The organism is Mesorhizobium sp. INR15, assembly GCF_015500075.1.
Lineage (GTDB): Bacteria > Pseudomonadota > Alphaproteobacteria > Rhizobiales > Rhizobiaceae > Mesorhizobium.
The window spans coordinates 1,760,184-1,857,500 of record NZ_CP045496.1 but is presented as its reverse complement, the minus strand read 5'-3'; the positions used below and the strand labels follow the sequence as shown (position 1 = coordinate 1,857,500).

95 protein-coding genes, 1 tRNA gene and 1 riboswitch (2 of these 97 running past the window's edge) are annotated in these 97,317 nt (G+C 63.0%); of the genes, 46 read left to right on the top strand and 50 right to left on the bottom strand.

The window, feature by feature from the left end; genetic code table 11:
- Positions 1–1,579, top strand: the 3' portion of a protein-coding gene (locus tag GA829_RS09005; RefSeq protein ID WP_195178174.1) for a M23 family metallopeptidase. The gene continues 392 nt to the left of window position 1, outside the view; only the last 1,579 of its 1,971 coding nucleotides appear in the window; the start codon falls outside the window, past its left edge; the stop codon is at positions 1,577–1,579.
- 17 nt (positions 1,580–1,596) lie between these two features.
- On the opposite strand, the gene GA829_RS09000 is transcribed toward GA829_RS09005, so the two are convergent.
- Together GA829_RS09000 and GA829_RS08995 are read right to left on the bottom strand one after the other, a co-directional pair.
- A complete protein-coding gene (locus tag GA829_RS09000) occupies positions 1,597–3,156 on the bottom strand; it encodes an MFS transporter (RefSeq protein WP_195178173.1) in 1,560 nt (519 codons plus the stop codon).
- A gap of 104 nt (positions 3,157–3,260) precedes the next feature.
- Positions 3,261–3,719 carry a GNAT family N-acetyltransferase gene (locus tag GA829_RS08995; protein ID WP_195178172.1) on the bottom strand — a complete coding sequence of 153 codons (459 nt, stop codon included), beginning with the start codon at positions 3,717–3,719 and terminating at the stop codon, positions 3,261–3,263.
- Positions 3,720–3,831: 112 nt separating this feature from the next.
- Here GA829_RS08995 and GA829_RS08990 point away from each other — a divergent pair, with 112 nt between their 5' ends.
- Positions 3,832–4,464 carry a TMEM175 family protein gene (locus GA829_RS08990; protein WP_195178171.1) on the top strand — a complete coding sequence of 211 codons (633 nt, stop codon included), beginning with the start codon at positions 3,832–3,834 and terminating at the stop codon, positions 4,462–4,464.
- 34 nt (positions 4,465–4,498) lie between these two features.
- Here the strand turns inward: GA829_RS08990 and GA829_RS08985 are convergent, their stop codons facing one another.
- From GA829_RS08985 to GA829_RS08950, 8 genes are all read right to left on the bottom strand, one after another.
- Complete coding sequence (locus tag GA829_RS08985) at positions 4,499–5,974, bottom strand: L,D-transpeptidase family protein (RefSeq protein WP_195178170.1); 1,476 nt, start codon at positions 5,972–5,974, stop codon at positions 4,499–4,501.
- Positions 5,975–6,126: 152 nt separating this feature from the next.
- Positions 6,127–6,492, bottom strand: coding sequence for an MmcQ/YjbR family DNA-binding protein (locus tag GA829_RS08980; protein WP_195178169.1), 366 nt, complete (start codon positions 6,490–6,492; stop codon positions 6,127–6,129).
- Between the two features lie 86 nt (positions 6,493–6,578).
- Complete coding sequence (clpB, locus tag GA829_RS08975; protein WP_195178168.1) at positions 6,579–9,185, bottom strand: ATP-dependent chaperone ClpB; 2,607 nt, start codon at positions 9,183–9,185, stop codon at positions 6,579–6,581.
- Between the two features lie 222 nt (positions 9,186–9,407).
- Complete coding sequence (locus tag GA829_RS08970) at positions 9,408–10,358, bottom strand: DUF4167 domain-containing protein (RefSeq protein WP_195178167.1); 951 nt, start codon at positions 10,356–10,358, stop codon at positions 9,408–9,410.
- A gap of 304 nt (positions 10,359–10,662) precedes the next feature.
- On the bottom strand, positions 10,663–11,541 hold the full coding sequence (gene prmC, locus GA829_RS08965) for a peptide chain release factor N(5)-glutamine methyltransferase (RefSeq protein ID WP_195178166.1): 879 nt from the start codon (positions 11,539–11,541) through the stop codon (positions 10,663–10,665).
- Complete coding sequence (gene prfA / locus GA829_RS08960; RefSeq protein WP_195178165.1) at positions 11,534–12,613, bottom strand: peptide chain release factor 1; 1,080 nt, start codon at positions 12,611–12,613, stop codon at positions 11,534–11,536. Before prfA ends, prmC begins: the two co-directional genes overlap by 8 nt.
- 9 nt (positions 12,614–12,622) lie before the next feature.
- Positions 12,623–14,893: a phosphoenolpyruvate--protein phosphotransferase gene (ptsP, locus tag GA829_RS08955; protein ID WP_195178164.1), complete on the bottom strand. Its 2,271-nt coding sequence runs from the start codon at positions 14,891–14,893 to the stop codon at positions 12,623–12,625.
- An 80-nt stretch (positions 14,894–14,973) separates the two neighbouring features.
- Positions 14,974–16,227 carry an aspartate kinase gene (locus GA829_RS08950; protein ID WP_195178163.1) on the bottom strand — a complete coding sequence of 418 codons (1,254 nt, stop codon included), beginning with the start codon at positions 16,225–16,227 and terminating at the stop codon, positions 14,974–14,976.
- Positions 16,228–16,473: 246 nt separating this feature from the next.
- Here GA829_RS08950 and GA829_RS08945 point away from each other — a divergent pair, with 246 nt between their 5' ends.
- The 3 genes from GA829_RS08945 (at position 16,474) to GA829_RS08935 (ending at position 19,519) form a co-directional block, all read left to right on the top strand.
- Entirely contained in the window at positions 16,474–18,315 is a 1,842-nt protein-coding gene (locus GA829_RS08945; RefSeq protein ID WP_195179577.1) for a CHASE3 domain-containing protein, read from the top strand.
- Between the two features lie 87 nt (positions 18,316–18,402).
- Positions 18,403–19,152 carry a bifunctional 2-polyprenyl-6-hydroxyphenol methylase/3-demethylubiquinol 3-O-methyltransferase UbiG gene (gene ubiG, locus GA829_RS08940; protein WP_195178162.1) on the top strand — a complete coding sequence of 250 codons (750 nt, stop codon included), beginning with the start codon at positions 18,403–18,405 and terminating at the stop codon, positions 19,150–19,152.
- Between the two features lie 49 nt (positions 19,153–19,201).
- Complete coding sequence (locus GA829_RS08935; protein ID WP_258052239.1) at positions 19,202–19,519, top strand: MmcQ/YjbR family DNA-binding protein; 318 nt, start codon at positions 19,202–19,204, stop codon at positions 19,517–19,519.
- A 12-nt stretch (positions 19,520–19,531) separates the two neighbouring features.
- Here GA829_RS08935 and GA829_RS08930 read toward each other — a convergent pair whose 3' ends face one another.
- Positions 19,532–20,422: a DMT family transporter gene (locus tag GA829_RS08930; RefSeq protein WP_195178160.1), complete on the bottom strand. Its 891-nt coding sequence runs from the start codon at positions 20,420–20,422 to the stop codon at positions 19,532–19,534.
- Between the two features lie 98 nt (positions 20,423–20,520).
- On the opposite strand from GA829_RS08930, the gene GA829_RS08925 reads away from it, so the two are divergent.
- Positions 20,521–21,018: a MarR family winged helix-turn-helix transcriptional regulator gene (locus GA829_RS08925; RefSeq protein WP_195178159.1), complete on the top strand. Its 498-nt coding sequence runs from the start codon at positions 20,521–20,523 to the stop codon at positions 21,016–21,018.
- A 50-nt stretch (positions 21,019–21,068) separates the two neighbouring features.
- Here GA829_RS08925 and GA829_RS08920 read toward each other — a convergent pair whose 3' ends face one another.
- The 4 genes from GA829_RS08920 to GA829_RS08905 are packed head-to-tail and all read right to left on the bottom strand — an operon-like array spanning position 21,069 to position 23,484.
- Positions 21,069–21,494 (bottom strand): DUF1178 family protein, encoded by a 426-nt coding sequence (locus GA829_RS08920; RefSeq protein ID WP_195178158.1) that lies wholly within the window; start codon positions 21,492–21,494, stop codon positions 21,069–21,071.
- Positions 21,491–22,357, bottom strand: a complete 867-nt coding sequence (locus GA829_RS08915; RefSeq protein WP_195178157.1) for a carbon-nitrogen hydrolase family protein — start codon at positions 22,355–22,357, stop codon at positions 21,491–21,493. Before GA829_RS08915 ends, GA829_RS08920 begins: the two co-directional genes overlap by 4 nt.
- Before the next feature lie 10 nt (positions 22,358–22,367).
- Positions 22,368–22,637: a glutaredoxin 3 gene (grxC, locus tag GA829_RS08910; protein WP_195178156.1), complete on the bottom strand. Its 270-nt coding sequence runs from the start codon at positions 22,635–22,637 to the stop codon at positions 22,368–22,370.
- A 46-nt stretch (positions 22,638–22,683) separates the two neighbouring features.
- A complete protein-coding gene (locus GA829_RS08905) occupies positions 22,684–23,484 on the bottom strand; it encodes a ComF family protein (RefSeq protein WP_195178155.1) in 801 nt (266 codons plus the stop codon).
- 99 nt (positions 23,485–23,583) lie between these two features.
- Here GA829_RS08905 and GA829_RS08900 point away from each other — a divergent pair, with 99 nt between their 5' ends.
- Positions 23,584–24,456, top strand: coding sequence for a class I SAM-dependent methyltransferase (locus tag GA829_RS08900; protein WP_195179576.1), 873 nt, complete (start codon positions 23,584–23,586; stop codon positions 24,454–24,456).
- A gap of 23 nt (positions 24,457–24,479) precedes the next feature.
- Here the strand turns inward: GA829_RS08900 and GA829_RS08895 are convergent, their stop codons facing one another.
- From GA829_RS08895 to argJ, 5 genes are all read right to left on the bottom strand, one after another.
- Entirely contained in the window at positions 24,480–24,659 is a 180-nt protein-coding gene (locus GA829_RS08895; RefSeq protein WP_195178154.1) for a Flp family type IVb pilin, read from the bottom strand.
- A gap of 108 nt (positions 24,660–24,767) precedes the next feature.
- Positions 24,768–25,082 (bottom strand): hypothetical protein, encoded by a 315-nt coding sequence (locus GA829_RS08890; RefSeq protein ID WP_195178153.1) that lies wholly within the window; start codon positions 25,080–25,082, stop codon positions 24,768–24,770.
- Positions 25,083–25,204: 122 nt separating this feature from the next.
- On the bottom strand, positions 25,205–25,627 hold the full coding sequence (mutT, locus tag GA829_RS08885; RefSeq protein WP_195178152.1) for an 8-oxo-dGTP diphosphatase MutT: 423 nt from the start codon (positions 25,625–25,627) through the stop codon (positions 25,205–25,207).
- A complete protein-coding gene (locus GA829_RS08880) occupies positions 25,624–26,373 on the bottom strand; it encodes a GNAT family N-acetyltransferase (RefSeq protein ID WP_195179575.1) in 750 nt (249 codons plus the stop codon). The genes mutT and GA829_RS08880 overlap by 4 nt, the downstream gene beginning before the upstream one ends.
- 29 nt (positions 26,374–26,402) lie before the next feature.
- Positions 26,403–27,644 (bottom strand): bifunctional glutamate N-acetyltransferase/amino-acid acetyltransferase ArgJ, encoded by a 1,242-nt coding sequence (gene argJ, locus GA829_RS08875; RefSeq protein WP_195178151.1) that lies wholly within the window; start codon positions 27,642–27,644, stop codon positions 26,403–26,405.
- A 180-nt stretch (positions 27,645–27,824) separates the two neighbouring features.
- Here argJ and GA829_RS08870 point away from each other — a divergent pair, with 180 nt between their 5' ends.
- Both GA829_RS08870 and GA829_RS08865 read left to right on the top strand, forming a co-directional pair.
- The gene (locus GA829_RS08870; RefSeq protein WP_195178150.1) at positions 27,825–29,057 is read left to right on the top strand and encodes a caspase family protein; all 1,233 of its coding nucleotides are present in this window, start codon (positions 27,825–27,827) and stop codon (positions 29,055–29,057) included.
- Between the two features lie 119 nt (positions 29,058–29,176).
- Positions 29,177–29,779: a TetR/AcrR family transcriptional regulator gene (locus GA829_RS08865; RefSeq protein ID WP_195178149.1), complete on the top strand. Its 603-nt coding sequence runs from the start codon at positions 29,177–29,179 to the stop codon at positions 29,777–29,779.
- 57 nt (positions 29,780–29,836) lie between these two features.
- Here GA829_RS08865 and GA829_RS08860 read toward each other — a convergent pair whose 3' ends face one another.
- On the bottom strand, positions 29,837–30,757 hold the full coding sequence (locus GA829_RS08860) for a peptidylprolyl isomerase (protein WP_195178148.1): 921 nt from the start codon (positions 30,755–30,757) through the stop codon (positions 29,837–29,839).
- A 250-nt stretch (positions 30,758–31,007) separates the two neighbouring features.
- Between GA829_RS08860 and secA the strand changes: the two genes are divergently transcribed.
- The 5 genes from secA (at position 31,008) to GA829_RS08835 (ending at position 38,782) form a co-directional block, all read left to right on the top strand.
- Positions 31,008–33,740, top strand: coding sequence for a preprotein translocase subunit SecA (gene secA, locus GA829_RS08855; RefSeq protein WP_195178147.1), 2,733 nt, complete (start codon positions 31,008–31,010; stop codon positions 33,738–33,740).
- Between the two features lie 282 nt (positions 33,741–34,022).
- Positions 34,023–35,423 carry an oligosaccharide flippase family protein gene (locus GA829_RS08850; RefSeq protein ID WP_195178146.1) on the top strand — a complete coding sequence of 467 codons (1,401 nt, stop codon included), beginning with the start codon at positions 34,023–34,025 and terminating at the stop codon, positions 35,421–35,423.
- Entirely contained in the window at positions 35,423–36,703 is a 1,281-nt protein-coding gene (locus GA829_RS08845; protein ID WP_195178145.1) for a GNAT family N-acetyltransferase, read from the top strand. Before GA829_RS08850 ends, GA829_RS08845 begins: the two co-directional genes overlap by 1 nt.
- A gap of 79 nt (positions 36,704–36,782) precedes the next feature.
- Complete coding sequence (locus GA829_RS08840) at positions 36,783–37,616, top strand: creatininase family protein (RefSeq protein ID WP_195178144.1); 834 nt, start codon at positions 36,783–36,785, stop codon at positions 37,614–37,616.
- The gene (locus GA829_RS08835; RefSeq protein WP_195178143.1) at positions 37,613–38,782 is read left to right on the top strand and encodes a YncE family protein; all 1,170 of its coding nucleotides are present in this window, start codon (positions 37,613–37,615) and stop codon (positions 38,780–38,782) included. The genes GA829_RS08840 and GA829_RS08835 overlap by 4 nt, the downstream gene beginning before the upstream one ends.
- Positions 38,783–38,817: 35 nt before the next feature.
- On the opposite strand, the gene GA829_RS08830 is transcribed toward GA829_RS08835, so the two are convergent.
- Positions 38,818–38,902: transfer RNA gene (locus GA829_RS08830), tRNA-Leu, on the bottom strand.
- A gap of 183 nt (positions 38,903–39,085) precedes the next feature.
- Here GA829_RS08830 and GA829_RS08825 point away from each other — a divergent pair.
- Positions 39,086–39,673, top strand: coding sequence for a YqaA family protein (locus GA829_RS08825; RefSeq protein ID WP_195178142.1), 588 nt, complete (start codon positions 39,086–39,088; stop codon positions 39,671–39,673).
- A gap of 37 nt (positions 39,674–39,710) precedes the next feature.
- Positions 39,711–40,229: a disulfide bond formation protein B gene (locus GA829_RS08820; protein ID WP_195178141.1), complete on the top strand. Its 519-nt coding sequence runs from the start codon at positions 39,711–39,713 to the stop codon at positions 40,227–40,229.
- A 166-nt stretch (positions 40,230–40,395) separates the two neighbouring features.
- Here the strand turns inward: GA829_RS08820 and GA829_RS08815 are convergent, their stop codons facing one another.
- Together GA829_RS08815 and GA829_RS08810 are read right to left on the bottom strand one after the other, a co-directional pair.
- Complete coding sequence (locus GA829_RS08815; RefSeq protein WP_195178140.1) at positions 40,396–40,953, bottom strand: HNH endonuclease; 558 nt, start codon at positions 40,951–40,953, stop codon at positions 40,396–40,398.
- Between the two features lie 129 nt (positions 40,954–41,082).
- Positions 41,083–41,724, bottom strand: coding sequence for a DNA-3-methyladenine glycosylase family protein (locus GA829_RS08810; RefSeq protein ID WP_195178139.1), 642 nt, complete (start codon positions 41,722–41,724; stop codon positions 41,083–41,085).
- A 74-nt stretch (positions 41,725–41,798) separates the two neighbouring features.
- On the opposite strand from GA829_RS08810, the gene gluQRS reads away from it, so the two are divergent.
- The 3 genes from gluQRS (at position 41,799) to GA829_RS08795 (ending at position 45,502) form a co-directional block, all read left to right on the top strand.
- Complete coding sequence (gluQRS, locus tag GA829_RS08805; protein WP_195178138.1) at positions 41,799–42,674, top strand: tRNA glutamyl-Q(34) synthetase GluQRS; 876 nt, start codon at positions 41,799–41,801, stop codon at positions 42,672–42,674.
- A 276-nt stretch (positions 42,675–42,950) separates the two neighbouring features.
- On the top strand, positions 42,951–44,507 hold the full coding sequence (locus tag GA829_RS08800) for an FAD-dependent monooxygenase (RefSeq protein WP_195178137.1): 1,557 nt from the start codon (positions 42,951–42,953) through the stop codon (positions 44,505–44,507).
- Positions 44,508–44,626: 119 nt separating this feature from the next.
- Entirely contained in the window at positions 44,627–45,502 is an 876-nt protein-coding gene (locus GA829_RS08795; RefSeq protein WP_195178136.1) for a DMT family transporter, read from the top strand.
- A gap of 13 nt (positions 45,503–45,515) precedes the next feature.
- Here GA829_RS08795 and GA829_RS08790 read toward each other — a convergent pair whose 3' ends face one another.
- Entirely contained in the window at positions 45,516–46,367 is an 852-nt protein-coding gene (locus GA829_RS08790) for a YihY/virulence factor BrkB family protein (protein ID WP_195178135.1), read from the bottom strand.
- A 58-nt stretch (positions 46,368–46,425) separates the two neighbouring features.
- Between GA829_RS08790 and GA829_RS08785 the strand changes: the two genes are divergently transcribed.
- The 7 genes from GA829_RS08785 to GA829_RS08755 all read left to right on the top strand — a co-directional run bounded on the left by GA829_RS08785 (position 46,426) and on the right by GA829_RS08755 (position 51,935).
- The gene (locus tag GA829_RS08785) at positions 46,426–47,292 is read left to right on the top strand and encodes an SDR family oxidoreductase (RefSeq protein WP_195178134.1); all 867 of its coding nucleotides are present in this window, start codon (positions 46,426–46,428) and stop codon (positions 47,290–47,292) included.
- 22 nt (positions 47,293–47,314) lie between these two features.
- Positions 47,315–47,506: a twin transmembrane helix small protein gene (locus GA829_RS08780; protein WP_195178133.1), complete on the top strand. Its 192-nt coding sequence runs from the start codon at positions 47,315–47,317 to the stop codon at positions 47,504–47,506.
- Between the two features lie 13 nt (positions 47,507–47,519).
- Positions 47,520–48,101, top strand: a complete 582-nt coding sequence (locus GA829_RS08775; protein ID WP_195178132.1) for a cob(I)yrinic acid a,c-diamide adenosyltransferase — start codon at positions 47,520–47,522, stop codon at positions 48,099–48,101.
- A 30-nt stretch (positions 48,102–48,131) separates the two neighbouring features.
- Positions 48,132–48,932, top strand: a complete 801-nt coding sequence (locus GA829_RS08770; RefSeq protein WP_195178131.1) for a rhomboid family intramembrane serine protease — start codon at positions 48,132–48,134, stop codon at positions 48,930–48,932.
- Between the two features lie 213 nt (positions 48,933–49,145).
- The gene (locus tag GA829_RS08765) at positions 49,146–49,895 is read left to right on the top strand and encodes an electron transfer flavoprotein subunit beta/FixA family protein (protein WP_195178130.1); all 750 of its coding nucleotides are present in this window, start codon (positions 49,146–49,148) and stop codon (positions 49,893–49,895) included.
- Between the two features lie 24 nt (positions 49,896–49,919).
- The gene (locus tag GA829_RS08760; RefSeq protein WP_195178129.1) at positions 49,920–50,849 is read left to right on the top strand and encodes an electron transfer flavoprotein subunit alpha/FixB family protein; all 930 of its coding nucleotides are present in this window, start codon (positions 49,920–49,922) and stop codon (positions 50,847–50,849) included.
- 207 nt (positions 50,850–51,056) lie between these two features.
- A complete protein-coding gene (locus GA829_RS08755) occupies positions 51,057–51,935 on the top strand; it encodes a 3-hydroxybutyryl-CoA dehydrogenase (protein WP_195178128.1) in 879 nt (292 codons plus the stop codon).
- A 16-nt stretch (positions 51,936–51,951) separates the two neighbouring features.
- Here GA829_RS08755 and GA829_RS08750 read toward each other — a convergent pair whose 3' ends face one another.
- The 3 genes from GA829_RS08750 to GA829_RS08740 all read right to left on the bottom strand — a co-directional run bounded on the left by GA829_RS08750 (position 51,952) and on the right by GA829_RS08740 (position 55,287).
- On the bottom strand, positions 51,952–53,895 hold the full coding sequence (locus GA829_RS08750) for a PAS domain S-box protein (protein ID WP_258052238.1): 1,944 nt from the start codon (positions 53,893–53,895) through the stop codon (positions 51,952–51,954).
- A gap of 200 nt (positions 53,896–54,095) precedes the next feature.
- Positions 54,096–54,734 (bottom strand): NrsF family protein, encoded by a 639-nt coding sequence (locus tag GA829_RS08745; protein ID WP_195178127.1) that lies wholly within the window; start codon positions 54,732–54,734, stop codon positions 54,096–54,098.
- Between the two features lies 1 nt (position 54,735).
- Positions 54,736–55,287, bottom strand: a complete 552-nt coding sequence (locus GA829_RS08740; RefSeq protein WP_195178126.1) for a sigma-70 family RNA polymerase sigma factor — start codon at positions 55,285–55,287, stop codon at positions 54,736–54,738.
- Positions 55,288–55,548: 261 nt separating this feature from the next.
- On the opposite strand from GA829_RS08740, the gene GA829_RS08735 reads away from it, so the two are divergent.
- From GA829_RS08735 to GA829_RS08725, 3 genes are all read left to right on the top strand, one after another.
- Complete coding sequence (locus GA829_RS08735; RefSeq protein WP_195178125.1) at positions 55,549–56,556, top strand: iron ABC transporter substrate-binding protein; 1,008 nt, start codon at positions 55,549–55,551, stop codon at positions 56,554–56,556.
- Between the two features lie 205 nt (positions 56,557–56,761).
- A complete protein-coding gene (locus tag GA829_RS08730) occupies positions 56,762–58,309 on the top strand; it encodes an ABC transporter permease (RefSeq protein WP_374940414.1) in 1,548 nt (515 codons plus the stop codon).
- Positions 58,306–59,388, top strand: coding sequence for an ABC transporter ATP-binding protein (locus GA829_RS08725; RefSeq protein ID WP_195178123.1), 1,083 nt, complete (start codon positions 58,306–58,308; stop codon positions 59,386–59,388). The genes GA829_RS08730 and GA829_RS08725 overlap by 4 nt, the downstream gene beginning before the upstream one ends.
- Positions 59,389–59,489: 101 nt before the next feature.
- Here GA829_RS08725 and ugpC read toward each other — a convergent pair whose 3' ends face one another.
- The 4 genes from ugpC to GA829_RS08705 form a co-directional block, all read right to left on the bottom strand.
- Positions 59,490–60,590 (bottom strand): sn-glycerol-3-phosphate ABC transporter ATP-binding protein UgpC, encoded by a 1,101-nt coding sequence (gene ugpC, locus GA829_RS08720; protein ID WP_195178122.1) that lies wholly within the window; start codon positions 60,588–60,590, stop codon positions 59,490–59,492.
- Between the two features lie 13 nt (positions 60,591–60,603).
- Positions 60,604–61,518, bottom strand: coding sequence for an ABC transporter permease subunit (locus tag GA829_RS08715; RefSeq protein ID WP_195178121.1), 915 nt, complete (start codon positions 61,516–61,518; stop codon positions 60,604–60,606).
- A 7-nt stretch (positions 61,519–61,525) separates the two neighbouring features.
- Positions 61,526–62,410 (bottom strand): carbohydrate ABC transporter permease, encoded by an 885-nt coding sequence (locus GA829_RS08710; RefSeq protein WP_195178120.1) that lies wholly within the window; start codon positions 62,408–62,410, stop codon positions 61,526–61,528.
- A gap of 95 nt (positions 62,411–62,505) precedes the next feature.
- Positions 62,506–63,858 carry an extracellular solute-binding protein gene (locus GA829_RS08705; protein WP_195178119.1) on the bottom strand — a complete coding sequence of 451 codons (1,353 nt, stop codon included), beginning with the start codon at positions 63,856–63,858 and terminating at the stop codon, positions 62,506–62,508.
- Between the two features lie 477 nt (positions 63,859–64,335).
- On the opposite strand from GA829_RS08705, the gene GA829_RS08700 reads away from it, so the two are divergent.
- Entirely contained in the window at positions 64,336–66,789 is a 2,454-nt protein-coding gene (locus tag GA829_RS08700) for a bifunctional diguanylate cyclase/phosphodiesterase (protein ID WP_195178118.1), read from the top strand.
- On the opposite strand, the gene tlpA is transcribed toward GA829_RS08700, so the two are convergent.
- A complete protein-coding gene (gene tlpA, locus GA829_RS08695; RefSeq protein ID WP_195178117.1) occupies positions 66,786–67,478 on the bottom strand; it encodes a thiol:disulfide interchange protein TlpA in 693 nt (230 codons plus the stop codon). The genes GA829_RS08700 and tlpA overlap by 4 nt on opposite strands.
- 36 nt (positions 67,479–67,514) lie before the next feature.
- Here tlpA and argH point away from each other — a divergent pair, with 36 nt between their 5' ends.
- The 3 genes from argH to lysA all read left to right on the top strand — a co-directional run bounded on the left by argH (position 67,515) and on the right by lysA (position 70,530).
- The gene (gene argH / locus GA829_RS08690; RefSeq protein ID WP_195178116.1) at positions 67,515–68,915 is read left to right on the top strand and encodes an argininosuccinate lyase; all 1,401 of its coding nucleotides are present in this window, start codon (positions 67,515–67,517) and stop codon (positions 68,913–68,915) included.
- Positions 68,916–68,985: 70 nt separating this feature from the next.
- Positions 68,986–69,192, top strand: coding sequence for an LPS translocon maturation chaperone LptM (gene lptM / locus GA829_RS08685; RefSeq protein WP_195178115.1), 207 nt, complete (start codon positions 68,986–68,988; stop codon positions 69,190–69,192).
- A 69-nt stretch (positions 69,193–69,261) separates the two neighbouring features.
- Positions 69,262–70,530, top strand: a complete 1,269-nt coding sequence (gene lysA / locus GA829_RS08680; protein ID WP_195178114.1) for a diaminopimelate decarboxylase — start codon at positions 69,262–69,264, stop codon at positions 70,528–70,530.
- Between the two features lie 9 nt (positions 70,531–70,539).
- On the opposite strand, the gene GA829_RS08675 is transcribed toward lysA, so the two are convergent.
- Positions 70,540–70,842, bottom strand: a complete 303-nt coding sequence (locus tag GA829_RS08675; RefSeq protein ID WP_195178113.1) for an ArsR/SmtB family transcription factor — start codon at positions 70,840–70,842, stop codon at positions 70,540–70,542.
- 50 nt (positions 70,843–70,892) lie between these two features.
- On the opposite strand from GA829_RS08675, the gene GA829_RS08670 reads away from it, so the two are divergent.
- The 3 genes from GA829_RS08670 (at position 70,893) to GA829_RS08660 (ending at position 74,990) form a co-directional block, all read left to right on the top strand.
- On the top strand, positions 70,893–71,834 hold the full coding sequence (locus GA829_RS08670; RefSeq protein ID WP_195178112.1) for a threonine/serine dehydratase: 942 nt from the start codon (positions 70,893–70,895) through the stop codon (positions 71,832–71,834).
- A gap of 149 nt (positions 71,835–71,983) precedes the next feature.
- The gene (locus GA829_RS08665) at positions 71,984–74,584 is read left to right on the top strand and encodes a TIGR02302 family protein (protein ID WP_195178111.1); all 2,601 of its coding nucleotides are present in this window, start codon (positions 71,984–71,986) and stop codon (positions 74,582–74,584) included.
- Between the two features lie 34 nt (positions 74,585–74,618).
- A complete protein-coding gene (locus tag GA829_RS08660; RefSeq protein WP_195178110.1) occupies positions 74,619–74,990 on the top strand; it encodes a glyoxalase superfamily protein in 372 nt (123 codons plus the stop codon).
- Between the two features lie 26 nt (positions 74,991–75,016).
- Here GA829_RS08660 and GA829_RS08655 read toward each other — a convergent pair whose 3' ends face one another.
- Entirely contained in the window at positions 75,017–75,883 is an 867-nt protein-coding gene (locus tag GA829_RS08655) for a LysR substrate-binding domain-containing protein (RefSeq protein ID WP_195179573.1), read from the bottom strand.
- A 224-nt stretch (positions 75,884–76,107) separates the two neighbouring features.
- Here GA829_RS08655 and GA829_RS08650 point away from each other — a divergent pair, with 224 nt between their 5' ends.
- The gene (locus GA829_RS08650) at positions 76,108–77,055 is read left to right on the top strand and encodes a DMT family transporter (protein WP_195178109.1); all 948 of its coding nucleotides are present in this window, start codon (positions 76,108–76,110) and stop codon (positions 77,053–77,055) included.
- Here GA829_RS08650 and GA829_RS08645 read toward each other — a convergent pair whose 3' ends face one another.
- The 3 genes from GA829_RS08645 to GA829_RS08635 form a co-directional block, all read right to left on the bottom strand.
- On the bottom strand, positions 77,056–77,427 hold the full coding sequence (locus tag GA829_RS08645) for a response regulator (protein ID WP_195178108.1): 372 nt from the start codon (positions 77,425–77,427) through the stop codon (positions 77,056–77,058). It abuts the gene before it with no gap.
- Positions 77,428–77,523: 96 nt separating this feature from the next.
- A complete protein-coding gene (hpt, locus tag GA829_RS08640; RefSeq protein ID WP_195178107.1) occupies positions 77,524–78,066 on the bottom strand; it encodes a hypoxanthine phosphoribosyltransferase in 543 nt (180 codons plus the stop codon).
- Between the two features lie 184 nt (positions 78,067–78,250).
- Positions 78,251–78,898 (bottom strand): hypothetical protein, encoded by a 648-nt coding sequence (locus tag GA829_RS08635; protein WP_195178106.1) that lies wholly within the window; start codon positions 78,896–78,898, stop codon positions 78,251–78,253.
- A 192-nt stretch (positions 78,899–79,090) separates the two neighbouring features.
- Between GA829_RS08635 and ftsE the strand changes: the two genes are divergently transcribed.
- From ftsE to GA829_RS08620, 3 genes are all read left to right on the top strand, one after another.
- Entirely contained in the window at positions 79,091–79,750 is a 660-nt protein-coding gene (gene ftsE / locus GA829_RS08630) for a cell division ATP-binding protein FtsE (RefSeq protein WP_195178105.1), read from the top strand.
- Positions 79,743–80,732 (top strand): cell division protein FtsX, encoded by a 990-nt coding sequence (locus GA829_RS08625; protein WP_195178104.1) that lies wholly within the window; start codon positions 79,743–79,745, stop codon positions 80,730–80,732. Before ftsE ends, GA829_RS08625 begins: the two co-directional genes overlap by 8 nt.
- A gap of 134 nt (positions 80,733–80,866) precedes the next feature.
- Complete coding sequence (locus GA829_RS08620) at positions 80,867–81,589, top strand: YdcF family protein (protein ID WP_195178103.1); 723 nt, start codon at positions 80,867–80,869, stop codon at positions 81,587–81,589.
- Between the two features lie 9 nt (positions 81,590–81,598).
- Here GA829_RS08620 and GA829_RS08615 read toward each other — a convergent pair whose 3' ends face one another.
- The 3 genes from GA829_RS08615 to GA829_RS08605 are packed head-to-tail and all read right to left on the bottom strand — an operon-like array spanning position 81,599 to position 83,339.
- Positions 81,599–82,231, bottom strand: coding sequence for a pyridoxamine 5'-phosphate oxidase family protein (locus tag GA829_RS08615; RefSeq protein ID WP_195178102.1), 633 nt, complete (start codon positions 82,229–82,231; stop codon positions 81,599–81,601).
- Positions 82,232–82,257: 26 nt separating this feature from the next.
- Complete coding sequence (locus GA829_RS08610; protein ID WP_195178101.1) at positions 82,258–82,728, bottom strand: nuclear transport factor 2 family protein; 471 nt, start codon at positions 82,726–82,728, stop codon at positions 82,258–82,260.
- Positions 82,729–82,787: 59 nt separating this feature from the next.
- A complete protein-coding gene (locus GA829_RS08605) occupies positions 82,788–83,339 on the bottom strand; it encodes a carboxymuconolactone decarboxylase family protein (RefSeq protein ID WP_195178100.1) in 552 nt (183 codons plus the stop codon).
- 103 nt (positions 83,340–83,442) lie between these two features.
- Between GA829_RS08605 and GA829_RS08600 the strand changes: the two genes are divergently transcribed.
- On the top strand, positions 83,443–84,354 hold the full coding sequence (locus GA829_RS08600) for a LysR family transcriptional regulator (RefSeq protein WP_195178099.1): 912 nt from the start codon (positions 83,443–83,445) through the stop codon (positions 84,352–84,354).
- A 70-nt stretch (positions 84,355–84,424) separates the two neighbouring features.
- Positions 84,425–85,225, top strand: a complete 801-nt coding sequence (locus GA829_RS08595; protein WP_195178098.1) for a lysophospholipid acyltransferase family protein — start codon at positions 84,425–84,427, stop codon at positions 85,223–85,225.
- Between the two features lie 4 nt (positions 85,226–85,229).
- Here the strand turns inward: GA829_RS08595 and GA829_RS08590 are convergent, their stop codons facing one another.
- The 3 genes from GA829_RS08590 to GA829_RS08580 form a co-directional block, all read right to left on the bottom strand.
- Positions 85,230–85,850: a LysE family translocator gene (locus tag GA829_RS08590; protein WP_195178097.1), complete on the bottom strand. Its 621-nt coding sequence runs from the start codon at positions 85,848–85,850 to the stop codon at positions 85,230–85,232.
- 100 nt (positions 85,851–85,950) lie between these two features.
- On the bottom strand, positions 85,951–86,898 hold the full coding sequence (locus tag GA829_RS08585; protein WP_195178096.1) for an aldo/keto reductase: 948 nt from the start codon (positions 86,896–86,898) through the stop codon (positions 85,951–85,953).
- A 117-nt stretch (positions 86,899–87,015) separates the two neighbouring features.
- A complete protein-coding gene (locus GA829_RS08580) occupies positions 87,016–87,537 on the bottom strand; it encodes a gamma-glutamylcyclotransferase (RefSeq protein ID WP_195178095.1) in 522 nt (173 codons plus the stop codon).
- A gap of 134 nt (positions 87,538–87,671) precedes the next feature.
- On the opposite strand from GA829_RS08580, the gene GA829_RS08575 reads away from it, so the two are divergent.
- On the top strand, positions 87,672–88,670 hold the full coding sequence (locus GA829_RS08575; RefSeq protein ID WP_195178094.1) for a DUF2125 domain-containing protein: 999 nt from the start codon (positions 87,672–87,674) through the stop codon (positions 88,668–88,670).
- Between the two features lie 7 nt (positions 88,671–88,677).
- Positions 88,678–89,610 (top strand): sugar kinase, encoded by a 933-nt coding sequence (locus GA829_RS08570; RefSeq protein ID WP_195178093.1) that lies wholly within the window; start codon positions 88,678–88,680, stop codon positions 89,608–89,610.
- 133 nt (positions 89,611–89,743) lie between these two features.
- Here the strand turns inward: GA829_RS08570 and GA829_RS08565 are convergent, their stop codons facing one another.
- Both GA829_RS08565 and hisC read right to left on the bottom strand, forming a co-directional pair.
- Positions 89,744–90,679, bottom strand: coding sequence for a prephenate/arogenate dehydrogenase family protein (locus GA829_RS08565; RefSeq protein ID WP_195178092.1), 936 nt, complete (start codon positions 90,677–90,679; stop codon positions 89,744–89,746).
- 6 nt (positions 90,680–90,685) lie between these two features.
- The gene (hisC, locus tag GA829_RS08560; RefSeq protein WP_195178091.1) at positions 90,686–91,795 is read right to left on the bottom strand and encodes a histidinol-phosphate transaminase; all 1,110 of its coding nucleotides are present in this window, start codon (positions 91,793–91,795) and stop codon (positions 90,686–90,688) included.
- 137 nt (positions 91,796–91,932) lie between these two features.
- A riboswitch (SAM riboswitch) is annotated at positions 91,933–92,010 on the top strand.
- Between the two features lie 76 nt (positions 92,011–92,086).
- On the opposite strand from hisC, the gene metX reads away from it, so the two are divergent.
- Both metX and metW read left to right on the top strand, forming a co-directional pair.
- Complete coding sequence (gene metX / locus GA829_RS08555) at positions 92,087–93,256, top strand: homoserine O-acetyltransferase MetX (protein ID WP_195178090.1); 1,170 nt, start codon at positions 92,087–92,089, stop codon at positions 93,254–93,256.
- Positions 93,253–93,867, top strand: coding sequence for a methionine biosynthesis protein MetW (gene metW, locus GA829_RS08550; RefSeq protein ID WP_195178089.1), 615 nt, complete (start codon positions 93,253–93,255; stop codon positions 93,865–93,867). Before metX ends, metW begins: the two co-directional genes overlap by 4 nt.
- A 14-nt stretch (positions 93,868–93,881) precedes the next feature.
- Here metW and GA829_RS08545 read toward each other — a convergent pair whose 3' ends face one another.
- From GA829_RS08545 to GA829_RS08530, 4 genes are all read right to left on the bottom strand, one after another.
- Positions 93,882–94,202 (bottom strand): DUF1330 domain-containing protein, encoded by a 321-nt coding sequence (locus GA829_RS08545; protein WP_195178088.1) that lies wholly within the window; start codon positions 94,200–94,202, stop codon positions 93,882–93,884.
- Positions 94,203–94,321: 119 nt separating this feature from the next.
- Positions 94,322–95,125 carry a DUF1194 domain-containing protein gene (locus GA829_RS08540; RefSeq protein ID WP_195178087.1) on the bottom strand — a complete coding sequence of 268 codons (804 nt, stop codon included), beginning with the start codon at positions 95,123–95,125 and terminating at the stop codon, positions 94,322–94,324.
- Between the two features lie 73 nt (positions 95,126–95,198).
- Complete coding sequence (locus GA829_RS08535; RefSeq protein ID WP_195178086.1) at positions 95,199–97,022, bottom strand: ABC transporter ATP-binding protein/permease; 1,824 nt, start codon at positions 97,020–97,022, stop codon at positions 95,199–95,201.
- Between the two features lie 58 nt (positions 97,023–97,080).
- Positions 97,081–97,317: the final stretch of a class I SAM-dependent methyltransferase gene (locus tag GA829_RS08530; protein ID WP_195178085.1), read on the bottom strand. 552 nt of this gene lie beyond the right edge of the window; the window shows 237 of its 789 coding nt (coding positions 553–789); the start codon falls outside the window, past its right edge; it ends in the stop codon at positions 97,081–97,083.

The following is a 97,317-nucleotide window of genomic DNA, read 5'->3' as shown; positions in this document are numbered from 1 at the left end:
GCTGGCCGCTGGCCACACCACCAACCGCGCCTATCCGCCCTTCGATCCGATGCAGGTCTTCGGTGATGATGGCGACGACAGTGCAGCACAGCCGGCGACGACCTCTGCTGCCGCCGGCCAGATCTACGGCGCCAAGGTCGAAAGCGAGATGAGCCTGAAGACCGTCGATTTCCCGATCGAGACGGCTTCCTTTGATGAGAAGAGTGATCTCTCCGCCGACGAGGTGGAGAAAGTGGTGCGTTCAGCCGGCACCGACCTCAGCGACGGCGCCATTCAGGTCGCGTCGCTTCACTATGTCGACCCGCAGCGGTTCGGCGAAGCCTTTGCCGAGAGCATGGCCGGCTCCTACGACGTCAAGATCGTGCCTGAAAACGTCTCGGTTACGCAGCGCGCCGCCGTCGACGACCAGGCGCCGGCTTTCGCCGAGGAAATCATTCCCTTTACCAAGGACCTCGACATCACCGAGGCCTTTGCTGATTCGGGCTACACAGGTGATGATGCCACCGGCATGTCCGAGGCGATCGCCAAGCTGTTGAACGCAACGGCGCTCAAGGCCGGAACCGTGCTGCGCGTCGGGCTCGAGGTTCACGGCGACGCCGCCAAGGTCGTGCGCACCAGCGTGTATGACAAGACCCAGCACATCGTCACCATCGCGCTGAACGACCGCGGCCAATACGTCCCGGCGCAGGAGCCCGACCCCAATCCTGAATTGCTGACCGCGTTCGATGATTCGTCAGCACCGGTGGTGGTGCGCGGCAATCTGCCGAACGTCTATGATGGTATCTACCGCGCCGCCTATTCCTACGGCATGTCCAAGGCGATGACTCAGCGGCTGATCAAGCTTCTGGCCTCCGGCGTCGACTTCCAGTCCAGGCTCAATCCAGCCGATCGCATCGAAGTGCTGTTCTCGCAGCCCGATGGCGATGACCAGACCTCCGACAATTCCGAGCTCCTCTACGTCTCGGCGACCTTCGGCGGCACGACGCGCAATTTCTACCGCTTCCAGATGCAGGACGGCGGTACCGACTATTTCGACGAGGATGGCTCGAGCGCCGAGCAGTTCCTGCTGCGCAATCCCCTGCCCGCGGGAAAATTCCGCTCCGGCTTCGGCGCACGCAAACATCCGATCCTTGGTTATGTCCGCATGCATACCGGCGTCGATTGGGCTGCCCCTATCGGCACGCCGATCATCGCCGCCGGCAATGGTATCATCGAGAAGGTCGGCTGGGCCGGCGGCTATGGCAAGCAGATCATCATCCGCCATGCCAATGGCTACGAGACCTCGTACAATCACCAGAGCGCGTTCGCCAAGGGCATCGAGCCTGGCATGCACGTACGCCAGGGCCAGACCATCGGCTTTCTCGGCCAGACAGGCCTCGCGACCGGCCCGCATCTTCACTATGAGCTGATCGTCAACGGCACCAAGGTCGATCCGATGCGCGTTCGCCTGCCGGTCGGCAAGGTGCTGAAGGGTGACGATCTCGTCGCCTTCAAGCGGGAACGCGAGCGCATCGACGACCTGCTGAAGCAGGAAGACAGCGATTCGCTGAAGGTCGCCAGCGCCAAGATCGAAGGCTGAGGCCTTCGGCCCAACTGTCAGTTTTGCGGATTTTCGGCCCGGCGCGGCCAGGGCAGCGGCTGACCTGAAATCGTCGCCCATGCAACGATCGCCGACAACAGGCAAAGCACCGCCGTCACCGCGGAGACAGCCGAGAACGCCGCATCGCTGGCGGCAAGCCTTGCGGCATCGAGCGCCGGCGCAAGCCCGGCCTGAACCGGTTCACCAAAACCCGGCACGCCGGGCATCGCACTTCCATCCAGCATCGCCGAATAGACCGACGCGGCGAGCGACCCCATCGCGGCCACGGCGATCAGGCCGCCAATACGCGAGACGGCATTGTTTATGCCCGACGCCGCACCCGTATCCTTGTCTTCCACCGCCGTCATGATTGCTGTGGACAGCGGTGACACGACGAGAGCCATGCCCAGCCCCATCAGCGCCATCAGCGGAAATGTGCCCGTCCAGAAATTGTGGATGCCGGCATGAGTGAGCAAGGCGAGCCCGGCAAAGGCAACCGCAACAACGAGGCTGCCACAGGCGATCGGAAAGCGCGGCCCGATTCGGTCCGACAACTGGCCGACAGGTCCCGACAACAGCGCGATCGAGGCGGACAGGGGCAGGAAGATGAAGCCGACTTCGGCCGTGCTCAATCCCCAGCCGGCAATCAGCAGCATCGGCAGATAGAAGAGATTGGCCGAAAGGGCGAAATAGAGAAAGAACGTCGCGACATTGGCGCCGGCGAAAGCGCCGACCCGAAACAGCGAAAGATCGATCATCGGCTCGCGCTGCCGCAGTTCGAATGCGATGAAGACAATCAGCAGCACCGCGCCGGCGGCAATGCTCGGTCCCGACATGTGCCCTTCGCCCTTGGCACTCATCGAAGTCAGGCCGTAAGCCAGCGCACCGAAAGCCAGGGTGGCCAGCAGGGCACCGCCGAGATCGAGGCTGCGTTTTTCTACCGGCGCATCGGCCGGTATCTTGGTCTGTAGAAGATAGATCGAGATAAGGCCGAGCGGCAGGTTGATGGCGAAGATCGCGCGCCAGATGCCGTCGCCGAATGCCGAGAGAACGAGGCCGCCGAGCACCGGGCCAAGCGCTGTCGTCAGCGCCGAGGCCGCCGCCCAGATGCCAATGGCCCGGCCGCGCTCTTTTTTCGGATAAGCCTTGGCGATGATGGCAAGGCTGCCGGGTACCATGATCGCGGCGCCAATGCCCTGCATGGCGCGAAATGCGATGAGGATCGTCGGGTTCGGCGCCAGCGCACAGGCAAGCGAAGAGACGATGAACAACGCGATACCCGCGACGAAAGCGCGGCGCAGGCCAAAACGATCACCAGCAGCCCCGCCGGCAAGGATCAATGCGGAGAGCGTCAACGCGTAGGCGTTGGAAATCCACTGCGCCTCGGCAAGACTGGCGCCGAGATCGACGCGGATCGCCGGCATGGCGATGGCCAGGATCGAACCGTCGATGAAACCCAGCGCGGAAGCCAGGATCGCGGCAACCAGCACAAATCGCCGCTGCGATGGCGGACAAAACGAATCGGTGGGCGAAGCGCTTGTCAGGGAAACGGCGTCAGCGTCGGTTGGGGATTGCATGCCCTTGCTTAAACGGTCATCCGAACCGCAGCAACATGACAGTGGCGCTCTCTTGCTGGCCAGCGGTGAACCGGCGGCGCGGGCTTAGCGCGGCCGGGCTCTGTTCAAAGTTTGCGGCGCATCAGTATGCCCGATCCGAACAGCGTCACATGCGACCCGGTCACCTCGAAGCCGCATGCCTGGTAGAATCCAATGGCGTGGGGATTTCCCACGACATGCAGCCCTGTCGCCCCCAATTGCCGGCCAAGCTGACTGCAATGATCGACCAGTGCCCGGCCTGCTCCCGCCCGCCACAAATCCGGCTCGACAAACAGGCCATCCAGATCAATGTCGCCGTCATCTCTCGGCAGGATGGCCGCGAATCCAACCGTTGACCCGTCAATCTCGGCGACCAGAACCTGTCCCGCCTCGATCTGAGCCAGCGGCAGTTCGATGGCGTCCGGATGCTCCAGCAAGGCGTCTCGGTCATTTTCATTTGCCAGGGAAGCCCGCCATTGCAATTCTTCGAGCGCCTCGCGTTCCTCGGGTCTCGCAAGACGGATCGTGAGTTTCCGGTTCTGCATCTGACACCACGCTATCCGGGACAAAACGAACGGGCGAAAAATAGCGGACACTGCCGCATGCTGATCGTTGCCATGCTAGAAATCTGCCCAGCAACGCAATACGGGATCGGCCATGAAACGACCGCTTGAACCATCTGCAGAAGGGCGCGGGCGGATCGTCGGCATCACCGATGGCGTCTTTGCCATCGCGCTGACCTTGATCGTTCTCGAAATCCGGGTGCCCTCACAGGAAGCAATCCATTCCGAGCACGAGTTGCTTGCCGCGATCGGAGCATTGGCACCGCGCTTCCTCACCTACGCGCTGTCCTTCCTGACGCTGACCATCTTCTGGTTCGGGCAGCAGGCGCAGCACGGGCTGATCGCCAGATCCGACCGAAGGCTGGCGACGCTGAACCTCTGTTTCCTGGCATTCATCGCCTTGCTGCCGTTCTCAACGGACCTGCTGGCCGACTTCCTCCACTTCAGGACGGCGGTGCTCGTCTATTGGCTCAACCTGCTGATGCTGGGCGTGACGCTCTTTGCCAGTTGGCATTACGCCGCGAAGAGCGGCTTGCTGGCGGAAGGCGTCGATGCGGAAACAACCCGCACCGTCTACCTCCGCATCGTCAAGGCCCAGATTCTCTGGGCGATCGGCGCGGCGCTCTGTTTTGTCAGTCCACTGCTCAGCGTCGGCTTCATTCTGGTAGCGCAGCTTGGCTATGCCGCTACCCCAAGTTCGAGGTGGATAAGGAAGATCATAGGCTAAGACGCCCTCCTGATCTCCTCAGCTCGAACGCGCCCTATTCGACGAATTCAACGGTAACGCCGGGTGACACAAGCTTGGCGAGTTCGCGCGCATCCCAATTGGTCAGGCGCACGCAGCCGTGGCTCTCGGTCTTGCCGATCTTCGACGGTTCAGGCGTGCCGTGGATGCCGTAGGTCGGCTTGTCCAGCGCGATCCAGACCGAGCCAACCGGGCCGTTCGGCCCCGGCGGAATGGTCAGCACCTTGTTGTTTTCACCTTGCTTGAAGTTGATGTTCGGGTTGTAGGTGTAGTTCGGATCGAGCGCGATGCGCGACACCGCATGAATGCCGGTTGGCGACGGTGTATCCGACGAACCGATGGTCGCGGGATAGGCAGCTACGAGCTTGCCCGACGCATCATAGGCATAGACTTCCTTCTTGCCCTTGTCGGCGATGATGCGGACCACCGGCGTCGACACCAGCTTGCCGAAATTAGCCACCTTGACGATGGTGCCGGGACGATTGAAATCGGCTTCCGGGTTGAGCGCCTTCAGGTAATTCTCGTCCATGTGGAAGCGCTCGGCCAGCGCTTCGGTGACCGATGTGTAAGCCATCCGGTCGAGCTGCGCCTTCTGGCTGTAGTCTTCCGGTATCGACGCGACATAAGGGCCGGCCGCGTCCTCCGACGTGATCGTGTAGCTGGCGAAGGCATCGCCGCCGGATTGGGCCAGTGCAGCCTGGATGCCCACCGCGTCGGTCGAGCGCAGATTGCTGCCGGTGATCTGGTTGTAGGCGGCGAGCGCCTTGTCGACATTCGAACCGAACCGCCCGTCGATGACGCCCGGCGAGGCACCGCCCCGATCGAGCAGCACCTGAAGGGCAGCGACATCCTGCCGTGCACCCAGCGAAAGTGATGGATCGGCAGCGTTCTTGCCACCGGCCTTCGGCGGCAACGCAGCCTGCTCGCCCGGTACCGTCGGCTGGACCGGCTCTATCGAGGCCTCGTTGAGCGGTTGGCGGTTGATCGTGCGCGGCTTGGCCGGCTGCGGTGCATCCGGATAGTTGTTGTCATAGCCGCCGTCATCTTGCGGCGCCGGGTAGGCATCCACGGAATTATCGTCATTGGGACCGTAGTCATCGGCTGGTGGCGGGAGGACCCGACCTTCCTCCTCTAGCTGCTTGCGACGGAAACGCGCCATGTCTTGTGGGTCGTCGTGATAATAACGATCATTGTCCTCGACCGGCGCACGGCCGAGTTGGCGCAGCCTCGTCTCGCGGCGCAGCACGCGACGGTCGAGCCTTGTCTGCGGCGGCTGGATGGCGATGACCTTGCCTGTATCCGCGTCGACGATGACGCGGTTGCCGCGAGCATCGTAGTAGACATCGACATTGCCGTCCTGGGCGAGAAGGATGGCGCCACGATCGGCGCCTCGGACAACCCTTGCTGCGCGATCCTGCGTCGGTGCGGCGAGTGCGCTGGAAGTCATGAGCCCTATGGCGAAAGCCGAAAGGGTGAAGATCGTGCGCAACATGGTGGCCAAGCTCTCCGGTCCGTTATTGCCGCCGCCCGGCATTGTCCACATACGGCGAACCCCTTCGCCAGCAAACCAGTTACCCCAGGATAAGGTTCCAACATGAACCGGGCATGAAGATGGCGGTTTTCTGGCGCCTCGGGCAATATCAGCTAATTTGCGGCAAGCCCCAGTTCCTTACGGGCCTGCCGCGTCAGTTTCAGCGCGACAAGCCGATGGCTATCCCGCAGATAATCCTTCAATGCATCATCATCCATGCTCTGGCTTGTCTGACGCTGGATCCATTTCATGCCGCGCGACGCAAGGTAGGGTGCGGGCCGCAGTCCCGGCTGTTCCTTCAGCACGTCATAGGCAATATCGGAACATTTGAAGGTGACGAACGGCTGGCGCCCCTCGTCCCAGCCGGCGATGGCGAACACTTTGGTGCCGACCTTCCAGACATGGGCGCCACCCCATTGGATGACGTGATTCGTCGCGGGCAGCGAGGCACAGAAGCCGTTGTATTCGTCCAGCGTCATCCGCTCCCCACCAAAAGATCAAGACCTGAGACGCACCGTATTCTTTCGAGCGATGCGCCTCAGGTTGTTTCAGGCGGTCCTCGGAATCAGGCCGCCACCTCGGTTGCCACCACGGCCGGCCTTGACCGGAAGTTCAAGCGATCGGAACCGGCGGTGACCTTGACGGTCGAGCCGTCAAGAATGTCCCCGAGCAGGATCTTTTCCGCCAGCGGGTCCTGCAGTTCCTTCTGCATCACCCGCTTCAGCGGCCGCGCGCCATAGGCCGGGTCGTAGCCCTTGGCCGCCAGCCAGTCGATTGCATCCTGATCGAGCGACAGCGTGATCTTGCGGTCGGCCAGCAGGCTTTCCAGCCGCTTGAGTTGGATCTCGACGATGCGGCCCATATCCTGCCGGCGCAGCCGATGGAACAGGATCACCTCGTCGATACGGTTGAGGAACTCCGGCCGGAACGACGCCTTGACGACATTCATCACGTCGTCGCGCACGACATCGACGTCCTGGTCCTCGCCGAGAGCAACAAGATACTCCGCGCCGAGATTGGACGTCATGATGATCAGCGTGTTGCGGAAATCAACCGTGCGGCCCTGACCATCGGTCAAGCGCCCGTCGTCAAGCACTTGCAACAGCACGTTGAACACATCCGGATGCGCCTTCTCGATCTCGTCGAACAGCACGACCTGATAGGGCCGGCGGCGAACCGCTTCCGTCAACGCCCCGCCTTCCTCATAGCCGACATAGCCGGGAGGCGCGCCGATCAAGCGCGACACCGAGTGCTTTTCCATGAACTCCGACATATCGATGCGCACCATCGCGCTCTCGTCGTCGAACAGGAAACTGGCCAGGGCCTTGGTCAGTTCGGTCTTGCCGACGCCGGTCGGGCCAAGGAACATGAACGAGCCGATCGGCCGGTTCGGATCCTGCAGGCCGGCACGGGCGCGACGCACGGCCTTCGAGACGGCCTGAACCGCTTCGCCCTGACCGACGACACGCTTGCCGACCTCGTCTTCCATGCGCAACAGCTTGTCGCGCTCGCCCTGCAGCATCTTGTCGACCGGAATGCCGGTCCAGCGCGACACGATATGGGCGACGTGGTCAGGCGTGACCACCTCTTCGACCATGCCGACCTTGCCGTCCTGGGCCTCGGCTTCCTTCAGCTTCTTTTCCAGTTCCGGGATGCGGCCATAGGCAAGCTCGCCGGCGCGCTGGAATTCACCCTTGCGCTGGGCAATGGCGAGGTCGTTGCGCGCCTCCTCAAGCTGCTTCTTGAGATCAGCGGCAAGCCCGAGCTTCTGCTTCTCGGCCTGCCATTTCGAGGTGATCTCCTTCGAGTCCTCTTCGAGGTCCGCAAGCTCTTTCTCGAGACGGGCAAGCCGGTCCTTCGAGGCGTCGTCCTTCTCGACCTTCAGCGCCTCGCGCTCGATCTTCAACTGCATGATGCGGCGGTCGATCTCGTCCAGGGCTTCTGGCTTCGAATCGACCTGCATGCGCAGCCGCGACGCGGCCTCGTCGACAAGGTCGATCGCCTTGTCCGGCAGGAAGCGGTCGGCGATGTAGCGGTTGGACAGTGTCGCGGCCGCGACCAGCGCGGAATCCGAGATGCGCACCTTATGGTGCTGCTCGTATTTTTCCTTCAGGCCGCGCAGGATCGATACCGTGTCTTCCACCGTCGGCTCGTCGACGAAAACCGGCTGGAAACGGCGGGCGAGAGCGGCATCCTTTTCGACATGCTTGCGGTATTCATCAAGCGTTGTGGCGCCGACGCAGTGCAGCTCGCCGCGCGCCAGCGCCGGCTTCAACAGGTTCGACGCATCCATGGCGCCGTCCGCCTTGCCGGCCCCGACCAGCGTGTGCATCTCGTCGATGAACAGGATGATGTTGCCGTCCGCCGAGGTAACTTCGGACAGCACGGCCTTCAGCCTTTCCTCGAACTCGCCGCGATACTTGGCGCCGGCGATCAGCGCTCCGAGATCAAGCGCCATCAGCTGCTTGTCCTTCAGGGATTCCGGCACGTCGCCATTGACGATGCGCAGCGCCAGCCCTTCGGCGATCGCCGTCTTGCCGACGCCCGGCTCGCCGATCAGCACCGGGTTGTTCTTGGTGCGGCGCGACAGCACCTGGATGGTGCGGCGGATCTCGTCGTCGCGGCCGATGACCGGGTCGAGCTTGCCGGCGCGGGCATCCGCGGTCAGGTCGCGTGCGTATTTCTTCAACGCGTCATAGCTCTGTTCGGCACTCGCGGAATCGGCGGTGCGGCCTTTTCGGACATCATTGATGACCTGGTTCAAAGCCTGTGCGGTGACGCCCCCCTTGGCCAGGATGTCAGCTGTCTTGGCCGACTTCTCCATGGTGAGCGCCTGCAACAGCCGTTCGACCGTGACGAAACTGTCGCCAGCCTTCTTGGCCAGTTCCTCGGCGGTCGAAAACACTTTCGCCAGCGGCTGCGCCAGATAAAGCTGGCCATTGCCGCCTTCCACCTTCGGCATCGCTTCCAGTGCCGTCTCGACCCCGAGCTTGACGTCGCGGACATTGCCGCCGGCGCGCTCGATCAACGACGCCGCCAAGCCCTCGTCGTCGTCGACGAGCACTTTGAGCATATGTTCGGGTGTGAATTGCTGGTGGTTGCGCGACAGCGCCATGGTCTGCGCGGACTGGATAAAACCGCGCACGCGTTCCGAGTATTTCTCAAGGTTCATATCTGTCTCCTTCCGTCACCGGCCCGCTTTGCGGCACCGGATCCGATTGCGGTGACGGACCCGCCCGTTCGAGCCGGGTCCAGTTGAGGCTGATATGGTGCGCAGGCCATGATCCCTCAAGACGTCTCGCCCGTGATCGAGGCATAATATTGCACGGATGCGCAAACGAAAACGGCGGAGATTTCTCTCCGCCGTTCGACACTATCCAAACGCTTCGTTTGATCAGTTTTCAGTGGTGGAGATCGCCGACTCGCTGGCTTCGGCTTCCACCGGTGCGGCGGCCACCTCCTCGGCGGCATTGCCATTATCGATCTGGTCGGCATTGACACGCGGACGGCGCGGACGCTTGGGACGGCGTGCAGCGCTGCTTTCGGCTGCGGCTTCATTCAACTCTGCCTGGGCGGCAAGCGCGGCCGGCGAAAAGCTTTCGAACTGCAGCACCGGCTCAACCACGGAAACGGGCTCGGCGACGGCAACGGCCTCAGCTTGGACTGGTGCGTCATTGCCAGTATTTTGCTCGCCCCGTGGGCCGTTCTGCTCGCCGCGGGCCGCATAATCGCCGCGCTGGCCGTTGCCATTCTGGCCGTAACCGCCATTCGGGCGACGGTCGCGATGACGGCCGCCATTCTCACGGCCGCTGTTGTTACGCCCGCCATTGTTGTCGCGGCCGCCGTTGTTGTCGCGGCCGTTTTCCTGGTTCAACGCCAGTTCGGCCGGCATGCCTTCGATCACCGGCTGCGGACCTGCACCGTGGTTGACCACGGGAACATCGGAAATGGTGTTGCTGTTGTTGCCGCCATTGTCGAAATCGTCGCGATCCTCGTCGCCGTCATCGTCGAAATCATCGCGATTGTTCTGGGCGTTCTGGATCGGCATCTGCGCCTGCGCGGCGGCGATGATACGATTGTAATGCTCGGCATGCTGGAGATAGTTTTCCGCCATCACCCGGTCACCGGAGCTTTGCGCGTCACGGGCAAGGGTGGCGTATTTTTCGGCGATCTGCTGAGCCGATCCGCGGATCTTCACGTCCGGGCCGTTGCTCTCGTAGTTGCGCGTCAGGGGGTTAGGCCCTTTGCGGTTGTTGTTGTTATTGTTGTTGTTATTACCGCCACCGCCGCCGCCACCATTGTTGTTGCGACCGCGCATGCGCCTGTTCTGCTGTTGTGGCCTCATCAAACTCTCTTCATTTTGAAATTTTCGAAAAACTCTTCACGAACGGAGGCGCTCATGCGGCCAACCGTTTCGTCTTTTCACCGGCGTTCGCCCGCATCGATTGCGTTGGCGCCACGTGCCATCCTGTTCCGGTTACATCACTTGCCGGACGATTCCCGCTCGAAGCTTGGGCATCGTTTGCGCAAGAAGGCAGCTGTTTCCAAGGAAAACCGAATCGCTAAGAGCACTGCCTGCTTCGTCTCATCCGGTTAAGGCGACCCTAGCCGCATTCCCCGGTATTGCCAAGCGGTTTTTTTGCACTGCGTCAAGGCTTTGCACCTTCAAAGACAATAACCCTGTCGTTTCCACCAAGGTCACGGAAAGCACCAGCCGACACATAGCCTGCCGCCGCGAATATCGCCGAGACCTCATTGTGCTGTGCGTGGCCGATTTCGACTGCAATCTTGCCTTCAGTTTCCAAGAACCTTGCCGCCTCCGCGGCGATGATCCTGTAGGGGCTCAGACCGTCCGCACCGCCATCCAGGGCCAGTCGCGGATCGAAATCGCGGACTTCGTCCTGCAGATTTCCAATGTCTTCGGAGCGAATATAGGGAGGGTTTGCGGCAATTACATGGTATCTGCCGGAAACATTTTCGAACCAGTCGGACCGCAGCGCCGTGAACCGCGCGGCCAGGCCCAGTTGCGCTGCATTGCGGGCTGCCGTTGCCAGCGCGCCTTCGGACATATCCACGCCTGTCGCCATCGCCGCCGGAACAGCGCTGAGCAGCGCCAGGGCAATGGCGCCGGTACCGGTGCCGAGATCAAGGATGCGGCATTCGCCCTCCCGCGCTGCTATTGCCTCGGCGAAAGGCAGCAGCGCTTCAACAAGCGTCTCGGTATCCGGCCTCGGCTCCAGCGTTTCCGGCGACAGCGACAGGCGCAAACCATAGAATTCGCGGTAACCAAGGATGCGATGCACCGGTTCGCCGGAACCGCGTCGCTTCAAGGCGGCATCGACCGCGGCTATTGCACTCGTGTCGGCCTTGCGCTCGGGGTCGGTGATGGCTTGCGTGCGGGTCGTACCGGAAAAATGCTCGACGATCAGCCTGGCGTCCAGGGCAGGATCAGCGACTCCGGCCGCCGCAAGGCGCTCCCGCGCCGCGCGCAGCAGCAGCCCGAGCGTGTCGGGCAGCCTATCAGCCATCGATGCCGATATCGGCGAGCAACTTCGACTGATGGTCGGCAAGCAGCGCGTTGATGATCTCGTCGAGTTCGCCCATCATCACCCGGTCGAGCTTGTAGAGCGTCAGGTTGATGCGGTGGTCGGTAACGCGCCCTTGCGGGAAATTGTAGGTGCGGATGCGCTCCGACCGGTCGCCTGAGCCGACCTGCGATTTGCGGGACTCGGATCGCTCCTCGTCCGCCTTGCCGCGCTCCAGGTCATAAAGCCGCGCCCGCAGGATCTGCATCGCCTTGGCCCGGTTCTGGTGCTGCGATTTTTCCGCCTGCACCACCATGATGCCGGTCGGCAGGTGGGTGATGCGGACCGCCGAATCGGTGGTGTTGACGTGCTGGCCACCGGAGCCAGAGGCGCGCATCGTGTCGATGCGAATGTCTTCGGCCCTGATCTCGATGTCGACCTCTTCCGCTTCCGGCAGCACGGCCACCGTGGCGGCGGAGGTATGAATGCGCCCGCTGGCTTCGGTCGCCGGCACGCGCTGCACCCGGTGCACGCCGGACTCGAATTTCAGATGCGCGAAGACGCCCTTGCCTGAAACGGTGGCGATGATTTCCTTGAAGCCGCCGGCATCGCCGTCGCTAGCCGATGCCGCCTCGAACCGCCAGCCACGCTCGGCGGCATAGCGCTCATACATGCGAAACAGATCACCCGCGAAGAGTGCAGCCTCATCGCCGCCGGTGCCAGCGCGAATTTCGAGGATGGCATTCTTGTCGTCGGCGGCATCCTTGGGCAGCAGCAGGATCTGGATGTCTTTCTGCAATTGCTCGATGCGTTCCTCGACCTCCGGCAGATCGGCCTCGGCAAGGTCGCGCATCTCGGCGTCGGTGCCCTTGTCGGCAAGCATCGCCTCAAGATCAGCCTGCTCATGCTCAGCCAGGCGCAGCGCTCGCACCTTGGCAACCATGTCCTGGATCTCGGCATATTCCGACGCCATTTTCACATAGGCGTCGGCGGCCGGCCCAGCCGACATCTGCGCTTCGAGCATCTCGAAACGCTTGACGACTTGATCCATACGGTCGCGGGGCAGGTTGATCATGATGAAATGCTACAACGGTATGGAGCGGTCGTCGGCAAAGGCCTGCAGCAGCGCCCGCATCGGCAACCCCTGCGCCGGCGCCATGAGATTGTCGGCGAAGAAGGCCTGCAGCTCTTCCAGTGGCAATTCGGTCAGCATCGCTTTGACCGGGCCTATGGAGGCGGGCGACATCGAGATCGAGCGATAGCCAAGGCCGATAAGCGCCATGGCCGAAATCGGCTTGCCGGCGAGTTCGCCGCACAGCGTCACTGGCGTGTTGTTGCGCACGCCGGCATCGGCAACCGTCTTGAGCACCCGCAGGAACGGCGCCGACAGCGTGTCGAAACGATCGGACAATTGCGTGTTGCCGCGATCGACCGCCATGACGAACTGGAACAGGTCGTTAGAACCGACCGAGACGAAATCGACCGCCTTCATCAATTCGTCGAGCTGGAACAGCAATGACGGCACTTCCAGCATGGCGCCAACCTTGAGGCTGGTCGGCAGGTGATGGGCAAAACGCGAGAGATGCCGCACCTCCCGGTCGATAATCTCGCGCGCTTGGACGATCTCGCCAAGCTCGGTGACCATCGGCAGCATCAGCTTGAGTTCGCGCCCACCGCTGGCCTTGAGCAAGGCGCGGATCTGGGTTCTGAGCAGCCCTGGCCGGTCGAGCGTCAGTCGGATTGCCCGCCAGCCAAGCGCCGGGTTCTCTTCCTGAATGGCGCCCTTGAAATAAGGCAACACCTTGTCGCCACCGATATCGATGGTGCGGAAGGTGACCGGCTTGCCGCGTGCCGCGTCGAGCACGTCGCGGTAGAGCTTTTCCTGGGCCTCCGCCCGAGGAAACGTCGACGCGACCATGAATTGCAGTTCGGTGCGGAACAGGCCGATGCCGGCGGCACCCGCCTCCGCCAATTGTGGCAGGTCAACCGCCAGGCCGGCGTTCATCAGCAGGTCGACCTGGACACCGTCCCGCGTTACCGACGGCTTCTTGCGCAGCTCGCGGTAGACTTCCTGCCGGCGCGCCCGGAAGCGGACCTTTTCGGCATAGGCGGCTTCCAGGTCGGACTGCGGGCGCAGATGGATCGTGCCTTCTTCGCCATCGACGATGATGGCATCGCCGTTTTCCGCCATCGAGACGGCGCCCTTCATCTGGCCGGCGACGGGAATGCCCATCGCACGCGCCACGATGACGACATGGCTGGTCGCCGCGCCGTCTTCCAGCACCACGCCGCGCAGCTTGTCCCTGGGGTAATCGAGCAGTTCGGCGGCACCCATCGAACGGGCAACGATGATGGCGTCCTTGGGCAGCGAGGCCGCGACATCTTCCGGGCCACGCCCCATCAGCTGGCGCAGCAGCCGGTTGGCAAGGTCGTCGAAATCGCTCATCCGCTCGCGCAGATAGGGGTCGGTCATGTGCAGCATGCGGGCGCGCATGTCGCTTTGCACTTTTTCCACCGCGGCTTCAGCCGTCAGGCCGTTGCGGATCGCCTCTTCCAGCCGGCGCACCCAGCCACGGTCGTTGGCGAACATGCGATAGGCTTCGAGCACCTCGCGATGCTCGCCCTCGAAGGCGACATCGCGGCGCTCCAGCATGTCGTCGATGGAAAGCCTGAGCGACCCCAGCGAGGTCTCTAGCCGGCGAATCTCTTCCTCGCTGTCCTCGTTGAACAGGTTGGTGACGACGATACGCGGCTCGTGCAGCACGACATGGCCAAGGCCGACGCCATCGTTGAAGGACAGGCCGGTAAAGCTCACCGGGCGGCGCAGATCGAGTTCGAGGCCCGGGCGCGTCAATCGCGCCAGGTCGCCGGTCGCGATCATCTCGGCGATGACCATCGCCGTCGTCTCCAGCGCCTCGACCTCATCATCGCGATAGTGGCGCATGGTCTTGTTCTGCACCACCAGAACGCCGAGCGTGCGCCCTGCCCGCAGCACCGGCACGCCAAGGAAGGAATTGTAGATCTCTTCCCCGGTCTCCGGCAGGTAGGCGAAGGCCGGATGTTCCTGCGCGTTGGAAAGATTGAGCGGCCGCGCACTGGCGGCGATGGTGCCGACCAGACCTTGCCCCAGCCTAAGCTGCGCCAGGTGGACGGCGTTCGGGTTCAGACCCTCCGTGGCGTAGAGTTCGAGCACCGAGTCGGCGCGCAGCACGTAGAGCGAGCACACTTCGGCGACCATGTTGGACGCGATGTCGCGCACGATCCGGTCAAGCCGCTCCTGCGGCTCCAGCGGCTCCTGCATGAGCTCGCGGAGCCGTTTCAGCAAAACGCGCGGGCCACTGGCCTGATCACGCATCGCGGCTTCTTCTCCAATGGGCATACTGCCCGCCGCAGTTTCCACTGCGGCCGGCGCACACGCAACTCAAATCAGTCTTGCTACTGCTTATCCAGACCGTAGACGGAATGCAAAGTACGAACCGCCAGTTCTGTATACGGACCGTCGATCAGGATCGAAATCTTGATTTCCGAGGTCGTGATGGCGCGAATGTTGATCGAACGGTCGGCCAGCGCCTTGAAAGCGGTGGCGGCGACGCCGGCGTGGCTGCGCATGCCGATGCCGATGACTGAAACCTTCGACATGCCGGCTTCCGACTGCACGACATCATAGCCAATCTCGGCTTTCAGGCGTTCGAGCACGGCAAGCGCCTTGTCGACATCGCCCGACGGCACTGTGAAGGTCATGTCGGTGAACTTGCCGTCCTCGGAAATGTTCTGGACGATCATGTCGACATTGATATTGGCCTCGGCCAGCGGGCCGAAGATGCCGGCGGCGACGCCCGGCCGGTCGCCGACACGGCGCAACGATATCTGCGCCTCGTCCTTGGCATAGGCAATTCCGGTGACGACCTGCTGTTCCACGATCTCTTCCTCATCGCAAATGAGCGTTCCGGGCGGATTGAGCAAATCCCCCATTCCGGGTGCATCGGGATCGTCGAAGGACGACCGCACGAAGGTACGCACCCTGTGCACCATGGCAAGCTCGACCGAACGCACCTGCAGAACCTTGGCGCCAAGCGAGGCCATTTCGAGCATTTCCTCGAAGGAAATCTTGGCCAGCCGCCGCGCCTTCGGCTCGATGCGCGGGTCGGTGGTGTAGACGCCGTCGACGTCGGTATAGATGTCGCAGCGGTCGGCCTTGACCGCCGCCGCGATGGCTACCGCACTGGTGTCCGAGCCGCCACGGCCGAGCGTGGCGATACGATTGTCCGGCCCGATGCCCTGGAAACCGGCGATCACAGCCACCTGCCCCTCGCCGAAGCGCTTGATCAGGAAGGCGCCGTCGATGTCGAGGATGCGGGCCGCGCCATGCGCATTGTCGGTCTTGATCGGAATCTGCCAACCCTGCCAGGACCGGGCATGCACGCCCATGTTTTGCAGCGTGATTGCCAGAAGACCGGCCGTCACCTGCTCGCCTGAAGCGACGACAGCGTCATATTCGCGCGCGTCATGCATCGGCGACGCCTCGCGCGTCCAGCCAACCAGTTCATTGGTCTTGCCGGACATCGCCGAGACCACCACCGCGACCTCGTGTCCTGCATCGACCTCGCGTTTGACGTGACGCGCCACATTGCGGATGCGGGCGATGTCGGCGACGGATGTCCCGCCGAATTTCATCACGATACGCGCCATGGAAGCGAAATGCCTTTGACTGAAGCCGGCCGGAGCCGAATGCGGAGGAATGCGCCCGGCTGATGCCGGCCGCTGAATGCGCGGCCTCCTTAGCCAAATGATCGCGGTTTCGCAAGGCTGGCAACGATTGTTGCCCGGAAGCCGGCGGCATATTGCGTTCCGCCGCGGTGCCGCTTACGAAATGCTGCCCGCGGTGAAATTCCTTTTGGTTCGGCATAACAGATGATTGCTCGTCTTCGGCGTGCCATGCGATGGCAATCGCTTCCGCTCGTCATCGGCTTCGCCGTGCTGGCGTTGATCGTCGGCACGCGCGCCATTCTTGTCGAGGGTCAGAGCGCCGGCCGTGTCGCCGCCCGCGAGACGATCGAATATCAGGAACTTCTGTCCGGACTGCTTTCGATGGCGCAGGATGCCGAAAGCGGCCAGCGCGGCTACCTGCTTTCCGGCGAGAAATCCTATCTTGAACCTTATCGGCAGGCCGTTGCCGCAATCCCAGGACAAGTTGCCCGTATCGACGCCATGAACGCTCCGGATGATGAGATCGTCCAGCAGATCGCCCGCATCAAGGACGCATTGTCGCTAAAACTGGCCGAGCTCGCCGAGACGATCAACCTATACGATCATGGCGATACGGCAAAGGCGCTGGAATTGGTGCGTGGCGGCCAGGGCAAGGCCGCGATGGACCAGATCCGAGCCAGCATTGACACCATCCGGCGGGCCGGCGGCGCCGCGCTCAGCGCCCGCGATGCGCATACCGACCAGGTCGAGAACTGGCTGCGCATCGGCTCGCTGACGGCGCTGCTGGCGATCTTCCTGCTGGGTGCCTATACGATCCGCGAGTCGCGCCGCCGTTTTCGCGAGGTTGTGACTGCCCAGGACGAACTGACCAGAAAGAACGTTGCGCTGAGCAACGAGATCGTCACACGCGAAAAGGCCGAATCGCAAATTCGGCAGATGCAGAAGATGGAAGCGGTGGGCCAGCTTACCGGTGGTATTGCCCACGATTTCAACAACATGCTGGCGGTGATCATCAGTGCCATGAACCTTGCCCAGCGCAAGCTGGCGCGTGGCGAGCACGACATCGCGAAATTCATCGAGGCAGCGACCGACGCCGCGACCCGTGCCGCCAACCTGACCGCCCGGCTGCTCGCCTTCTCACGCCAGCAGCCGCTGGCGCCGCAGGTCGTCGATACCAATCGGCTGCTGACGGGCATGTCCGACCTGTTGCGCCGGACACTGGGCGAAGGCATCCGCGTCGAAACGGTGCTGGCCGGCGGCGTGTGGAAGACCCATGCCGACCCGAGCCAGATCGAGAATGCCATTCTCAACCTCGCCGTAAACGCACGCGATGCCATGGGCGAGGACGGCAAGCTGACCATCGAGACAGCCAACAGCCACCTCGATGACAGCTATGCCGCCACCCACGCGGAGGTGACGGCGGGCCAATATGTGATGATCGCTGTCAGCGACACCGGTTCGGGCATGTCGCCCGAGATCATCACCAAGGCCTTCGAGCCGTTCTTCACCACCAAGCCGGTCAACAAAGGCACCGGTCTTGGGCTGAGCCAGGTCTTTGGTTTCGTCAAACAGTCGGGTGGACACGTCAAGATCTACTCGGAGCCCGGTGAAGGCACGACGATCAAGATTTATCTGCCCCGATTCTTTGGCGCCGAGGAGGCCACCTCGCCCACCGGCCGGCGCGGTGATTCCGCCACGCCGGTGACCGAAACCATCCTCGTTGTCGAGGACGATGCCCGTGTTCGCGCCTCCACCACGGATGCCTTGCGCGAACTCGGCTACACCGTCGTCCATGCCGGAAGCGGCCAGGAAGCCTTGCAGAAACTGGCGGAGACACCTGGCGTGGCGCTGTTGTTCACCGACATCGTCATGCCGGTGATGAATGGCCGCAAGCTCGCCGAGGAAGCGGTCGCGCGCCAGCCTGGCCTGAAAGTGATCTTCACCACCGGTTTCACCAGGAATGCCGTGGTTCACAATGGCGTGCTTGACCATGACGTGCATTTCCTGGCCAAGCCCTTCACCATCGAGCAGCTTGCCGCCAAGCTGCGCGAGGTGCTCGATACAAAGTAGATCGCGCGGCTTTGTCAGCATTGAAAATTGCTGCCTTGACTTTCCTCGCCTCACGCCCGACTTCCTAGCGTCCGAGGAGACCAAGCCATGCCAGAGCCCCGCCGATCGACGATCGACGCTGGAGAAGTCGAGCGCTTCTCCGCCCTTGCCGCCGAATGGTGGAACCCGAACGGCAAGTTCCGCCCGCTGCACAAGTTCAACCCGGTCCGGCTTGCCTATATCCGCGACCAGGTGGCGACACGCTTCGGCCGTGATCCGCGCGCGGCAAGGCCGTTCGAGGGCCTGCGCTTCCTCGATATCGGCTGTGGCGGCGGCCTTTTGTGCGAGCCGATGGCGCGGCTTGGCGCCGAAGTGGTCGGCGCCGATGCTTCCGCAACCAACATCGAAGTGGCCAGAATGCATGCGGCGGAGGGCGGCGTCAGCATCGACTATCGCGCCACGACAGCCGAGGACCTTGCCGATGCCGGTGAAAAATTCGACGTCATCCTCAACATGGAAGTGGTCGAGCATGTCGCCGACGTCGACCTGTTCGTCGCCAAGTGCGGCGAGATGGTCAGGCCAGGCGGCATCATGTTCGTCGCCACCATCAACCGCACGCTGAAGGCGCTGGGACTGGCCATCATCGGCGCCGAATACGTGCTGCGATGGCTGCCGCGCGGCACCCATCAATTCGGCAAGCTGGTGCGCCCTGAGGAGCTCGAAAAGGCGCTTGGCGGCGCTGGCCTCTCCATCATCGACCGCAGCGGCGTGACCTACAACCCGCTCGCCGACCGCTGGTCGCGGTCCAAGGACATGGACGTCAACTACATGGTGCTGGCTGAAAAGGGCAGTGTCTGAGGGCTGAGGCGGAGAGTTTTGGACCGTGGACCCTAGAACAGCCCGACACTTGACGCTTGAACTCCCCGAAGCGGTCGAGAAATCGCATTTCGGCAAGGCCGACTTCCGGGTGCGCAACCGCATCTTCATGTCGCTGCCAGAAGACAATCGCGCCGTGATCAAGCTCGATCTCGATCAGCAAGAGATGATGGCTGCCGCCGAACCCAGGGTTTTCAAACCCGTGCCGGGCGGCTGGGGCCGCAAAGGCTGGACGTCGATCATGCTCGTCGCTTGCGACGACCAGACATTCCGCAGCGCCATACGAACGTCATGGCGAAATGTCGCTCCGCCGGCCCTCCGGAAAGCGTTCGACGCAAACCCGCAGTGACGGTGCCGACGGTCAGCTCTTCTGGCTCTGGGCTTTTGTGGTGATGAACACGCCGGCGGTGATGATCAGCGCGCCCGCCCAGGTCATGAGTTGATAGTGTTCGCCGAGAAAAATCGTTCCCGCAAACAGGCCAACCGCCGCCGCCACATATCCGATCTGGCTAAGATAGACCGGGCCGCCGACCGCTTGCAGCCTGAAGAAGAAGGCGAACATGGCTGAGGCCGACGCGACCTGCGCGACCACCACCAGCGGCACAGCGCCGAGCGGTGCGAAGGCCTTGAGGCCCAGCAAGACGAGAATTCCCACGAACAGCATCGCCGCCGATGCAAGGTGACTGCCGACGGCAAGCTCGATCGGGCCGGTGCCTTCCGGCCAGTCGACAGTGCGGTAAATGTTGCCGGCGGCGAGACTGACCGGGATGAGCAATCCCATCGCCACCCAGAACAGATCGGCCGGCTGGCCGGCTTCGCCACGTGTCACCGCCACCATCACCGCACCGACGAAGCCGACGGCAATGCCTGATATGCCCAGCATGTTGGGCCGCCGGACGCGCAGCAGGATCGAGAACACCAGCGTGATGACCGGCGACAGGGTGAACATGATGCCGGTATAGCCGGCGCCAAGATGCGGGATGGCCGAGAACATCAACAGGTTCGGGGCAGCATAGGATACCGCGGCGGTGACGAAGAAGTAGCGCAATTTGTGCGGCGTCAGCCGGATGCGTTCGCCGCGCAGTAGGAGCGCGAGCAGCAGAACGCCACCGGCGCCGAGCGAGATAACGAAGGCCCAGACCATGGCAGGCACGCCGGCCGTCGTGGCGAGCTTGCCGAATGGCAGCGTCAGGCCGAGCAGACCGCCGGTGACGACCAGCAGGCCGAGGGCTGATTCCCAGAGAATTTTCATCGGATGTTCCGTCATTGAAGCGGCGCTTGGCCGCCCTTGTATCTTGAGGTAAAATAATGCAAAGATTCTTAACGTCAAGATATTTAATGGTGAGACAGATGGATCGTGCGGCAAAGGCGGTCGAACAGTGGAACAAGGAGCGGCCCGATCTGGATGTGTCGCCCATGGCCGTGCTTGGACGTCTCAACGAAGCCTCCTCGCTGATCGCAAGGGATCGGCTGGCACCGCTCTTTGCCCGCTTCGGACTGCAGGCCGGCGAGTTCGACGTGCTGGCAACGCTACGCCGCTCGGGCACGCCGTTCGTACTGACGCCCACAGCTCTCTATGAAGCGACGATGGTGACGTCGGGCGCTATGACCAATCGGCTCGATCGCCTAGAGACTTCAGGATTGATCCTGCGCGGCCCGCATCCCAGCGACCGGCGTGGGATTGTCGTGCAACTGACCGGGAAGGGCCTCGCACTGATCGACGAGGCCGTCACCGCCCATGTTGCCAACGAACATGAGATCCTGTCTGGCCTGACGCGTGCCGAGTGCGACACGCTTTCCCACCTGCTGGAGAAATTGATCGGCAGCGCGAAGTCGGCGGCCAGCTAGGACAACGGCTGATTGCGACTCCAATCGCCCGATAGGACAGTGATGTCAGGTCAATTGCGTTCGTCAGGAAAACTCGGGATCGGCATGAACTCGATGCCGTCCTCGGCCAGGCTCTTGGCTTCGTCCAGCGTCGCCTCGCCGTAGATGCCGCGCGCGTCGCTTTCGCCGAAATGGATCTTGCGTGCTTCCTCGGCGAATTTGTCGCCGACATAGTCGGCATTCTCGCGCACCTTTTCGGCCATCGCCTTCAGCTGCGCCAGCGCCTGCTTCTGCGCCTCGCCCATGGCCAGCGCGATCTTCTCCTGCTTGCGTCCGGTGGAGACGGCCGGCGCCATCAGCGCCTTTTGCACCTTGTGCGAACCGCAGGACGGGCAATCGACGAAACCCCGCTTCTTCTGGGTGTCGAAATCGTCATTGCTGCGGAACCAGCCTTCGAACTGGTGCTCGCGCTCGCAGATCAGGGAAAAACGGATCAAGAGGCGGCACCCCTGAGACGCGGCGTCTCCACCAGGCCGGCATTGACGGCGAAGTCCCGCGCATTTTTCAGATTGGGGATTTTCTTGCGCGCCGCCAGCGATTGCGCCGGGTCGATCTCGGCAACGATCACCGCCGGCTCGTCATGCGCAGCCTCGGCGATGATACGGCCCCACGGATCGACGATCAGCGAATGGCCATAGGTCTCGCGGCCATCCTCATGCACGCCGCCTTGCGCCGCCGCCACGACATAGGCGCCGTTCTCGATGGCGCGCGCCCTGAGCAGCACGTGCCAATGCGCCTCGCCGGTCTGCCGGGTGAAGGCGGCGGGCACCGAAAGCAGCTCTGCGCCGGCCATCGCTTCGGAGCGGAACAGCTGCGGAAAGCGCAAATCGTAGCAGACGGCAAAACCCAGCCTAGCGCCGGCAATGTTGGTGACGACAGCTTCGGTGCCGGGCTCGTAGGCCGCTGACTCCCGCCAGCTCTCGCCATTGTCGAGATCGACATCGAACATATGGATCTTGTCATAGGTAGCGAGCGTGGCGCCGTCCGGACCAAAAAGAAGCGCCCGGTTGGCGAGCTTGCCGTCGGCGCGCAGGATGGCGGTCGAGCCGATATGCAGGAAGACGCCGAGCTCGCTCGCCAGTCCGCGAGCGGTCGAGACGATGATGTCCTTGTCCTCCGACGTGAACGAGGCGGCACGGGCCTCCTTGTCGCGGATCAGCGCTCCGGTCATTTCCGGCGTCTGAATGTAGGTTGCGCCCAGGCCTGCCGCCTCGCGCACCATCCGCTCGAGATCGACCGCGTTGCGCTCAGGGCTCTCGCCCGAACGCATCTGGACAGCGGCAGCCTTGAAAACACCCATTGTCATATCCTCAAACCGTCGAGCCGTTGGCGAGCATCTTGTCGAGCCGGCCTTCGGCCTCCAGATCGTGGAGGTCGTCGCAGCCGCCGACATGTGTGTCGCCGATGAAAATCTGTGGGAAGGTCGAGCGGCCATGAGCGCGCGAAATCATTTCCTGGCGCAGTTCCGGCGAGAACGACGCATCGTGCTCGGTGAAGGCGACGCCCTTGCGCTCCAGCAACCGCTTGGCCGCCGTGCAATAGCCGCACATCATGCGTGTATAGATCGTGACATCAACCATGATGAATTTCCGCGGTCTCTTCCAGACTTATGCATCCGTTGCCGACTTATATAGTCGTGGTCTCGTCCGCCCGGAAGTCCCCCGGCAGCACGCGGGCGAAGGTCAGCACATCGACGGTAGCGGCGCCACCTCTTTTCAGCGCCTTGGTGGCGGCCCGCACGGTGGCGCCTGTCGTATAGACATCGTCGATCAGCAGCACCCGCCTGCCGGCAATCTCGATTTCCGCCTCCGCTGGCACGCGAAAGGCGGCGCGTACATTGTCCTCGCGATCCTTGCGTTCCAGTCCAACCTGCTGGCGGGTGGATTTTACGCGCCGCATCGCCGCCGGCGCGAATGGAACGCCGCTGAGCTGCGACACCGCCCTTGCCAGCTCCGCCGACTGGTTGAATTTTCGCTTGAAGAAGCGCCGCCAATGCAGCGGCACCGGCACAACCACATCCGCATCGGCGATGAGGTCGGCGCCGGCGCGCAGCATCCAGCGCGCCATCCACGGCGCCAGATCAGTGCGATCCTGATACTTCAGACCCTGCACCATCTGGCGAGCGACGCCCGAATAGGCAACGGCCGCCCTCGCCCGCTCGAAAGGCGGCGGATCGGCGATCGCCTCGGCGGACAGGAACCCCTCGCCCATGTGATGGGTGAACGGCGTGCCCATGACCGGGCACCAGGGCCGCTCCAGCAGCCGCAGCTTGGGCCAGCAGGCGCCGCACAGCACGCCGGGCTGAGTGACATGACGGCGGCAACCGGCACAGACGGGAGGAAAGAGCACGCGCGCCGGCCATGTCAGCGCCGCTTGGGCAAACCGCCTGATTTCGATACGCTTGATCTTGGACATGGGATTGGCCACGTGATCGGTTCTCGGGGGTGCCGTTGACAACTTGCCCTTGGAGGTCACATGGACCCTGCGCCGTACTATATCGCAATGCGGACAAACGAGGACCTGCCTTTGCAGCCGATAATGGATAGTTCTCTGTGGCTGGCGCACAAGCGCCGGGCGCTTGCCAATCCGGTCGAGGGTGCGGATTTCCTCATGCGCCGGGCGGCGGAGGAACTCGCCGATCGGCTGGGCGCGGTCGAACGCAAGTTCGGCAAGGCAGCCGTGCTGTTCTGCCAGACCCCGGCGGCAACCGACGTGCTTGCCGAGAGCGGCAAGGTGAAAGAGATCATACGCGTCGAGGCCGATGCATCATTCCTGCGAGGGGCGGCCGGGCTGGTCGCCCCCATGGAGACCGTACCGTTCGAGCCAGAAAGCCTGGATCTTGCGGTTTCCCTGCTCTCGTTGCAGGCGATGAACGACATCCCCGGCATGCTGATCCAGATCCGCCGCGCGCTGCGGCCCGACGGACTTTTCCTCGGTGCCTTTGCCGGCGCGGGCACGCTCGTTGAACTGCGCGAGAGCCTGCTTGCCGCCGAGACCGAACTTTACGGCGGCGCCAGCCCGCGTATCATCCCGTTTACCGACGTGCGCGATGCCGGCGCACTCTTGCAGCGCGCCGGCTTGGCGCTGCCGGTCACCGACGTCGACACGGTGACGGTGCGCTATGCCAGTCTGTTTGGCCTGATGGCGGACCTGCGGGCGATGGGTGAAACCAGCGCGCTCTTCGATCGCAGCAGGCGGCCTGGCACACAGATGCTGTTCGCCCGCGCGGCCGAAATTTATGCCGAACGGTTTTCCGATCCGGATGGCCGTGTAAGGGCTAGTTTCTCGACGGTGTGGATGTCCGGCTGGGCGCCCGATGCCTCACAGCAAAAGCCGTTGAAACCGGGGTCCGCCACTGTCTCGCTCAAGAAAATCCTGGAAAATCCCGAAGGCGGCTAATTCTGCGTCCCATCGCGCCTTGATCAGGGCGCGCCGAAAGCGTTGACGAACCTGCCGCCATTGTCCGTGAAAAGTGCGGAGACGGCGTTCAGCGCCTGGCCGACGCCTGCGACGACGGCAAGCGACAGCACCGCGACGATCAGGCCGTACTCGACGGCCGTCGCACCGTTTTCGTCTTCTAGAAAACGTCGCAGTGTTTTCATGATCTCGATCCCTCTTGCCAGGACCTTAGCGCCGATCTGTTAAGAAAGGTTAACGGCAAAGGCTTAACAGGCACTGAAAACCGCGCCATTTCGAAAAGGCTGCGACTGTCAGCAGTCGCCGCTGCTTCTGCCATTGGCCCTGATGATGCAGACCGAGCTTGGCTGCGGCTGCAGCACGCTTCTGCGCAACGTGTATGTGTCGCGATGGCTGATCGAGCCGGTCGCGGTCATGTCGAGACCGGCGGCAAGGTCGTCGCGCGCAGATGGCGATCGTGTCTGGCTGTCGAGGAACGGTGTCGCGATAAGGGCGAGAGCCACCGCCGCCGAACCAAACAGCAGCGTGATGCGCAGTATGCCCATGCCCGTGTCGGCGGCTCGAAAACGGTCCGGCCGGATCGAGTCCCAATCCCTCTCAAGGTTCATGCAATCGCTCCCCAGCGAATCGGCGGCGCGGCCAGAACACGGCCTTCGCTCAATTTTTCACGGCAAGATAAATCTTCCATTAACGCTGGCTGATAAGAGGCCCGCTCAGGAAAGCAGCGTCTTCACAGAAGATCGATAAGGAAAGGAATCAGCGGCGCATCCGCCGGCGGCATCGGGTAATCGCGCATCTGCTTTGGCCGCACCCATTTCAGTGCCTGACCTTCCCTGGGCTGGGCAATGCCGCGGAAGCGCCTACAGACGAACAGCGGCATCAGCAGATGAAAGTCGTCGTAGGAATGGCTGGCGAAGGTGAGCGGTGCGAGGCACGGAATCTCGGTCTCGATGCCGATTTCCTCCTGCAGCTCGCGGATGAGGCATTGTTCGGGCGTTTCGCCTGGTTCAACCTTGCCGCCCGGAAACTCCCACAGGCCGGCAAGCTGCTTGCCCTCGGGCCGCTGCGCGAGGAGCACACGGCCATCCGTGTCGACCAGCGCGCAGGCCGCGACCAGGAGCAGGCGTTTGCCCGAATTCACCGTGACGCTCATGCCTCGGGCGGCCGGCGATAGTGATAGCGATAGACCTCGTTGAACCCGAGGGCGTGATAGAGCGCCAGCGCCGGCACATTGCCGGCCTCGACCTGCAGCCAGGCCTCGCGCGCGCCGCGCAGCCGCGCCCATTTCAGCGCCGACAGGATCAGGTTTCGGCCATGGCCCTGGTTGCGCACCGACTTTTCGGTGGCGACCTCGAACAGTCCCGCGAGATCGCCATCATGGACGCAGATCAGCGTCGCCAGCGGCTCGCTGCCATCCTCAAGCGCGAACAGCCCGGCCTCGGGCTGGATGGCGCCAATGATTTCCGACAGGCCGGGCCGCAGCGACACATCCGAACCACTCACCTTGAGCGACGCGCCGATGAAGCGGCTGATGTCTTTCAAGGGAATCTGGTCCATCGCGGCGTCAAGCTGGGCCTCGGCCAGCGGCAGGCGCATCACCACCGATTCGTCGAAACTGCTCCAGCCCTCGCTGTCGAGATAGTTCGAAAGATCGGGCCCCGAGAGCGGCGAGATGCGGAAGGTCAGCGGCCTGCCATAGGCATCGAAACGCCGGCTGGCGCGACCGATGCGATCGGGAATGTGCTGGATGTCGCCCGGATCGAGAGGATTGACCGAATTCAGCCGCTTCGCGGGATGGCCGGCGGTCAGCCGCACAACCCAGGTGCCGTCATAGTGAACGGCCGCCGCCGGCCAGGCGCGAAAGCCGGCCGCCTCGTAGCGGCGCACCGTTGCCAGCATGCTTGCCGGGTGCTTGGAAACCAACGCCATCAACTCCGATAATCACCGTTGATGGCGACATACTCCTTGGTGAGGTCGCACGTCCACACCGTCGCCTTGCCGCGGCCGATGCCGATATCGGCACGGATGCGGATCTCGTCACGCTTCATGTAGGCCGAGGTCGCCTGCTCGGAATAGGCGGGATCGCGCTCGCCATCATGCGCCAGCCGGTTGTCGCCGAACCAGATCGACAGCCGGTCACGGTCGGCGGGTTCTCCTGCCTTGCCGACAGCCATGACGACACGACCCCAATTGGCGTCCTCTCCGGCAACCGCCGTCTTGACCAGCGGCGAATTGGCGATCGACAGCGCGATGCGCTTGGCCGACCTGGCCGATTTCGCGCCGGTCACGGTCACTTCAACCTGCTTGCGGGCACCTTCGCCGTCGCGCACCACTTGCAGCGCCAGTGACTTCAGCACCTTGCCGAGCGCGCGGCGGAACGCACCGAGACGCGCATCCCTAGGGTCCGTGATGGCAGGCGCACCGCGCCTGGCGGCCGCACCGGTGGCAAAGATCAGCAAAGTGTCGCTGGTCGAGGTGTCGCTGTCTACGGTGACCGCGTTGAACGTCTTGGCCGTGCCGCGCGACAACAGATCCTGCAGCACCGGGGCCGCGATCGGTGCGTCCGTGGCGATGAAGGAAAGCATCGTCGCCATATCGGGCGCGATCATGCCGGCCCCTTTGGAAATGCCATTGATGGTGACATCGGTGTCACCGAGCTTGATCGTCGCGGTTGCCACTTTCGGATAGGTGTCCGTGGTCATGATGGCTTTCGCCGCCTCGGTCCATTGATCGGGCCTGCCATCCTTGACCAGCCCTGCGAGCAAATGGCTGAATTTGGTGGTGTCGAGCGGCTCGCCGATGACCCCGGTCGAAGCCAGGAAGATCTCGCCAGCCGTGCAGCCCGCCGCTTTCGCTGCCGCCTCCCCGGTCATCGCGGTCGACTCGCGACCCTTCCTGCCGGTGAAGGCATTGGCGTTGCCTGAATTGACGACCAGCACCCGCGCCTTGCCGCCACCGAGGTTCTGGCGGCAGAAATCGACCGGCGCCGATGGGCATTTCGACTTGGTGAACACGCCGGCGACAGCCGTGCCGGCATCGAAAACCATGGCCAGAAGATCAGTGCGGTTCTTGTATTTTATCCCAGCCTCGGCGGTGGCGATGCGCACCCCCTCGATCTCGGGCATCTGAGGATATTTCTTCGGCGCGAGCGGCGAAATCGTATCGGACATGGGGAACCTCGGGCGGCGGAAAACGCTGGGGAAACGCCGGTTTGCCCGATACCGCGCCCCGGCGCAAGGCGTTTTCGTGGTCGCGGCAAGAGCCCGATACTTACCATGTTTCGTCCATGGCCCGGCCGTGTTGCAAATTTGTTGGCACTGTCACGGGCAGTGGCGTTATGATCCTCACCCATGGGCAGGCTTGTGATCTTGGTGTCGGCGTTTCTGGGGCTTCTGCTCCTGAGCGCCGATGCGCAGCCGGACCGCAGGGTCGCGCTTGTCATCGGCAACGGCACCTATGACGAAGCGGGCACGCTGCCCAACCCGGTCAATGACGCGCTCGACATCGCGGACAAGCTGCGCGCCATCGGCTTCGAGGTCATCGAAGGCAATGATCTCGGCAAGCGCGAACTCGAACGCAAGATCGGCGAATTCTCCGACGCCCTTCAAGGCGCCGGTGTTGGGCTTTTCTACTATGCAGGTCATGGCCTGCAGGTCGAAGGACGCAACTTCATCGTGCCGGTCGATGCCCGGCTGGATATGCCGGTGAAGCTGCAGCTCGAAGCCGTGCCGATCGACGAAGTCCTCGACATCATGGAACAGCAGACCAAGGTCAGCCTGGTTTTTCTCGATGCCTGCCGCAACAATCCCTTTGCGCGCGGTCTCAGCCGCAACGCCGCCAGCCGGTCGGCGACGGCGCTTGCTGGCCTTGCGCAATTCGATTCGACGCGTGGCTCGTTCATCGCCTTCTCGACAGCGCCCGGCGCCGTCGCCATGGACGGGACCGGGCGCAACTCGCCCTTTGCCGCCGCACTCCTGCGGCACATTGCCGAGCCCGGCCAAAGCATCAACGACATGATGATCGCGGTGCGGCGCGACGTGGTGTCCGAGACACGCGAGTCGCAGCGCCCCTGGGAGCAAGGCTCGCTGCTCGAGCGTTTTGAGTTTGTCCCGGGCGGCGAACCCATCCAGCCGCCCAAGCCGGCTGTCGCGCCGGCGCCTGCCTCGCAAGTGGCCGCGCTTGAGCGATCCGTCGGTGACGACAAGAGCTCGATCGAGAAATTCCTGCGCCGGGACTATCTGGCGCCCGACACGAAAGACATGCGCGAAACCGTCAAGCGGCTCTACGGCTCGTCCGCCACTGTTTTCGGCACCCCCTACGACACCGATGCATTGGTGAAGGTCAAGACCGACTGGTTCGCGCAATGGGCATCGTGGTCGTTTGATCTCGAGCCGGGCAGTCTTCAGGTGACGCCGCGCGGCGAGGATCGCGCCGACGCCGTTTTCGCCATGAACTACGACTATGTGCCGAAAGACAAATCGGCGGCGCGCCTCACCGGCAAGGCACGTGTCACGCTGGGACTTGTCAAGGTCGACGACGGCTGGCGCATAAGCTCGGAAACATCGGCCGCAGCCGCCAATTGAACTCCGCCGACCCTCAGTCTTTTTGATGGTTTCCTGTCCCCGATAATTTGAAACGCCCCGTTTCGTTTCCTCCAGGGGTCACCTATGATGCCTGCGAAATGGACTGGTAGGAAAACGAGATGGGCGAAGGCGCGGATCCCGGCCGTAAATCGATCGGAGCACGGCGCAACCCGGACAGCGCCGGCGCCATTCTGGAAGCCGCTGAAGCCGTGCTGGTCGAAGCCGGATATTCGGGATTTTCAATAGAGGCGGTGGCCCGCAGGGCGCGCGCGGGGAAGCCCACCATCTATCGCTGGTGGCCGAGCAAGGCTGCACTGCTGCTTGATATCTATCAGCGCCAGAAGCGCGTCGACAATCCGGACACCGGAAACATCGAGGACGATCTCGTTGGCTTCCTGAACAGCCTGTTCTCGCACTGGCATGACACGTCGTCGGGCAGCATCTTCCGTTCGATCGTTGCCGAAGCACAGTCGGATGCAAGTGCTGCCGCGGCTCTTGACGAGTACGCGAGAGGGCGCCGCGCCCATACCAGCCGGATGATCGAGCGCGCCAAGGCAAGAGGTGAGGTCGCGACCGATGTCGATCCCCTCCTCGTTGCCGACCTCATCGGCTCCTTCGCCTGGGTACACCTTTTGACCAACCGCCTTCACGGAGAGGAGGCCGCCATCCGCGCCGCCGTCCGCTACGTGCTGAAAGGCATCGCCGCCCCGAGCCAGCTCTAAAACAAAAAAAGGGCGCGGCGGGCAAACTGCCCGCCGCGCCCTTGGTGACTGCGTGACTTACTTGGCGCTTTCCAGCGTATCGACCGCCTTCTTCAGGTTCGCATCCGGAATTTCAACCTTGGCGGCGCCGCGTAGCGACTTGACCAGCGCGAAATACTTGTCGCGGATGACAGCCTGCTTGGCCTGATCCTTGACGTCGTTGAACGCCGGCGGCTGCTTGGTGCGCTTGTCCTCGAGCTTGATGACGTGCCAGCCGAACTGCGACTGCACCGGCTCCTTGGTGTATTTGCCGACCTCAAGCGCGAAAGCCGCCTTGTCGAACTCCGGCACCATCTGGCCAGGTCCGAACCAGCCGAGATCGCCGCCATTGGTCTTGCCTGAGGGGTCGCTGGTGTGTTCGTTGGCGAGCTTCTGGAAATCGGCGCCGCCATCGAGCTGCTTGATGATGGCCTCGGCCTCTTCCTTGGTCTTCACGAGAATGTGACGGGCATGCACCTCGTTGACCGGCGGCGTGCTGGCGATTTCCTGGTCGTAGCGGGCGCGGATCTCGGCATCCGTGACCTTGTCGACGACACCCTTCTCGACCATCTCGCCATGCAGGGCGCGCTGTTGCAGGAACGCCATGCGGCGCTGGAAGTCGGGATCCTTGTCGAGCCCGGTGGTGACCGCCTGGGCGGCCATGACGCGGATCTCGATGGCTGCCGAAAGGGCGGCGGCGCGGCGCTGTTCCGGCGGGAGCTGCGCAAACTGCTGCGACAGCTCGCCCTCAGCAAGCACAAGGTCCGCCTCGGTCAAGTTCTGGCCGTTGATCGTGGCAACCACGGCGTTCGGATCGACGGGCGCGGCGGCGGGTGCCGTTGCCGCATCCGCCGGGGCGGGAGCGGCTTCCTGCGCCATCACAGGCGAAAGCGAAAGAGCCGACAGCCCGAATGCCAGACCAAGGCTGACAAGCGACGCGCGGCGGAACAATAAGGACATGAAGTTAACTCCGGTGAGGGATTGTTAAGAGCGGGTGGCTTCCAGATCAGCCAGATTGTGGCGGAATTTGGCGCGCCCGGCAGGGCCAGCGCGGCGTTGACATCAGTTGAGCCCCCTCTTATCTGTCCAACGACTTTGCGTCCAGAACCGTTTTCCGGGCGCTTTTTGTGTTTCTCCACGTTCACGTGGAATTGATGGGGCCGGCCGGTACTCATCTCAAGATTGAGAATTCTATCGAAAGGACCAGTGGATGGTCAGTCTCGGCGGTCTCGCCCGTAAGGTTTTCGGTTCCTCCAACGACCGTCGGGTCAAATCGACCCGGCCTCGCGTCGAGGCGATCAATGCCATGGAAAACGAGATGCGGGCGTTGTCCGACGCGGAACTTACCGGCCGCACGGAAAAATTCCGCCAGGACATCGCCAATGGCGCCAGCCTTGACGATCTGCTGGTGCCAGCCTTCGCGACGGCCCGCGAGGCGGCCCGCCGCGTGCTTGGCATGCGGCCGTTCGATGTTCAGCTCATCGGCGGCATGGTGCTGCACAATGGCGGCATCGCCGAGATGCGCACCGGCGAAGGCAAGACGCTGGTCGGCACCCTTCCTGTCTACCTCAACGCCCTCGCCGGCAACGGCGTCCATGTCGTTACCGTCAATGACTATCTCGCGACGCGCGATTCCGAATGGATGGGCCGCGTCTACAAGTTCCTCGGCCTGTCGGTCGGCGTCATCGTCCATGGACTTTCCGACGAGGAACGCCGCGTCGCCTACGCCTCCGATGTCACCTACGCCACCAACAACGAGCTCGGCTTCGACTATCTGCGCGACAACATGAAGTATGAACGCGCGCAGATGGTGCAGCGCGGTCACAATTACGCGATCGTCGACGAGGTCGACTCAATTCTGGTCGACGAGGCGCGCACGCCGCTGATCATTTCCGGTCCGCTCGAGGACCGTTCCGAAATGTACAACACCATCGACACCTTCATCATCCAGCTGCAGCCGCAGGACTACGAGATCGATGAGAAGCAGAAGACCTCGATCTTCACGGAGGAAGGCACCGAGAAGCTGGAGAACCTGCTTCGTGACGCCGGTCTGCTCAAGGGCGAGTCGCTCTATGACGTCGAGAACGTCGCCATCGTCCATCACGTCAACAATGCGCTGAAGGCGCACCGGCTGTTCCAGCGCGACAAGGACTATATCGTCCGCAACGACGAGATCGTCATCATCGACGAGTTCACCGGCCGCATGATGCCTGGCCGCCGCTATTCGGAAGGCCTGCATCAGGCACTCGAAGCCAAGGAGCACGTGGCGATCCAGCCGGAGAACCAGACGCTGGCCTCCGTCACCTTCCAGAACTATTTCCGCCTCTACAAGAAGCTCGCCGGCATGACCGGCACGGCGCTGACCGAGGCCGAGGAATTCGGCAACATCTACAATCTCGACGTCACCGAGATCCCGACCAACCTGCCGGTCATCCGCAAGGATGAGGACGACGAGGTCTATCGGACGGTCGAGGAGAAATACAAGGCGATCGTCAAGGAGATCCGCGAGGCCAGCGACAAGGGTCAGCCGACGCTGGTCGGCACCACCTCGATCGAGAAATCCGAGCAATTGGCCGAGCGCCTGCGCAAGGACGGCTTCAAGGATTTTGAAGTGCTGAACGCGCGCCATCACGAGCGCGAGGCGGCCATCGTTGCCCAGGCAGGCCGGCCGGGCGCCATCACCATCGCCACCAACATGGCTGGCCGTGGCACCGATATCCAGCTCGGCGGCAACACCGACATGCGCATCGCCGAGGAGCTTGGCGACATGCCGGCCGGTCCCGAGCGCGACGCCAGGGAAAAGGAAATCCGCGAGGACGTCGCTCGCCTGAAGGAGAAGGCGCTGGCAGCCGGCGGCCTCTACGTGCTTGCCACCGAGCGCCATGAATCGCGCCGCATCGACAACCAGTTGCGCGGCCGCTCCGGCCGTCAGGGCGACCCCGGCCGTTCGAAATTCTTCCTGTCGCTGCAGGACGACCTGATGCGCATCTTCGGTTCCGAGCGCATGGACGGCATGCTGCAGAAGCTCGGCCTCAAGGAAGACGAGGCCATCATCCATCCCTGGATCAACAAGGCTCTGGAGAAGGCGCAGACCAAGGTCGAGGCGCGCAACTTCGACATCCGCAAGAACCTGTTGAAATACGATGACGTCTCCAACGACCAGCGCAAGGTGGTGTTCGAGCAGCGCATCGAGCTGATGGACGGCGAAGGCCTGACGGATATCATCACCGAGATGCGCGAGGGCGTCATCGATGAGATCGTCGCCAAGGCTATTCCCGAAAACGCCTATGCCGAACAGTGGAACGCCGCTGGCCTCAAGGCCGAGGTCACGGAGTTCCTCAACCTCGATCTGCCGATCGAGGATTGGGTGAAGGAAGAAGGCATCGCCGAGGACGATATCCGCGAGCGCATCACCCAGGCCGCCGACGTCGCCGCCAAGGAACGCGCCGACCGCTTCGGCCCCGAGGTCATGACTTATGTCGAGCGCTCCGTGGTGTTGCAGACGCTCGACCATCTGTGGCGCGAGCACATCGTCAATCTCGACCATCTGCGCTCGGTCGTCGGCTTCCGCGGCTACGCGCAGCGCGATCCGTTGCAGGAATACAAGGGAGAGGCATTCGAGCTGTTCCAGGCAATGCTGGGCAACCTGCGCCAGGCCGTCACCGCGCAGCTGATGCGCGTCGAGCTGGTGCGTCAGGCCGCCGAAGCCCCGCCCCCGGAAGCGCCTGACATGTTCGGCAGCCACATCGACGGCACCACCGGCGAGGACGACTTCGAGGGTGGCGAGACAGCCCTCCTGGTTCGCCAGGAACAGAACGCCGTTGTCGCCCCAGAGGACCGCGATCCCAACAACCAGACAACCTGGGGCAAGGTCGGCCGCAACGAAGCCTGCCCCTGCGGCTCCGGCAAGAAGTACAAGCACTGCCACGGCGCCTTCGCGTAGGCCCAACGAACGCAGGCGGCCATAGCCGCACCCGAAAACGAAGCCCCGCCACCAAGCGGGGCTTTTTTCGTTTCGCTACACGGCCTTTCCAAGGGGAGCCAATCCATGCCGATGGGTTGTCATGCAACCGGTTCACCGACACGCGTCATCCTCACGCCGCAAACACGGACATTCTTGGCGCTATCGACGGCTGGCCTGCGAGCAACCCCCACCCAACCGTTTCTTAAGGTGTCTTTGATAGACCAAGGCTGAAAAAGAGGCGGAAAACGGAGAGTAATCGGGGTGCGCTTTTCCGCGGCCACGACAGCCGGGCGATTTTTGCCGCAGCGTTTGGCGCTGCGCATGAAGCCGCTGCTAGGCCTTATCGACGCCGTGCTGTTCACCGCCGACGAACGCGGCGAAGCCGGCCGCATGTCGGTCATCGCCTTCTCCATCCGCATCGTCAGCGCCGTTATCGCCTTCATCAGCCAAGTGCTGATGGCGCGCTGGATGGGCTCGTTCGAATACGGTATCTTCGTTCTTGTCTGGGTGACGATGGTGATCGTCGGCAACCTCGCTTGCCTTGGCTTCCACACCTCGGTCATCCGCTTCATCCCCGAATACCGTGAACGCAACATGCTGGCCGAACTGCGCGGCATCGTGCTGGCAAGCCGGCTGTTCGTGCTGATCGCCTCCACGGTCATTGCTGGCCTCGGCGCGCTCGGTGTCTGGCTGGCCGCGCCGTGGATCGAGAGCTACTACGTTCTGCCCTTCATCCTCGGCATCATCTGCCTGCCGATGATTGCCATGTCGGACCTGCTGTCGGGACTGGCACGCGCCAACAGCTGGGCCCTGTTCGCCCTGTCGCCGACCTACCTGGTCCGGCCCGTGCTGATCCTGGCGTTCATGGCGCTGATGCTGCTGGCCGGCTATGCGCCCGATGCCAAGACCGCGATCTTCGCCTCGATCGCCGCCACCTATGTCACCACGCTTGGCCAGCTTGTCGGCGTCAGCCGGCGCATGGAGAAGACGATCCCCCCGGGGCCGAGCACGGTGCATTTCGCGCAATGGTTCATCGTGTCGCTGCCGATCTTCCTGGTCGAGAGCTTCTTCTTCCTGCTGACCAACGCCGACGTGCTGATGGTCGGCGCCTACATGGATCCCAACGACGTTGCCGTCTATTTCGCCACGGTGAAGACGCTGGCGCTGGTGCATTTCGTCTATTTCGCCGTCAAGGCGGGCGTCGCCCAGCGCTATGCGCAGTTCACCCATGGCGAGCCGCAAAAACTGGCTGCCTTCGCCCGCGAGACCGTGTCATGGACCTTCTGGCCGTCGCTGCTGATGGCGCTGCTGGTGCTGGCGCTGGGTGAGCCCATGCTCGTTCTGTTCGGTCCCGAGTTCACCAGCGGCTATCCGCTGCTCTATCTGCTTGTCTTCGGGGTCGTTGCCCGTGCCGCCGTTGGCCCCTGCGAAAGCCTGCTTACCATGAGCGGCAACCAGAACATCTGTGCCGCCGTCTACGCCATGACACTGGCCTTCAACATCGGCCTCAACGTGGTGCTGATCCCGCTGTTTGGCCTGTGGGGCGCGGCCATGGCCACTGCCTTTGCTATGATTTTCGAGGCAAGCGCACTATCCTTCACCGTCTGGCGCAAACTCGGCATCGTCATGCTCATCTTCGTGCCCGCGAAAGGAGCCGTGTGATGGCCGCCATTCCATTGATCGAGGAAACCAGCGGCGGCCCGGCTGGCGCCATGGTGTCGGGTCTCGCCGGACTGGGGCGCGACGCCGATCCCGCCCATATCGAAATCCTCGCCAACAACCGGCCCCAGCGGAAGCTGGCGATCTATCCCGCATCCGCCGGCTTCGAGCTGGTCGAGGAACTCGACTATCTCTGCACCCGCACCGTCGAACCCAACGTCTTCTTCAACCCGCGTTTCCTGGCGCCGGCAATGCCGCGCCTGGAGGACCGCGAGGTGCGGCTGGCGGTGATCCGTGATGGCGACGAATACCGCAACCGGCTGCGCCTGCTGGTGCCTTTCTCGGTGGAACGGCCCGTCATACCGCTCGGCGTTCCGGTGATGCGCACCTGGGCCAGCCCGTTCGGACCGCTCGGCACGCCGCTGGTCGACCGCGACGACCCGGTCGGCGTCATCGAGGATTTCTTCTCGATGCTGTCGCGGCCGCATCTCAAGTTGCCGAAAGTCTTTGTCCTTCCCGATATGCGCCTCGACGGGGCGGTCGCGAGCCTGCTTGCCACCGTCGCCGAGACGCGCGGCCTGACAATGGTCACCACCGGCAGTGTCGAACGCCCGTCGCTGGAAAGCCAGCTCGACGGCGAGGCCTACCTAAAGGCCTCGCTGCGCTCGCACCACACCCGTGAATTCCGTCGCCTGAAGCGTCGTCTTGCCGACCTCGGCACGCTGGAACATGAGGTGGCGCGCGGTCCCGAAGAAATCCGCCACGCCATCGAAAGCTTCCTGACGCTTGAAGCGGCCGGCTGGAAAGGCCGTGAGCGCACCGCCATGGCGATCGACCGCTACCGCGCCGCCTTTGCCCGCGAAGCCGTGCACCGGCTGGCCGAGCAGGATATGTGCCGCATTCACTCGCTGACGCTGGATGGCCGCACCATCGCTTGCCTGATTGTCTTCGTCGAGGCTGGCATCGCCTACACATGGAAGACGGCCTATGACGAGACGCTGGCCGCCTATTCGCCGGGCACGCTGCTGATGATCGAGGTCACCAAGCAGCATCTCGACGACCCCAATGTGATGATGACCGATTCCTGCGCGGTGCCCGACCATCCGGTGATGAGCCGGCTGTGGTCGGAACGCAAACCGATGGGCACGCTGGTCATCGGCATGACGCCGGATGCCGACCGCCTTGCCCGCCAGGCCGCCTCGCAACTGCATCTCTATCGCGAGACCCGCAACATGGCCCGCCTGCTGCGCAACCGGATGAGAAGCCTGCTGGGGCGGCGCTAGGTCATGATTCCGAACCTTTCCCCAGGCGTCTTATGGGAAAGCCCGCACGGTCTGACACAAACACGATTTTGAGGCTGGAATGATCGCATGGCGCAGTCTCATTTTCATAAGTGCCGTCTTCACTCTTTGGTCGTTGGCACTTCCGCCGTCGCTGGCCAGTCCTGCCAATGCGTCGGTTTTCCTTGAAGATCAGACCTGGACCGAGTTGCGCGATCTCATCGGCGCCGGGACGACGACAATCATCATCCCGATAGGCGGCACCGAGCAGAACGGCCCCGCCATGGCGTTGGGCAAGCACAATGTTCGGGTGAAGTTTCTGGCTGCAAAGATAGCCGCGCGGCTGGGCAATGCGCTGGTCGCCCCCGTGATCTCCTACGTCCCGGAAGGGACTGTTGATCCACCGACCGCTCATATGAAGTTTCCAGGCACGATCACGATCAGCGACAAGACGTTCGAGCAGTTGCTCGAGTCCGCGGCGCGCAGCTTCAAGCTGCATGGCTTCAAGACAATCGTGCTGATCGGCGACCACGGCAGCTACCAGGCAGACGAAAGTCACGTGGCCGATCGCCTGAATGCCGAATGGAGCAAGACGCCGGTCCGGGTCTTTGCAGCGCTTGAATATTACAGGATCACCCAGCGGGCCTATGTCGACAAGCTTCTGGCCGCCGGCGCGAAGCGCTCCGAAATCGGGACGCATGCCGGGCTCGCCGATACATCGCTCATGCTCGCCGTCGATCCGTCGCTGGTGCGCAAGGACCGCCTTGCTCGCACGCCGATGCTCAACGCCGGTGACGGTGTCTATGGTGGCGATCCAGCACGGTCGTCGGCCGAACTTGGCCAGCTTGGCGTGGATCTGATCGTCAACGGAACAGCCGAAGCGATCCAAGGCTTTGTCGAGAAGCAACCCAAATGATTAAGGCCTGGTTGCGGTTCACGAGCCTGTGCGCGCCGCTCGTGCTGTCGTTTGCGCTGTCGTTGCCACCAGCTGCGGCTGGCTCGTGTCCGGAGGACTGCAGCGAGCCGCCGCCGCGCAACCCGGTCAACATCTACAGCGAGACCTCGGCTGATCATTTGAACCCGGCGACCGTAGGCGCCTTGCCTCGTGTCTATGTTCCAAACCGTTCGTCCAACAGTGTATCGGTCATCGACACCGTAACCCTGAAGGAAGTGGACAGGTTTACAGTCGGGCTCAGACCGCAGCACGTCGTTCCCTCCTGGGATCTGCGCACCCTATGGGTAGCCAACAACGCCAGCGGCACCAGCAAAGGCAGCGTGACACCCATCGACCCCAAGACCGGCAAGCCGGGTCACGAAATTCCGGTTCAGGACCCCTACAACATGTATTTCATGCCGGACGGCAGTTCGGCGATCATTGTCGACGAGGCCTACAAGCAGCTCGATCTGCGCGATCCGCAGACCATGGCGTTGAAATCGGTTATCCCGACGCCAACTTGCCCGGGCATCAACCATGCCGATTTTTCGGCCGACAATTCCTACGCGATCTTCACCTGCGAGTATGGTGACGGCGGACTGGCCAAGATCGACCTGAAGAACCAGAAGGTGCTCGGCCATCTCGCCCTTTCCAAGATGGGCATGCCGCAGGACATAAGGCTCTCGCCCGACGGCAAGGTCTTCTATGTCGCCGACATGATGAACGACGGCGTCTTCCTGGTCGACGGCGACAGCTTTGCCGAGATCGGCTTCATCCCCACCGGGATTGGAACGCACGGGTTTGTCGTGAGCCGTGATGGAACAAAGCTCTATGTTTCAAACCGTGGCTCGCACAGGATGGAGCAAGGCCGCTCAAAGGGACCGGGAAGCGTGACCGTCATCGATTTCGCGACCCGCTCGGTCGTCGCGCAATGGCCCATCCCTGGCGGCGGCAGCCCGGACATGGGGAACGTCAGCGCCGACGGCAAGCAGCTCTGGCTGTCTGGCCGCTTCGACAGCGAGGTCTACATGATCGACACGACCTCGGGCGCCGTGACCAGGATCCGCGTCGGAGTGGAACCGCATGGCCTGACGGTCTGGCCTCAGCCCGGCAGATACTCGCAAGGCCACACCGGCAACATGCGGTGAGTCGCGCCGACCGGGAAGAAATTCGAAAAATGGAATGGTGCCCCTAGCCGGAATCGAACCAGCACTCCTTGCGGAACTCGATTTTGAGTCGAGCGCGTCTACCAATTCCGCCATAGGGGCTCAGGCTGGGTAGCCTGGATCGGCGCGGACTATACGGTCGGAGGCCTGTTCGTCAACTGGCCAATCCCAAGATAACGGCAAACCGCGACCATTCTTCGCCTTTCCATTTCGTGAAGCCGCGGCCATTGTGCGGCGCGGAAAATCTTTCTAGACAAACGGCGGATCTGACAGGGGTGCCAGCCAATGCTTCGCGGACTTTACGACTGGACCTTGTCGCTGGCGGCACGGAAATCCGCCGAATGGTGGCTGGCCTTCATCGCTTTCGTCGAGAGCTCAGTGTTCCTTGTGCCGGCCGACGTGCTCTATATACCGATGGCTCTGTCGCGGCCGGATCGCGCCTATCGCTACGCGCTGATCGCCACCGTCGCCTCCGTGCTTGGCGGCATCGCCGGCTGGTTCATCGGCCATTATGCCTATGACGCGGTGGCCAGGCCCATTCTCGAATTCTACGGCAAGTATGACGAGTTCGAAGCGTTGCGCACCTCATCGGGCGTCGGCTTCATCATCCTGATGCTGATAACCTCGGGCGCGGCTCACCTGCCGCCGATCAAGGTTGTGACCATCCTTTCCGGCGTCATCGGCGTCAATCTGCTGCTGTTCATCGTCCTGGCGATCGTGGCGCGCGGCGCCCGCTTCCTGCTTTTGGCCTGGCTTTTGCGCCGCTACGGCGAGCCGATCCGCGAGTTCATCGAAAAGCGCCTCGGCCTGATTGCCGGCGCCGGCGCTGCTGCCCTGATTTTGCTCTATATAGCGGCCAAATACGCTCTCTGATGCACCGGGCGGGCGCCAAACCAACGGACTGAATTCAATGACCGCGACCATGAACGAAACCACCGGCCGCCAGCGGATGATGACGGCTCTGTTTCTCGCCGTCGCCATGGCCGCGACTGTCGGCTCGGCGCTGGCCTTCCAGCATATAGGCGGCTACATCCCCTGCCACCTCTGCCTCGAGCAGCGCACCCCCTACTATATCGGCGTGCCGCTGATGGTGCTGGCGGTGATTGCTTCGGCGCTGCGCGCCCCGGCATGGCTGACACGCGGCCTGCTGGCCATCGGTGGCCTGCTGATGCTCTACGGCCTCTGTCTCGGCGTCTACCACTCGGGCGTCGAATGGGCATGGTGGGCGGGTCCGACCGATTGCACGGCGGGCGCAGGCCCCGTGGATACCGGCGGCAAGGGCGTGCTCGACGCGCTCGACAAATTCGTGCCGCCATCCTGCGACAAGGCCGCGCTGCGCATCCTCGGCCTGTCACTGGCCGGCTGGAACGCCATTGCCAGCCTCGTCCTCGCCGCCGTCGCCTTCCGCGGCGCCCTCGCCCGCGATTGAGCTCTAGAGCCGACGCGAGATCGTTCAAAGAATTTCGGCAGGCCGATTCATATGGAGTGTATGGAGTGATTGTCGAGAACCGAAGCGGAGCGGACATTTGGTCCGTGAGCATCGGAAGCGCAGACAATTGCTCCAGATGGCCGGCCTCCCGAATTCTCGAACGATCTCAAGGCTCCAGTTCGACATCCCAGTAGAGATAATCCATCCAGCTTTCATGCAGATGGTTGGGCGGGAACATGCGGCCGTTGTTGTGCAGGTCGTGCACCGTCGGCTGATAGGGCGTCTGCAGCGGCCACATCTTGGCGTGGGCCGGCATCATGCCGCCTTTCCTCAGATTGCAGGGCGAGCAGGCGGCGACGACATTCTCCCACGTCGTCGCGCCACCGCGATGGCGGGGGATGACATGGTCGAAGGTCAGATCCTCCGGCGTGCCGCAATACTGGCACTGGAAACGGTCGCGCAGGAAGACATTGAAGCGCGTGAAGGCAGGATGCCGAGAGGGCTTCACATAGGCCTTCAGGCTGACCACGCTCGGCAGCCGCATCGAGAAGGTCGGCGAGGAGACCGCGTGTTCATACTCGGCAACAATGTTGACCCGGTCGAGGAACACCGCCTTGATGGCGTCCTGCCACGACCAGAGCGACAGAGGGTAATAGCTGAGCGGACGATAATCCGCATTCAGCACCAGCGCTGGAAGCCCATCCGGAGATACGGCAACCGTCACGTCGTTGGCCTCCTTAATTCCAGAACCGAACGGTGCGGATACTGTAAGCCCGACATGACAGGGATGTGAAGCGGATTGTCGCGCGCACGTTGTGCGCAAAACGCATGATTTTCGTGCTTTTTCGCCAGTTCAGGCGGGAGGTGCGCCGTCCCGCCCTCTGGTTTCGCGGTAGTAGGACCAGAAAAGCCGTGATGCGACACCTCGCCACGGGCTCCATGATTCGGCGAGTTGGATCAGCATTTTCTCCGGCGGGCGAGGATCAATGCCAAGCGCGTGACCGACCGCGCTTTGGAGCGCGACGTCCCGTGCGGGGAAGATATCGGGATGCCCGGCGGCGAACAGAAGATAGACCTCCGCCGTCCACGGGCCGATGCCTGGCACGGCCGTCATCCTAGTGATCGCCTCCTGGGCATCCAGCGAGCAGAGGTGATGGAGATCGAGCCCGTCGGACACGGCCTGCGCGATGGCGATCAGGCCGCGCTGCTTTGGCCGCGACAGGCCGGCCTCGCGAAACATGTCCTCGCCGGCGCCGAGGATCGCTTGCGGTGTCAGCGGGTCGACGAGCTTCGTCAGCCGGCCGAAGATCGCATCGGCGCTGGCGCGTGACACTTGCTGCGAAACGATGATCGAGGCGAGGCTGCGAAAGCCAGGCTCCGAGAGCCGCAGCGGCACCTCGCCGGCCATGCCGCGCACCTTTTCAAGGCGCGGGTCGATTAGGCAAAGCGCATCAAGCCCTCGTGCTATGTCGTCGAGTGTAGCGATCCGTTGCATGCTTTCTTGTCCCTTGGTCCTCGACACGGTAGCAATTGGCGAAGCGCCGCAAAACACGATTGCCGCCGGACACGATGACACTCCTGACATTCCGCTTCGCCCCCAGCCCCAACGGTGACCTGCATCTCGGCCACGCCTATTCGGCGCTGCTCAACCAGAGACTGGCCAAAGCAATGGGCGGGCGGCTTTTGTTGCGCATCGAGGATATTGACACGGTGCGCTGCACGCCGGAATTCGAGGCTGGTATTTTCCGCGACCTCGAATGGCTGGGCTTCGACTGGGAGAAGCCGGTGCGCAGGCAGTCCAGGCATTTTGGCGAATATCAAGCCGTGCTCGACAGGCTGATTCGCGACGAACTGGTCTATCCCGCCTTCATGAGCCGTGGCGAGATACGGGCCTTCATCGCCGACAGCGAAAAGCGCGGGCGCGACTGGCCGCACGATCCCGACGGCGTGCCGCTCTATCCTGCGGCTGACAAGGCATTGCCGGCCCGCGAACGCAGCCGGCGGATCGCCGAAGGTGCCGCTTTCGCCTGGCGGCTGGATGTCGAAGCGGCGTTGGCGCGCGCCGCAAAAGGCCTGTCATGGACCGAGTTCACGGACGAAACGCTCTCCGCGACGCGGCCCGTCGAGGCCAGGCCGCAGGACTGGGGCGATGTCATCGTCGCACGCCGCGATATCCCGACCAGCTACCATCTCGCCGTCGTCACCGATGACGCACTGCAAGGCATCAGTCACGTCGTGCGCGGCCAGGACCTATATGCGGCAACCGGCGTGCAGAGGCTGCTTCAGGACATCCTCGGTCTCGGTGCGCCGAGTTACCACCACCATCGCCTCATCCCCGGCCCTGACGGGCGGAAACTGTCCAAGAGCCTCGGCGACAGCGGCTTGGCCGCCTTGCGGGAGGCTGGCGTGTCGCCTGAAGGCATCAGGAAGCTCGTCGGGCTTTGATCCCAGACGGTGCGAAATTCGGCCCCTCGGCCGCTCCTTCAAAACCCTGGCCCTCGTGGTTGCGGATCGATCTGCACGGCTCTATACAGCCCGGGTCGGAAAAGGCAGGGTTGGTTTGGTAAGCCCAACTCCTTTCGGAAACGAAAGCTCTGGTCTCTGCTTCGTGCATGAGGTCCCCACGACGAACATCGGGCGCGTTGGACGCGCCTTCTGTTCGTCCGTGTGGTTCTCAAACCGACGAACCGCTCCGGTCGGACATCGACGAAGGAGTAATTCATGCAAAATCCCCTGATTTCCCATGATGTCGTAATTGCCGGAGCCGGCCCTGTCGGCTTGTTTCTCGCCTGTGAGCTGCGCCTCGCGGGCGTCTCCGTGTTGGTGCTGGAGCAGGCGCAGGACCCGCGCTCTCCCTTCAAACGGCTTCCATTCGGCATGCGCGGCCTCTCAGCGCCCACCATCGAAGCCTTCTACCGTCGCGGGTTGTTGGACGACATGACGCCGGCGCAACGCGAGAAGGATGGCGCTGGCAGCGCTTCGGCGGCGGCGCATTGGATGCAGCAGGCGCGTCGCCCCGGCGGCCATTTCGCCGGTATCCAGTTCTTCCAAGACAACATCGACACCGCGAAGTGGCCATATCGTCTGCCAAGTCCGGCGGCCACCAACATGGCGGTCGAGATGGAACACCTCGAAACCGCCCTCGCCGCTCGCGCAGACGCGATGGGTATCGAGATCCGGCGCGGCCTTGGCGTCGAAGACTTCGAAGAGACCGACCAGGACGTGACCATTCGCGCCGGCGGCGAAACTTTTCGCGGGCGCTGGCTGGTCGGTTGCGACGGCGGCCGCAGCACGGTGCGCAAGGCAGCCGGCTTCGAATTCATCGGCACCCACCCGGAATTCACCGGCTATTCCGTTGAAGTGGAAATGGCTGATCCGGAAAAGCTCAGCCCGGGCCGCCACTACACGCCGGCCGGCATGTATACCTTCCAAAAGCCCGGCACGATCGCGATGGTGGATTTCGACGGCGGCGCTTTTCACCGGACCCAGCCGATCACGCTTGAGCATGTACAAGCGGTGCTTCGCCATATCTCCGGCACCGATGTCACCGTGACAGCCCTCCAGCTTGCCACGACATGGACGGATCGCGCCTATCAGGCGACCGCCTACCGGAAAGGTCGGGTGCTGCTCGCGGGCGACGCGGCGCATGTCCATTCTCCCTTGGGGGGCCAGGGGCTGAACCTCGGGCTTGGCGACGCCATCAACCTCGGCTGGAAACTGGCTGCCACGATCCGTGGCGATGCGCCGGCCGGCCTGCTCGACAGCTATTTCAACGAACGGCATCCGGTCGGCGCACAGGTTCTCGACTGGTCGCGCGCCCAGGTCGCACTCATGCGGCCAAGCCGGAGTTCGCGTGCGCTCGAGGCCATCATCCGCGATCTCATCGACACGCGCGACGGCGCGACATATTTCGCCGAACGCGTGTGGGGCGTTTCCCTCCGCTATGACCTCGGTGGCAGCCATCCGCTTGTGGGCCGCAGCGCTCCCGACTTCGAACTGGCTGACGGCACGAAGCTCGGCGATCTGCTCAGAGCCGGCAAAGGCCTTTTGCTGGACTTTGACGCCCGTGCGCCGGTTCAGGCACTCGCAACGCGCTGGAGCGGTCAAATCGCCTATGTCGCGAGCGACGCCACCGATCGGCTCGGCCTGAGCGCTGTGCTCCTGCGCCCCGATGGCGTCGTCGCCTGGGCAGCCGAGACCGCTCCTGACCTTGAGGATACTGCTCTGGCGGTGGCACGATGGTTCGGCGGTCCCGAACACCTGCGTCAGTCTGCCTGAGTTGGTCCCCCATTCAATTCCGGTGAAGTATGGATCAATGGTTTCACTTTGCTTGCCTGGCTGAACCACTCTAGACGATCAGTTCTGTCAGTCTCCATCCAACACAGGCGGTGCCGGAAATGCACAGCGTCAAACGCTTCATCCCCGCCACCTTCGTTGTCCTGTGGGCGACCGGCTTCATTGGCGCGCGCTACGCCATGCCGTGGGCGGAGCCCTTTACGTTCCTCGCCGCCCGGTTTGTCCTGGCGGCAGCACTGTTTGCGGTCCTGACGGTCGTGCTGGGCTCGAAGCGAGCCACGCGCGAAGAGGCAATGCACGCCACCGTCGCCGGTATACTGATGCACGGGGTCTATCTCGGCGCGGTGTTCTGGGCCATCCACCGGGGCATGCCCGCCGGACTGTCGGCGCTGATCGTCGGGCTGCAGCCGCTGATCACGGCGGTGCTCGCCGGCAAGTTTCTCGGCGAGGCCATCCTGCCGCGCCATTGGGCAGGCCTTGCCGTCGGTCTGCTCGGCGTCGTCATCGTGTTGTGGCCGAAACTTGGCGCGATCGGCGGCGGCGTTACCGCCGCGACGCTCACCGCCTCGCTCATCTCGGTGCTCGGCATGGCCGCCGGCACCATCTGGCAAAAGCGCTTCGCTTCCCGTGGCGACCTCGTGTCGGCGACCATGTGGCAATATGTCGGCGGCGCGGCGGTGATGCTGCTGGCATCGCTGGCATTCGAGACGCACGCGGTCATCATCAACGGCGAATTGATCTTCGCCATGGCATGGCTGGTGCTGGTTCTGTCGGTCGGCGCCATCTTCCTGCTGATGGTGATGATCCGCGACGGCGAGATGTCGAAGGTCGCCTCGCTGTTTTATCTGGTGCCCGCCGTCACCGCGGTTATTGCCTGGGCTCTGTTCGGCGAGCAGCTCAATGGGCTTCAGATCGTCGGCATGGCGATCACCACATTCGGCGTCGCGCTGGCCACCGCGCGGCCAGCCAAGGCATGATCCCGAATTGGGCTTACCCGACTCTTGCCCGTGCCTCCAGATAGCGGCTGATCGCGGCATTGAACTCGCCGCCAAGGATGAAGATCGCCGAGACGATGTAGAGGAAGACCACCGCGATCATGATCGACGCCAGACCGGCATAGGTCGTCACATAGGACGAGAAATGGTCGAGATAGGTGGCGAACATGGTTGAGCCGATCAGCCATGCGGCGAGCGTGAAGATGATGCCGGGGACAAGCGAGACGAAACGGCGCTTGCCCGCCGGCAGCCAGTAATGCACCGAAAACAGCCCGCCGACGATAACGGCCGAGGCGATGACGTAGCGCCACAGCGTGATCGTGCCCGTATAGGGCTTTATCCACTCGAAATGCGCCTCGGCCAGCCGCGCCAGCAAAGGCGCGAAGACGAGCAGCACGCTGATCGCCAGGAAGCCGGCCGTGGCGATCAACACGAAGAAAAGGCTCTGCACCCGGCGATAGATGATGCCGCGCGTCTCGGTGACACGATAGGCACGGTTGAGTGAGGTGCGCAGCGCCTCGATGCCATTCGATGCAAAATAGGCCGCGAGCAGCACGCCATAGGTCAACAGATCGGAGCGCCTGACGGTGAGCACGTTCAGCACCTCGCGGGCGATCGGCTTGGCGATCTGCTCCGGCCAGGTGTCGAAGACGAGATGCACGGCGGTTTGCGCAAAGGCCTGCGCACCGAGAAAGCTCGCCAGCGTCGTGGCGAAGATCAGGAACGGAAACAGCGCCATCAGCGCGGTGATCGCCAGATGACTGGCCATCGCCCAGCCGTCGTCGGTGTTGAAATGGCCTAGCGCGTCATAGAGCACGCGGCGCAGGGCGACAATGTTCCGCAACAAGAAGCCGTGCTCCCTTCGATTGTCTCGACGCCGCGAATATGGGAAGTGAATGCGGCAAATGGCAACCCTTGGTCAAACCACGAATTCTCCAGCGCAAGAGTTGCGCACCGTCATTGTCACCGGCGCATCCTCCGGCATAGGCGCCTATTGTGCCCGGGCGCTCAAAACGGAAGGCTGGCGTGTCTTCGCCACGGCGCGAAAGCCTGGGGATATCGCCGCGCTTGAAACCGATGGCATCGAGACCTTCTACCTCGACTACACCGAACCTCACTCCATCGAGACGCTAATGGTATCCGTGCTCCAGCGGACCGATGGCCGGCTCGACGCCCTGTTCAACAACGGCGCTTATGCGCAGCCAGGTGCCGTCGAGGACTTGCCGGTGGCGGCGCTAAGGCAGCAATTCGAGGCGAACCTCTTCGGCTGGCATGACCTGACCCGTCGTGTCGTGCCGGTAATGCGCCGCCAGGGGCACGGCCGTATCATCCACTGCTCGTCAATCCTCGGCCTGACTCCGGTGCGTTTTCGCGGCGCCTATTCAGCATCGAAACACGCGCTGGAGGGCTTGATGCTGTGCTTGCATCAGGAACTTCTGGGCAGCGGCATCCATGTGTCGCTGATCGAGCCGGGGCCGGTGACATCGAAGATAGCCAGCAATGCGCTGCCCTGGTTCCTGGAGAAGATCGATCATGAGAATTCCGTCCACCGCCTCGAATACGAGGCGCAACTGCAAAGGATGCATGCGGGCGGCAGCAAATCATGGCTGAAACCGGGGCCGGAAGCGGTTCATGCTGTCTTGCGCCATGCACTTCTGTCGCGGCGCCCGCGCCCCCACTATGTGGTAACAGTGCCGGCTAAGGTCGGTGCGATGCTCAAACGCATTTTGCCAGCATCGATGCTCTACCGCTTCCTTGCCAAACGCGCCTGAACCAACAAACTGGAAACACACCATGGCAACCGTCTTCAACATCCTCGCCGTCCTGGTCATGGTCGCCGTGGTGATCGTGCTGATCCGAGGCCTCATCAACATGATGCGCGGCGGCTCCGGCGTGACCTCCAACAAGCTGATGCAGGCCCGCGTCCTGTTGCAATTCCTGGCCTTGGTGCTGATCCTGGCCGCCGTGTATTTCACCCGCAAGTAACGGCGGCCAAGGCATGGTCAAGATCAACAAGATCTACACGCGTACCGGCGACGACGGCACCACCGGCCTCGGCACCGGCGAACGGCGGCTGAAATCCGACCTGAGGGTCGACGCTTACGGTACCGTCGACGAAGCCAATGCCTGCATCGGCATGGCGCGCGTTCACACCGAAACGGCTCATCCGGCGATCGACGCCATGCTCGCCCGCATCCAGAACGATCTCTTCGACCTCGGCGCCGATCTGGCCGTGCCGGACGACGGCAAGCCGCTCGGCTATGAGCCGCTGCGCATGACGGCCACGCAGACCGATCGCGTCGAGCACGATATCGATGCCCTCAACAAGGATCTGCAGCCGCTCAAGTCCTTTGTGCTGAACGGCGGCTCGCCGGCGGCGGCGGCACTGCACCTCGCCCGCACCGTGGCGCGGCGGGCCGAACGGCTGATGGTTGCCCTGGCGCAGGATGCAAGCGAACACGTCAACCGCGACGGGCTGAAATACATCAACCGGGTGTCCGATTTCCTGTTTGTCGCGGCGCGGGCGGTCAATGACAACGGAAACGCCGACGTGTTATGGGTTCCCGGCAAGAACCGCTGATTTTGCCAGGGCGGGAGGGGGCCGGCACCGATGTTCATCCCGCTTTATGACACCAACAGGCTGCGCCATATCCGACTGCAATATGTGACGATCGGCCTGATCGTGGTCAACGCCCTGGTCTATTTCGCTACCGCGCTTGGCGGCGAACAGTTCTCCAACGCAGCCGTGCTCGGCCTTGGTTTCATCCCGTCCGTCGTCCACAACACGGCTGAGCTCGATCCCCGCTTCGTGGTGATTCCCGAAAGCCTCAGCTACGTCACCTATTCCTTCCTGCATGCCGATATATTCCACCTCGGCGGCAACATGCTGTTCCTGTGGGTGTTTGGCGACAATGTCGAGGATGCGCTCGGCCACATCCGCTATCTTATCTTCTATCTGCTGTGCGCGATTGCCGGCGCCGCCTTCCAGGGCCTGGTCGCCTGGGACTCGCAGGCGCCGCTGATCGGTGCGTCCGGCGCCATCGCCGGCGTCGTGGTCGCCTATCTGATCCTCTATCCCAGGGTGAAAGTCTGGGTGCTCGCCTTTGCCCGCATTCCGCTGCGCATCCCGGCCTTTATCCCGCTTGTTCTATGGGTGCTGTTCCAGGTCGTGATGTTCGCCGCCGGTGGCGAAGACCAGATTTCCTGGGCCTGCCACATCGGCGGCATCATGGCGGGCGCCGTGCTGGTGCTCGTCTTGCGCAGCCGGGGCGTGCCGCTGTTTGCCGGTGCGGACGAGGATACCGTGGCTCCGGCCCCTGACCAGCCACCGGTTGCCGCTGAACCAGCGGCGCCTGAACCGCCAGCCACCACAACGCGCTGGGGCCGAGGAAATCCTTCTGGCCCGAACTGAACCGATTTGAGCAGCTTTCAGCGTATTGACGTGCGAGGTTACCACAACTACGGAAACGTCTCCGTCGCAGCCCAAGGCGGTCAAAGACCAGAATTTCCATCCGGCCAGAATTCCGTCTGGCCGGAATTCAGTCAGGAATGTCGGCTTTCGACAACTCAGAAGGGGCGCAGGCTGTTATAGCGCGCCCAACTAGCGTGAAGAGGTGACAGGCAAATGAAGATCCTTGTGCCCGTGAAGCGGGTTGTCGACGCGAACGTCAAGGTTCGCGTCAAGGCTGATGGCTCGGCGGTTGAACTGGCCAACGTCAAGATGGCGATGAACCCGTTCGACGAGATCGCGGTTGAAGAGGCGATCCGGCTGAAAGAGGCCGGCAAGGCGGAAGAGATCATCGTCGTTTCGATCGGCCCGCAGCAGGCGCAGGAGACCTTGCGTAACGCGCTCGCCATGGGCGCCGACCGCGCCATCCTGGTCAAGACCGACGAACAGACCGAGCCGCTCGGCGTCGCCAAGGTGCTGAAGGGCGTCGTCGACGCCGAACAGCCCGGCCTCGTCATCCTCGGCAAGCAGGCGATCGACGACGATTCCAACCAGACCGGCCAGATGCTGGCCGCCCTTCTGGGCTGGGCACAGGGCACCTTCGCCTCCAAGGTGGTGATCGAAGGCGACAAGGCCAAGGTAACGCGCGAAGTCGACGGCGGCCTGCAGACGGTGGAACTGAAGATGCCGGCGATCGTCACCGCTGACCTTCGCCTCAACCAGCCGCGCTATGCTTCGCTGCCCAACATCATGAAGGCCAAGAAGAAGCAGCTCGACGAAAAGAGCCCGGCCGACTACGGCGCCGACGTCAAGCCGCGCCTCAAGGTCATCAAGACCGAGGAGCCGAGCGGCCGCAAGGCAGGCGTCAAGGTCAAGAGCGTCGCCGAACTGGTAGACAAGCTCAAGAACGAAGCCGGCGTGCTGTAAGCGATCGGGAAAGGAACAGATAAAATGGCAATTCTCCTCATCGCCGAACACGACAACGCAACGCTTTCCGACCAGACCGCCAAGGCGCTTTCGGCCGCGCTCCAGATCGGTTCGGACGTGCATGTACTGGTGGCAGGCAAGGGCGCCAAGCCGGCTGCCGATGCTGCCGCCAAGCTCAAGGGCGTCAGCAAGGTGCTGTTGGCCGAAGCCGACGAACTGACCGAGCGTCTTGCCGAACCGATGGCGGCACTCGTCGTCTCACTGGCCGGCGCCTACGACACGATCATCGCACCGGCGACCTCGTCGGGCAAGAATGTCGCGCCGCGCGTGGCTGCCCTGCTCGACGTCGCGCAGGTATCCGAGATCATCGAAGTGGTCTCGCCCGACACGTTCAAGCGCCCGATCTATGCCGGCAACGCCATCCAGACCGTACAGTCGACCGACGCCAAGAAGGTCATCACCGTACGCACAGCCTCCTTCCAGGCAGCCCCGGAAGGTGGTTCGGCAGCGATCGAAACCGTCAAGGCCGCCGCCAATCCCGGCCTATCCAGCTTTGTCGAGAACAAGCTTTCCGAAACCGACCGTCCGGAGCTCACCTCGGCCAAGATCATCATCTCGGGGGGCCGCGCACTGGGTTCCTCGGAGAAGTTCCAGGAGGTTATCCTTCCCGTCGCCGACAAGCTCGGCGCAGCTGTCGGTGCCTCCCGCGCCGCTGTCGATGCCGGCTATGCCCCGAACGACTGGCAGGTCGGCCAGACCGGCAAGGTGGTCGCTCCCGACCTCTACATTGCCGTCGGCATCTCCGGCGCCATCCAGCACCTCGCCGGCATGAAGGACAGCAAGGTCATCGTCGCCATCAACAAGGACGAGGAAGCGCCAATCTTCCAGGTCGCGGACTACGGCCTTGTCGGCGACCTTTTCGTCATCTTGCCGGAACTGCAAAAGGCGCTTTGACGCTTTCTGCCCAAGCGTATTAAATAGTGAAGGGTGGGGTAGACGAAGTCGCCCCGCCCTTTTAGTTTGCACTGCACAAAAAGCAGGCCACAAGGCCAAGGCTGCTCCAGCAAAAGTGCGCAGTGGTTTTGCGTCCGGAATTGCGGGAAAACAAAAAATGGAGCATTTCGCGTTTCAGCGGAAAATGCTCCAGACGGGATCGGTGAAATGAGCAAGATCGAGACGATCGGCATCATCGGCGCGGGCCAAATGGGCGGCGGTATCGCCCATGTCTCCGCGCTTTCAGGCTTCAAGGTCCTGATCTACGACATTTCGCCAGACCGCATCGAGAAGGGCATCGCCACCATCAGTGGCAACATGGCCCGCCAGGTAGGCTCCGGCAAGCTTGACGAAAAGGTCCGCAACGATGCGATAGCCCGCATCTCGGCGGCACCCGCCATGGCGGACCTCGCCGGCGCCGATCTCGTGATCGAGGCGGCGACCGAGGATGAAACGGTCAAGCGCAAGATCTACGCCCAGCTTTGCCCGCAGCTTAACCCCGAAGCCATCCTGGCGACGAACACCTCATCGATCTCGATTACCCGGCTTGCCGCGCAGACCGACAGGCCCGAGCGGTTCATCGGCATACATTTCATGAACCCGGTTCCGCTGATGAAGCTGGTCGAACTGGTGCGCGGCATCGCCACCGAGGACCAGACCTTCGAGGCGGCGAAAACCTATGTGAAGCAGCTCGACAAGACGATCACGGTCTCGGAGGATTTTCCGGCCTTCATCGTCAACCGCATCCTGCTGCCGATGATCAACGAGGCGATCTACACGCTTTACGAGGGTGTCGGCTCGGTCGATGCCATCGACACCGCCATGCGGCTTGGCGCCAACCATCCGATGGGGCCTCTGCAGCTGGCCGATTTCATCGGCCTCGACACCTGCCTGTCGATCATGCAGGTGCTGCATGACGGATTGTCGGATTCGAAATACCGCCCCTGCCCGCTGCTGGTGAAATATGTCGAGGCTGGCTGGCTCGGCCGCAAGACCGGACGCGGCTTCTACGACTATCGCGGCGAGCACCCCGTCCCGACGCGCTGATCCTCTATCCGGAACTTCAGGACGCCGCGGCCAGCGGCTTGGGCGTCTCGATGCTCTGCCTGTCAGCCGTCGCCTTCTTGTCGGGCGCTACCGAAACGCAGCCTCGCCCGGCTGCCTTGGCGGCGTAGCAGGCAGCGTCGGCCTGGGCGATGATCTCGTCGACCTCCCCGCAATCGGGGCGGATTGGAGCGAGGCCAATGCTGGCGCCGATCGAATGCGGCCGGCCGTCCCAGATGAATCCCAACCCGAGGATCGCATCGATAATCGACCGCGCGGCGATCTTGGCGCCGGTGGCCGAGCCGGACTTCAGGACAACCGCGAATTCGTCGCCGCCCAGCCGCGCGACAATGTCCTCCTGACCGAGAACGTTGCGAATGGTCTCCGCAACCTGTTTCAGCAAGGCATCGCCCGCGGCGTGACCGCCGGTATCATTGACCAGTTTGAAATGATCGAGGTCGATGAACATGAACTGATGCTCCACGCCCCCGGGCCGCGCTGTGACGTCAGGCCTGCGGACCTGGTCGACCAGTTCCTCCATGGTGCGGATGAAGCTTGAGCGATTGGCAAGTCCGGTCAACGGGTCATGCGCGGCGGCATAGGCCAGTTGGCGCTGCAGTGCACGTGCATCGGTGAAGTCCTGGAAGACGATCACCAGACCGCTGAATTCGTTACGCTCATTGATGATCGGTGAGACGACCTGACGAATGCTGCAGCGCGTATCGTCGCGCCGGATAAGCACCGCGCGGCTGTTCTGATCAGCAGGGGCCTTGCTGCCGGCCGACGGCCGCGCCACGCCAATCCTCTGCCCGGTTTCCTCGTCGACCGCCCAGTAGACATGGCCAAGTGTCTTGCCGAGGGCATCGGCGACGGCGATCCCGGTCAGTTTTTCCGCGACCGGGTTCATGAAGGTGACGCGGTTGGCGGCATCGGTGCAGATGACGGCATCGCCGATCGATTGCAGCGTTACCCGCAGCCGCTCCTTCTCGTCGGCCAGCAACGCCGCCGAGATCATGAGGCGCTCTTCGGACTGCTTGCGCTGGGTGATGTCGGTGAGGCTGCCGATGGCCCTGATCAACTGGCCTTCCGCATCACGCTCGATGGCCTTGCCACGATCGAGAATCCAGATCCAGCGGCCATCCTTGTGCCGCATCCTGAATTCGGCTTCGAAGAATGGCGTCTCGCCATCGAGATGGGCCCGGTCGGCTTCGGCGACAGTCTGGCGATCGTCGGGATGGATCATCGTCAGCCAATGGTCTGGGTCACCGTCAAGCTCGCCCTCGTCATAGCCGAGCATGTTCGCCCAGGTTGTGGAGTAGGTCGTGCCGCCTCGCCGCAGATTCAGATCCCACACGCCTTGGCCGGCGCCGGCCAGCGCAAAATTCCAGCGCGTTTCCACTTCGGCGATGCGGGCTTCGGATTGCTTGCGTGCGTCGATATCCTCAACCTGCGAGACGAGATAGAGCGGGCGGCCGTTGTCTTGGTCGCGGATGACGGAGCCGGCAAGCTGGGTCCAGACGGGCGTTCCGTCCTTCTTGAGGTAGCGTTTTTCGAAGCGGAACGAGTTGACCTTGCCCTCTTTCAAGCCCGCCATCGTTTCGCGGCCAATCTCCAGGTCGTCGGGATGGGTCAGCTGAAAGAAGGTCAGCGCCTCGATCTCCTCCCTGGTATAGCCGAGCATGGCGGCGAAGGCCGGGTTGGTCTGCAGGATACGCCCGTCGAGGCCGACGATGGCGACACCGATTGCCGAATCCTCCATCGCGCGGCGGAAGCGCTGTTCGCTCTCGGCGATCTGGCGGCGATCCTCGGTGATGCGGCGGATGAACAGTGCCGCCAGGAGGAAGGCGCCAGCCGCGACCGCGACCGATACCTGCAAACAGAGCTTGAGGGCCTCGGCACTGACATCCAGGAACGACAGCAGGATCGACGCGGAAGCGGCGCTGAGACTGAGCGCAAGCAACACAAAACCTGCGTGCCTGTGAGACCTCCGCCTGATCAATCCCGTCCAAGTCACGATACGTGCCACCCCCGTGTGCAATCGATTATCGCTACAACCCTGACGGATCGATTTTAAGGAAAGGTTGCATTGGGGGCGCCGGCGGCGGCGCTGTGCGGCAAACAATTGCCGGCATGATTAAGGATCCGTATTGATCCTCGCGCGGATTACCAGCGCACGAAAAGCCGCCCGCCGATCGCACCAAGTCCGGCGAGTGCCGCTATAGCGATCGTGTACCAGGTGGCCACGAAAAGCGGCGAATCGTCAAAGCAGTGCGCGGCATAGAAGGTCGCCGCCAGGCCGCCGGCGAGCAGGCCCGCGACCGCGCCGGCAAGCACCGGCCTTGTCGGTGCGCCATAGCGCAGCATCCACAAGAAGACCGCAAGCGGGCCGATGCCGATCAGCGGGATGAACGCCATGCAGATCATCATGTTGGTGCCGACCATCTTTGTACCCCAGTCGGCCGAGGGCACGGCGAAGAGTTCGAGAACCACCGCCATGATCACCAGCAGCGGCGCGGCGATCATTCCCGCCATTGCCCTGCGGGTCGAGGCGCCAGGCGTCGACAAGGCGCGGATCAAGGCAAAGGCGCTGACAGCAAGCACGAGCGTGAACAGGAACTTGGAGAGGAAGCGCATCGTATGCGCGGCTGCCATGAAGTCGGGCCGTGGACCGATTGTCACCATGAAGACAATGGCGGCAATCACAGCGGCCGCACCGGCGGCCATCCACCAGGCCGACTGCAGCGGCATCGCCTTGCTGCGGGTATCGGCGTCCAGCGCCTTGATGAGATCGTCGGTCCTCATGTCATTCCCGCCCGAATCGCCCCTGCCCGAATCGCTTGGCAATCGCGGCAAGCCCGCGATGCAGCGACACTCGCACCGCCGTCTCGGTGATGCCGAACTTCGCCGCTGTCTCGCCGATGGACCGGCCTTCCACCGACACCGCCGAAACCACCGAACGCTGCGATGGCGAGAGGCCATCCAGTGCCCGGTTGATGTCGCGCTCGCTCACGGTCTCGTTCTCCGGTTCGGCGTAGGTCTCGGCGATATCGTCGACATCGATCTCAATGCGCCGCCCGCGCCGCCGGAACGCATCGATCAGCTTGAAGCGTGCGATCGCGTAGATCCATGGCAACACCGGCGCATCCTGGCGCCAGGTGTGTCGTTTCACATGAATGGCTAGCAAAGTTTCCTGCACGACATCCTCGGGGTCGACCCCGCCCTGCACGATCTTGCGCCGGACGAACCCGCGAACCAGCGCGGCAATCCGGTGCAGAAAGTCGGCGTAAGCCCTTTCATCTCCCGCGATCGCGGCCCGCATCAGCCGGGAAAGTTCGGCCTCATCCTTGCCGGTCACAAGAGTTCACTCCCCGATGTTCGCCCCTCGGCGCTGATTTGTTACGTGGCCGGCGAAATAATGTCCAAGCCAAAGTATGGGAAAATCGCCGAAAGTTTGTCCGTGGATATCAAAACGCCTTCACGCGAAATTGTCCCCCCGGCGCAGGCTTCATGCGTGCATGTCAATTTGAAGCAGCCAATCAATCTTGACTATACCGATCAGGTATTGATAGGTGCAGCCGTGCCAAAATCGGACCCAACCGAGATCGAGGACCACTCAATGAAATACACGCTTTCCACCCTCGCCGGAGCAACTGCGCTGGCCATCAGCTTGATCGCCGGCCCGGCGATGGCCGAGGACGCAGGCATTGTCGTCTACAATGCCCAGCACGAAAGCCTGACCAAGGCGTGGGCTGAAGGCTTCACCAAGGAAACCGGCATCAAGGTCACCGTGCGCAACGGTGGCGACAGCGATTTCTCCAATCAGATCGTCGCCGAAGGCGCGGCCTCCCCGGCCGATGTCTTCCTGACCGAAAACTCGCCGGCCATGGTGCTGGTTGAGGGGGCGGGCCTGTTCGCACCGGTCGACGCCGAGACGCAGGCGCAGGTTCCGCAGGACTATCAGCCGGCCAGCGGCAAGTGGGTCGGCGTCGCCGCACGCAGCACGGTCTTTGCCTACAACAAGACCAAGCTGACCGCCGAACAATTGCCGAAGTCGATGCTGGACCTGGCCGATCCGAGCTGGAAGGGCCGCTGGGCCGCTTCCCCCTCGGGCGCCGATTTCCAGGCGATCATCAGCGCATTGCTGCAGCTCAAGGGCGAAGCCGCGACAGCTGACTGGCTGAAGGCGATGAAGACGAATTTCACCGCCTACAAGGGCAACAGCACCGTAATGAAGGCGGTCAATGCCGGCGAAATCGAAGGCGGCGTGATCTACCACTACTACTATTTCGGCGATCAGGCCAAGACTGGCGAAAACAGCAAGAATGTCGGGCTGCACTATTTCAAGAACCAGGATCCGGGCGCCTTCGTCTCGATTTCCGGTGGCGGCGTGCTGGCTTCGAGCAAGCACCCGAAGGAAGCCCAGGCTTTCCTGAAATGGGTTACCGGCAAGGGCGGCCAGGAGGTCCTCAAGACCGGTGATTCATTCGAATACGCGGTCGGCAAGGGCGCCGAGTCCAATCCGAAACTGGTGCCTCTGGCCGATCTGCAGGCGCCGAAGGTCGATGCGACAACGCTGAACTCCAAGAAGGTCACCGATCTCATGACGGCAGCCGGCTTGCTTTAGTCCACACAGGTCCTAAAAGGGCAAACGACTGCGCTCCTGCGGGAATTCACTTTCTGCGGGAGCGCTCTGTTTTCGAGATGGCATTTGTCCATGACTGCACATTGCGTTTTTGATCGCATCCACGGTCCTTCGATTGCCGGCATTGGCCGGCAATGGCGCAGCGTCTGAATTGATGCCTTACTCGGCCGATATCATTCATCCACGCATGCCTGCCCGGGTTGTCCGAAACAGGCATCGGCAGGCAACATCCTGGATAGTCGCCGCCGCGGTCTTCGTTTCGCTTCTGGCGCTTGTGCCGCTTGCCTTCATCGTCTGGGTCGCGGTGCGGACTGGTTGGGAGACCGTTTCAGCGCTGGTCTTCCGGGCACGCGTCGGCGAACTGCTGGTCAACACCGTGATGCTGGTCGGGCTGTCGGTGCCGATCGCAATCGTGCTGTCGGTGGCACTGGCCTGGCTGACCGAGCGCAGCGACTTGCCCGGTGCCCGGCTCTGGGCCTGGCTGGCTGTGGCGCCACTCGCCATCCCGGCTTTCGTACACAGCTATGCCTGGATCACCATGGTGCCGGGGCTGCACGGCCTCTGGGCCGGCGTGCTCGTCTCCGTCATCGCCTATTTCCCGTTCCTCTACCTGCCGGTGTCGGCGGCGCTGCGCCGCCTCGATCCTGCACTTGAGGACGCAGCCGCAGCACTCGGCCTTGGGCCATGGCGGGTGTTCTGGCGTGTCGTGCTGCCGCAATTGCGGCTCGCCATCTGCGGCGGCTCGCTGCTGGTTGGCCTGCATCTCCTGGCGGAGTACGGCCTATACGTCTTTATCCGCTTCGACACGTTCACCACGGCGATCGTCGACCAGTTCCAGTCGACCTTCAACGGACCTGCCGCCAACATGCTGGCAGGCGTGCTGGTGAGCTGCTGCTTCGTGCTTCTCGGCCTCGAAGTGCTGGTGCGCGGCGAGGAGCGCTATGCCCGTGTCGGTTCCGGCGCAGCGCGGCATCAGCAACGTGCAGGCCTCGGGCGTTTCACCCTTGCTTGCCTGCTGCTGCCGATACTCACCACGCTGCTGGCGCTTGGCGTGCCGTTCGTCACCATCGGCCGCTGGCTTGTGGCTGGCGGCACCGATGTCTGGCGCTTTGACGAGATCGGCCTGGCGCTTGGCCAGACGCTGTTCCTGGCGCTTGCCGGCGCCTTGCTGGCGACCGTCGCCGCCATGCCGATGGCGTGGATCTCGATTCGTGCGCCGGGGCCGTTTCAGCGGCTTTTGGAAGGCTGCAACTACATCGTTGGATCCTTGCCCGGCGTGGTCATCGCGCTGGCGCTGGTCACCATCACCGTGCGCATCGCTCTGCCGCTCTACCAGACGCTGTTCACCATCCTGGTCGCCTATGCCCTCATGTTCCTGCCGCGCGCCCTGGTCAGCCTTCGTGCCTCGATCGCCCAGGCGCCGGTCGAGCTCGAACGCGCCGCCGCAAGCCTTGGCCGGCCACCGCTGAAGGCGCTGTGGTCGACGACCATCCGCCTATCCGCGCCGGGCGCGGCGGCTGGCATGGCGCTGGTGGCGCTTGGCATCATGAATGAACTGACCGCCACCCAGATGCTGGCGCCGAACGGCACCCGCACGCTGGCGATGGCATTCTGGTCTTACAGCGGCGAGATCGACTATGCGTCGGCCGCGCCTTATGCCTTCATCATGGTGGCGATATCGCTGCCTCTCACCTGGCTGCTCTATGTCCAGTCGAAACGGATGGCCGGACGATGAGCTTCCTGGAACTCAAGGGCTTGCACAAACACTACGGCCCGGTGGCGGCACTTGCCGGCGTCGACCTCAACGTCGCCAGCGGCAGCCGCACCGCGATTGTTGGCCCTTCCGGCTGCGGCAAGACAACCTTGTTGCGGCTGATTGCCGGCTTCGAGGCCCCGGACCGAGGTCAGATCGCGCTTGACGGCAAGGTTCTGGCCAATGACGGGAGTGCGGTGCCGGCTCACCGGCGCGGCATTGGCGTGGTGGCACAGGACGGCGCTCTCTTCCCGCACCTGACCATTGGCGACAACATCGGCTTCGGCATGGAGCGCGGGGAAGACAAGCGCACGGAGCGGATCACCGAACTCGCCTATATCGTCGGGCTGGACAAAGCGATCCTGAAGCGGCGGCCGCACGAGCTTTCGGGCGGGCAGCAGCAGCGTGTGGCGCTGGCCCGCGCCATGGCCATGAAGCCACGGCTGATGCTCCTCGACGAGCCGTTCTCGGCGCTGGATACCGCCTTGCGCGCCTCAATGCGCAAAGCAGTGGCCGAACTGCTGGAAACTGCCGGCATCACCACCATCCTGGTGACACACGATCAGGCCGAAGCGCTATCCTTCGCCAGTCAGGTGGCGGTGATGCGCGACGGCAAGTTTTCACAGGTCGGCACGCCACGCGAGCTGTACCTCAAGCCGAAGGACCGGATGATCGCCGAGTTTCTTGGCGACGCCATCATCCTGCCGGCGAAAATCTCCGGCGGTTTCGCCAGTTCGCCGCTTGGCCGCATCGCAGTCGACACCCCGGAGAACCGCGATATCGCACGTATCATGCTTCGTCCGGAGCAGATTGCGCTGAAGAGAACCTCGCGCGAAGGCATGTCGGGCACGCCGGACATGCCTTTCGGCGAGGTGACGGAATCCGAATTCGCCGGTTCCATGTGCACGATCGCGGTGCGGCTTTTGAACAGTGCCGAACCACCCGATGCGGCCGCGATCGGCAACACGCCCCTGGTCTTGCGCAAGCCCGGCATGGACGCCCCGGCGGTCGGTGAGATCGTGCGGCTTACCGTAACCGGCAAGGCGCATGTGTTTGCCTGAGCCGGTACTCCGGCACGACCCGAAAAACCTGCCCTGAGCACAAAGTCCAGCCTGGCAAAAAGATCATTCTGGAACCGAACGCTCGATCCCCCAGGCTGGGATCAGAGCGCCGGTTCCGGCACGGAGGCCTTGAACACTTCGAGACGGGCTCCCGTCTGTGACGAGAAGAAATGCATGTCTTCCGGCGAGAACCGCACGCCGACCGCACTGCCCGGTTCCGCTTGAACCGGTTCCGACGTCATGATGGAGAAAGGCGCACCGTCGAGATCGACATAAATGACCCGGCCCGCGCCAAGTTCCTCGACCAGGTCGACGGTTGCGGCGAGCGAGCCCGCCGTGCCGGGCTCGACCAGCCGCACGGCTTCCGGCCGGATACCCATGGCAACCTGCGTGCCGACCGGCAGGCCGGCGCGCGGCATGGCGAGGCGGCGGCTGCCGCCAAGCAGCGAGAGCCCGTCGAGTTCGACCGTGCCTTCAAGGATGTTCATCGCCGGCGCGCCGACAAAGGTGGCGACGAAGCGGCTCGCGGGACGGCTGTAGATTTCGGCCGGCGTGCCGACCTGCTCGACGCGCCCGCCATTCATCACCACCAGCTTGTCGGCCAGCGTCATCGCCTCGACCTGGTCATGCGTGACGAAAACGGAGGTCGCGTTCAGCCGGCGATGCAGCTTGCGGATTTCGGAGCGCATCTGCACGCGCAGCTTGGCATCGAGATTGGACAGCGGCTCGTCGAACAGAAACACTTTCGGCTCGCGGATCATGGCGCGGCCCATGGCGACGCGTTGCCTCTGACCGCCCGAAAGCGCCATCGGCTTGCGGTCGAGCAATTGTTCGAGCTCCAGCGTGCGGGCCACCGCCTGGATGCGCTGCGTACGCTCGGCCGCCGGAACACCCGCCACCTTGAGCGAATAGCCGATGTTCTGCGCCACGCTCATATGCGGATAGAGCGCGTAGTTCTGGAACACCATCGCGCAGCCGCGCTCGCGCGGCTCCAGCTTGTTGACCACGGTGCCGTCGATGGCGATCTCGCCGCCGGAAATATCTTCCAGCCCGGCGATCATGCGCAGCAGCGTGGACTTGCCGCAGCCGGATGGCCCGAGGATGACGACGAAGTCACCCGAAGCGATGTCGAGGTTGACGCCATGCACGACCTGCGACTTGCCGTAGGCCTTCTTGACGTCACGAATGGTGATGGAGGCCATCGGCTATCCCTTGTTACTTTTCAGTGGCAATCAGGCCGCGCACGAACCAGCGCTGCATGGCCACGATGACGATCAGCGGCGGCAGCATGACGATCAGCGTGCCGGCCATGGCGATGTTCCATTCCGGAATGCCGCCGACATTGGGAATAAGCTGCTTGAGCTCGGTCACAGCCGTCGCATGCGACTGATCGGTGGTGATGAGCAGCGGCCACAGATACTGGTTCCATGCCCAGAGGAACATGATGGTTCCAAGCGCCGCCATGTTGTTGCGCGACAGCGGCAGCAGGATATCGATGAAGAAGCGGATTGGACCGGCGCCATCCATGCGCGAGGCCTCGGTCAATTCATCAGGCACAGTCAGGAAGAACTGCCGGTAGAGGAACGTGCCGGTGGCGGTTGCGATCAGCGGCAGGATCAGCCCCGAATAGGAGTTGAGCAGCCCGAAATTCAACGCCACCTGGACGCCCGTGACTTTCTCGATCAGCCAGCTCAGGCCGGTGATGTCGAGGATCGTCTGATAGGGAGACAGCACGTTGGCGACGACCGCATAGGTCGGCACGATGCGCACTTCCAGCGGCAGCATCAGCGTGACGAAGATCAGCCAGAAGATCAGCATGCGGCCGGGATAGCGGAAATAGACGATCGAGAAGGCGGTGAGCGCCGAGATGATCACTTTGCCGGCGGCGACGCCGGCAGCCATGATGAAGCTGTTCAAAAGCTTGGGGCCGAGATCGGCTGTCGTCCACGCCGTCTTGATGTTCAGCCAGAAATCGCTGCCGGGCAGCAGCGACATCGGCACATCGTTGACATCCCTCAGATTGTGCGAGGCGGCGATAACCACGATCAGGAACGGCGCGACGCAAAAGACGAAGCCGATGAACAGGATCAGATGCGTGAAGAAATTGAGGAGTGGGGTGCGCTCGACCATATCCATCTCACCTGTAGTGCACGCGCCGCTCGATGAAGCGGAACTGGAAAATGGTCAGCACGATGATGAGCAGCATCAGGATGATGCTCTGCGCGGCGGCACCCGAATAGTCGAGGCCTTGGAAGCCGTCGGAATAGATTTTGTAGACCATCAGATTGGTGGCGTTCGCCGGCCCGCCCGACGTCATGATGTTGACGATGCCGAAGGAATCCTGAAAGCTCTCGGTGATGTTGATGACCAGCAGGAAGAAGATCGTCGGCGTGATCAGCGGGAACTGGATGTCCCAGAAACGCCTGATGACGCCGGAGCCATCCATCGCCCCAGCCTCGATCAGCGAGCGCGGGATCGCCTGGAAGGCGGCGAGGAAGAAGATGAAATTGTAACCGACATATTTCCAGGAAAAAGCAATGATGATCGAGGCCATGGCGTCAGTGCCGTCGAGGCCGGGATCCCAGAAGCCGGGCCATACCTGGTTGACGACGGCCATGAATCCGGCCTCCGGCGCCAGGATGAAACGGAACGCCAAGGCCACTGCGGGTGCGGCGATGCCGTAGGGCCAGATCAGCACCACGCGATAGAAACGCGAGCCAGCAAGCTGCCGGTCGGTCAACGCCGCGAGCACGAGCGCGATGAACATCGCCAGCCCGGTGCTGATGCCGGCAAAGACAAGGCTGGCGCTGATCGAATTCCAGTAGTCGGCATTGGCCAGGATCGATCGGAAATTATCGAGTCCGACCCAGATGTTGCCACCGCCCCAAGGCTGCTGCAGCGTCAGCGACCAGTACACGGCCTGGCCAGCCGGCCAGTAGAAGAACGTGAAGATCAAGATCAGTTGCGGCACCGCGAACAGGATGCCGATCGTCGATCTGCTGAAGGTGACGCGTTTTTCCATCGGTCTCTTCGACGCCGCCGGGCGGGTCAGCCCAGGTTAATATACGAAAGGGCCGCCCGTCGAATCTCGCCGGGCGGCCGCGAAAGTCTCAGGGATCAGGGCAGCGTCTTGCCCGGATAGGTCTGCTGGAACCGGTCGAGGATGGCGTCGCCATTCTTGACCAGCGTGTCGAGGCCTTCCTGGACGCTGACCTTGTTGGCGAAGATCGCTTGCATCTGCGTACCGAACTCGGCGCGGATCTGCGTGAAATTGCCGAGGCGGATGCCGCGGGTGATTTCGGTCGGCTCCGAGGCGGTCAGGCTGGCGATGGCGGTTTCACGGCCCTTGTAGGGCGCCTTGTCGTAGAAGCCCTGGCCCTTCATGTAGTCAAAGCCCGACTTGGTCACCGGAATGTAGCCGGTGTTGGTCGACCAGAACAGCGCGGTCTTCGGATCGTGGATGAAGTTGAGGAACGCGGCCGCGCCCTTGTATTCCGCATCCGACTTGCCGGAGAGCACCCACAGCGAAGCACCGCCGACGAGCGAGTTCTTGCGCTCTGTACCGGCATAGGCCGGCAGTTCGGCGACATCCCAGTTCATGCCTTCCTTCTGGGTCTTGCCGACAGTGCCGTGATCGCCGACCGAGGTCATGATGACCTGGCAGGTGCCGGAAGCGAAGGCCTGGACCATGTCCTGGCCGAGATCCTTGGACTTTATCTTGATCAGGCCGGCGTCATACCACTTCTTGAGGTCGGTGACGTACTGGACGAACTTGGTCTTGTTGACTTCGAGGCGGGCATCGAGGCCGTCATAGCCATTGTTCTTGGTGGCGATCGGCTGGTTGTGGATAGCCGAGAACTGCTCCATCAACTGCCAGCTCTCGTTGGCCGAGATATTGATCGCCATCGGGCATTCGTAGCCGGCGTCCTTCATCGCCTGCAGGTCGGCGCCGACGTCTTCCCAGGTCTTGGGGGCTTCGGTCTTGCCGATCTTGGCGAAGGCGTCCTTGTTCCAGTACATCAAGGCCGTCGAAGAGTTGAACGGGAACGACAGCATCTCGCCCTTGGAGGTGGCGTAGTAGCGGGCGATGCCGGGGAAATAGTCGGCGTAGTCGATCTTGTAGCCGTTCTCTTCCATCAGCTTGTCGGCTGGCTTGTAAGCGCCGGAGAGCATCATGGTGGCGGTGCCGACATCATAGACCTGGACGATCGCGGGCTGCTTGCCGGCGCGGAAGGCGGCGATGGTGTTCTGCAGCGTCGCGTCGTAGTTGCCCTGGCTGGTGCAGACGACTTCGTAGTCCTTCTGCGACTCGTTGAAGTTCTTGCACATCGTGTCCACGACACGCGCGAGGTCGCCCGAAAGGCCGAACCAGAAATCAAACTTGGTGGGCTCGGCAGCGGCTGGCAGCGCCATGGCGACGCTGATTGTGCCGGCGGCTATGGCCGCCAGGCCGTTCTTGATCATCGACATCAATCTCATTCCCTGTTGAGTGGTTCGTTTCAAGGATCGTTGCGGAGGTCTCCGACCGCCTCTTAGAGAAAGTATGTGACAGTTATGTTGTGCCTTTTTCGCCCTCACGGACGGGCTGGTCCCTCCTCGCGAATAGCTTTCGCGTACATCAAATGAAACCGCTATGGCGGCGCCCTAGGTACCTAGGGCGCCGTGCCGCGGCGTAAAGGCCGGGAAGAACTGCCGTGAATATCGAACCGAAAGGGCGGGCCGAAATCGTGGTGGCACGCCCTGACGCATATCCAATTCGTTAGCCGGGACACGATGCGCGACAAACCCCACGACGGCGCGACACCCGATAGCCAACCCCGAGCCTAACCGCGCGCTTTGCTACGGAACAGCACGCCAGGGTTGCAAGGCACTTAATCAAACTTTCAACGGTCAAGCACTAATGAATCATATTTCTTTGTCTATTTTCCATAGATCCGGTGAAACAAGATGCTGACGGTCTATAATTGCATCGTACACCAACACGATCTGAGACTGGTGGCACTCGCCGCGTTGATCTGCGGTATCTCTTCTTTTTCTGCCGTCAATCTTCTTCACCATATCGCCAGTTCGACAAGCAGAAACCGGCTCACCTGGCTGATGATAGCCGCGGCCTCGACGGGCTTTGGCATCTGGGCGACCCACTTCATCGCCATGCTGGCGTTCACACCGGGGATTCCCAACGCTTACAATCCGGAGCTCTCCGTTCTCTCGCTCACGGCCGCCGTTGTCCTGACCGCTGTTGGCATGTGGGTGGCGACTTTGCGCGGCGGGCTCGATCACCATCTCGTCGGCGGTGCCATCCTGGGTGGTGGCATTGCCGCAATGCACTATATCGGCATGGCCGCTTTCGAGGTGCAAGGCCGGATCGAATGGAACCTGCTGTTGGTGGCGATGTCCTTGCTGGCGGGGGTTGTGCTTGCCGCTCTGGCGCTTGTTGTTGTCCTGCGTCGTCCATCCTTGCCCGCGACGCTGGGCGGCGCGGTTCTGTTGACGCTGGCAATCTGCACCTTGCATTTCATCGGCATGGCCGCGGTCTCGATCTTCCCCGATTCCTCGATAGAAATATCGCAATATACGATCGAGCCCACGTCGCAGGCCTTCGCCGTGGCGGTCGCCAGCTTGGTGATCCTTATCCTCTCTGGCTCGGCACTCTGGATCGACCTGCGCTTCCGCCGGCAGAAGCTTGAGGTCGACCGCATGCATGGTCTGGCCAATGCTGCCGTGGAGGGGCTGATCGTCTGCGACGGTAGCCGCATCGTAAGCGCCAATGAAAGCATGGCGAAGCTGACCGGCATGGCAACCGGGATTCTGAACGGCATGCAGCTTGGCGGCCTCTTCGACGAGCGCGTCGCGTCCGACATGTCCAGCTTTGGCGAGGAGCCGTGTGAAGCCGAATTGCATGCGCGCGATGGCACGAGCATTCCCGTCGAGCTGATCGCCAGGAGCATCGACTACTGCGGCAAGCCTCACAATGTGATCGCCGTCCGCGACATCCGCGAGCGCAAGAAGGCGGAACAGGAAATCCTGCGCCTTGCCCATTTCGACCCCTTGACCGGCCTTGCCAACCGCCGCAGCTTTTCCGGTCGGCTGGAAGCTGAAATCGCGGCGATAGGCCGGTCGGGGAAAGGCGGCCACCTTGCGCTTCTGCTGCTCGATCTCGACCGGTTCAAGGAGGTCAACGATCTCTATGGGCATGGTGCGGGTGACGCCATGCTGCAAAAGGTTGCGCACTGTACTGCCGGCGTCCTTCGTCCAGGGCAGATGGTTGCCCGGCTGGGTGGCGACGAATTCGCCATCATCGCGCCGAACCTGGCGGACCCGTTGGCGGCCGGCCGCATCGCCGACGCCATTCTGACCACAATGCGTGAGGAAAACAGGCTGTCGGTCGGCGGCGGTCTTGTGTCGGCCAGCATGGGCATTGCGCTTTATCCATCGGATGCCGACGACCAGGCCAGCCTGATCAGCCATGCCGACACCGCGCTCTACCGCGCCAAGACCGAAGGCCGCGACACATATCGCTACTTCGAGGCCTCTATGGGCGCGGAGGCTCGTGACAAGCGGGTCATGGAGCACGAGCTGCGCCAGGCTGTCGCGCGCAAGGAATTCTACCTCGTCTACCAGCCGCAGAAGGAGATCAGCAGCGGCAGGATGGTGGGCTTCGAAGCCTTGATCCGCTGGCGGCATCCGGTTCGTGGCGACGTGTCCCCAGGCATATTCATCCCGGTGGCTGAAGACAGCGGCGCCATTGCCCAGATCGGCGATTGGGTGCTGACGGCCGCCTGCGAAGAGGCCGCCCGCTGGGAAAACCCGCTAACGATAGCCGTCAATGTCTCGGCGGTGCAGCTTCACAATCCGAATTTCAGCCGCAAGGTGCACGAAACACTGATGAACTCCGGCTTGGCGCCAGGCAGGCTGGAACTTGAGATCACCGAAACAGCGCTTGTGAAGGATATGCCGCGTGCGCTGGCCACCTTGCGGCAGGTAAAGTCCTTGGGCGTGCGCGTGGCGATGGACGATTTCGGGACCGGCTACTCCTCACTCTCCAACTTGCGCGCCTTCCCCTTCGACAAGATCAAGATCGACGGCTCATTCATCAAATCCGTCGACAAGAACGGCCAGGTCGCGGCGATCGTGCGCGCCGTGCTGGGACTCGGGCGCGGTCTCGGTCTGCCGGTTCTGGCGGAAGGGGTCGAGACGCTTGGCGAGCTGAAATTCCTGGACGCCGAGGCCTGCGAGATCGGCCAGGGATACTACATCGGCAGGCCAGGGCCGATCGGCGAGTTCAGCGAACTGACCGGCGTCATCAATCAACCCGCGGTCGGCAATGGCACCGGCAGCCACCGTGGCAAAAGCGTTCTGGCTTTCGCACCGTTGCCTGAGCTGAGCGTGAAGCGGGCCTAGCGGCCTTCCGGTTTCAGCGCCGCCTCGACCAGCCGCTTGGCGTCCGGCCCCGCCCATTCGGCCGGACCATTCATATGGGCGATCAGGCAACCCTCGCCGTCGACCAGCATGGTGACGGGCAAACCAAGCGCCAGGCCGCGTGTCTTGAGGTTGTTGAACAGCGCCATGGTCGAGTCCCTGTAGTAGCCAAGCGCCTCGACACCCGTGTCCTTGAGGAACTTCTTCGGCTTGACGTCGTCACCGGCATCAACATTGACGGCAACGACCTGAAAGGCGTCGCTGCCCTTTTCTTTCTGCAGCGCGTCGAGCGCCGGCATTTCGGCACGGCATGGCGCGCACCACGTCGCCCACAGATTGAGCAGCACAGTCTTTCCGGCATGATCGGCAAGCGTCATCGGCTTGCCGTCAGGGCCGTTGAAGGCGAGGTTCCTGAGGGATTGTGGCGGATCCGCCGGCAAAAGTGCCGCAACCTCGCCGGTAGCCGCCGCCGCGATCTTCTTGGCACGGTCGCTCTTGGCGGCGCAGGCGACATCGTCCTTGCTGTCGCCGACCGCCACCGAGGCAGGCGGCGCCTTGTTGCCAGACCGGCTCTCGCTGACATATACCGCGACCGCGCCAGCCAGCACGCCCGCCACCAGGGCGGCAAGGATGAGGCGCGGGGCCGGGAAAAATCGATTACCGTCTGCCATGTTCTTTAAAACTGCTCCGAAATACGGGTTATAGCGATGAGCGACAAGAAGGCCAGCAACCAGATGTGGGGCGGACGTTTTGCCTCGGGTCCGGCCGCGATCATGGAAGCGATCAACGCGTCCATCTCGTTCGACCGCAAACTTTACGCGCAGGATATCCGCGGTTCGGTCGCCCATAGCGAGATGCTGGCGCAAACGGGCATTATTTCGGCGGCCGATCAAGAAAAAATCGCTCACGGACTGAACACGATTCTGAAAGAGATCGAGGCCGGCACCTTCGAATTCTCGACCAGGCTCGAAGACATCCACATGAATGTCGAGGCCCGCCTCGCCGACCTGATCGGCCCGGCCGCCGGCCGGCTGCATACCGCCCGCTCGCGCAACGACCAGGTCGCTGTCGACCTGAGGCTCTGGGTGAAGGACGAGTGCTTCCGCGTCGCGGAGGCGCTGAAGGGACTGATCGCCGCGTTCCTGGAGCGGGCCGAGGAGCATGCGGCAACCGTGATGCCGGGCTTTACCCATATGCAAACGGCACAGCCCGTCACTTTCGGCCATCACTGCATGGCCTATGTCGAGATGTTCGGCCGCGACCTGTCGCGGGTCCGCGATGCCATCGAGCGCATGGATGAGAGCCCGCTGGGTGCCGCTGCTCTTGCCGGCACCAGCTTCCCCATCGATCGCCACCAGACGGCCAAGGCGCTTGGCTTCCGCGAGCCGATGCGCAACTCGCTGGACAGTGTCTCAGACCGCGACTTCGCGCTCGAATTCCTCAGCATGGCCGCGATCTGCGCCACGCATCTGTCGCGGCTGGCCGAGGAGATCATCATCTGGTCGACGCCACAATTCGGCTTTGTCAGGCTGTCGGACTCCTTCTCGACCGGCTCGTCGATCATGCCGCAGAAGAAGAACCCCGACGCCGCCGAACTGGTGCGCGGCAAGACCGGACGCGTCAACGGCCACCTCGTTGGCCTGCTGACGGTGATGAAGGGCATGCCGCTGACCTATGGCAAGGACATGCAGGAAGACAAGGAATCGGTATTCGACGCCGCCGAGACGCTTGACCTGATGCTGGCGGCGATGACCGGCATGGTCTCGGACATGACGATCAACGCTGCCGCGATGAAGAAGGCCGCCGGTTACGGCTACGCGACGGCCACCGACCTTGCCGATTGGCTGGTGCGCACGCTCGGCCTGCCGTTCCGCGAGGCCCACCATGTCACCGGCCGCGCCGTGGCCCTGGCCGAAGGGAAAAAAGTCGGCCTTGAGAAGCTTTCGCTGGAAGACCTTCAGTCGATCAATCCCGGCATCACCGCCGACATTTTTTCGGTGCTGGCGGTGCAGAATTCGGTGAAGAGCCGGGTGAGTTTCGGCGGCACCGCGCCGTCGGAAGTCAGGAAGCAGATCCGCTATTGGAAAAAGCGGCTGGCCAAGGCCTAATGCCGGGGTGCAATGCACCGAGAACTCGGCTAAAAGCGGCGGCGGACAAAAGTTTCGGACGGATGGATCGATGACCGGAAGCAGGATTTTGGTGACGCTGACGCTGCTGGCGGCGATTGTGGCCGTCTCGGCCTGCGGCAGAAGGGGCGCGCTCGACACGCCCTACGAGGCTGCAGTGCAGGCGCGCAAGGACGCTTCGAAGGCCCATCAGCCAGTACCGCCGGAGCCGGAGAAACCGGTCGAGGACAAGAAGTTCCTTCTCGACCCGCTGATCTAAGGTGATGAGGCTGGGTTTGGTCCTTCCGAACCCGATCTCGCCGTGCTCCAACTTTCCGGAACCACTCCCGTGAACCATTTCGACTACCGCGACGGCGTGCTGCATGCCGAGGACGTGGCGATACCTGATATCGCGGCGAGCGTCGGCACGCCCTTCTACTGCTATTCGACGGCGACGCTGACCAGGCACTACCGTGTGTTCGCCCAGGCTTTTGCCGGACTTGATACGCTGGTCTGCTACGCCATGAAGGCGAATTCCAACCAGGCCGTTCTCAGGACCCTGGCCAAGCAGGGCGCCGGCGCCGACGTGGTGTCGGAAGGCGAATTGCGCAGGGCGCTTGCCGCCGGCATTCCTGCCAACAAGATCCTGTTCTCGGGCGTAGGCAAGACTGCGCGCGAAATGGATTTCGCGCTCAACGCAGGTATCCTCTGCTTCAACGTCGAGTCCGAGCCTGAACTCGAACTGCTCTCGGCCCGTGCGTCAGCGCTCGGCAAGGTGGCGCCGATCTCGCTGCGCATCAATCCGGATGTCGACGCCAAGACCCACAAGAAGATTTCGACCGGCAAGGCAGAGAACAAGTTCGGCGTTCCCTGGCAGAAGGCGCGGCAGATCTATGCCCGCGCGGCACTGCTTCCCGGCATCAAGATCACCGGCATCGACACCCATATCGGCAGCCAGATCACAGAGTTGCAGCCCTTCGACGACGCTTTTGCGTTGCTGGTCGAACTGGTCGGCGCGCTGCGCGCGGATGGCCATGCCATCGACCATGTCGATCTCGGCGGCGGCCTCGGCATTCCCTACCGCGTCGACAACAATCCGCCGCCCTTGCCGGACGCCTATGCGCGGATCGTCAAGAAGCACGTCACCGCGCTCGGGCTGAAGGTGATGTTCGAGCCGGGCCGGCTGATTGTCGGCAATGCCGGCATTCTGGTCTCGGAAGTGATCTTCGTGAAAGAAGGTGACGCCAAGAATTTCCTCGTTGTCGACGCCGCCATGAACGACCTGATCCGGCCGACGCTCTATGACGCCTTCCACGACATCCGCCCGGTGGTTCAGCCGCCGGCCGCCGCGCCACGCATGATGGTCGATGTCGTCGGCCAGGTCTGCGAGACCGGCGACTATATCGGCCTCGACCGTGACCTGCCCAGGCTGAAGGCTGGCGACCTCATCGCCGTCGCCACCGCGGGCGCCTATGGCGCGGTGCAGGCCGGCACCTACAACACGCGGCTGCTGGTGCCGGAAGTGCTGGTCGACGGCGACCGCTTCCATGTCGTGCGCCCGCGCCTGACCTATGACGAACTCATCGGGCTGGATTCGGTGCCCGACTGGCTGGCATAGAGGCCGCTGCTACAGCTTGCTCTGGATGAGCGCTCTTGTGTCGGCGATCCCGTCTTCGTCGCGGCGGTAGAATGTCCACTGCTTGATGCGCTTGGTTCGCAGCAGGCGGGCCTGCGTGAGCACACGCATATGCTCTGAGAGCGTCGCCTGCGTGACGCCGAGCTTTTCGGCGATCAACTGCGCGCAAACGCCGTCCTCGACCAGATCGCCATCCGCCTGGACCGGGAAATGCGCACGCGGATCCTTCAGCCAGTCGAGGATCTGAAGCCTGCGTTCATTGGCGATTGCCTTGAAGACATCAACCTCTTGCATTTAGCCATTTTGCCAAGTTACTAATTACTGTCAATCCCGAGGAGATCTCCATGTCGCAGGGCAGCACCGTCACACGCGAACGCATTGCCGCCATGGAACCACGCATCCGCCCCTATATCAGGCACACGCCGGTACTGCGCGTCGACATGGCCGATTTCGATCGCCCGCCGCTGGCCGTCGACCTCAAGCTCGAATGCCTGCAGCATTCCGGCTCGTTCAAGGCGCGTGGCGCCTTCACCAATCTTCTGGAAAGGCCGGTGCCCAAGGCTGGTGTCGTCGCCGCGTCCGGCGGCAATCATGGTGCCGCCGTCGCCTATGCCGCGATGCGGCTTGGCCACAAGGCGACGATCTTCGTTCCCGAGGTGAGCCCGCCGGCCAAGCTGGAACGCATCCGCAGCTATGGCGCCGAACTGATCGTCGGCGGCGCCCGCTATGCCGAGGCGCTGGCCGCCAGCGAGAACTTCGCCGAGAAATCCGGCGCGCTGCGGATCCACGCCTTCAACCAGGAAGAAACGCTGGTCGGCCAGGGCACGCTCGGCCTCGAGATCGAAGCCGACCTGCCCGGCATCGACACGCTGCTGGTGGCCGTTGGCGGCGGCGGCCTGATTGGCGGCATCGCCGCCTGGTTCGCCGGCCGCATCCGCATCATCGCCATCGAGCCAGAAGGCGCACCGACACTTTACCGTGCTCTCGAGGCCGGCCATCCGGTCGACGCGCCGGCCGAAGGGATCGCCGCCGATTCACTGGCGCCCAAGCGCGTCGGCGAAATGATGTTCCCGATCGCCGAGGCCTTCGTCGAGCGCTCCATCCTGGTCAGCGACGACGACATCATCGCCGCGCAGAAGGCGCTGTGGAACCGCGTGCGGATCATCTCCGAGCCGGGCGGCGCGGCGGCTTTCGCGGCGATACTGTCGGGCCACTATGTGCCGGCACCAGGCGAGCGGGTGGCCGTGCTGGTTTGCGGAGCGAATGCGAACCCGGCTACGTTCTGATTGAAACCATCGCTCTGTTTGAAACCATCACTCTGTTTGAAACCATCTTGGCCGGCTTCACGTTTTTTCGAACTGCCTCGCCTTTGCCGTGTTTGCTGGTATTCTTCGAGTCGTGAGGTTCGGGCTATCCTGCCCGCCCCGGAAGGCCGATGACGGAACGACCCAACATCAACGACGATCGCGCTCTTGCCGCACGTCTGGCCTTGAGCCGGCTGGCGACGCGGGCCGTCATGATTGTCGAACGCGGCTGGCCGCTGCTCTTGCCGCTTGTCATCGTTGCAAGCCTCTTTGTCAGTACCTCTTGGCTCGGCCTTTTCGCCCGGTTGCCGGATGCGCCGCGCATCGGGCTTGTCGCGGTGTTCGGCCTCGCCGTTTTGGCCGCGCTCTATCCGCTGCGCTTCTTCCGCATGCCGGGCGCCGCCGAGATCGACCGCCGCATCGAGGCCGCCAACGATCTGCAGCACAGCCCGGTGCTGGTGCAGACCGACCGGCCCAGCGGCAAGGAAAGCGGCTTTTCGCAGGCGCTGTGGCGCGAACATCAAAAACGCATGGCCGCGAAGCTCGGCAGCCTCGGCGCCGACCTGCCGCGCACGCGCGTGCCGGAACGCGACCCCTGGGGGCTGCGTGCCGTGGCGGCACTTTTGCTGGTCACCGCCTTCGCCTTCTCCTTCGGACCGGCAGGCGGCAGGATCACGGACGGTTTCAGCGCCCATGGCGCGCGCGACACCGTATCGCCGCGCATCGACGCCTGGGTGACGCCGCCAGCCTATACCGGCAAGCCACCGATCTTCCTGACCGCCCCGGTCTTGCGAACCATCGACGCCAACCAGGCGACGCCGGCTTTCTCCGTGCCCGAAGGCAGCGATGTCTCTCTGCGCGTCACCGGCGGCTCCGGCGAGGAAACACTTGTTTACGCCGACAAGAGCGGTAACGACCGCGCCATCGACCCCGCAGGCCCGCAAGCGGCCGCCACGGCCAAACCGGCGGCGCCCTCCAAGGTGCGCCAGTTCACCGGCAAGCTGACCGGCGACGGCACGCTGACGCTGAAATCGGGTGAAGACGAGCTTGGCCGCTGGGCTTTCGCGGTGGTGCCGGACAAGGCACCGCAGATCCGCTTTGTCGGCGAACCGAAACGGGCCGCCAACGGTGCCTTCGAACTCAACTACCAGATCGACGACGACTATGGCGCCGCGAGCGCGAAGGCGGTTTTTGCACTGGCCGATCCGCAGGCTGCGGGTGCACGTCCGCTCTACGGCCCTCCTGATATGACTTTGACGCTGCCGCGCCGTGGCGGCAAGACCAATGCGGCCAAGACCTCGAAGGACCTGACCGAGCATGTCTGGGCCGGCGCCAACATCAAGCTGACGCTTGTCGCCACCGACGATGCAGGCCACACGGCAACCAGCGAGACCAAGACCTTGCTGATGCCGCAGCGGCCATTCGCCAATCCACTGGCGCGGGCGGTGATCGAGCAGCGCCGGTTGTTGGCGCTCGACGCCAATGCCAAGCCGCGCGTGCTCGACCTGATGGACGCCATCACGCTGCGGCCTGAAGACACATTCGACAACATGACGCATTACCTCGCCATCATGAGCGCCCGCAGCCGGCTGAAGATGGCCGACAACGACGACCAGTTGCGCAGCGAAGTGTCCTACCTCTGGGAAATCGCGCTCGGCATCGAGGAAGGCAACCTTTCGGCCGCCGAGAAGCGGCTGCGCCAGGCGCAGCAGGCGTTGCAGGATGCCATCAAGAACGGTGCCAGCGACGCCGAAATCGAAAAGGCGATGAAGGAACTGCGCGAGGCGATGAACCAGTTCCTGCAGGAATTCGCCGAACGCGCCAAGCAGGATCCCAAGGCGCCGCAGATGCAGCAGAACGGCCAGGAACTGCGCCAGAGCGACATCGACCGCATGATGGACCAGATCGAGAATCTGGCGAAGTCCGGCGACCGCGACAAGGCGCAGCAACTGCTGTCGCAGCTGCAGGACATGATGAACAATCTCCAGGCCGGCCGCGAGCAGCAGGGCGGCCAGCAAGACAGCGAGATGAAGCAGCAGATGGACAAGCTGGGCGAGATCATGCGCCGCCAGCAGGAGATGATGAACGACACGTTCCGCATGGATCAGATGCGGCGCGGCGAGCGCCAGCGCGGCGAAAACCGCGACGAGCAGCTCGGCAACGGCGGTCAGGATCGAGACAAGCCCGGAACAGGCCAGGACCGCGATCCGCTCGCCCAGCCGAAGCCAATGACGCCGCAGGAATTCGCCGATGCGATGAAGCAGCTGCAGGAAGGCCAGGGCCAGTTGCAGAGCGATCTCGACAAGCTGAAGAAGAGCCTTGAGGGCATGGGGCTCGAGCCGAATGAAGGCTTTGGCCAGGCCGGCAAGTCCATGGGCAATGCCGAACAGGCGCTCGGCGAGGGCGAAGGCGACCAGGCCGTCGGCCATCAGGGTCGGGCACTGGAAGCGCTGCGCAACGGCGCCAAGGACATGATGAAGCAATTGCAGGCCATGCAGGGCGACCAGGGCGGCAGCCAGGAAGGTGGCCGCCAGCAGGACGCCGATCGCGATCCGCTTGGCCGGCCGCGCGCCAGCCAAGGCCCGGATTTCGGCGATTCGGTAAAGGTGCCGGACGAGATCGACGTGCAGCGCGCCCGCCAGATTCTCGAGGCGATCCGCAAGCGGCTCGGCAACGCGCTGAGCCCCGATATCGAGCGCAGCTACCTTGAACGGCTGCTGGAATTGAAATAGCAGCCTCAAAAAGCTCTTGAATGGTTGCAATTCCATGCCGAAACTCGGTGCCGTAACACCCATCCTGCGCATCTTCGACATTGCCAAGGCGCATGAATTCTATGTCGGCTTCCTCGGCTTCGCGGTGCAATGGGAACATCGTTTCGACGATAACGCACCGCTCTACATGGCTGTCGGCCGAGATGGCTGCGTGCTGCATCTGAGCGAACATCACGGCGATGGCGCGCCCGGAATTGCCTTGCGCATCAAGGTCGAGGACATAGCGGCACTGCACCGCGAATTGATCGGCAAGAAATATCGCTTCGCCAGGCCGGGCCTTGAGGAGACGCCTTGGAAAACCCGCGAAGTGTCGGTGGGCGATCCATTCGGCAACCGGCTGCATTTCTACGAGGAAATGCCGGCTTAAGGCGGCTGCGAGGCAGCGTCGGTAGGCTAAACGGCTGGCCCGCCGATGAACGCCTCGCGGATCGCCTCTTGCATGCCGTCGATCGCTTCGCCTGATGCGTTCGGGTTGCGATGCATCACGACATTCGAGGCATCGATGTCGCCAAAGCCGTCGGCGGCAGTCAGTTCGCGGCATCCGGCCGGAATGTTGCTGCGCGAGATCGGCGCGATCGCCAGGCCCGAGGTCACGGCAAGCTTCAGGCCACCGGTGGTGTCGCTGGTATAGGCGACACGGTATGCAAGACCGCGTTGCTCCAGCGATTTGATGGCAAAGTCCTTGCACCAGCCGGCCCGGTTGTAGAGCGCGATCGGCACCGGCCTCTCCTCGTGCATGTGATGCAGGCTCGAGGTGACCCAGACCGTCGGATCGTGCATCAGCACCTCACCACCGGAAAGATCCTGCCACTCGAACACCACGGCGAGGTCGAGCTCGTCAGCGGCGAGCGCTGCTATCTGTGCGCCCGAATGGGCGTAGCGCACCGTCACCTCGACCTTGGCGTGGCGTTTGGAAAAGGCGCCCAGCGCGCGCGACAGGATGGCGTGGCCATATTCCTCCGGAATGCCGATGCGCACCGGCCCGCCAAGCGGTGCTGCCGTCATCGAGGCCGCTGTCTCGTCGAGCAAGGAGACGATGCGGCGGGCATTGACGATCAGCTCGCCGCCACGCCGCGTCAGTGCCACGCCGCGCGAACCACGCTCGAACAGACTGTCGCCGACCAGGCCTTCGAGCTTCTTCATCTGCATCGAGACGGCTGACTGGGTGCGGCCGGCCTGCTCCGCGGCCTTGGTGAAATTGCCTGCTTCGGCAACGGCCACGAACGTGCGCAGCAGATCACTGTCGAGGTTTGGTCGCATAATTTCAGCCATAAGCAATTTTGATTGCTGGCATCATTCCAATTCGTTTGCAACATGTCAAACGCCGGACAATAGTCGCCTCACCCATTGGATATGCGGCTGCGAAATCAGCTGCGGACCAATCTGAAGAGTCCTCACTCGTGCCCGCTGCCCGAAACGGTGGCGGGTTCTTTTTAACCTGAAGCACGCTGCCTGCCGTCGTCATACTGGAGCCTGGAACCCACATGCAGAACCGGATGGTGCTCGGCATCCTGAGCCTATGCCTGGGCGTGCTGGTGTTCTCCCTGCAGGATCCTCTCGTCAAGGCGGTCTCAAGCGGTTATCCCGTGACCGAAGTGATGGCGATCCGCTCGATCGTCGCCTTGCCGATCCTGATTGTCCTGGTCCATGCCGATGTCGGATTGCGTGCGATCCTGTCGAAACGTTTCGGCATGCTGACAACGCGTGCCTTTATCCAGTTCACCTCCTACACGGTCTACTACCTGGCGATCGCCGCCTTGCCGCTGGCCGACGCTGTGGCGCTCTATTTCATGGCGCCGCTGTTCATCATGGCGCTGGCCGGACCGTATCTCGGAGAACGCGTCTCCTGGAAGACACTGGCAACCGTGCTGATCGGCCTGTTCGGCGTTCTGGTGATGTTGCGCCCGGGCGCCGGATTGTTCGACTGGGCAGCACTGCTGTCGCTCGGCTCGGCGGTTCTCTATGGCTTTTCGCAGCTCATGGCGCGCAAGATCGGCGACACCGAATCATCCACCGTCATGGCGTTCTATCAGAACGGCGCCTATCTGGTGGGCGCTGCCGTGGTTGCCGGCACGTTCCATCTCGCCGGCATAACCCATGCCGTTCACCCCAGCCTGGAGTTTCTGGTGCGGCCGTGGCTGTGGCCGACGCTGCCGGATTTCCTGAAGATGGCCGCCTGCGGCTTCGTCGCCTCAGCCGGCATGATCCTGTTGTCGCAGGCCTATAGGATGGCGCCGGCTAACCGTGTCGCCACCTTCGAATACACCGGCATCCTGTGGTCGCCGCTGTGGGGCTTTCTGTTCTTCGCCGAAGTGCCGCGCACGACAACCGTCATCGGTGCCGCGCTGATCATCGGCGCCGGGCTGCTCGCGCTCAATACCGAAAGGCGAAGAAGCGCTGCACCTGTGCGTACCGTCACCGATCCAGCCTGATCAGGCGAAGCAGACCAGCGCCCGTTCGACGCGTGACCGGATTTCGGCGAGCGTAAACGGCTTCTGCACAACATCGAGAATGATGCCGTTCAATTCCTCGGCGCGTTCTCGCTGATCGGCATAGCCGGTCATCAGCATGATTTTCATCGCCGGGAAAAGTGCCGCCGCCGCGATCGCCATCTCAATGCCGTCCATCTCCGGCATGCGGATGTCGGAGACGACCAGATCGTAGCCGCCCCGCGCCGACTTGATCAGCGAAAGGCCCTGCGCGCCGTCCGCCGCGATGTCTATAGAGTGCCCGGCACGTTCAAGTGCGCGAGCAGCCAGGGTGCGAACGGACTCATCGTCCTCAACGATCAGAAGCTTTGCCATGGGCGGCATATTTGCCGTCCAAAAGTTGACTTTTCCTGAAGGCCCCCGTCGGCGGATGAGGTCTTTTCAGAATTCGCTCCAGCGAACCAGTTGACCTCAGACGTCACCCTTGACGATGCCGACAAAGGGCAGTTCGCGAAAGGCGTGCGCCACGTCCATGCCGTAGCCGACGACGAAATAGTCGGGACAGTCGAAACCGACATAGTCGGCGGTCAGAGCGGTCTGGCGGCGCATCCGCTTGTCGAGCAGCACGGCGATGGAACAGCTTTTGGCGCCGCGCGATAGCATCAGGTCGCGGGTAAAGGTCAGCGTCTTGCCGGACTCGAGTATGTCGTCGATCAACAGCACGTCGCGGCCGGCGACCTCGTTGTCGATATCGCGCAGCACCCTCACCTCGCCGCTGCTGGTGCCGGCGCCATAGCTGGAGATGAAGATGAACTCGACCTCGGGCGACAGGCCGACATCATGCATGGCGCGGATAAGGTCGGCGGCGAAAATGAACGAGCCCTTCAACACCGAAATCACCAGCAGGTCGTGATAGTCGTGCTCGGCGATCTCCTTGGCGAGTTCAAGATTGCGCCGCGCGATCGCCGACGCTGAAAACAGGACCTCGATGTCCTTGCCACGTACAACTGGCATTTTTCGCCCCTTCAAGATGTTCGCCTAAAACCCCGTCGCCGTGGGTGTGTTGAGATTCAGGTCAGGCCGAGCCGAAAATGGCTGATACCAAGAACCGGAGCGGAGCGTACTTTTGGGTACGTGAGCACCGGAAGCGCAGGTATCAGCCGTTTGCGGGCCGGCATCATCTGAATATCAATACACCCTACTCGGCGAAGGTGACCGACACGGTCTTAACCCCGTTTCTAGGCACGTCGAGGCGGCTGGCAAAGCCAAATCTCTCGCGCGGCGCCAGCGGACTGCTGGATGTCCCCAACCTATAGCGGGTTACGCTTCCATCATTGCCGGTTACACGGATTTCCAGAGGCGGCAGCGGTGTAGCAGCAGCGCCGTCATTGACGGCCTCGCCATCAACGAACAGCAGCGCCTTGGCTCCAGACGCGTCGACGCGCGACGTGACACCCGAGATGGTGAGCGCCGATGGCGGCTCGGAAGCCAGGAATGGCGACTGCCGCACCAGCGCGTGCCCGCCGGAAACCCAGAACGCCGCGAGCGCCAGGCCTATGCCGGCAATCCAGAAGATTGGCCCACCGCGCGGGGCCGGCGCGCGTTCCGCCGGAGCTTCGGGCTTGCGCAGCATATCCATGCCTTCGATCGGCGGCGTCACGATCACACGCAGCGGCGGCTGTGAAACCGGCTCCACGTCGGGGACACCACGGGGCAACACCTCATAGTCGGCATCAACGACGTCGCCGGCCGAACCACGCATGAAGTGGCCCGGTGCGGCATTTGCCGCCGGACCGGTCATGATTTCGCCGGAAACCGGGCGCGCGGTTCTATCCTCAGCCATCATGGCACCAGTAATGCAGCACGTGTTCGCTTTTCGTTTCTTTTGCGTAAACGGAAATGGTTAACGCTTCCCCACCGGAGCCTTCGTGACGAGCCTAAACAGCCCAGGAATTAACTGTCGGTTAACCATGCCGGCCGATGGTCGTTGGAGAGAAAACGGTGGCGTATCGCCGCCGGGAATTTCAGGTCGCCGAAATTGATTCGCTTCGAAAATGTCGGCCTCCGCTATGGCATGGGTCCGGAAATCCTCCGTGACATCTCCCTGCACATTCCGGAGCGCTCCTTCCAGTTCCTGAGCGGGCCTTCGGGCGCCGGCAAGACAACCTTGCTGCGCCTTCTGTTCATGTCGCTGAAGCCGACGCGCGGCCTGATCACCATTTTCGGCAAGGACCGCTCGCGCATCTCGCGCACTGAACTGCCGCACCTGCGGCGGCGCATCGGCGTTGTGTTCCAGGATTTCCGCTTGCTCGACCACATGACCACCTACGAGAATGTGGCGCTGCCGTTGCGCGTGCGCGGCCGCGAGGAGGCAAGCTACCGCACCGACGTGACCGAGCTCCTGAAATGGGTGGGCCTTGGCGAGCGCATGCATGTGCTGCCGCCGGTGCTGTCCGGCGGCGAAAAGCAGCGCGCCGCGATCGCCCGGGCCTTGATCGAGCAGCCCGAGATCCTGCTGGCCGACGAGCCGACCGGCAATGTCGATCCGCCGCTGGCGCGGCGCCTGCTGCGCCTCTTCATCGAGCTCAACCGGCTCGGCACCGCAGTGGTCATCGCCACCCACGATCTCGGCCTCATGGAACAGGTCGACGCGCGCCGTCTGATTCTGGCCGGCGGAAGGCTGGATATCTATGACTGATCTGCCCGCCGAACATCTCGACGAAGAGGACGCCGAGGCGGCCGCGGCAAAACCACGCGTCCAGCGCAGGATGGCGCCGATCGTTCCGGCGCAGAACATCGCCGGCCGGGCACTGGTGCTGGTCATCGCCATCATGACCTTCCTGTCCTGCCTGACCTTTGGCGCGGTGACGCTGGTCCGCGATACAGCCTCCGTCTGGGAGAACCAGATTTCGCGCGAGGCGACGATCCAGATCAAGCCGGCCGACGGCCTCGACATGGAGGCGGCCCTCACCCAGGCCTCGCAGATCGCTGGCGAATTCCCCGGCGTGAAGGCGACAAGGATCATCGATCGCGACGCCACCGCCAGGCTGCTTGAGCCGTGGCTGGGCTCGGGTCTCAACATCGACGAACTGCCGGTGCCGCGCCTGATCATCGTCACCATCGACGAGAACAGCCCGCCGGATTTCGCGGCCATACGCGCGGCGATGACACCCAAGCTGCCGAGCGCCTCGCTCGACGATCATCGCACCTGGGTCGACCGGCTCGTGGCCATGGCCCGCACCACGGTGACCATCGGCATCGCGGTGCTGGCGCTGATGCTGTCGGCGACCGTGCTGACAGTGGTGTTCGCGACACGTGGCGCCATGGCGGGCAACGGCCACATCATCGAAGTGCTGCATTTCGTCGGCGCCGAGGCGCGCTTTATCGCGCGCGAATTCCGCCGCCATTTCCTCGTCACCGGCATGAAGGGTGCCGCGGCGGGCGGCGCGGCGGCGGTGCTGGTCTTCATCGTCTTTTCCTGGTGGTCATCGCGCAACATGGCAACGCCGCAGGCCGACCAGGCAACCGCTCTGTTCGGCAACTTCGCCATCGGTTCGGCGGGCTATCTCGGCGTCGTTCTGATGGTGCTGGTCATCGGCGCACTGACGGCGGCCACCTCGCATGCAACCGTCGTTGCTTATCTCAGTGACATTGATGTCCGTCAGCCGGATGCCGGCTAACATCGCGCTGAAGTCGAACCGGGGTTTGAGGACAACGACAGACACCAGGCAAGATCGATCACGGATGAAGAAACCCCGTAACGCAAAGTGCGCTTTTTCCCTACCAAAGGACACTTTTCAGGATTAACCATAGCATGATGGACGCGCGGGACTCGACCGGGACGGCTGGGCAGTTGCCAGTGGCGGGTGCGCGTTCGCATGGGCGCGCCGGGGCAAGCCGTTTGGGTTCGCTCTTGCGCACAGCCGCTTTTCTCGTGCTGACGCTGGCCGTGCTGTTTGCCGGTGGTTTCGGCTGGTTCGCCAACAAGGTCAGCCACCTCACAACGCCTGCAAATCCCGCCAAGGCCGACGCTATCATCGTGCTTACTGGCGGCCAGTCACGCCTGGACGCCGCGATGGAGTTGCTGGCATCCGGCAAGGGTGAGCGGCTTTTGATCAGCGGCGTGCATCCTTCCGCCAGCCGCCGCCAGCTGCAGGTAGCGACCGGTGGCGACAAGAAGCTGTTTTCCTGCTGCGTCGACATTGACCGGGCAGCGCTCGATACGATCGGCAACGCCGAGGAAAGCGCCAAATGGGTGGAGAGCCACGCCTATGGCACGGTGATCCTGGTCACCAACAATTACCATATGCCACGCAGCCTGCTCGAAATGGGCCGGCTGCTGCATGGCGCAAAGCTTGAGCCCTACCCCGTGGTCAATGCCAATCTCGAAAATGGCGGCTGGCTGACCAAGCCGGAGGCATTGCGCGTGCTGTTCACCGAATACAACAAGTACCTGCTGGCTTTGGCGCGCGGCATCGTGCCGATGAAGCCGACGCCGGATGGCCTTGCCCTGGCCGAGACCGCGGCCGGCGGCTGAGCCGAAGTTTCATTCCTTGACGGCGGCGCCGGAACTTCCCTTGAGACGTGCGATCTCCTGTTCGAGGCGTTCGATACGCTTGTCGCGGTCGGCCAGAGCCGCCGCCACGTCAGCCGCCTCGAAGCGCTGCGGAATATGTTGCGGGCAATTGGCATCCCAGGCCTTGACAGTGAACAGAATGACCTGCTCAGGCCGCGCCCGGTAGTCCTGCGGCATCAATCTCGCCATCAGTTCGTCGTCGTTTTCAACGACGCGCGCCGTGCCCCATATCTTGATGCGCTGCCGGTGGGCATAGTCGATCAGGAACAGGAAGGCCTGCGGGTTGTCGGCCAGGTTGCCCTGGCTGATGAACTGCTTGTTGCCGGCAAAATCCGCGAAGCCGATCGTGTGTTCGTCCAGCACCTTGAGGAAGCCGGACGGCCCGCCACGATGCTGGATATAGGGCTGGCCCTCGCCATTGGCCGTCGACAGGAAGACGCTGGTCTGCATCCCGATGAACGCGGCAATGTCAGGCGTGATGACTGACTGCCAACCGCCGCGCTCTTCGACGCGGGCATAGGACTGGCGCGAGCCCTTGCGTGCCTGGATTGCCTTGACGGTCGGCGTGAAAGCGACGTCGCTGGTGAAAGCATGCGCGTTCATGGGTGCCTCCTGCCCCTGACGGGGTGCTAAAGCCCGAGCGCCGACAATGAGGGATGATCGTCCGGGCGGCGGCCGAGCGGCCAGTGATATTTGCGATCGGCCTCGCCGATCGGCAGGTCGTTGATGCTGGCAATGCGCAGGCGCATCAGCCCGTGTTCGTCGAATTCCCAGTTTTCATTGCCGTAGCTGCGAAACCAGGAGCCGCTGTCGTCGCGCCATTCATAGGCAAAACGGACCGCTATCCGGTTGCCATGGAAGGCCCAGACCTCCTTGATCAGCCTGTATTCAAGCTCGCGGCTCCATTTGCGCGTCAGGAATGCCTGGATGGCGTCGCGGCCCTGCAGGAATTCGGCGCGGTTGCGCCAGCGGCTGTCCGTTGTGTAGGCGAGCGCGACGCGCGCCGGGTCGCGGGAGTTCCACGCGTCCTCGGCCATGCGCGCCTTCTGCGCTGCGGTCTCGGCGGTGAAAGGCGGTAGCGGCGGACGGCTCTCGGACATGGGATTCCTCGCGATAACATATGGCTGGGGCCGGCGGACATCGCCAGCCCTCGCCGGATTCAGGCAGCATCGCGGGCAGAAACAACCGGAAAATCGATCTCCGTCTGGGCAACCTCGTTGATATAGTTGGTCCAGACGTTCAGGGCGACATGCTGGACGATCTCGATGATCTGCGCCTCGTCGTAGCCCGCGAGCCTTACGGCCGCGAGATCAGCATCGCCAACATGGCCACGGTTGCGCGCAACCGCGACCGCAAAACGCACCGCCGCGGCTGCCTTGGCATCCGTCGATCCACCGTGGCGGTTGGCGAGCATCTCGGCTTCGTCGAGCCTTGCGAGATTCTTGCCAAGATAGCTGTGCGCGGAGAGGCAGTAGCTGCAGCCGTTGATTTCAGCGACAGCCAGCGCGATACGCTCGCGCGTCGGTGCCGGCAGGCGGCCCTTGGCAAGCGCTCCCGACATCGCGAGATAGCCCTCGAGTGCTGCCGGGCTGTTGGCAACCATCCGAAACAGGTTCGGTACGACACCGAGCTGCTTCTCGACAGCCTGCAGCATAGGCTGGGCGGCTGCGGGGGCGTCGGCAATGGATGACGGCGTGACGATGCGGGGCATGGGAAACGTCCTTGTTTGAGTGGTCACCCCTATATGCATCCTTCCATTCGCCGGATGTAGATGGCATAATTGCAAACTATCATTCCAATTTTTGGAAGAAGTGATGGATCGCCTCGAAGCCATGTCCCTGTTTGTCGCGACGGCGGAGGCCGGCAGTCTCTCCGCCGCTGGCCGCCGCTCAGGCACCCCGCTTGCAACGGTCAGCCGCAAGATTTCCGATCTCGAGCATCATCTCGGAACACGCCTGTTGAACCGTTCAACACGGCGGCTGACGTTGACCGATGCAGGGCACGCCTACTTCGCCGCTTGCCGCCGTATCCTCGACGAGGTCGGAGAGGCCGAGCGGACCGCCGGCGGCGAATACAGCACGCCAACCGGCGAATTGATCATCACCGCGCCGATCGTTTTCGGCCGCCTTCACGTGCTGCCGGTGGTGACCGCGTTCCTCGCTGCATACCCTCGGGTGGATATCCGGCTGACGCTCGGCGACAGGATCGCGCAGTTGGCCGAAGACCATATCGATCTCGCCATTCGCATCGGCCACCTACCGGACTCGCGCATGGTTGCCATCAAGATCGGCTCGATCCGGCATGTCGTCTGCGCAAGCCCTGCCTATCTGGCCGAACACGGCACGCCGAGGACCCCACTGGATCTTGAGACGCACAGTTGCATCACCTTCGAGGGTCTGAGCTCCCTCGCCACATGGACCTTCGCTAACGACAAGGCTGATTTTCCTGTCCAGGTGCACTCACGGTTGCGAGTCAACACCGCCGAAGCGGCGATCGACGCCGCTGTCGCCGGCATCGGCATAACGCGCGTGCTCTCCTACCAGATCGTTGGTGCCGTACGATCAAGAGCACTCAGCCCCGTTTTGCAGGTCTTCGAACCGGAGCCATGGCCCGTCAACCTCGTCCATGCCGGCCAGGGCCGGCTACCGGTCAAACTGCGCGCATTCCTCGATTTCGCGGCCCCACGCCTGAGGGAGCGGCTCGCGCAAGCGACATGGCAGGGCTAGCCATCACGCCGTTTCCTTTTTGCACGCGCTTGGTGTAACCAACCCCACGCTTCCTCACCGGGCCTGCCAAATGCTCTATATCCGATCGCTGACGTTCAACTTCGTCTTTTACGTCAACCTGATCGTCCAGATGATCCTCTGGACCCCGTACTATTTTCTCTCGCCGCGCCACCGTGCGTGGTTCGTGCCGAAATTCTGGTCGCGCACCTCGATGTGGCTCTACGACAAGATCGCCGGCACGAAGAGCGAGATCACCGGGCTTGAAAACCTGCCGCAAGGCTCCTTCATCCTGGCGCCGAAGCACCAGTCGTTCTGGGACGCCATCGCCTTCTTTCCCTTCCTGCAGGACCCGCTCTACATCCTCAAGCGCGAGCTGACCTGGATCCCGTTCTTCGGCTGGTACATCCTGAAGATGCGCATGATCCCGGTTCATCGCGGCAGCCGTTCAAAGGCGCTGAAAGCGGTGCTTGCCGCCACCAAGGAGGAAATGGCCCGCAACCCGCGCCAGCTCATCATCTACCCGGAAGGAACGCGGCGCGCGCCCGGCGACGAACCGGCCTACAAATACGGCATCGTCGAAATCTATTCGCAGCTCGGCGTTCCCGTGGTGCCGGTCGCCCATGTCGCGGGCCTCTACTGGCCGCGCCGGAAATTCCTGCGCTACCCTGGCACGATCAAAGCGCGTTTCCTGCCGCCGATTCCACCTGGCCTTGGCAAGGACGAATTCATGGCGCGGCTGATCGGCGAGACCGAGGCTGCCTGCGACCAGTTTCTCATCGACGTGGCGCGAGGACCGAACCCGCCAGCCTTGCCGCCGACAGCGGTGAAAAGACTACAAGAGCTGGACGCCGCGGCAAAAGCCAAGGCCTGAGCCGTCAGCCGAAGACCGCCAGTGCCGTGGTCAGCACCAGCGTCGCGGCAAAGACCAGGTTGATGATCCGCGAGGCCAAGGGCCTGCGCAGGAAGCGTGCGAACGCCGCGCCGACCAGAAGCCAAAGCACGTGGATCACAACGATCATCGCGGCGAGCACAGCCAGCTTCAGCCAAAGGCCGAGTTCAACAGCGCCCTGCTTCGAAGTGCTGCCGGCGAACACGGCGGCGATCGCCACGTAGGCTTTCGGGTTGGCGACAGCCAGCAGGAACCCGCCAAGCCATGTTGGACGCGCGGTCTCAGCGCTTCGCGCCGCCAGCGGCGGAGCAGTCGCGATCTTGAAAGCGAGATAGAGGATATAGGCAGCGGATGCGGCCACAAGCAGCGGCGTCAGCTTCGGTGCCGAGGCAAGCACCGCCATGACACCGGTGGCCACGACAAGCAGAACGGCGATCGTGCCCAGAATGACGCCACTTGTGTATCGCAATGAGCCCCGCAACCCGAAGGCGGCGCCAATGGCGGTGACGCTGATCGTCGCCGGCCCCGGACTGCCCATGACGACCGCCGACGCCAATACCAGCGCCAGCAACTGCCGCCATGCTTCAGGATCGGAAAATGCGGCCATTGGAAACCCTGTCTTGCCCTGTGCGAGAAACGCTAGGGCAAGACAGGCGAGGTGGTCTTGGACGATCGTGCGAGGCGTGAAATGTGCCGCGCTGAAGGCGTCAGGCGCTGGCTCTGTTGAGGTCGGCTATGTCATCCGCACTCAGCTTCAGTGACGCCGCCTTGATCAGGCTGTCCATCTGCGCGGGCTTGGTGGCGCTGGCGATCGGTGCGGTAACACCTGTCCGCGCGATCACCCAGGCAAGAGCCACTTCCGCCTGCTTCGCCGAATGCCTTGCCGATACCGCGTCCAGCGCCGCGAGAATGCGCATGCCGCGCTCGTTCAGATAGCCGCCGATATCTTCGCCGCGCTCGCTTTGACCGAGATCGGCCTTGCCCCGATACTTGCCGCTCAAGAACCCCTTGGCCAGGCTGAAATAGGTGATGACGCCGATATCCTCGGCCATGCACAGGTCGCGCAATGGCCCATCAAAGGACGAACGGTCGTAGAGATTGTATTCCGGCTGCAGCACCTCGTAGCGCGGCAGGCTGCGCAGGCTCGCCACATCGAGCGCGGCGCGCAATTGCCCGGCATCGAGGTTCGAGCAGCCGGCATAGCGGATCTTGCCCTTGGCGAGCAGCTTCTCATAGGCGCCAAGCGTCTCTTCGTAAGGTGTGGATGGATCCGGCCAATGCGACAGATAGAGGTCGATGGCATCGATCTTCAGCCGCTTCAGCGATGCATCGACCGCCTTCTCGATATAGGCGGCGGAAAGATCCTTGTGGCCTTGCCCCATGTCGGAACCGACCTTGGTGATCACCACCACCTTGTCGCGGTTGCCGCGGCTTTTCATCCAGTTGCCGATGATGGCTTCCGATTCGCCGCCCTTGTGGCCCGGCACCCAGCGCGAATAGGCGTCCGCCGTGTCGATGGCGTTGAGGCCGCCGGCGACAAAGCGGTCGAGCAGGTCGAACGAGGTTTTTTCGTCGGCGGTCCAGCCGAAGACGTTGCCGCCCAGGACCAGCGGCGCAATGGAAAGGTCGGTGCGACCGAGACGGCGTTTCTGCAAGACGGATCTCCGTGACAGGGGATGGGCGCATGCCGCCCGATAGGGTTCGCAGCCTAAGCTAGGTACTGCTTCAGCGAGGTCAAAGGCCTGATCGGCTTTTTCCGCAGAGCCAAGGCCTCACAAAGGCGCGACCTGCCGCGCCACATCCTCCAGCCAATGGTCACGGATCCCGAGCGCCTCAAGATGCTTCAGTGTGCTGAGCACGTAGTCTTCGTTGTTTCCCGACTGGCCGACCGCACCGCGTATGACAGCCGCCGCGTCACTGGCGTCGAGCGCACCGGCATATTGCTCATGCTTGCGGTCGACGATGTAGGCTACCGCCTCGACCGTTTCGCCGCCATCGAGGCGGACCTTGAGTGTGCGCTCAAGGTAGACATCCGTGACCAGCTCGCGCCCGCGCAGATAGGCGATGACCTCGTCACGCAGATCGCCGGGAACGCGGTACGCCAGCCCGACGCAGGAGCCGCCATGGTCGAGGCCGAGCACCAGTCCCGGCCGCTGGCGGGTGCCGCGATGCACGAAGGAATAGACGCAGAGCGAGCGGCGGTAGCCATGCAGCCGGGCACGCTGCGTTTCGACATGCGCGAAACCGGGGCGCCAGATCAGCGAACCGTAGCCAAAAACCCAAAAATCGCCCATATCGCCATGCCTGATTGCAAAAGACTGGCACCACCGCACCGGAATCGGTGTTTTTTCCACCCGTCTCTGTCTACTTACGTTGTCTGAATCGGCAGTCCGCCTACAACACCCGTTGCGTTAACGAGAGCCACAGCATGACGTCAAGTGACGAGCGCCCGCAGAGAAACCGACGCCGCCTGTTCTGGCTGGTGGCGTTCATCCTCGTGCTCTTCGCCATCTACAGCGGCGGCTGGTTCTATCTGGCCGACAGGGTCAGGAGCGAGGCCGACAAGGCTGTTGCCAAGCTCAACAAGAACGGCATCGAGGCCGGTTGCGCCAACCTCCAGGTCAGCGGCTATCCCGTCAGCTTTACCGTCTCTTGTGACAACCTGGCCTATGAGGACGACAGCAAGAACATTGCCGCCTCCACCGGCAGTTTCAATGCCGTTGCCCAGATCACCCAGCCTCTGTCGCCCGTTGCCGACCTGCGCGGCCCGCTCAGGACTTCGGTTCCGGGCATGACGCCTCTGTGGATCGACTGGGATACGCTACAGGCCGGCATGAAGCTGTCCTGGCCCCTGCCCCGGCATGTTTCGCTGCAGGCCGAGGGACTGTCCGGCCAGACCGATCCGGCTGACGACACCGACCCGGTGCAATTGTTCAGCGCCGGCAAGGCATCGGGACAGTTGCAGCCGAACGGCGGGGATATCGACTATCTCGGCAGCTTTAGCGATCTCGAAATCGCCCCCGACGCCATCGGTGGACGTGTCTTGCCGCCGCTCGATGCCAGCGGCGACGCGACCCTGAAGAACGGCGTCGCGTTGATTGGCACGCAGGTCAAAAGCCTGCGTGGCCAGACAGTTCAGATCCGCAACCTCAACCTGTCGTCGGGGACCGCCCGTATCGCCGTTTCCGGGCCGCTGTCGGTCGATGCCGAAGGGCTGATCGACGCCGACCTGATGATCAAGCTGACGGATCCGAAAGCCGTGGCAGCGATCCTCGGCACCGCCATACCCGAGCAGAAAAGCCAGCTGGAACAGGGTTTCGCCGCGCTCTCGCTGCTCGGCAATGAACCATCGATGCCGCTGAAGGTGGTCAAGGGCAAGGCTTCGCTCGGCTTCATCCCGCTGGGCAAGATCAAGCCGGTCGAGTAGCGCTCCCATGGCAAGAGCGGTGAAGTTGCTGAGCGTTGGCGTCTTGACGCTGGATACGATCCTGCGCGTGGAGACGCTCCCCGTCCATCAGGGAAAGTTCATTGCCTCCGACGGCGTCCAGATCGCCTCCGGCATGGCCACCAGTGCCGCCTGTGCCGCGCGCCGTCTCGGCGCCGAAGTGTCGCTCTGGGCGAGCGCGGGTGATGACGCCGTTGGCGACCAGCTTGTTGCGGGCATCGAGGCGGAAGGCGTCGACTGCAGTCTCGTCCGCCGTGTTGCCGGCGCGCGCTCGGCCCTCGCCGCGATCCTGGTCGACGCGCATGGCGAGCGCATCATCGTGCCGTTTTACGATGGCAAGGCGCAGGCCGATCCCGAAGCCCTGCCCTTGCCCGATCTCGCGGCATTCGACGCCGTGCTGGCCGACGTGCGCTGGCCGGGTGCCGCCGCGCTTGCCCTCACCGCCGCGCGCGCCAGCGGGCGCCCGGCCATCCTCGATGCCGACACCGCGCCTCTGTCAGTGCTCGAGCGGTTGCTGCCGCTCGCCTCGCACATCGTCGCCTCGGAGCCGGCGGCGCGCATTGTCTGCGGCCAAGCGTTGGACCCTGAGACCGCTTGCGCCGACCTCGCCTCGCGCACCGACGCCTTTGTCGCGGTGACCGGTGGCAGTGCGGGAACCTGGTGGCATGACAGACAGGCCGGTTGTGTGCGCCACGTCGCGGCGCCAAGGGTCAAGGCGGTGGACACGCTGGCAGCCGGCGACGTCTTTCACGGCGCCTTTGCCTTGGCGATGGCCGAAGCCATGCCGGCCGAACAGGCCTTGCGCTTTGCCAGCGCCGCCGCCGCGCTCAAATGCCAGCGCTTCGGCGGCAGGCTGGGCGCGCCGGACCGCGCCGAGACAATGGCCATGGTCGCGGCGACCTGGCCTGCAACGCAACAATGATAAAGGGGGCTGAGATTCAGGTCAGGCCGAGTCGAAAATGGTTGATACCGAGAACCGGAGCGGAGCGTACTCTTCGTACGTGAGCACCGGAAGCGTAGGTATCAGCCATTTGCAGGCTGGCCTCACCTGAATATCAGCTCCCTTTCGGATGTTCGACTGCCTGGCGACCGAAGTCAGGAACATCGATGTCCTGGCCGGCCTCGATGATCGAGCGGCGCACGGCGCGGGTGCGGGTAAACAGGTCAAACAGCTTTTCGCCATCGCCCCAGCGGATCGCCCGCTGCAGGAAGGCAAGATCCTCCGAGAACCGCGCCAGCATCTCGAGGATGGCATCCTTGTTGTGCAGGCAGACATCGCGCCACATGGTCGGATCGGAAGCGGCCAGACGGGTGAAATCGCGGAAGCCGGAGGCGGAATACTTGATGACTTCCGTCTTGGTCACCGATTCCAGGTCATCGGCGGTGCCGACGATGTTGTAGGCGATGATGTGCGGCAGGTGCGAGACGATGGCCAGCGTCATGTCGTGGTGCTGCGGGTCCATCGTGTCGATGTTGGCGCCGCAGCGGCGCCAGAATTCCGAAAGCCTCTCCAGCGCGTCGGGATCGGTGTCCGGCAGCGGCGTGAAGATGCACCAGCGGTTGTCGAACAGGTCGGCAAAACCCGCATCCGGGCCTGATTTCTCGGTGCCCGCCAGCGGATGCCCGGGAATGAAATGCACGCCCTCAGGCACGTGCGGCTGCATCTGCGCGATAACCGATGCCTTGGTCGAGCCGACATCGGTGAGGATTGCGCCTTTCTTCAGGGCCGGCGTGATTTCTTCCGCCACGGCGCCGGAGGAACCGACCGGCACCGAGACGATGATCAGGTCGGCATCGCGGACCGCTTCCTCCGCGTCTGTTGTATAGGAATCGCCCAACCCAAGCTCTTGCGCCCGCGCCAACGTGGTGGCGCTGCGTGTCGAGATGGCGACATGGCCGGCAAGGCCCTCGCGCCGGATGACGCGTGCCAGCGACGAGCCGATCAGGCCGATGCCGACCAGCGCGATCTTTTCAAACATCGGTGATGCCATGGTGTTCTAGCTTTTCAGGAATGTCGTGAGCGCGGCGATGACGCCGCGATTGGCTTCTTCGGTGCCGATGCTCATGCGCAGCGCATTGGGAAAACCGTAGCCGGAAACGCGCCGCAGGATGTAGCCGCGCGCCGTCAGATAGTCGTCCGCCGCCGCCGCCGAATGTTTCTTGTCGTCGGGAAAGTGAACGAGAATGAAATTGCCGACGCTTGGCGTCACCCTCAGCCCCAGTCCAATCATCTGTTCGCTCAGCCAGGTCAGCCATGTTTCGTTGTGCCTCACGCTGCGCTCGACATGGACGCGGTCGCGGATCGCCGCGATGCCGGCCTCGATCGCGGTGGCGTTGACGTTGAACGGGCCGCGTATCCGGTTGATGGCATCGACGATATGCGCCGGCGCGTACATCCAGCCGATCCGCGCGCCGCCGAGGCCGATCTTGGAGAAGGTTCGGGTCATGACCGCGTTCTCGGCGCTTCCCACCAGTTCGATGCCGGCTTCATAGTCGTTGCGCCGCACATATTCGGCATAGGCTGCGTCCAGCACCAGAAGCACGTTCTTCGGCAGGCCGGCATGCAGGCGGCGCACCTCGTGGAACGGCACATAAGTGCCGGTCGGATTGTTGGGGTTGGCGAGAAAGACGATTTTCGTGCGCGGCGTCACGGCGGCCAGAATGGCATCGATGTCGGCGCGCTCATCGGTTTCCTTGATCGTCACCGGAACGCCGCCCGCCGCCTGGATGTAGATCTTGTAGACCATGAAGGCGTGTTCGGTGATGATGGCCTCATCGCCAGGCGCCAGATAGGTCTGCGCCAGCAGGCCGAGGATTTCGTCGGACCCGTTCGAGCAGATGATGTTCGCCGGGTTGAGGCCATGCACTTCGGCGATCGCCTCGCGCAGGCGCCGGGCCGTGCCATCCGGGTAGACATCGAGCTTGGCGGCAACCTCGCGCGCGGCCTCGATTGCCTTCGGCGAAGGGCCAAGCGGGTTCTCGTTGGCCGACAGCTTGTAGACTCTGTCGACACCGGCGGGCGCGGCACTTTTGCCGGGCACATAGGCCTCGATGTCAAGGATGCCCGCGCGCGGTGCTGGACGTGCCTTGTCAGGTGTCTGGGTCATTTTGCAAAATCCGTCGAGGACCGCCTCCATCCGGAAGCCGCAGCGGAAATACAAGCCATGGCTTGCAATGTCGAGAGGCGGCGCGTCCGCCAGCCGGCTGACCGTTGACGCCGGGCCGCGTCGGTCCTAGAAGAGATGCGAACTTCCGTGGTGATTTGGCCGGTCGGCTTGCAGCCACGTTAAACAACTTGCTAAAGGGCCGTTTGCATCCTGTAACCGGCTTTGCAACGGCACTGCCGGTTTTTTGTTGTCCGCGCGACCGCTACGTGGACTCAAAGTGAGATGGATGCCATGGCCGCCCTGCGCGCTGGAAAAACCAACAACGAAGCCGACCAGCCGTCGAGCCCGGTGTTGCGCTTCGGCGCCGACAAGCCGCTGAAGCTCGATGCCGGCACGCTCCTGTCGCCGTTCCAGATCGCCTACCAGACCTATGGCACGCTCAACGACGCCCGCTCCAACGCCATTCTCGTCTGCCACGCGCTGACCGGCGACCAGCATGTCGCCAACACCAATCCGGTGACCGGCAAGCCCGGTTGGTGGGAAGTGCTGATCGGCCCCGGCAAGATCATCGACACCAACCGCTTTTTCGTCATCTGCTCCAACGTCATCGGTGGCTGTTTGGGATCGACTGGCCCGGCCTCCACCAATCCGGCCACCGGCAAGCCTTACGGCCTCGACCTGCCGATCATCACCATCCGCGACATGGTGCGGGCACAGCTGATGCTGGTCGATCATTTCGGCATCGAGAAGCTGTTTTGCGTTCTCGGCGGCTCGATGGGCGGCATGCAGGTGCTGGAATGGGCGTCTAGCTATCCCGAGCGCGTCTTCTCGGCGCTGCCGATCGCAACCGGCGCGCGCCATTCCTCGCAGAACATCGCCTTCCACGAGGTGGGCCGGCAAGCCGTCATGGCGGATCCCGACTGGCACGGCGGCAAGTATTTCGAGCACGGCAAGCGCCCGGAAAAGGGCCTGGCGGTGGCGCGCATGGCCGCCCACATCACCTATCTGTCGGAAGCCGCCCTGCACCGCAAATTCGGCCGCAACCTGCAGGACCGCGAAGCGCTCACCTTCGGCTTCGACGCCGACTTCCAGATCGAAAGCTATCTGCGCCACCAGGGCATGACCTTCGTCGATCGCTTCGACGCCAATTCCTATCTCTACATGACCCGTTCGATGGACTATTTCGACCTCGCCGCCGACCATGGCGGTCGGCTGGCCGATGCCTTCGCCGCGACAAAAACCCGTTTCTGCCTGGTTTCCTTCACCAGCGACTGGCTGTTTCCCACCGAGGAAAGCCGATCGATCGTGCATGCGCTGAACGCCGCCGGCGCCTCGGTGTCTTTCGTCGAGATCGAGACCGATCGTGGCCACGACGCCTTCCTGCTCGATGAGCCGGAACTGTTTGCCGCCATCAACGGCTTCATCGGCTCGGCCGCGCGAGCCAGAGGGCTTCCGCTATGAGCGTCAACGACACCCAGCGCGTCGACCTTGAGGTCGTCGCCGATCTGATCCCGCCGCAATCGCGGGTGCTCGATGTCGGCTCCGGCGACGGCTCTCTGCTCGAATTGCTGCAGGTCACCAAGCAGATCGACGGCCGTGGTCTCGAACTGTCGCAGCGTGGCGTCAACGAATGCGTCGCGCGCGGCCTCTCCGTCATCCAGGGCGACGCCGACAAGGATCTCGAATTCTACCCTGACAAGGGCTTTGATTTCGTCGTCCTGTCGCAGACCTTGCAGGCTACCCGCAACCCGAAGCTGGTTCTCGACGAACTGCTCAGGATCGGCGAGCACGCCATCGTCTCCTTCCCCAATTTCGGCCACTGGCGGGTGCGGCTGTCGCTGTTCATCAAGGGCCGCATGCCTGTGACCGCCGACCTGCCTTATTCCTGGTACGACACGCCCAACATCCACTTCTGCACCATCCGCGATTTCGTCAACCTGTGCGACGAGCTTGGCGCGACGGTGGAAAAGGCGACCGCGCTCGACGCCAACGGCCAGAAGATCGGCCTGTCGATGCCATGGTGGTTCTGGAATTTCTTCGGCCAGCAGGCAGTGTTTTTGCTGAAGCGCTAGAGAGCGCCGAACCGCTACTTCAGAACATCCGTGGCCTTGTGCGGATGTTCGACGCCGTCGGCGAACACCACATTGGACAGGGAATTGTCGGTACGCAGCGCCAGGATCTCCTGGTAGGCCGGAGAGCCATACCATCCGCGCACATGCTGACGGTCTGGAAACTCGATGATGATGAGGTGGCCGGGCCAGTCGTTCTCGACCGCCTCGACATCGCCGCCATGAACCAGGAAGCGGCCGCCAAACGGCTCCAGCGTGGCATCGATCCTGTGCAGATATTCGACGAGCTGCGGCCCCATCGTGGCCTGGCGCATATGGGCAACTGCGTAAGCGGTCATGGCGAAACTCCCTTTGGCCTCGAAGCCGAACCGCCGGCTTCGTGAGGGCAATCTGACAAAGCATGGGGCGTCAGTCGATTACGCCAGAGGTAATGGGAATACGTACTCGACAGAGGGGATCAGCGGTCGAGCTCGGGGAAATACGGATCCGACAAAAGCCGTCGGTCGCGCTCGCCCTGAAGGCAATCGATCGGTGCTGCCGCATCGGCCGGGATGATCCTGGCCTCACCGCCGATACCGCTCACTTCGAGGACCAGCTTGCGGCGAATGGCAGTCGAGAACTCCGACGCCGCATAGATCGGCAATACGAACGAACCGGGACCTCCGGTCACGCATTGCGCATAATACTCGTCGAGATGTTTGAAGGTCGGCGACGGGCTGATCAGGATCGGCAGGCCATTGACGACAATGCCTTTCGCCACCGCCGCATCACGTGTGGCGGTGACAGGCGGCCCAATGTTGTTGGGGCCGTCGCCTGAAATATCGATGACGCTGCGCTCACCCTCGAAGCCGGTTCCGTCGAAAAGATTTGTGCCGAAAGCAAGTGCGCCGGAAATCGAGGTGCCGCGAAAACTGCGGAAAGGTCGTGCGGCTATCTTGTCGGCGAAGGCGTTGGCGCTCTCGGCACTGTCGATGATTTGCCAGGCCACCACCGCATCGTCACGCACCGTGCCTGCCCATTCGAAATAGGCGATCGCGATACGGCCGGTAGTGCCCTCTCGAACGGCCCTGATGAAATCGGCATGACGCAGCGCCTCGACATACCCGGCGCGCTGCAGGGCGAACTCCTTCTCGTCCATGGACAGCGAGATATCGACGGCCAGCACAAGTTCGACATCCACGGCGACGGCCTTGGCCGGCACGGCAAGAGGTGCCGCCTGGGCGCAGGTCAGGCAGGCAAGCAAGCTGAGGGCGTCAAGCATGGCAGCGACCACAGGCTCCAGGTCGCCGACCTTCCCTCCTGATCGCGGCGAAAATATAGCTTCGCCGGCGCTGCTACTTCTTGCTCTTGCGACGCACCACCGGCGGCGGGTCGATCGCCCCTGCCCTGACACGTGCAGGTTTCAAGGCCGGCGCATCGGTATCCTTGACGATCGTCAGCGCGCGCGGAAAGAACTGGTTGTTGTGCAAGCCGCGTCCGATGTTGAGGATCGCGGTTCCGGGCACACGCTTCTCCAGCATCGACAGCACGCGCCTCAGCGACGGTCCGTCGAACGCGTCCAGGGCTTCATCGATGATCACCCATTTCGGCTTGCGCAAGGCGAGCCTGGCGAAGGCCAGCGAGCGCTGTTCGTCGTCACCCAGTTCACGCTCCCAGCGGGCGGTGCGGTCGAGCGAGGACGACAGTCTTTCAAGACCAACCTCGGCAAGCACCGCCGAAATCTCGGCATCGCTCGCGGGATCGACACCATAGGGGTGATCGAGCACCTCGCGCAGCGTGCCCAACGGGAAATAAGGCGTGCGGGGCACGAAGATGGGTGCCTCCCCCGCCGGCAGGCCGATCCGCCCGCTTCCCCATGGCCACAGGCCGGCTATGGCGCGGAAGAACAGCGTCTTGCCCGCGCCCGGCTCGCCGGTGATCATGACACGCTCGCCGGGATGGATCTCGACATGCTGGTCGGCGAGCTTGGTGCATCCGTCCGGCGAGGCGACCTGAAGGCTCTCGAAGGTCAGGCTGCCATTTGCATTCTCGCCGAAGGCGATGCGCTTTTCCTTGTCGTGCAGCACATCGGTTTCCTCGAGCGCGATGCGGAAGTCGGCAACGCGCATCAGCGTGGCGCGCCAGTCGGCGATGCCGCCGATGTTGTTGATGAACCAGCGCAGCGAAGAGTGAACCTGGTTGAACGCACCGACCGCCATCATCAAACCACCAAAGCTGATGTCGCCCGAGAAATACACCGGCGAGGCCACCAGGATCGGTGCGACAACGGTAATCCAACCATAGGTATCGGTCACCCAGGACAGGTTGATCTGCGCCGTGTAGATGCGCCGCATCGCGCCCAACACCGTGCCGAGATCAAGTTCGAGCCGATGCCTGGCATCGGCTTCGCCATGATAGAGCGCGATGGCATCGACATTCTCATTGACGCGCACCATCGAGGACCGGAGCTCCGCTTCCCGTGTGTAGCGATCGCTGTTGAGGCTGATCAGCGGGCGTCCAACCAGCCAGCTCAGCCAGGACGCGGTGCCGGCATAGAGGAACGCCGCCCAGACCATGTAGCCTGGTATTGCCAGCGACCAGCCGTTGACGTGGAACACAAAGCCCGAAGACAACTCCCACAGCACGCCGACAAAGGACACGAGCAGGATGAATGACTGCAGCAGGCCGACGCCGAGGTCCGTCGACAGATCGGAGAGATGCGCGGCGTCCTGCTGCATGCGCTGATCGGGATTGACGCCGATCGCGCCGGCATTGGCCAGGCGAAAGGCGCGTGCCGGCCGCATCCACTGGTCGATCAGGTCGAGCGTTAGCGCCTCGCGCAGCTTCAGCCGGATCATCTGGTTAAGCCAGGTCTGGCCGATATTGAGCACCAGAAGGCCGCTGGCGATGGCCGCGAAGACAAGCAGTTGGTGCAGGAAGGCCGCCATGTCGCGGCGTGCAAGCGCATCGTAGAAAGGCTGGTTCCAGCGGTTGAGCAGGACTTGTCCAGCCGAGGTCGCGATAATGACGGCCATGATGCCAAGGGACATCCAGAGCAGGGTTTTGCGAACCGGCGATCCCGCCAGCGCCCGCCTGATCGTCGCCACCTGATCTCGCAGGCTGCTGGCTTCGACCGCAGCCGATTGGGCCGTGGCGTCGGTGTCCGGATGATCAGCCATGGCCAAGGTCCTTGCGCTCAGAAACAGTGCTGAAACCGGATGGAGAAACCAGCAGCGATCACGGAGTTGTCACCCGCCGGCCTGACGGCATTGCGTCCGCGCCCTCGGCAAGCCGGCCAAGCCGCGTCGCGCCATGCGGTGACAACACCGGCATGAAGACACGGCGCGAGGCACGCTGGGCGACCGGCACGCCTTGATAGAGCCGTTTCTGCGCCTCGACGACGATGACGCCGGAAAAGATCGGCCACAGCCGCCGCCCGACGCGTTCCAGCACATTGTGAAAACGCATCATGAA

Coding starts and splice junctions, on each gene's coding strand:
- GA829_RS08735 (WP_195178125.1), top strand. CDS start 55,549: ATGAAATACACGCTTTCCACCCTCGCCGGAGCAACTGCGCTGGCCATC.
- GA829_RS08745 (WP_195178127.1), bottom strand. CDS start 54,734: ATGAGGACCGACGATCTCATCAAGGCGCTGGACGCCGATACCCGCAGC.
- GA829_RS08770 (WP_195178131.1), top strand. CDS start 48,132: ATGTTCATCCCGCTTTATGACACCAACAGGCTGCGCCATATCCGACTG.
- GA829_RS08540 (WP_195178087.1), bottom strand. CDS start 95,125: ATGCTTGACGCCCTCAGCTTGCTTGCCTGCCTGACCTGCGCCCAGGCG.
- GA829_RS08615 (WP_195178102.1), bottom strand. CDS start 82,231: ATGAACGCGCATGCTTTCACCAGCGACGTCGCTTTCACGCCGACCGTC.
- GA829_RS08890 (WP_195178153.1), bottom strand. CDS start 25,082: ATGAACCTTGAGAGGGATTGGGACTCGATCCGGCCGGACCGTTTTCGA.
- GA829_RS08595 (WP_195178098.1), top strand. CDS start 84,425: ATGCTCTATATCCGATCGCTGACGTTCAACTTCGTCTTTTACGTCAAC.
- GA829_RS08775 (WP_195178132.1), top strand. CDS start 47,520: ATGGTCAAGATCAACAAGATCTACACGCGTACCGGCGACGACGGCACC.
- GA829_RS08915 (WP_195178157.1), bottom strand. CDS start 22,357: ATGGGTGTTTTCAAGGCTGCCGCTGTCCAGATGCGTTCGGGCGAGAGC.
- GA829_RS08610 (WP_195178101.1), bottom strand. CDS start 82,728: ATGTCCGAGAGCCGTCCGCCGCTACCGCCTTTCACCGCCGAGACCGCA.
- GA829_RS08730 (WP_374940414.1), top strand. CDS start 56,762: ATGCCTGCCCGGGTTGTCCGAAACAGGCATCGGCAGGCAACATCCTGG.
- GA829_RS08620 (WP_195178103.1), top strand. CDS start 80,867: ATGATGGACGCGCGGGACTCGACCGGGACGGCTGGGCAGTTGCCAGTG.
- GA829_RS08700 (WP_195178118.1), top strand. CDS start 64,336: ATGCTGACGGTCTATAATTGCATCGTACACCAACACGATCTGAGACTG.
- GA829_RS08580 (WP_195178095.1), bottom strand. CDS start 87,537: ATGGGCGATTTTTGGGTTTTTGGCTACGGTTCGCTGATCTGGCGCCCC.
- GA829_RS08970 (WP_195178167.1), bottom strand. CDS start 10,358: ATGAGGCCACAACAGCAGAACAGGCGCATGCGCGGTCGCAACAACAAT.
- GA829_RS08950 (WP_195178163.1), bottom strand. CDS start 16,227: ATGGCGCGTATCGTGATGAAATTCGGCGGGACATCCGTCGCCGACATC.
- GA829_RS08725 (WP_195178123.1), top strand. CDS start 58,306: ATGAGCTTCCTGGAACTCAAGGGCTTGCACAAACACTACGGCCCGGTG.
- GA829_RS08565 (WP_195178092.1), bottom strand. CDS start 90,679: ATGGCATCACCGATGTTTGAAAAGATCGCGCTGGTCGGCATCGGCCTG.
- GA829_RS08755 (WP_195178128.1), top strand. CDS start 51,057: ATGAGCAAGATCGAGACGATCGGCATCATCGGCGCGGGCCAAATGGGC.
- GA829_RS08535 (WP_195178086.1), bottom strand. CDS start 97,022: ATGGCTGATCATCCGGACACCGACGCCACGGCCCAATCGGCTGCGGTC.
- hpt (WP_195178107.1), bottom strand. CDS start 78,066: ATGCCAGTTGTACGTGGCAAGGACATCGAGGTCCTGTTTTCAGCGTCG.
- GA829_RS08800 (WP_195178137.1), top strand. CDS start 42,951: ATGCAAAATCCCCTGATTTCCCATGATGTCGTAATTGCCGGAGCCGGC.
- GA829_RS08880 (WP_195179575.1), bottom strand. CDS start 26,373: ATGCTGGCAACGGTGCGCCGCTACGAGGCGGCCGGCTTTCGCGCCTGG.
- GA829_RS08715 (WP_195178121.1), bottom strand. CDS start 61,518: ATGGTCGAGCGCACCCCACTCCTCAATTTCTTCACGCATCTGATCCTG.
- GA829_RS08570 (WP_195178093.1), top strand. CDS start 88,678: ATGGCAAGAGCGGTGAAGTTGCTGAGCGTTGGCGTCTTGACGCTGGAT.
- GA829_RS08810 (WP_195178139.1), bottom strand. CDS start 41,724: ATGCAACGGATCGCTACACTCGACGACATAGCACGAGGGCTTGATGCG.
- GA829_RS08930 (WP_195178160.1), bottom strand. CDS start 20,422: ATGAAAATTCTCTGGGAATCAGCCCTCGGCCTGCTGGTCGTCACCGGC.
- GA829_RS08780 (WP_195178133.1), top strand. CDS start 47,315: ATGGCAACCGTCTTCAACATCCTCGCCGTCCTGGTCATGGTCGCCGTG.
- GA829_RS08590 (WP_195178097.1), bottom strand. CDS start 85,850: ATGGCCGCATTTTCCGATCCTGAAGCATGGCGGCAGTTGCTGGCGCTG.
- GA829_RS08825 (WP_195178142.1), top strand. CDS start 39,086: ATGCTTCGCGGACTTTACGACTGGACCTTGTCGCTGGCGGCACGGAAA.
- GA829_RS08545 (WP_195178088.1), bottom strand. CDS start 94,202: ATGACCGCTTACGCAGTTGCCCATATGCGCCAGGCCACGATGGGGCCG.
- ptsP (WP_195178164.1), bottom strand. CDS start 14,893: ATGCGTGATCAGGCCAGTGGCCCGCGCGTTTTGCTGAAACGGCTCCGC.
- GA829_RS08605 (WP_195178100.1), bottom strand. CDS start 83,339: ATGCCCCGCATCGTCACGCCGTCATCCATTGCCGACGCCCCCGCAGCC.
- lptM (WP_195178115.1), top strand. CDS start 68,986: ATGACCGGAAGCAGGATTTTGGTGACGCTGACGCTGCTGGCGGCGATT.
- ubiG (WP_195178162.1), top strand. CDS start 18,403: ATGCCAGAGCCCCGCCGATCGACGATCGACGCTGGAGAAGTCGAGCGC.
- GA829_RS08675 (WP_195178113.1), bottom strand. CDS start 70,842: ATGCAAGAGGTTGATGTCTTCAAGGCAATCGCCAATGAACGCAGGCTT.
- GA829_RS08925 (WP_195178159.1), top strand. CDS start 20,521: ATGGATCGTGCGGCAAAGGCGGTCGAACAGTGGAACAAGGAGCGGCCC.
- hisC (WP_195178091.1), bottom strand. CDS start 91,795: ATGACCCAGACACCTGACAAGGCACGTCCAGCACCGCGCGCGGGCATC.
- GA829_RS08795 (WP_195178136.1), top strand. CDS start 44,627: ATGCACAGCGTCAAACGCTTCATCCCCGCCACCTTCGTTGTCCTGTGG.
- metX (WP_195178090.1), top strand. CDS start 92,087: ATGGCCGCCCTGCGCGCTGGAAAAACCAACAACGAAGCCGACCAGCCG.
- argJ (WP_195178151.1), bottom strand. CDS start 27,644: ATGTCCGATACGATTTCGCCGCTCGCGCCGAAGAAATATCCTCAGATG.
- GA829_RS08835 (WP_195178143.1), top strand. CDS start 37,613: ATGATTAAGGCCTGGTTGCGGTTCACGAGCCTGTGCGCGCCGCTCGTG.
- GA829_RS08980 (WP_195178169.1), bottom strand. CDS start 6,492: ATGACGCTGGACGAATACAACGGCTTCTGTGCCTCGCTGCCCGCGACG.
- gluQRS (WP_195178138.1), top strand. CDS start 41,799: ATGACACTCCTGACATTCCGCTTCGCCCCCAGCCCCAACGGTGACCTG.
- GA829_RS08865 (WP_195178149.1), top strand. CDS start 29,177: ATGGGCGAAGGCGCGGATCCCGGCCGTAAATCGATCGGAGCACGGCGC.
- GA829_RS08895 (WP_195178154.1), bottom strand. CDS start 24,659: ATGAAAACACTGCGACGTTTTCTAGAAGACGAAAACGGTGCGACGGCC.
- ugpC (WP_195178122.1), bottom strand. CDS start 60,590: ATGGCCTCCATCACCATTCGTGACGTCAAGAAGGCCTACGGCAAGTCG.
- GA829_RS08785 (WP_195178134.1), top strand. CDS start 46,426: ATGGCAACCCTTGGTCAAACCACGAATTCTCCAGCGCAAGAGTTGCGC.
- grxC (WP_195178156.1), bottom strand. CDS start 22,637: ATGGTTGATGTCACGATCTATACACGCATGATGTGCGGCTATTGCACG.
- GA829_RS08625 (WP_195178104.1), top strand. CDS start 79,743: ATGACTGATCTGCCCGCCGAACATCTCGACGAAGAGGACGCCGAGGCG.
- GA829_RS08705 (WP_195178119.1), bottom strand. CDS start 63,858: ATGTCGATGATCAAGAACGGCCTGGCGGCCATAGCCGCCGGCACAATC.
- GA829_RS09000 (WP_195178173.1), bottom strand. CDS start 3,156: ATGCAATCCCCAACCGACGCTGACGCCGTTTCCCTGACAAGCGCTTCG.
- GA829_RS08860 (WP_195178148.1), bottom strand. CDS start 30,757: ATGTCCTTATTGTTCCGCCGCGCGTCGCTTGTCAGCCTTGGTCTGGCA.
- GA829_RS08665 (WP_195178111.1), top strand. CDS start 71,984: ATGACGGAACGACCCAACATCAACGACGATCGCGCTCTTGCCGCACGT.
- GA829_RS08710 (WP_195178120.1), bottom strand. CDS start 62,410: ATGGAAAAACGCGTCACCTTCAGCAGATCGACGATCGGCATCCTGTTC.
- GA829_RS08820 (WP_195178141.1), top strand. CDS start 39,711: ATGACCGCGACCATGAACGAAACCACCGGCCGCCAGCGGATGATGACG.
- GA829_RS08945 (WP_195179577.1), top strand. CDS start 16,474: ATGCGATGGCAATCGCTTCCGCTCGTCATCGGCTTCGCCGTGCTGGCG.
- GA829_RS08765 (WP_195178130.1), top strand. CDS start 49,146: ATGAAGATCCTTGTGCCCGTGAAGCGGGTTGTCGACGCGAACGTCAAG.
- argH (WP_195178116.1), top strand. CDS start 67,515: ATGAGCGACAAGAAGGCCAGCAACCAGATGTGGGGCGGACGTTTTGCC.
- GA829_RS08990 (WP_195178171.1), top strand. CDS start 3,832: ATGAAACGACCGCTTGAACCATCTGCAGAAGGGCGCGGGCGGATCGTC.
- GA829_RS08870 (WP_195178150.1), top strand. CDS start 27,825: ATGGGCAGGCTTGTGATCTTGGTGTCGGCGTTTCTGGGGCTTCTGCTC.
- tlpA (WP_195178117.1), bottom strand. CDS start 67,478: ATGGCAGACGGTAATCGATTTTTCCCGGCCCCGCGCCTCATCCTTGCC.
- prmC (WP_195178166.1), bottom strand. CDS start 11,541: ATGGCTGATAGGCTGCCCGACACGCTCGGGCTGCTGCTGCGCGCGGCG.
- GA829_RS08985 (WP_195178170.1), bottom strand. CDS start 5,974: ATGTTGCGCACGATCTTCACCCTTTCGGCTTTCGCCATAGGGCTCATG.
- prfA (WP_195178165.1), bottom strand. CDS start 12,613: ATGATCAACCTGCCCCGCGACCGTATGGATCAAGTCGTCAAGCGTTTC.
- GA829_RS08660 (WP_195178110.1), top strand. CDS start 74,619: ATGCCGAAACTCGGTGCCGTAACACCCATCCTGCGCATCTTCGACATT.
- clpB (WP_195178168.1), bottom strand. CDS start 9,185: ATGAACCTTGAGAAATACTCGGAACGCGTGCGCGGTTTTATCCAGTCC.
- GA829_RS08635 (WP_195178106.1), bottom strand. CDS start 78,898: ATGATGGCTGAGGATAGAACCGCGCGCCCGGTTTCCGGCGAAATCATG.
- GA829_RS08670 (WP_195178112.1), top strand. CDS start 70,893: ATGTCGCAGGGCAGCACCGTCACACGCGAACGCATTGCCGCCATGGAA.
- GA829_RS08840 (WP_195178144.1), top strand. CDS start 36,783: ATGATCGCATGGCGCAGTCTCATTTTCATAAGTGCCGTCTTCACTCTT.
- GA829_RS08650 (WP_195178109.1), top strand. CDS start 76,108: ATGCAGAACCGGATGGTGCTCGGCATCCTGAGCCTATGCCTGGGCGTG.
- GA829_RS08600 (WP_195178099.1), top strand. CDS start 83,443: ATGGATCGCCTCGAAGCCATGTCCCTGTTTGTCGCGACGGCGGAGGCC.
- GA829_RS08655 (WP_195179573.1), bottom strand. CDS start 75,883: ATGCGACCAAACCTCGACAGTGATCTGCTGCGCACGTTCGTGGCCGTT.
- mutT (WP_195178152.1), bottom strand. CDS start 25,627: ATGAGCGTCACGGTGAATTCGGGCAAACGCCTGCTCCTGGTCGCGGCC.
- GA829_RS08760 (WP_195178129.1), top strand. CDS start 49,920: ATGGCAATTCTCCTCATCGCCGAACACGACAACGCAACGCTTTCCGAC.
- secA (WP_195178147.1), top strand. CDS start 31,008: ATGGTCAGTCTCGGCGGTCTCGCCCGTAAGGTTTTCGGTTCCTCCAAC.
- metW (WP_195178089.1), top strand. CDS start 93,253: ATGAGCGTCAACGACACCCAGCGCGTCGACCTTGAGGTCGTCGCCGAT.
- GA829_RS08575 (WP_195178094.1), top strand. CDS start 87,672: ATGACGTCAAGTGACGAGCGCCCGCAGAGAAACCGACGCCGCCTGTTC.
- GA829_RS08645 (WP_195178108.1), bottom strand. CDS start 77,427: ATGGCAAAGCTTCTGATCGTTGAGGACGATGAGTCCGTTCGCACCCTG.
- GA829_RS08845 (WP_195178145.1), top strand. CDS start 35,423: ATGGCCGCCATTCCATTGATCGAGGAAACCAGCGGCGGCCCGGCTGGC.
- GA829_RS08995 (WP_195178172.1), bottom strand. CDS start 3,719: ATGCAGAACCGGAAACTCACGATCCGTCTTGCGAGACCCGAGGAACGC.